Origin of the sequence: Metabacillus sp. FJAT-52054, assembly GCF_037201815.1 — a bacterium.
Taxonomy (GTDB): domain Bacteria; phylum Bacillota; class Bacilli; order Bacillales; family Bacillaceae; genus Metabacillus_B; species Metabacillus_B sediminis.
The window spans coordinates 455,597-569,124 of sequence record NZ_CP147407.1 but is presented as its reverse complement, the minus strand read 5'-3'; the positions used below and the strand labels follow the sequence as shown (position 1 = coordinate 569,124).

119 protein-coding genes and 2 riboswitches (1 of these 121 cut by a window edge) are annotated in these 113,528 nt (G+C 45.1%); of the genes, 46 read left to right on the top strand and 73 right to left on the bottom strand.

Going from position 1 to position 113,528, the window contains the following annotated elements:
• On the bottom strand, positions 1-1,459 hold the 5' portion of the coding sequence (locus WCV65_RS03095) for a DNA topoisomerase III (RefSeq protein WP_338779973.1). Its footprint begins 707 nt before the window's first position; only the first 1,459 of its 2,166 coding nucleotides appear in the window; it begins with the start codon at positions 1,457-1,459; its stop codon lies off the left edge, out of view.
• Between the two features lie 767 nt (positions 1,460-2,226).
• Positions 2,227-3,396 carry a DEAD/DEAH box helicase gene (locus WCV65_RS03090; RefSeq protein WP_338779971.1) on the bottom strand — a complete coding sequence of 390 codons (1,170 nt, stop codon included), beginning with the start codon at positions 3,394-3,396 and terminating at the stop codon, positions 2,227-2,229.
• A 157-nt stretch (positions 3,397-3,553) separates the two neighbouring features.
• On the opposite strand from WCV65_RS03090, the gene WCV65_RS03085 reads away from it, so the two are divergent.
• The 3 genes from WCV65_RS03085 to WCV65_RS03075 are packed head-to-tail and all read left to right on the top strand — an operon-like array spanning position 3,554 to position 4,772.
• Positions 3,554-4,126 carry a TetR/AcrR family transcriptional regulator gene (locus tag WCV65_RS03085; RefSeq protein WP_035407325.1) on the top strand — a complete coding sequence of 191 codons (573 nt, stop codon included), beginning with the start codon at positions 3,554-3,556 and terminating at the stop codon, positions 4,124-4,126.
• Positions 4,123-4,458: a multidrug efflux SMR transporter gene (locus WCV65_RS03080; RefSeq protein WP_035407328.1), complete on the top strand. Its 336-nt coding sequence runs from the start codon at positions 4,123-4,125 to the stop codon at positions 4,456-4,458. The genes WCV65_RS03085 and WCV65_RS03080 overlap by 4 nt, the downstream gene beginning before the upstream one ends.
• Complete coding sequence (locus WCV65_RS03075; RefSeq protein WP_035407333.1) at positions 4,458-4,772, top strand: multidrug efflux SMR transporter; 315 nt, start codon at positions 4,458-4,460, stop codon at positions 4,770-4,772. Before WCV65_RS03080 ends, WCV65_RS03075 begins: the two co-directional genes overlap by 1 nt.
• 37 nt (positions 4,773-4,809) lie before the next feature.
• Here WCV65_RS03075 and WCV65_RS03070 read toward each other — a convergent pair whose 3' ends face one another.
• Complete coding sequence (locus tag WCV65_RS03070; RefSeq protein ID WP_338779968.1) at positions 4,810-6,099, bottom strand: ATP-binding protein; 1,290 nt, start codon at positions 6,097-6,099, stop codon at positions 4,810-4,812.
• Between the two features lie 220 nt (positions 6,100-6,319).
• Here WCV65_RS03070 and WCV65_RS03065 point away from each other — a divergent pair, with 220 nt between their 5' ends.
• A complete protein-coding gene (locus WCV65_RS03065; RefSeq protein ID WP_035407339.1) occupies positions 6,320-6,502 on the top strand; it encodes a hypothetical protein in 183 nt (60 codons plus the stop codon).
• 56 nt (positions 6,503-6,558) lie between these two features.
• Here WCV65_RS03065 and WCV65_RS03060 read toward each other — a convergent pair whose 3' ends face one another.
• On the bottom strand, positions 6,559-7,173 hold the full coding sequence (locus WCV65_RS03060) for a cell wall hydrolase (RefSeq protein WP_338779964.1): 615 nt from the start codon (positions 7,171-7,173) through the stop codon (positions 6,559-6,561).
• Positions 7,174-7,399: 226 nt separating this feature from the next.
• Here WCV65_RS03060 and WCV65_RS03055 point away from each other — a divergent pair, with 226 nt between their 5' ends.
• From WCV65_RS03055 to WCV65_RS03035, 5 genes are all read left to right on the top strand, one after another.
• Entirely contained in the window at positions 7,400-7,813 is a 414-nt protein-coding gene (locus WCV65_RS03055) for a MarR family transcriptional regulator (protein WP_035407342.1), read from the top strand.
• Positions 7,814-7,884: 71 nt separating this feature from the next.
• Positions 7,885-9,075 (top strand): MFS transporter, encoded by a 1,191-nt coding sequence (locus tag WCV65_RS03050; RefSeq protein WP_338779959.1) that lies wholly within the window; start codon positions 7,885-7,887, stop codon positions 9,073-9,075.
• Positions 9,076-9,209: 134 nt separating this feature from the next.
• A complete protein-coding gene (locus tag WCV65_RS03045; RefSeq protein ID WP_211556365.1) occupies positions 9,210-9,437 on the top strand; it encodes an AbrB/MazE/SpoVT family DNA-binding domain-containing protein in 228 nt (75 codons plus the stop codon).
• Between the two features lie 16 nt (positions 9,438-9,453).
• Positions 9,454-9,951 carry a cation:proton antiporter regulatory subunit gene (locus WCV65_RS03040; RefSeq protein ID WP_211556363.1) on the top strand — a complete coding sequence of 166 codons (498 nt, stop codon included), beginning with the start codon at positions 9,454-9,456 and terminating at the stop codon, positions 9,949-9,951.
• A 6-nt stretch (positions 9,952-9,957) separates the two neighbouring features.
• Positions 9,958-11,187 (top strand): cation:proton antiporter, encoded by a 1,230-nt coding sequence (locus WCV65_RS03035; protein ID WP_035407356.1) that lies wholly within the window; start codon positions 9,958-9,960, stop codon positions 11,185-11,187.
• A gap of 46 nt (positions 11,188-11,233) precedes the next feature.
• On the opposite strand, the gene WCV65_RS03030 is transcribed toward WCV65_RS03035, so the two are convergent.
• Both WCV65_RS03030 and WCV65_RS03025 read right to left on the bottom strand, forming a co-directional pair.
• A complete protein-coding gene (locus WCV65_RS03030) occupies positions 11,234-12,904 on the bottom strand; it encodes an ABC transporter ATP-binding protein (RefSeq protein WP_338782136.1) in 1,671 nt (556 codons plus the stop codon).
• Positions 12,905-12,980: 76 nt separating this feature from the next.
• Positions 12,981-13,763 (bottom strand): MerR family transcriptional regulator, encoded by a 783-nt coding sequence (locus tag WCV65_RS03025; protein WP_338779956.1) that lies wholly within the window; start codon positions 13,761-13,763, stop codon positions 12,981-12,983.
• A gap of 99 nt (positions 13,764-13,862) precedes the next feature.
• Between WCV65_RS03025 and WCV65_RS03020 the strand changes: the two genes are divergently transcribed.
• Positions 13,863-14,102, top strand: a complete 240-nt coding sequence (locus WCV65_RS03020) for a hypothetical protein (RefSeq protein ID WP_035407361.1) — start codon at positions 13,863-13,865, stop codon at positions 14,100-14,102.
• 168 nt (positions 14,103-14,270) lie between these two features.
• Here the strand turns inward: WCV65_RS03020 and WCV65_RS03015 are convergent, their stop codons facing one another.
• Positions 14,271-14,606 carry a helix-turn-helix domain-containing protein gene (locus WCV65_RS03015; protein WP_338779953.1) on the bottom strand — a complete coding sequence of 112 codons (336 nt, stop codon included), beginning with the start codon at positions 14,604-14,606 and terminating at the stop codon, positions 14,271-14,273.
• A gap of 157 nt (positions 14,607-14,763) precedes the next feature.
• Here WCV65_RS03015 and WCV65_RS03010 point away from each other — a divergent pair, with 157 nt between their 5' ends.
• The 3 genes from WCV65_RS03010 (at position 14,764) to WCV65_RS03000 (ending at position 16,811) form a co-directional block, all read left to right on the top strand.
• Positions 14,764-15,615: a VOC family protein gene (locus WCV65_RS03010; protein ID WP_338779951.1), complete on the top strand. Its 852-nt coding sequence runs from the start codon at positions 14,764-14,766 to the stop codon at positions 15,613-15,615.
• Positions 15,616-15,664: 49 nt separating this feature from the next.
• Positions 15,665-16,315 (top strand): nitroreductase family protein, encoded by a 651-nt coding sequence (locus tag WCV65_RS03005; protein WP_338779949.1) that lies wholly within the window; start codon positions 15,665-15,667, stop codon positions 16,313-16,315.
• 85 nt (positions 16,316-16,400) lie between these two features.
• On the top strand, positions 16,401-16,811 hold the full coding sequence (locus WCV65_RS03000) for a hypothetical protein (protein ID WP_338779948.1): 411 nt from the start codon (positions 16,401-16,403) through the stop codon (positions 16,809-16,811).
• A gap of 1 nt (position 16,812) precedes the next feature.
• On the opposite strand, the gene WCV65_RS02995 is transcribed toward WCV65_RS03000, so the two are convergent.
• Positions 16,813-17,451 (bottom strand): SDR family oxidoreductase, encoded by a 639-nt coding sequence (locus tag WCV65_RS02995; RefSeq protein ID WP_338779947.1) that lies wholly within the window; start codon positions 17,449-17,451, stop codon positions 16,813-16,815.
• On the bottom strand, positions 17,423-17,566 hold the full coding sequence (locus WCV65_RS02990) for a hypothetical protein (protein WP_338779946.1): 144 nt from the start codon (positions 17,564-17,566) through the stop codon (positions 17,423-17,425). The genes WCV65_RS02995 and WCV65_RS02990 overlap by 29 nt, the downstream gene beginning before the upstream one ends.
• A gap of 112 nt (positions 17,567-17,678) precedes the next feature.
• Between WCV65_RS02990 and WCV65_RS02985 the strand changes: the two genes are divergently transcribed.
• The 3 genes from WCV65_RS02985 to WCV65_RS02975 all read left to right on the top strand — a co-directional run bounded on the left by WCV65_RS02985 (position 17,679) and on the right by WCV65_RS02975 (position 20,468).
• Positions 17,679-18,605 (top strand): DMT family transporter, encoded by a 927-nt coding sequence (locus WCV65_RS02985; RefSeq protein ID WP_338779945.1) that lies wholly within the window; start codon positions 17,679-17,681, stop codon positions 18,603-18,605.
• Between the two features lie 70 nt (positions 18,606-18,675).
• Positions 18,676-19,395: a 3-ketoacyl-ACP reductase gene (locus WCV65_RS02980; protein ID WP_338779943.1), complete on the top strand. Its 720-nt coding sequence runs from the start codon at positions 18,676-18,678 to the stop codon at positions 19,393-19,395.
• Between the two features lie 518 nt (positions 19,396-19,913).
• Positions 19,914-20,468: a LysM peptidoglycan-binding domain-containing protein gene (locus tag WCV65_RS02975; RefSeq protein WP_035407376.1), complete on the top strand. Its 555-nt coding sequence runs from the start codon at positions 19,914-19,916 to the stop codon at positions 20,466-20,468.
• 50 nt (positions 20,469-20,518) lie between these two features.
• On the opposite strand, the gene WCV65_RS02970 is transcribed toward WCV65_RS02975, so the two are convergent.
• Both WCV65_RS02970 and WCV65_RS02965 read right to left on the bottom strand, forming a co-directional pair.
• A complete protein-coding gene (locus WCV65_RS02970; RefSeq protein ID WP_051860665.1) occupies positions 20,519-20,965 on the bottom strand; it encodes a GNAT family N-acetyltransferase in 447 nt (148 codons plus the stop codon).
• A gap of 32 nt (positions 20,966-20,997) precedes the next feature.
• Positions 20,998-22,260, bottom strand: coding sequence for an ATP-binding protein (locus WCV65_RS02965; protein WP_338779939.1), 1,263 nt, complete (start codon positions 22,258-22,260; stop codon positions 20,998-21,000).
• A 226-nt stretch (positions 22,261-22,486) separates the two neighbouring features.
• On the opposite strand from WCV65_RS02965, the gene WCV65_RS02960 reads away from it, so the two are divergent.
• The 3 genes from WCV65_RS02960 (at position 22,487) to WCV65_RS02950 (ending at position 25,616) form a co-directional block, all read left to right on the top strand.
• Positions 22,487-23,239 carry a lipase family protein gene (locus tag WCV65_RS02960; RefSeq protein WP_338779937.1) on the top strand — a complete coding sequence of 251 codons (753 nt, stop codon included), beginning with the start codon at positions 22,487-22,489 and terminating at the stop codon, positions 23,237-23,239.
• Positions 23,240-23,344: 105 nt separating this feature from the next.
• Positions 23,345-25,420, top strand: coding sequence for a carbon starvation CstA family protein (locus tag WCV65_RS02955; protein ID WP_338779935.1), 2,076 nt, complete (start codon positions 23,345-23,347; stop codon positions 25,418-25,420).
• On the top strand, positions 25,413-25,616 hold the full coding sequence (locus tag WCV65_RS02950; RefSeq protein WP_035407385.1) for a YbdD/YjiX family protein: 204 nt from the start codon (positions 25,413-25,415) through the stop codon (positions 25,614-25,616). Before WCV65_RS02955 ends, WCV65_RS02950 begins: the two co-directional genes overlap by 8 nt.
• An 841-nt stretch (positions 25,617-26,457) precedes the next feature.
• On the opposite strand, the gene WCV65_RS02945 is transcribed toward WCV65_RS02950, so the two are convergent.
• The 12 genes from WCV65_RS02945 to WCV65_RS02890 all read right to left on the bottom strand — a co-directional run bounded on the left by WCV65_RS02945 (position 26,458) and on the right by WCV65_RS02890 (position 36,157).
• A complete protein-coding gene (locus WCV65_RS02945) occupies positions 26,458-26,982 on the bottom strand; it encodes a type 1 glutamine amidotransferase domain-containing protein (protein WP_035407388.1) in 525 nt (174 codons plus the stop codon).
• An 88-nt stretch (positions 26,983-27,070) separates the two neighbouring features.
• A complete protein-coding gene (locus WCV65_RS02940) occupies positions 27,071-27,412 on the bottom strand; it encodes a helix-turn-helix transcriptional regulator (RefSeq protein ID WP_338779932.1) in 342 nt (113 codons plus the stop codon).
• Positions 27,413-27,670: 258 nt separating this feature from the next.
• Entirely contained in the window at positions 27,671-27,796 is a 126-nt protein-coding gene (locus tag WCV65_RS02935) for a hypothetical protein (protein ID WP_269449396.1), read from the bottom strand.
• Positions 27,797-27,869: 73 nt separating this feature from the next.
• On the bottom strand, positions 27,870-29,651 hold the full coding sequence (locus WCV65_RS02930; protein WP_338779929.1) for an ABC transporter ATP-binding protein: 1,782 nt from the start codon (positions 29,649-29,651) through the stop codon (positions 27,870-27,872).
• The gene (locus WCV65_RS02925) at positions 29,638-31,371 is read right to left on the bottom strand and encodes an ABC transporter ATP-binding protein (protein ID WP_338779927.1); all 1,734 of its coding nucleotides are present in this window, start codon (positions 31,369-31,371) and stop codon (positions 29,638-29,640) included. The genes WCV65_RS02930 and WCV65_RS02925 overlap by 14 nt, the downstream gene beginning before the upstream one ends.
• A gap of 158 nt (positions 31,372-31,529) precedes the next feature.
• A complete protein-coding gene (locus tag WCV65_RS02920; protein WP_338779925.1) occupies positions 31,530-32,303 on the bottom strand; it encodes a YhfC family intramembrane metalloprotease in 774 nt (257 codons plus the stop codon).
• Between the two features lie 124 nt (positions 32,304-32,427).
• Entirely contained in the window at positions 32,428-33,129 is a 702-nt protein-coding gene (locus WCV65_RS02915; RefSeq protein WP_035407399.1) for a DsbA family protein, read from the bottom strand.
• A 24-nt stretch (positions 33,130-33,153) separates the two neighbouring features.
• Positions 33,154-33,546, bottom strand: coding sequence for a DoxX family protein (locus WCV65_RS02910; protein WP_035407402.1), 393 nt, complete (start codon positions 33,544-33,546; stop codon positions 33,154-33,156).
• A 62-nt stretch (positions 33,547-33,608) separates the two neighbouring features.
• Positions 33,609-34,442, bottom strand: coding sequence for a M56 family metallopeptidase (locus WCV65_RS02905; protein WP_338779922.1), 834 nt, complete (start codon positions 34,440-34,442; stop codon positions 33,609-33,611).
• Positions 34,443-34,444: 2 nt separating this feature from the next.
• Positions 34,445-34,858: a BlaI/MecI/CopY family transcriptional regulator gene (locus tag WCV65_RS02900; RefSeq protein WP_035407408.1), complete on the bottom strand. Its 414-nt coding sequence runs from the start codon at positions 34,856-34,858 to the stop codon at positions 34,445-34,447.
• A 64-nt stretch (positions 34,859-34,922) separates the two neighbouring features.
• Complete coding sequence (locus tag WCV65_RS02895; RefSeq protein ID WP_035407411.1) at positions 34,923-35,375, bottom strand: threonine/serine exporter family protein; 453 nt, start codon at positions 35,373-35,375, stop codon at positions 34,923-34,925.
• 5 nt (positions 35,376-35,380) lie between these two features.
• Positions 35,381-36,157 (bottom strand): threonine/serine exporter family protein, encoded by a 777-nt coding sequence (locus tag WCV65_RS02890; protein ID WP_035407414.1) that lies wholly within the window; start codon positions 36,155-36,157, stop codon positions 35,381-35,383.
• Between the two features lie 191 nt (positions 36,158-36,348).
• On the opposite strand from WCV65_RS02890, the gene WCV65_RS02885 reads away from it, so the two are divergent.
• Complete coding sequence (locus WCV65_RS02885) at positions 36,349-36,912, top strand: hypothetical protein (RefSeq protein WP_035407416.1); 564 nt, start codon at positions 36,349-36,351, stop codon at positions 36,910-36,912.
• Positions 36,913-37,012: 100 nt separating this feature from the next.
• Positions 37,013-37,858 (top strand): STAS domain-containing protein, encoded by an 846-nt coding sequence (locus WCV65_RS02880; protein ID WP_338779913.1) that lies wholly within the window; start codon positions 37,013-37,015, stop codon positions 37,856-37,858.
• Between the two features lie 28 nt (positions 37,859-37,886).
• Here WCV65_RS02880 and WCV65_RS02875 read toward each other — a convergent pair whose 3' ends face one another.
• Positions 37,887-40,241, bottom strand: coding sequence for an EAL domain-containing protein (locus WCV65_RS02875; protein WP_338779911.1), 2,355 nt, complete (start codon positions 40,239-40,241; stop codon positions 37,887-37,889).
• Between the two features lie 251 nt (positions 40,242-40,492).
• Between WCV65_RS02875 and WCV65_RS02870 the strand changes: the two genes are divergently transcribed.
• Both WCV65_RS02870 and WCV65_RS02865 read left to right on the top strand, forming a co-directional pair.
• Positions 40,493-40,699 carry a hypothetical protein gene (locus WCV65_RS02870; protein ID WP_211556314.1) on the top strand — a complete coding sequence of 69 codons (207 nt, stop codon included), beginning with the start codon at positions 40,493-40,495 and terminating at the stop codon, positions 40,697-40,699.
• Between the two features lie 2 nt (positions 40,700-40,701).
• A complete protein-coding gene (locus tag WCV65_RS02865) occupies positions 40,702-40,899 on the top strand; it encodes a YwbE family protein (protein ID WP_066099064.1) in 198 nt (65 codons plus the stop codon).
• 48 nt (positions 40,900-40,947) lie between these two features.
• On the opposite strand, the gene WCV65_RS02860 is transcribed toward WCV65_RS02865, so the two are convergent.
• On the bottom strand, positions 40,948-41,574 hold the full coding sequence (locus WCV65_RS02860; protein WP_197491608.1) for an exonuclease domain-containing protein: 627 nt from the start codon (positions 41,572-41,574) through the stop codon (positions 40,948-40,950).
• Positions 41,575-41,702: 128 nt separating this feature from the next.
• Here WCV65_RS02860 and WCV65_RS02855 point away from each other — a divergent pair, with 128 nt between their 5' ends.
• Positions 41,703-42,500 carry an SDR family oxidoreductase gene (locus WCV65_RS02855; protein ID WP_338779905.1) on the top strand — a complete coding sequence of 266 codons (798 nt, stop codon included), beginning with the start codon at positions 41,703-41,705 and terminating at the stop codon, positions 42,498-42,500.
• A gap of 5 nt (positions 42,501-42,505) precedes the next feature.
• On the opposite strand, the gene WCV65_RS02850 is transcribed toward WCV65_RS02855, so the two are convergent.
• The 3 genes from WCV65_RS02850 to WCV65_RS02840 form a co-directional block, all read right to left on the bottom strand.
• Complete coding sequence (locus tag WCV65_RS02850; protein ID WP_338779903.1) at positions 42,506-43,885, bottom strand: hypothetical protein; 1,380 nt, start codon at positions 43,883-43,885, stop codon at positions 42,506-42,508.
• Between the two features lie 187 nt (positions 43,886-44,072).
• A complete protein-coding gene (locus WCV65_RS02845; protein ID WP_338779901.1) occupies positions 44,073-46,763 on the bottom strand; it encodes a dynamin family protein in 2,691 nt (896 codons plus the stop codon).
• Between the two features lie 468 nt (positions 46,764-47,231).
• Entirely contained in the window at positions 47,232-47,462 is a 231-nt protein-coding gene (locus WCV65_RS02840) for an excisionase family DNA-binding protein (RefSeq protein ID WP_338779899.1), read from the bottom strand.
• A gap of 70 nt (positions 47,463-47,532) precedes the next feature.
• Between WCV65_RS02840 and WCV65_RS02835 the strand changes: the two genes are divergently transcribed.
• Together WCV65_RS02835 and WCV65_RS02830 are read left to right on the top strand one after the other, a co-directional pair.
• Positions 47,533-47,664, top strand: a complete 132-nt coding sequence (locus WCV65_RS02835; RefSeq protein WP_338779897.1) for a hypothetical protein — start codon at positions 47,533-47,535, stop codon at positions 47,662-47,664.
• Positions 47,665-47,761: 97 nt separating this feature from the next.
• Positions 47,762-47,806, top strand: a riboswitch (PreQ1 riboswitch).
• Positions 47,807-47,812: 6 nt separating this feature from the next.
• Positions 47,813-48,298, top strand: a complete 486-nt coding sequence (locus WCV65_RS02830; RefSeq protein ID WP_035407450.1) for a QueT transporter family protein — start codon at positions 47,813-47,815, stop codon at positions 48,296-48,298.
• Between the two features lie 43 nt (positions 48,299-48,341).
• Here WCV65_RS02830 and WCV65_RS02825 read toward each other — a convergent pair whose 3' ends face one another.
• From WCV65_RS02825 to WCV65_RS02785, 9 genes are all read right to left on the bottom strand, one after another.
• Positions 48,342-49,793, bottom strand: a complete 1,452-nt coding sequence (locus WCV65_RS02825) for an NAD(P)H-binding protein (RefSeq protein WP_338779895.1) — start codon at positions 49,791-49,793, stop codon at positions 48,342-48,344.
• A gap of 82 nt (positions 49,794-49,875) precedes the next feature.
• Positions 49,876-50,613: a UDP-galactose-lipid carrier transferase gene (locus WCV65_RS02820; protein WP_338779893.1), complete on the bottom strand. Its 738-nt coding sequence runs from the start codon at positions 50,611-50,613 to the stop codon at positions 49,876-49,878.
• Positions 50,614-50,686: 73 nt separating this feature from the next.
• Positions 50,687-51,268, bottom strand: coding sequence for a LysE family transporter (locus WCV65_RS02815; RefSeq protein ID WP_035407456.1), 582 nt, complete (start codon positions 51,266-51,268; stop codon positions 50,687-50,689).
• Positions 51,255-51,881 (bottom strand): LysE family transporter, encoded by a 627-nt coding sequence (locus WCV65_RS02810; RefSeq protein ID WP_338779889.1) that lies wholly within the window; start codon positions 51,879-51,881, stop codon positions 51,255-51,257. Before WCV65_RS02810 ends, WCV65_RS02815 begins: the two co-directional genes overlap by 14 nt.
• Entirely contained in the window at positions 51,882-52,340 is a 459-nt protein-coding gene (locus WCV65_RS02805; protein WP_338779887.1) for an Lrp/AsnC family transcriptional regulator, read from the bottom strand.
• A 114-nt stretch (positions 52,341-52,454) separates the two neighbouring features.
• The gene (locus tag WCV65_RS02800) at positions 52,455-53,438 is read right to left on the bottom strand and encodes an ABC transporter permease (RefSeq protein ID WP_338779885.1); all 984 of its coding nucleotides are present in this window, start codon (positions 53,436-53,438) and stop codon (positions 52,455-52,457) included.
• Positions 53,407-54,939, bottom strand: coding sequence for a sugar ABC transporter ATP-binding protein (locus tag WCV65_RS02795; RefSeq protein WP_338779883.1), 1,533 nt, complete (start codon positions 54,937-54,939; stop codon positions 53,407-53,409). The genes WCV65_RS02800 and WCV65_RS02795 overlap by 32 nt, the downstream gene beginning before the upstream one ends.
• Positions 54,940-54,958: 19 nt before the next feature.
• Positions 54,959-55,981 carry a sugar ABC transporter substrate-binding protein gene (locus tag WCV65_RS02790; RefSeq protein ID WP_338782131.1) on the bottom strand — a complete coding sequence of 341 codons (1,023 nt, stop codon included), beginning with the start codon at positions 55,979-55,981 and terminating at the stop codon, positions 54,959-54,961.
• Positions 55,982-56,156: 175 nt separating this feature from the next.
• Positions 56,157-56,321, bottom strand: a riboswitch (SAM riboswitch).
• Positions 56,322-56,582: 261 nt separating this feature from the next.
• The gene (locus WCV65_RS02785) at positions 56,583-57,008 is read right to left on the bottom strand and encodes a carboxymuconolactone decarboxylase family protein (protein ID WP_338779881.1); all 426 of its coding nucleotides are present in this window, start codon (positions 57,006-57,008) and stop codon (positions 56,583-56,585) included.
• A 117-nt stretch (positions 57,009-57,125) separates the two neighbouring features.
• Here WCV65_RS02785 and WCV65_RS02780 point away from each other — a divergent pair, with 117 nt between their 5' ends.
• Positions 57,126-57,563 (top strand): Lrp/AsnC family transcriptional regulator, encoded by a 438-nt coding sequence (locus WCV65_RS02780; protein ID WP_338779879.1) that lies wholly within the window; start codon positions 57,126-57,128, stop codon positions 57,561-57,563.
• Between the two features lie 177 nt (positions 57,564-57,740).
• Here the strand turns inward: WCV65_RS02780 and WCV65_RS02775 are convergent, their stop codons facing one another.
• Entirely contained in the window at positions 57,741-60,200 is a 2,460-nt protein-coding gene (locus WCV65_RS02775; RefSeq protein WP_338779877.1) for a YhgE/Pip domain-containing protein, read from the bottom strand.
• A 255-nt stretch (positions 60,201-60,455) separates the two neighbouring features.
• On the opposite strand from WCV65_RS02775, the gene WCV65_RS02770 reads away from it, so the two are divergent.
• The gene (locus tag WCV65_RS02770; RefSeq protein WP_338779875.1) at positions 60,456-60,920 is read left to right on the top strand and encodes an RDD family protein; all 465 of its coding nucleotides are present in this window, start codon (positions 60,456-60,458) and stop codon (positions 60,918-60,920) included.
• Positions 60,921-60,989: 69 nt separating this feature from the next.
• On the opposite strand, the gene WCV65_RS02765 is transcribed toward WCV65_RS02770, so the two are convergent.
• The 4 genes from WCV65_RS02765 to recQ form a co-directional block, all read right to left on the bottom strand.
• The gene (locus WCV65_RS02765) at positions 60,990-62,021 is read right to left on the bottom strand and encodes an aldehyde reductase (protein ID WP_338779873.1); all 1,032 of its coding nucleotides are present in this window, start codon (positions 62,019-62,021) and stop codon (positions 60,990-60,992) included.
• Positions 62,022-62,077: 56 nt separating this feature from the next.
• Complete coding sequence (locus WCV65_RS02760) at positions 62,078-62,647, bottom strand: TetR/AcrR family transcriptional regulator (RefSeq protein WP_338779871.1); 570 nt, start codon at positions 62,645-62,647, stop codon at positions 62,078-62,080.
• A gap of 305 nt (positions 62,648-62,952) precedes the next feature.
• Positions 62,953-63,258 carry a putative quinol monooxygenase gene (locus WCV65_RS02755; RefSeq protein ID WP_338779869.1) on the bottom strand — a complete coding sequence of 102 codons (306 nt, stop codon included), beginning with the start codon at positions 63,256-63,258 and terminating at the stop codon, positions 62,953-62,955.
• A gap of 13 nt (positions 63,259-63,271) precedes the next feature.
• Positions 63,272-65,407, bottom strand: coding sequence for a DNA helicase RecQ (gene recQ / locus WCV65_RS02750; protein WP_338779867.1), 2,136 nt, complete (start codon positions 65,405-65,407; stop codon positions 63,272-63,274).
• 380 nt (positions 65,408-65,787) lie between these two features.
• Here recQ and WCV65_RS02745 point away from each other — a divergent pair, with 380 nt between their 5' ends.
• A complete protein-coding gene (locus tag WCV65_RS02745; protein ID WP_338779865.1) occupies positions 65,788-67,065 on the top strand; it encodes a trypsin-like peptidase domain-containing protein in 1,278 nt (425 codons plus the stop codon).
• 178 nt (positions 67,066-67,243) lie between these two features.
• A complete protein-coding gene (locus tag WCV65_RS02740) occupies positions 67,244-68,365 on the top strand; it encodes a histidine kinase N-terminal domain-containing protein (RefSeq protein WP_082883846.1) in 1,122 nt (373 codons plus the stop codon).
• Positions 68,366-68,494: 129 nt separating this feature from the next.
• Here WCV65_RS02740 and WCV65_RS02735 read toward each other — a convergent pair whose 3' ends face one another.
• Together WCV65_RS02735 and WCV65_RS02730 are read right to left on the bottom strand one after the other, a co-directional pair.
• Complete coding sequence (locus WCV65_RS02735; protein ID WP_338779862.1) at positions 68,495-69,418, bottom strand: toxic anion resistance protein; 924 nt, start codon at positions 69,416-69,418, stop codon at positions 68,495-68,497.
• Positions 69,415-70,044: a 5-bromo-4-chloroindolyl phosphate hydrolysis family protein gene (locus WCV65_RS02730; RefSeq protein ID WP_338779860.1), complete on the bottom strand. Its 630-nt coding sequence runs from the start codon at positions 70,042-70,044 to the stop codon at positions 69,415-69,417. Before WCV65_RS02730 ends, WCV65_RS02735 begins: the two co-directional genes overlap by 4 nt.
• Before the next feature lie 221 nt (positions 70,045-70,265).
• Here WCV65_RS02730 and WCV65_RS02725 point away from each other — a divergent pair, with 221 nt between their 5' ends.
• Positions 70,266-70,778 (top strand): DinB family protein, encoded by a 513-nt coding sequence (locus WCV65_RS02725; RefSeq protein WP_338779858.1) that lies wholly within the window; start codon positions 70,266-70,268, stop codon positions 70,776-70,778.
• 39 nt (positions 70,779-70,817) lie between these two features.
• Here WCV65_RS02725 and WCV65_RS02720 read toward each other — a convergent pair whose 3' ends face one another.
• The 10 genes from WCV65_RS02720 to nagE all read right to left on the bottom strand — a co-directional run bounded on the left by WCV65_RS02720 (position 70,818) and on the right by nagE (position 81,835).
• The gene (locus WCV65_RS02720) at positions 70,818-72,119 is read right to left on the bottom strand and encodes a M48 family metallopeptidase (protein ID WP_338779856.1); all 1,302 of its coding nucleotides are present in this window, start codon (positions 72,117-72,119) and stop codon (positions 70,818-70,820) included.
• Positions 72,120-72,271: 152 nt separating this feature from the next.
• On the bottom strand, positions 72,272-73,108 hold the full coding sequence (gene kynA, locus WCV65_RS02715) for a tryptophan 2,3-dioxygenase (RefSeq protein WP_338779854.1): 837 nt from the start codon (positions 73,106-73,108) through the stop codon (positions 72,272-72,274).
• Positions 73,105-73,737 (bottom strand): arylformamidase, encoded by a 633-nt coding sequence (kynB, locus tag WCV65_RS02710; RefSeq protein WP_338779852.1) that lies wholly within the window; start codon positions 73,735-73,737, stop codon positions 73,105-73,107. The genes kynA and kynB overlap by 4 nt, the downstream gene beginning before the upstream one ends.
• Positions 73,738-75,021: a kynureninase gene (gene kynU, locus WCV65_RS02705; protein WP_338779850.1), complete on the bottom strand. Its 1,284-nt coding sequence runs from the start codon at positions 75,019-75,021 to the stop codon at positions 73,738-73,740.
• A gap of 371 nt (positions 75,022-75,392) precedes the next feature.
• A complete protein-coding gene (locus tag WCV65_RS02700) occupies positions 75,393-77,396 on the bottom strand; it encodes a catalase (RefSeq protein ID WP_338782129.1) in 2,004 nt (667 codons plus the stop codon).
• A gap of 222 nt (positions 77,397-77,618) precedes the next feature.
• The gene (locus WCV65_RS02695) at positions 77,619-77,864 is read right to left on the bottom strand and encodes a hypothetical protein (protein ID WP_338779848.1); all 246 of its coding nucleotides are present in this window, start codon (positions 77,862-77,864) and stop codon (positions 77,619-77,621) included.
• Positions 77,865-77,896: 32 nt separating this feature from the next.
• Positions 77,897-78,985 carry an ABC transporter permease gene (locus WCV65_RS02690; RefSeq protein WP_338779846.1) on the bottom strand — a complete coding sequence of 363 codons (1,089 nt, stop codon included), beginning with the start codon at positions 78,983-78,985 and terminating at the stop codon, positions 77,897-77,899.
• Complete coding sequence (locus WCV65_RS02685) at positions 78,982-79,905, bottom strand: ABC transporter ATP-binding protein (protein ID WP_338779844.1); 924 nt, start codon at positions 79,903-79,905, stop codon at positions 78,982-78,984. The genes WCV65_RS02690 and WCV65_RS02685 overlap by 4 nt, the downstream gene beginning before the upstream one ends.
• A gap of 106 nt (positions 79,906-80,011) precedes the next feature.
• On the bottom strand, positions 80,012-80,203 hold the full coding sequence (locus WCV65_RS02680; RefSeq protein WP_338779842.1) for a DNA-binding protein: 192 nt from the start codon (positions 80,201-80,203) through the stop codon (positions 80,012-80,014).
• 156 nt (positions 80,204-80,359) lie between these two features.
• Positions 80,360-81,835, bottom strand: coding sequence for an N-acetylglucosamine-specific PTS transporter subunit IIBC (nagE, locus tag WCV65_RS02675; RefSeq protein WP_338779840.1), 1,476 nt, complete (start codon positions 81,833-81,835; stop codon positions 80,360-80,362).
• Positions 81,836-82,243: 408 nt separating this feature from the next.
• On the opposite strand from nagE, the gene WCV65_RS02670 reads away from it, so the two are divergent.
• From WCV65_RS02670 to WCV65_RS02660, 3 genes are all read left to right on the top strand, one after another.
• Positions 82,244-83,317, top strand: coding sequence for a hypothetical protein (locus WCV65_RS02670; protein WP_338779838.1), 1,074 nt, complete (start codon positions 82,244-82,246; stop codon positions 83,315-83,317).
• A 78-nt stretch (positions 83,318-83,395) separates the two neighbouring features.
• Positions 83,396-84,085 carry a response regulator transcription factor gene (locus tag WCV65_RS02665; protein ID WP_338779837.1) on the top strand — a complete coding sequence of 230 codons (690 nt, stop codon included), beginning with the start codon at positions 83,396-83,398 and terminating at the stop codon, positions 84,083-84,085.
• A complete protein-coding gene (locus tag WCV65_RS02660) occupies positions 84,069-85,460 on the top strand; it encodes a HAMP domain-containing sensor histidine kinase (protein WP_338779835.1) in 1,392 nt (463 codons plus the stop codon). The genes WCV65_RS02665 and WCV65_RS02660 overlap by 17 nt, the downstream gene beginning before the upstream one ends.
• A 268-nt stretch (positions 85,461-85,728) precedes the next feature.
• Here WCV65_RS02660 and WCV65_RS02655 read toward each other — a convergent pair whose 3' ends face one another.
• Positions 85,729-86,268: a GNAT family protein gene (locus WCV65_RS02655; protein ID WP_338779833.1), complete on the bottom strand. Its 540-nt coding sequence runs from the start codon at positions 86,266-86,268 to the stop codon at positions 85,729-85,731.
• A gap of 181 nt (positions 86,269-86,449) precedes the next feature.
• Here WCV65_RS02655 and WCV65_RS02650 point away from each other — a divergent pair, with 181 nt between their 5' ends.
• Positions 86,450-87,139, top strand: coding sequence for an alpha/beta hydrolase (locus WCV65_RS02650; protein ID WP_338779831.1), 690 nt, complete (start codon positions 86,450-86,452; stop codon positions 87,137-87,139).
• A gap of 43 nt (positions 87,140-87,182) precedes the next feature.
• On the opposite strand, the gene WCV65_RS02645 is transcribed toward WCV65_RS02650, so the two are convergent.
• From WCV65_RS02645 to WCV65_RS02630, 4 genes are all read right to left on the bottom strand, one after another.
• Entirely contained in the window at positions 87,183-87,749 is a 567-nt protein-coding gene (locus WCV65_RS02645) for a cysteine hydrolase family protein (protein WP_338779830.1), read from the bottom strand.
• Between the two features lie 59 nt (positions 87,750-87,808).
• On the bottom strand, positions 87,809-89,722 hold the full coding sequence (locus WCV65_RS02640) for a 3'-5' exonuclease (RefSeq protein ID WP_338779828.1): 1,914 nt from the start codon (positions 89,720-89,722) through the stop codon (positions 87,809-87,811).
• A gap of 342 nt (positions 89,723-90,064) precedes the next feature.
• The gene (locus tag WCV65_RS02635; RefSeq protein WP_338779826.1) at positions 90,065-90,616 is read right to left on the bottom strand and encodes a hypothetical protein; all 552 of its coding nucleotides are present in this window, start codon (positions 90,614-90,616) and stop codon (positions 90,065-90,067) included.
• Between the two features lie 33 nt (positions 90,617-90,649).
• Positions 90,650-91,264 carry a class I SAM-dependent methyltransferase gene (locus WCV65_RS02630; protein ID WP_035407551.1) on the bottom strand — a complete coding sequence of 205 codons (615 nt, stop codon included), beginning with the start codon at positions 91,262-91,264 and terminating at the stop codon, positions 90,650-90,652.
• A gap of 223 nt (positions 91,265-91,487) precedes the next feature.
• Between WCV65_RS02630 and WCV65_RS02625 the strand changes: the two genes are divergently transcribed.
• Complete coding sequence (locus tag WCV65_RS02625) at positions 91,488-92,723, top strand: hypothetical protein (RefSeq protein ID WP_338779823.1); 1,236 nt, start codon at positions 91,488-91,490, stop codon at positions 92,721-92,723.
• A 71-nt stretch (positions 92,724-92,794) separates the two neighbouring features.
• Here the strand turns inward: WCV65_RS02625 and WCV65_RS02620 are convergent, their stop codons facing one another.
• Positions 92,795-92,992 (bottom strand): DUF1272 domain-containing protein, encoded by a 198-nt coding sequence (locus WCV65_RS02620; RefSeq protein ID WP_338779821.1) that lies wholly within the window; start codon positions 92,990-92,992, stop codon positions 92,795-92,797.
• Between the two features lie 301 nt (positions 92,993-93,293).
• On the opposite strand from WCV65_RS02620, the gene WCV65_RS02615 reads away from it, so the two are divergent.
• From WCV65_RS02615 to WCV65_RS02605, 3 genes are all read left to right on the top strand, one after another.
• Complete coding sequence (locus WCV65_RS02615; RefSeq protein ID WP_338779819.1) at positions 93,294-93,722, top strand: Lrp/AsnC family transcriptional regulator; 429 nt, start codon at positions 93,294-93,296, stop codon at positions 93,720-93,722.
• A 305-nt stretch (positions 93,723-94,027) separates the two neighbouring features.
• On the top strand, positions 94,028-94,717 hold the full coding sequence (locus tag WCV65_RS02610; protein WP_035407559.1) for a hypothetical protein: 690 nt from the start codon (positions 94,028-94,030) through the stop codon (positions 94,715-94,717).
• A gap of 18 nt (positions 94,718-94,735) precedes the next feature.
• On the top strand, positions 94,736-95,644 hold the full coding sequence (locus WCV65_RS02605) for an HD-GYP domain-containing protein (RefSeq protein ID WP_338779815.1): 909 nt from the start codon (positions 94,736-94,738) through the stop codon (positions 95,642-95,644).
• A 74-nt stretch (positions 95,645-95,718) separates the two neighbouring features.
• Here WCV65_RS02605 and WCV65_RS02600 read toward each other — a convergent pair whose 3' ends face one another.
• The 3 genes from WCV65_RS02600 to WCV65_RS02590 form a co-directional block, all read right to left on the bottom strand.
• Positions 95,719-96,504 (bottom strand): SDR family oxidoreductase, encoded by a 786-nt coding sequence (locus tag WCV65_RS02600; protein ID WP_338779813.1) that lies wholly within the window; start codon positions 96,502-96,504, stop codon positions 95,719-95,721.
• Positions 96,505-96,580: 76 nt separating this feature from the next.
• Positions 96,581-96,823: a hypothetical protein gene (locus WCV65_RS02595; RefSeq protein WP_338779811.1), complete on the bottom strand. Its 243-nt coding sequence runs from the start codon at positions 96,821-96,823 to the stop codon at positions 96,581-96,583.
• Between the two features lie 16 nt (positions 96,824-96,839).
• Positions 96,840-97,421, bottom strand: coding sequence for a vWA domain-containing protein (locus tag WCV65_RS02590; protein WP_338779809.1), 582 nt, complete (start codon positions 97,419-97,421; stop codon positions 96,840-96,842).
• 98 nt (positions 97,422-97,519) lie between these two features.
• Between WCV65_RS02590 and WCV65_RS02585 the strand changes: the two genes are divergently transcribed.
• Positions 97,520-97,993 carry a helix-turn-helix transcriptional regulator gene (locus WCV65_RS02585; RefSeq protein WP_338779807.1) on the top strand — a complete coding sequence of 158 codons (474 nt, stop codon included), beginning with the start codon at positions 97,520-97,522 and terminating at the stop codon, positions 97,991-97,993.
• Positions 97,994-98,379: 386 nt separating this feature from the next.
• Here the strand turns inward: WCV65_RS02585 and WCV65_RS02580 are convergent, their stop codons facing one another.
• From WCV65_RS02580 to WCV65_RS02570, 3 genes are all read right to left on the bottom strand, one after another.
• Complete coding sequence (locus tag WCV65_RS02580) at positions 98,380-98,628, bottom strand: hypothetical protein (protein WP_338779805.1); 249 nt, start codon at positions 98,626-98,628, stop codon at positions 98,380-98,382.
• A 231-nt stretch (positions 98,629-98,859) separates the two neighbouring features.
• Entirely contained in the window at positions 98,860-99,831 is a 972-nt protein-coding gene (locus tag WCV65_RS02575) for a ketoacyl-ACP synthase III (RefSeq protein ID WP_338779803.1), read from the bottom strand.
• A gap of 170 nt (positions 99,832-100,001) precedes the next feature.
• A complete protein-coding gene (locus WCV65_RS02570) occupies positions 100,002-101,285 on the bottom strand; it encodes an esterase-like activity of phytase family protein (protein WP_338779801.1) in 1,284 nt (427 codons plus the stop codon).
• A 193-nt stretch (positions 101,286-101,478) separates the two neighbouring features.
• Between WCV65_RS02570 and WCV65_RS02565 the strand changes: the two genes are divergently transcribed.
• Positions 101,479-102,156, top strand: coding sequence for a GDSL-type esterase/lipase family protein (locus tag WCV65_RS02565; RefSeq protein ID WP_338779799.1), 678 nt, complete (start codon positions 101,479-101,481; stop codon positions 102,154-102,156).
• Positions 102,157-102,356: 200 nt separating this feature from the next.
• Positions 102,357-102,794, top strand: coding sequence for a YfmQ family protein (locus tag WCV65_RS02560; RefSeq protein ID WP_338779797.1), 438 nt, complete (start codon positions 102,357-102,359; stop codon positions 102,792-102,794).
• 104 nt (positions 102,795-102,898) lie between these two features.
• On the opposite strand, the gene WCV65_RS02555 is transcribed toward WCV65_RS02560, so the two are convergent.
• Together WCV65_RS02555 and WCV65_RS02550 are read right to left on the bottom strand one after the other, a co-directional pair.
• Positions 102,899-103,966, bottom strand: a complete 1,068-nt coding sequence (locus tag WCV65_RS02555; protein ID WP_338779795.1) for a substrate-binding domain-containing protein — start codon at positions 103,964-103,966, stop codon at positions 102,899-102,901.
• Positions 103,967-103,986: 20 nt separating this feature from the next.
• Positions 103,987-105,693 (bottom strand): HAMP domain-containing methyl-accepting chemotaxis protein, encoded by a 1,707-nt coding sequence (locus WCV65_RS02550; protein ID WP_338779793.1) that lies wholly within the window; start codon positions 105,691-105,693, stop codon positions 103,987-103,989.
• Between the two features lie 504 nt (positions 105,694-106,197).
• On the opposite strand from WCV65_RS02550, the gene WCV65_RS02545 reads away from it, so the two are divergent.
• Entirely contained in the window at positions 106,198-107,535 is a 1,338-nt protein-coding gene (locus WCV65_RS02545; protein ID WP_338779791.1) for an amino acid permease, read from the top strand.
• 212 nt (positions 107,536-107,747) lie between these two features.
• Here the strand turns inward: WCV65_RS02545 and WCV65_RS02540 are convergent, their stop codons facing one another.
• Positions 107,748-108,812, bottom strand: a complete 1,065-nt coding sequence (locus tag WCV65_RS02540) for a permease (protein WP_338779789.1) — start codon at positions 108,810-108,812, stop codon at positions 107,748-107,750.
• Between the two features lie 137 nt (positions 108,813-108,949).
• Between WCV65_RS02540 and selD the strand changes: the two genes are divergently transcribed.
• Positions 108,950-110,002 (top strand): selenide, water dikinase SelD, encoded by a 1,053-nt coding sequence (gene selD / locus WCV65_RS02535; RefSeq protein WP_338779787.1) that lies wholly within the window; start codon positions 108,950-108,952, stop codon positions 110,000-110,002.
• A gap of 21 nt (positions 110,003-110,023) precedes the next feature.
• Positions 110,024-111,067, top strand: coding sequence for a tRNA 2-selenouridine(34) synthase MnmH (gene mnmH / locus WCV65_RS02530; RefSeq protein ID WP_338782127.1), 1,044 nt, complete (start codon positions 110,024-110,026; stop codon positions 111,065-111,067).
• A 73-nt stretch (positions 111,068-111,140) separates the two neighbouring features.
• Here the strand turns inward: mnmH and WCV65_RS02525 are convergent, their stop codons facing one another.
• The gene (locus WCV65_RS02525; protein WP_338779785.1) at positions 111,141-111,539 is read right to left on the bottom strand and encodes a type II toxin-antitoxin system death-on-curing family toxin; all 399 of its coding nucleotides are present in this window, start codon (positions 111,537-111,539) and stop codon (positions 111,141-111,143) included.
• A complete protein-coding gene (locus WCV65_RS02520) occupies positions 111,539-111,679 on the bottom strand; it encodes a hypothetical protein (RefSeq protein ID WP_338779784.1) in 141 nt (46 codons plus the stop codon). Before WCV65_RS02520 ends, WCV65_RS02525 begins: the two co-directional genes overlap by 1 nt.
• Positions 111,680-111,724: 45 nt before the next feature.
• On the opposite strand from WCV65_RS02520, the gene WCV65_RS02515 reads away from it, so the two are divergent.
• Positions 111,725-112,060, top strand: a complete 336-nt coding sequence (locus tag WCV65_RS02515) for a hypothetical protein (protein ID WP_338779783.1) — start codon at positions 111,725-111,727, stop codon at positions 112,058-112,060.
• Positions 112,061-112,729: 669 nt separating this feature from the next.
• On the opposite strand, the gene WCV65_RS02510 is transcribed toward WCV65_RS02515, so the two are convergent.
• Together WCV65_RS02510 and WCV65_RS02505 are read right to left on the bottom strand one after the other, a co-directional pair.
• Complete coding sequence (locus WCV65_RS02510; RefSeq protein WP_197491610.1) at positions 112,730-113,080, bottom strand: CopG family antitoxin; 351 nt, start codon at positions 113,078-113,080, stop codon at positions 112,730-112,732.
• Between the two features lie 2 nt (positions 113,081-113,082).
• Positions 113,083-113,343, bottom strand: a complete 261-nt coding sequence (locus WCV65_RS02505; protein ID WP_338779782.1) for a BrnT family toxin — start codon at positions 113,341-113,343, stop codon at positions 113,083-113,085.
• Positions 113,344-113,528 lie beyond the last annotated feature (185 nt).

Here is a 113,528-nt window from a genome sequence, read left to right as displayed (position 1 = left end):
CCGGGTTTTCCATGGCCGACAGAAGTGTACCTTCATTGAACCGTTCCGGAGGCTTCGTTTCTCCTGAAGTTTGAGAAATGACCGGGTTAATCCGGTCTCCCTCTTTGACAAGCGGCACATCTGAAGCAGACTCTTCATCCGGGTCTTTTCCGGCTGCTTCCTTCCATCCCAGGGATAGAACACGGTTGCCCCTCGCCGTAAATTCCTCACCGCCAATAACAGCGGTAATGGACGTTTGTTCGTATTCGTAAGGATCTGATAAAACTGCTAAAAACCGTCTGACAATCAAATCATAAATGTTTCGTTCCTGGCTCGTCAGCGAGGATTGAAGCGGTGTTTCCTCGGTTGGAATAATCGCATGGTGATCGGATACCTTCGTATCATCAACAAACGCTTTACTCACCTTAATCCCTTTTCTCAATATAGCCGCCGCATAAGGAGCATAGGGTTTAACCTCAACAGCTTTCACGCGTTCCTTCAGCGTGCTTGCCATATCCGAGGTCAAATACCTGGAATCCGTACGGGGGTATGTGACCGCCTTATGCTGTTCATAAAGCTTTTGCATAATCGATAGCGTCTGCTTTGCTGAGTACTCAAAACGTTTATAAGCCTCCCGCTGCAATTCGGTTAAATCATACAATGCCGGTGCAAAGCTCTTCTTTTTCGTTCTTTTAACTTCCTTGATTACACCGTCTTCATTTTGAAGCTTTTTCAGAAGATTGCCGGCCTGCTCTGAATCGAACATTCTTGTTTCATTAGTTTTTCCGTTTCTCCAAGTCAGCTTAAGACCATCCTTTGTCGAAGCGGAAAGGCCATAAAATGGTTTCGGCTTAAATTGGCTGATTTCCTCTTCCCGCTTTGCAATCATCGCAAGTGTCGGTGTCTGAACCCGGCCGCAGGAAAGCTGTGCATTGAATTTCGTCGTCAGCGCACGCGTAGCATTAATACCGACATACCAATCGGCCTCCGATCGGGCAACAGCTGAATGGTAAAGGAACTCATACTCCTTGCCATCCTTCAGATTCTTAAATCCCTGGCGAATCGCCTGATCAGTAACGGATGAAATCCACAAACGCTTCAACGGCTTATTGACCTTCGCCTTCTCAAGTATCCAGCGCGCAACAAGCTCGCCTTCGCGCCCGGCATCCGTTGCAATCACAATTTCCTTCACATCTCCGCGTGTCAAAAGAGCCTTCACCGCATGAAACTGCTTGCTGCTCTGTTTAATAACCGTCAGCTTTAAATGATCCGGCATAATCGGAAGCTCATTCAAATCCCAAGACTTATACTTCTGGTCATACGCCTCCGGATCGGCAAGCGTCACTAAATGTCCGAGCGCCCACGTCACAATAAACTGGCCGCCCTCCAAAAAACCATTTCCCTTCCGTTCCGCCTTCAGAACGCGTGCAATATCCCTTGCTACTGATGGCTTCTCAGCCAAAACAACCGTCTTACTCATGTCAACATCCTTTCAAGGCAGGGAAAACCTGCCTGCTTTATATAAATCGCAGAAATCCGTGCGAAAATAGCCTTCTTACAGTTTATCAGAAATTAGGGCGGGTGCAAGGAATCGGGGGATGACATGTCTTTGCACTGACCCCCAGTACTGCACCGCGATGGGGGAATGAGCAAAGAGCGGACAAACCCTTGCCTGGCAATGCCCTTGATAAGGGGGGACGGAGGTTTAGTGCTGTAGTGAAACGGGGGTCAGTGGATTGCACTGACCCTCCATATAGTAACGCGATGGGGGAACAAACAAAGAGCGCGCCACCCCTTATCCCAGTTGACTTGAAAAGCAATGGGGACGGAGGTTTAGTACTTTAGCAGAACGGGGGTCAGTGCAAGGCAAATATAGCGAGCATAAATAGATAGCTTATCCGCGCCTGACCCGCTCTGCTTTAAAGCAGCAGGGGACGCAGGCTGCGGGTCTCAACCCTTTGCGCCCCAGCCGTTTGCAGAGGCGGTGCCGGAGCTTTCGTCTGATGCAGAACCGCGGGACTGGCACCGTGCCAGTCCCCTCATTCTTCACCGCAGCGGGGGATGGAGACCGCTCTCCTCGATCCCTTGCGCCCCAACCGTTCACCGGACCAGGTACCGGAGCTTTAATCCTTTATCAGAGTGCGGGTCAGACACCCGCACGCCACCGCCCTTATCAAAGTTCCAACCACACACCGCCCCCCCACCAAAACAAAAAAGAACCCCCGCCAAAGCGAGGGTCCTCCATGATTATCTCTTTCTTCCATTCCGCAGCCGTTCTTCTTCCGTTAAAATATTCCCGCCAAACAATACGTTGCGTTCAAGTTCGATGCCTAGCTTTTTAGCATATTGCTTCAATTCGCGCTCTTCGCGTTCGGTTACGAGTGAGATTACGTTTCCGTTTGTCTTGGAACCGAGTCTGCCTGTCCGGCCGGAACGGTGAACGAATTGGTCGATGTCTTCCGGGAAGTCCAGGTGGACAACCTGCTCAAGGTCTTGGATGTCCAGGCCTCTTGCTGCCACATCTGTTGCGATAAGCAAAGGCGTGTCGCCTTTGCGGAATTTCCTCAGTGCTGCTTCCCGGTCGGTTTTGCCGCTTTCGCTGTGGAGGATGCTGACGGGCATCCGGTCATATGCGAGCTTTTCGGCAGCTACGTTGACACTTCCGATGTCTTTCATGAATGCGAGCGTTTTGACAGGCGCGGCTCTCATGATTTTTTCCAATGCCTTCAGCTTGTCGCGCTGTTCGCTGACAATGTAGAGATGGCGTACTTCGGATTTGATTGCCTGCTCGCGGTCTACACTGATTTTGACCGGCTCATTCATCATCTGGGCGGCCATTTCTTCTGTTTTTGGAGACAGGGTCGCAGAGTATAGAAGCAGCTGTCGGTCGCGCTGGGTGCTTTTGATGACTTCGCCGATCGTTTTCATGTGCTCAGGTACAAGAAGCTGATCCCCTTCATCAAGAACGATCGTTTTGACTTCATGCATCTTAAGCTTTTTCATTTTAATCAGCTCAAGAACCTTTCCTGGCGTTCCGCTGATAATGTGAGGGTTCTTTTTTAGCTTTTCGAGCTGGCGCTTCGGATTGGCTCCTCCGATAAAGGATGCGGTTCTTAGCTCGCTTCCTTTGATCCATTCCTGAATAACGGAATGAATTTGCATAACAAGCTCATGGGATGAGGCTAGAATAACCGCTTGGGGCTGCTTGCCCTCTGCATTCAATTTTTCGAGAACCGGGAGCAGGTAAGCAAGCGTTTTTCCGCTTCCTGTCGGTGATTTTGCTAAAACATCTTTATTTTCCATAATCGGCTGAACCGATTGGGCTTGTACGGATGTGGGAGCTGGAAATTCGGACTGCTTCCATGCCTCCTGGATAAACGGCTGGAATGCTTGTATAAATGAAGTTTCCTGTGACATTCCTTCAACACCTTTTCTAATCGTTATTTTTTTGAGAACGAACATTGTAAATAATAGCATTATTCAGGTGGAAAAGCCATGTCTCTCCTTTTAGATTTGACTGGAAATACTGCCTGTGCTACGATGGCTTACGAACGGTCGTAAGGGAGTGGATAATATGACAGCGGACGAATTAAAGCAAAAAGCCCTGATGATTTTTTCTCGGCATGGCTATGAAGGGGCTTCCCTATCGCTTATAGCGGATGAAGCCGGTATAAAGAAGCAATCCATCTATTCGCATTTTAAAAGCAAGGATGAGCTTTTCCTTAAAGCTGCTGAAGAGGTTTTTCAAAATGAACTGAATCGGGCACTGTCTAATATAAAACATGGCAGTGAATCGAATCTGAAAGAAACACTTTATCAATTTCTGGCTGATTATATGGAAAAATACGAGCAGAATCCAGAAACCCGTTTTTGGCTGCGGATCTCCTTTTTCCCGCCGGGCCATCTATATGATTCTGTAATGGTACAGGTATACCGGCATCTCGATACATTGGAGGAGGCGCTGACTGCACTCTTTGCACAGGCAGAAATCCGTGCAAACCCGGAGCAGGCTGCTATTGCTTTTTTAGGTGTACTGGACAGCGTGTTTGTTGAAATGCTATATGGAGGAAAAGAAAGACAGATTAAAAGACTGGACGCCGCCTGGAACATCTTCTGGAATGGGATTGCATTGGAGGGATTAAAATGAACCGGTATTGGATTTATGTGATACTCGCCTCTGTTTTTGAAGTAGGCTGGGTTATTGGATTAAAGCATGCATACGATTTGCTCACGTGGATTGCTACCATCATTGCGATCACAGTCAGTTTTACTGTTATGATCGTTGCAAGCTCGAAGCTTCCCGTCGGAACGGTGTATGCGGTATTTGTCGGTCTCGGTTCAGCCGGGACGATTTTAGCGGATATCCTCTTCTTCGCACAGCCGGTTGATCCGGTTAAGCTTCTTCTGATTGGTATACTGCTTGCAGGTGTGATCGGCCTTAAAATGGTCACCGAAGATCCGGAAGGAGAGACAGGGTAATGGCATGGATTGTAATTGTTGCTGCCGGCTTATTTGAAATGCTTGGCGTTGTCCTGCTGAACAGGGTTGCAAGGAACAGGAGTTTCCGGAATATTCTCTTGCTCGCTGCCTCCTTCACAGCAAGCTTCAGCCTGCTTTCCATTGCCATGCAGTCCCTGCCGATGGGGACGGCTTATGCCATCTGGACAGGAATTGGCGCAGCAGGCGGTGCGCTGCTGGGCATGATTCTGTATGGAGAATCAAAGGAATGGAAAAGGATTTTATTCATTGCATTAATATTAGGATCTACCATTGGTTTAAAGGTAATTGCTTAAACTTAAAAAGGGCTGCTCCCTATGGAGACAGCTCTTTTTATTTTGCAAGCGGCACTTCAACCTCAACAGTTGTTCCTTTGCCTACCGTACTGGCAAAACGGATGGAGCCCTTATGACGTTTAACAATGCTGAAGCAGACAGCAAGACCAAGACCGGTTCCTTTTTCTTTGGTAGAGTAAAAAGGTTCTCCTAATTTGGCGAGCCGTTCTTCCTCCATTCCTGCTCCGTCATCTTCAATGCGGACCATCGCTGCTGCCCCGTTTGAAGACAGCTTTATTTTAATCAAACCGCTATCATCAATCGCTTCAATTGCATTTTTAAGCAAATTCAGGAAAACCTGCTTGAGCTGATTTTGATCACAATAGATGTGCATCATATCCATGCTCTCATCCTCAAGCTGGATCATCACATTCTTCATATTCGCCTCACCTTCAATAAGCACCATGACGTGGCTCATGATGGAAAGGAGATCTTCTTTTCGGAAAACCACATCCTGCCTTTTCCCGAGAGCAAGCATTTCTCCGGATATCAGATTGATCCGGTCGATTTCCGACATCATGATGTCCAGATGCTGATCGTCCAACTTTCTTGTAGACGACATAAGCTGGACAAATCCTTTTAGTGAAGTGAGCGGGTTGCGGATTTCATGGGCGACGGAAGCTGCAAGCTCGCCGATGATGGACATCTTTTCCGTTGTAATCATCAGCTCTTCATTCGCCTTAAATTCCGTAATATCACGGCCAATTCCGAATACGCCTTGGATTTCTCCGTCTACTACGATCGGCAGTAGGGAACAGCGCAAAATCCGTTTCTGCTTCAGGCGGTTGCGGACGGTGAGCTCAAATTTTTGCGGGTGCCCGGCTATCACTTTTCTAAACAGGGCGCTTGCCATCTCCCATTCAGAAGGAATGACAAATTCAAGTGCGTCTCTGCCTTTAATATAAGATTCTTTATATCCGATAATCAATTCGCCTTCCGGATTAAGAGCCATAAGTTTCCCCTGACTGTCCGCTTCAAAAACTCCGTCCGGATTATGATGAAAAAGAGAGCGATAGTGTTCGTTGCTTCTTTCAAGCTCTTTTTCTTTTTGCTCTAGTTTTTCCTTCGAATGCAGGATGCGCTTTGTCCGGCTGTAAACAAGAAGATACAGGCCTGCGCTAGTCGCCAAAATGAAAATCCAGCCTTTATAATGCTGAAAAAAATTATATAATTTCAAATCCTGCTTTGCGATCAGCAGTGATGCATAGTCCGTTGCAAAGATCCACAAAACGCCTATAATTAAATAGATGATGGCAATTCTAAATGCAATTTTCCTGGATGGTTCCATAGTCGTCCACCTAACAATCTTTATTCTTCTACTATTGTAACGAAAACAAAACCGCATATGTGAAAAATCTTCTGGTAAATCATAGTTTTCCGGTTTCTTATCTTACCTGATTCAGATTCTGCGGGTTATGGATAAATTTTCAAATAAAAATTGTTTTTGAAAAGCTTATAATACGGGTACATAGTTTACATGCAGAATGTCAGCGGGGAGGACATAGAAGGTGAACGGAATTATTTTATTTGCTGTTGCAGCATTTCTATTGATGACCTTTCGGCTCGTGACCGTTGTTCGAATGAAAAATGCACCAAGAGGCAATAAGCGAATGGCCTGGCTGCTTTATGGCATTGGAATTGGGGCATTAGCCGGAGCAGTGCTTGTTCTGATCAATTCAGTTCCGGTTTAATGCAGAGAAAAAAGGAGCGGATCCCCGAGGATCCGCTCCTTTTTGGTTAAGCCACATTATTTCGCAAATACATGGTTGCCGATTTCCGTTGTTACATCTTTTCCGTCAAGGAAGCTTGAGCTTGCTTTGTCCGGATTATAGAAATACAACGCACCTTTGCTGATGCTTGAGTATGAAATGGCTTCGTTTACTGCATCTTTGGATTCCTGGCTTGCAGGATTATTAATCGTTCCGTTATCGACTGGTGAGAATTGGCCTTCTTCATAAATAACATCTTTAACTGTATCAGGGAATTCATCGCTTGCGACACGGTTCATGATGACCGTCGCAACCGCAACTTTTCCTTCGTAGGACTCACCCTTTGCCTCTGCTTCTACGAGGCGGGCAAGTAATTCTTTATCTTCATCAGAAACTGCTTGCTCAGCGCCTTTCACATCTTCTGCGCCGGCTACAGGAACTTGAAGGGTTTCACCTGTGAAAATCATATTATCGGTACGGCTGTTTGCTTCCTTCAATGCATCGATGGAGACACCGTACTCCTGTCCAATTTTATAAAAAGAATCACCTTGTTGGACCTCATAGCTTTCAGCACTTGCTGCGCTCGCTTGCCCAGCAAATGATAGAGCTCCGATTACAATGCTTGAGGATAATACTAGACCTTTGGCTTTCATATATGTTTCCTCCCTTTATGTTTGCTCTTAAACAACCCTAACAGAAATAAAATATGGATTCAAAGGATAAAACTTCCCCGTTAAGAGTTTCATAGGCAATCTATCCACTTCTCGCCAATAGAGGGGCAACATTCTTCACAATTACACACTTATTCGTCTAATTTGGTTGATTTCCGTCCAATTTCAAGATAAAATGTTTACTTAGGTAAATAATAGAGGTGAAAAAATGGAGGATTCTAGTAACATTATCCATAATCTTCATCAAATCGTCCGTTACTTAACGAAGGAATCGAATGCCCGGCTTCAGGACCATGGAATATTCAGTTCTCAATGGTCTATTTTATATTGTTTAGTCCGGTTTGGTCCGATGTCACAGACCGAAATCTGGCGTTATTTGAATGTTGAAGCCCCTACGGTTACCAGGACGATTGCAAGATTAGAAGAAAGCGGATGGATTGTACGGGAACCCGGTTCAGACAAACGGGAGAAAATCGTCAGTTTAACTCCTTTCGCTATTGAAAAGCTTGAAGACATCAAACAATCGATTGCTGCCTTTGAAGAGGAGATGCTCAAAGAGTTAAATGAGAATGAGCGCCGCACCCTTACTGCTTTGCTTCAAAAAATCGGCGGCTGGAACTAAAGTCTGCAAGTCTCTCTATTAGGAAAACGCCAGTTTCTTCTATAGAATAGAATCATCAAAGGAGGTTCAACATGTCATCAACTGCACCAAAGGCTCCGATCTGGACGAAGAGTTTCATCAGCAACTTCCTGATCAACTTCTTCATCTTCTTAACTTTCTATGCCTTGCTTACCGCCCTTCCTATTTATGTACTTGAAGATTTAAATAAAACAAATGCGGAAGCCGGTCTAGTCATTACGGTTTTCATGCTTTCCGCCATTCTTGTCCGCCCGGTTTGGGGAAAGGTGCTTGAAAGGTTTGGAAAAAAACTGTGTCTCGTCATTGGCATGATTTTATTCATGCTTACGACAGTGGTTTACATTTGGGTGGATCAATTTACAGGTCTGCTTATCCTGAGGTTCATTCACGGGATTTCGTTCAGCCTGATTACAACAGCAACAGGCGCAATCGCGGCCGACATTATTCCGAAAGAGCGCCGCGGCGAGGGACTCGGCTACCACGCGATGTCCATGAATCTAGCTGTCGTTTTCGGCCCGTTTCTTTCTCTGACCCTGCTTCAGTTCACCACATTTACTGTTCTGTTCATGATTTTTTCTGTCATCGCCGCTGCAGGGGTGATTTTCAGTTTTCTTATAAAAATTGAACACATCAAAGTTCCGGCTAGAAAATTCACAGCTTCTGATTTATTTGAAAAATCCGTCATACCGATTGCTTTGATTGGCGGATTAGTTGCCTTCTCCTACTCCGGTATCATTTCCTTTATTTCGATTTATGCGAAGAGCATTGGACTCTCCGGAACAGCAAGCTACTTTTTCGTCGTATTTGCTGTTGTCATGCTTTTATCGAGACCTTTCGTCGGCCGGCTTTTTGACCGGAGAGGTGCTGCCGTTGTCATGATTCCGTCCTTCATCGTCTTTGCCGCAGGTATGCTGATGCTTAGCTTTACGGACACATCATGGATGCTGCTTGTGTCAGGAGCCCTGATCGGACTCGGCTACGGTTCACTCGTTCCATGCTTCCAGACGCTGGCCATTCAAAAAGCACATCCTGCACGAAGCGGACATGCGACATCTACCTTCTTTACGTTTTTTGATATTGGCATCGCATTTGGCTCTTACATTCTTGGCATGCTTGCAGCGAATCTTGGGCTATCAAGCCTCTACTTGTATGCGTCCGGACTGATTATCGTCACGCTTTTGATTTTCACTGCCGTTACTCGGAAAAAACAATTGAATTATGTGCCGAAAGAGCATGTATCATAAAAGTGATGCAGACCAAATCCCGGTGATTTGGTCTTTTTCATGTTTATCATTAGATACTTTTCCAAATTTCTGCTAGAATATAAGTAAGGAAAGTAAGGAATTCCTAGAAAACAAAGAAATCAAGGAGAATAAACATGGAATTTTCCAAGCTGAGCTCGAAGGGACAGATCACCATCCCTAAACACATCCGTGAAACGCTGAATCTTCATGAAGGAGAACGGATTGCATTTATTGAAGAGGACGGGCTCGTCATCATGACGAAGGCTGACTTGGAATCTCTTCACAATATCCAGGACATTGTAAGTGATGAGAAGTTCAAACAGCTGATGCGCAAGGCCAAAAACCACCTAAACGAAGAATAAGGAAGGGGTTCATACTATGAACATTCGAGAATGCGATTTACCCGGAATCGGAAGAAAATTCGAGGCGGTTACCCGCAACAATGACAAAATTACGGTTATCATCCATGACGACGGCAGAAGAGAAATGTACCATTACGATGATGATGATCATGAAGAGAGCATCTCCAACATTACCATGAATGATGCAGAAGCAAGGCAGCTTGCCGCTATTCTCGGAGGGATGACATACAAGCCAAAAGCGATGGAAAACATTGAGCTGGCGTTCGATGATCTCATCATCGAGTGGTTTAAAGTAGAACCGGGCGCACCTGCTGTCAACCAGTCCATCGGGGATATCGATGTCCGCAGCAATTACGGGATTACCATTATTGCCATTATCAAAAAGAACCAATCGAAGCAGCTCACTCCGGGACCAGAGGCCATCATTGAAGCTGGGGATACATTGGTGATTTCCGGTGAAAGAAAAGATTTGCGTAATATTATTAAGGATTTACTATCAAATAAGGGGGGATAAGTATAGATGGATCATTTGATTTTTGAAGTAGGAACTGCACTGTTATTAGTAGCATTTGCTGCCATACTGGCAGGAAAACTTAATTTCTCCATCATCCCGTTTTTGATTGTGATTGGAATGCTAGTCGGTCCTCATGCCCCTGTCATTGGCATTATTAACCTCAGGTTCATTGAAAGCGCAGAATTCATTGATTTTCTGGGGCGCATCGGGATTCTTTTCCTTCTCTTCTACCTCGGTCTGGAATTCTCTGTCGGAAAACTCATAAAGTCTGGTAAATCGATTGTAGTTGGCGGAAGCATCTATATTTCCATCAACTTCGCTCTCGGATTCCTCTACGCGCTAATTATGGGCTTTCCGATATTAGAAGTCTTGATTATTGCAGGAATCATCACCATCTCATCAAGTGCCATCGTTGCAAAAGTGCTCGTGGATCTGCGCCGTACCGGGAATAAGGAAACGGAACTGATACTGGGCATCATCATGTTCGAGGACATCTTTTTAGCGGTCTACCTCTCCGTTGTCTCCGGTTTGATTTTGGGAGACTCCACGTCAATCGGCGGAACCATCATGTCCGTTCTGATTGCCCTTGGCTATATGCTGGCTTTCTTTATTATTGCAAGAAAAGCCACACCTCTTTTAAACAAATTACTCAACATCTCGTCTGATGAAATTTTTATCATAGTCGTGTTTGCGGCTTTGTTCTTCATTGCCGGATTTTCAGAAACGATCCATGTTGCCGAAGCAATCGGTGCCTTGCTGCTTGGTCTGGTCTTCTCTGAAACCAATCAGGGTGAACGAATCGAACATCTCGTCGTCCCATTCCGCGACTTTTTCGGCGCTATCTTCTTTTTCAGCTTTGGATTAAGCATTGATCCATTCACACTCGGAGGGGCGGTATGGCTTGCACTCGGTGCTGTAGCTATTACAATCATCGGGAACTTCGTTGCAGGCATGATTGCTGGAAGAAGAGCAGGCTTATCCCATAAAGCCTCAGCCAACATCGGACTGACTATTGTATCCCGCGGGGAATTCTCCATCATCATGGCCAATCTAGGGTTATCAGGCGGTCTGATGACCGTACTGCAGCCATTTTCGGCACTCTATGTGCTCATTCTCGCCATCCTTGGACCATTGCTCACGAAGGAATCCAAGCATATTTACAACGCGCTTAACAAGGTCTTCAAGTGGAAACAGCCGAAGGAAAAAGTGAAAGTGAAAGAAAACGTCCTTCCATAAGAAATGGGAAAGCCCAAGAATATTCTCTTGGGCTTTTTTGGTTCAATCAATTCGCCGCTTCCAGCTGAAGCTGTTTTTCGGCTAGCTTCCTGTATAGTGTGTGAGCGTTCAATAATTCTTCATGTGTTCCCTGTCCGGTCAGTCTTCCGTTTTCCAACACAAGAATCTGGTCTGCATCAACAACTGTGGATAATCTGTGGGCAATGACAAAAGTCGTCCTTCCCTTCATCAGGTTTTTCAGTGCATGCTGAACAAGAACCTCTGATTCGCTGTCGAGATTAGAGGTTGCTTCATCAAGCAGCAGCAGGGACGGATTTTTTAAAATGGCTCTTGCGATGGCAATACGCTGCCTTTGCCCTCCCGAAAGCTTGACTCCCCGCTCCCCAACCTCCGTTTCATAGCGGTCCGGCATTTTTTCGATAAACTCCGCTGCATTGGCAAGCCGGGCCGCGTTCTCCACTTCTGAATCCGCAATTTCCCGCTCAAGGCCATAGCAAATATTATCCCGGATCGAACCGGACATAATCGGACTGTCCTGAGATACGTAGCCAATCTGCTTTCTCCAGCTGCGCAGGTCAAGGGTGCTGATATCCTGCCCGTCGATTTTCACGGCACCTGACACAGGTTTGTAAAAGCGTTCGATTAGAGAAAAAATGGTCGTCTTCCCGCCGCCGCTCGGTCCGACGAGGGCCACCGTTTTGCTGGGGGCAATGGTAAACGAAAGATCAGTTAAAATTGGTTTATCCTCTGAATAGCTGAAATGAATGTTCTCAAAGCGCACCTCTTTATTCAGCACGTCCGCTTTTGAATGTCCATTCTGCTCCGTTTTCAGACTGAGCAAGTCATGAATACGGTCTGTCGCTCCCATCGCTTTTTGAAAGGCAGTAAAAAACGAAGCAAGCTGGGTGAATGGAACGATAATTTGAAAGACGTAGATAATGATGGCGACCAATGTCCCTGCCGTTAAGCTTCCGGTCGCTACCCTCACCCCTCCATAGCCAATCAGGATGACAAGAACGACCATCATAATCGTTGTCATGAACGGACTAACCACCGCCTGAATCTTCGCTTCCCGAAGGCCCAGTCTGAACAAATGGCCAATACCGCTTCTGCCCTTTTCTTCTTCAATCTCTTCGCCGCTGTAGGCCTTCACGAGTCTGACCTCACCAAGGACCCGTCCAAGATCACCGCTGAAAGAAGCCATTCCATCCTGTGTCGCTTTCGAGATTTTATACATTTTCCTTCCCATCGGCCATAGCAAAAGCATGGATAGAGGAATGACGGCAAGCATAATCGCTGTCATTTTCCAGTCAAGCATAAAGAGGATAATGACAGAACCTGCAATGCTAATGATTCCGGATATGAATGTAACAAGATGATTGGTAATCAATGTTTTGATCGTATTCGTATCCTGCGTAATCCGGCTCATCGTTTCCCCGGACTGATGCTGATCAAAATAAGAAACAGGGAGCTTTAAAATGTGTCCCCACAGCTGTTCGCGGATTCCTTTTACGATAACTTCCCCAATATACATCAGCATATAATAGGAAAACCCCGCTCCAATGGATTGCAGCACGAATGCACCAATCAGAAGGAAAATCATCCCTGTACTTAAAGCTGCAGCTCCTGCCTGATCCACCAGTTGCTTTGTAAAGATTGGCACAATCAAACCGGCTCCTGTTTCAAGCAGGCTTAAAAACAAAACGGAAACAATCATCCAGGTGGCGGGTTTATGTTTTTTCAGCAGGTTTATAAAGGCATCCAGCTGCTGTTTATCTGCTTTTTTTGCTTGTTCAGCCATGACTGTGAATTCCCCTCCCAGTGTAGTAATGTTCAAAAGCTTTTTCTATTAATTTCTCCTCCTGCCTTGTAAACGGAGAAACAGAGAAAATGTCTTGTTCTGCCCTCTCTCCTATCCGCTCCCAATCAAGGTCCATAGAAATCATGTCCGTCAAAATGTCCTGTTCTCCCAGTATTCCAGCAAGCATGTCCAGGCATTCACCGACAAGACTCTGAACCTCCGGAGATTCAGGTTTCCGGGTCCTCAGCGCTTCCTTCATCTCCTGGAAAAGCAAAGCCGTCTTTTTATGCAGATCCAGCCATTCATCCTTTGTAATGCTCTCGACCCGTTTTGTATACTTTTCAGGAAAATGCTTTTTTACCCAATCCATATGTTCCTCTTCATTTTGGATGCTGTCGATTACAAACGAGAGAATCTGCAGGTTCGGACGCTTCTCTGTTTCGAGAATTCCTATTGCATGGTCCAGAGAGAGAATAACTCGGTTTAAATGATTCTGCTTTTGTGTCATTAGCTCCTTTTGCATCCTAAGCGAGGATGTTAAATCTCCATCAGCTGCAGCAAGCAGTTCCCGGATCTGCTGGAGACTGAAATCCAGGAACTTAAGCGAAAGAATTTGCTGAAGAACGACTAAATCATCATCCTTGTAATACCTCCGTCCAGACTCGCTGACGAAGCTTGGCTTGAGCATTTCCTGCTGATCATAATAGCGGAGTGTCCGGACTGTTACGCCGGTCTTTTTTGCAAATTGTCCGATCGTATATAAGGCTTCATTCACTGGCATGACCTCCCATGCCTTCATTATATATCCTGACGTTACGTCAGAATCAAGTCCAATCAGGATAAAAATGGTATACTATTTCTGAGGTGATAAAACATGGCGAAAAGCAAAGCCAGTAAACGAAGAGAGCATAAAATTCGCAGCGGCGGGTTCGACCCAAGCGCATTGAGAGGATCTGCTCCCGACTACAGCATGCACGAACGCAAAACGATGACAAAACAGGAAAAGTGGAAAAAACAACTATCCAAACACAAAAAGCGATCCCTTCCCGGTAACGGTGATGAAGGAATCGCTTTTTTGTATGGGGGAGTTGGGAGAGCCCGCAGATTTTGTTGAAATTCGTCGTTTGGCCCGTATTTGGCTCGAGTTGGCCCGCATCTGCTCCGAGTAGGCCCGTATTTGCCTCAAGTTGGCCCGCATTCGTCTCCAGTTAACCCCGTTGCCCCTACTACCAGCTTTGCCTGTTTATACCGTCCCATAAAAATAGCCAACCACCCCATCGGGTCATTGGCCAATCTGTTCTCCATAATCCTGTTCAATCCAGTTTTGCGACCAGTTTTCAATTTCTCTCAATATAGGTTCAAGTGCTAAGCCTTTATCTGTAAGCGAATATTCGATGCGGACGGGAGATTCAGGGATGATGTTGCGTTTTACAACGCCGTTCTGTTCAAGATCCTTCAGCCTGTCTGATAGGACTCTTCCGCTGATGGATGTCGATGCTTCAAGTACACTGAATCGTTTTGGTCCATCGAGAAGCTGATGGATGATTAGGCCTGTCCACCGTTTGCCTAGCATGTTAATGGCTTGTTCGAACCTTGGGCAAATGTTTAATGGTTCCATTTTTCTCACTCCTGTTGTTTTATTATATATCATGATTACAAAAAATAAAAAAGTTACAATTTACAACTAAGTTACTTGACATATATTCACAGACATCATATAGTTACTTACATAAAGTAACTTATTTACTCTAAGTAATTAAAAGGGGGGTTTCATGATGAAATTTCAGCAGCATCCATACACATACGTAAGCACAGTAACTCTTCTGACTGGCGATTTGAAGAGGGCAGAGGAATTTTATACATCCATCATCGGTTTAAACGTTCTGGAAAAATCACAGGAGAAGGTATCTTTGACGGCAGATGGTGTCCATCCGATTCTTACGCTTCAACAGCAGAATGGTATGATGCCGAAGGAGCCGCGCCGGACCGGACTTTATCACTTTGCTATTTTGCTTCCTTCAAGAAAGGACTTATCATCGTTTCTTCACCATTTGATTCATACCCAATATCCGGTCCAAGGTGCCTCCGATCATCTTGTGAGTGAAGCCATCTATTTCGCAGATCCGGATGGCAATGGAATCGAAATCTACGCGGACCGTCCTTCTAATCATTGGCGCTGGACCGATGGGCAGATTGAAATGGCCACCCATGCGCTCCAAGCGGAAAATCTCCTGTCTGAGAGTACTGTGGCTGATTGGCGCGGCATGCCTTCTGACACCGTCATGGGCCACATTCATCTCCATGTTTCAAATCTTGACGATGCAGAACGCTTTTACACGGAAGGCCTTGGGTTTGAAGTGGTCTCGAAATATGGAGATCAGGCACTCTTCATCTCAACTGGCGGCTATCATCACCATCTTGGTCTGAATACTTGGAACGGAGCAGGTGCCGCCAAGCCTTCTGAAAACAGCGTAAGGATGGGCTCCTTCACCATCGTTTACCCAAGTGCCGAGGAAAGGCAAAACGCAGTCAGCCGGCTTGAAAAGCTTGGAGCAGAGACCATCACTAACAATGATGTGATCCTCGCAGCTGACCCTTCCGGAAATTGGATTCATCTGGCTGTTTAAACAGGGCAGGCTATTTATATAAAATCTACTGAGAGAAGAGGAAACGACAATGGGATTTTTTGATAGTGTATTTGGAAGCAAAGAAAATGCAGGCAGTACAGTAAAAAAAGACTTTCCAACTGCAATTGAAGAAAGACGTTCATTTTACGCGATCAGCAAGGAGGAGGTTGTATCGGATGAACGCATTAGAGAGGTAATCGAGCATGCTGTTAAACATACTCCATCCGCCTTTAATTCTCAGAGTGCCAGAGTGGTTGTCCTGGTCGGGGAACAGCATGATAAATTGTGGCATATTACAGCCGAATCCCTCCGGAAAGTTGTACCTGCGGATTCATTCGGTCCGACTGAAGAAAAAATGAAAGGCTTCAGCAGCGGATATGGAACGGTTTTGTTCTTTGAAGATGAGGCGGTGATTGAATCCCTGCAGCAGCAATTTACTCTTTACCGCGAGAATTTCCCAATCTGGTCTCACCATTCATCCGGCATGCTTCAGTTTGTGGTATGGACAGCACTTGAACTGGAAGGCTTCGGAGCTTCCCTTCAGCATTACAATCCACTGATTGATGAAGATGTGAAAAAGGAATGGCATATTCCTGCCGGGTGGAAGCTCATCGCGCAAATGCCTTTTGGAAAGCCTGTATCTGCTCCGGGACCGAAGGAATATAAACCGGTTGAAGAACGTGTGAAATTTTATAAATAAGCGAAGGCGGCCTTTCAGCCGCCTTTTTACATTTTACCAAATAATGTATACTAGTAACAAAACGAGGTGAGGTGAGGTGAGGTATGTGGAAAAACTTCTAATGGGCATCACAGTCATTCTGCTGCTCGTATCCTGTTCGCCCAAACATCATGAAAGGATGCCTCCTGAGAGAATAACGCTATTGTCCTATGTAAAAATGCATCTTTACAAAGAAGTGGAAATCACTGACTTGCGAAACGGCGGAAAAACCATTCTTAAGGATCCGAATGACGTCAATACTTTCCTAAACATGCTTGAAGATATCGAACTAACCAAATCAGATGACCAGGAAGTGAGAAAAGGAGGGTTTGTGTTTGACCTTCAGTTCAAGAAGGAGCACCTTTCCCTCGCATCCAGTACAGTGATGATAGACGGGATGAGATATCAAGCAAATCGGCCTCTCCCGGTTGATCAAATTGCACAAATATTTTTCAATCCGCCCGAAGCATCTCCTTAACTCAGATTCCGTATGTATGCCCGCCGTTCACCGATATGCTCTGGCCAGTGATAAAAGAAGACTCCTCTGAAGCAAGGTATGCTACCGTATTGGCTGCATCTTCAGGCAAACCCATCCGTTTCAGTGGTATGCTCATACGATATTGATCGATTGCCTCACCCGATACCCCAGCATGGCGTTCAACCGGGATAAATCCTGGATTCAGGAGATTTACCCGAATTCCATACTCCCCAAATTCGCTTGCCCATGAACGCGTCATGCCGAGCATCGCGGATTTGGCCGTTACATAGTTCGAGAAATGTCCGTTTCCAAGCTGTACAACCTCGCTCCCAATATTAATGACGGAGCCTTTCTTTTGTTCTTTCATAGAAGAAAGACATGCTTTCATCAGGAAAAACGGGGCCTTTACGAAGAAGTTCAGCTGATCCTCATAATCCTCCCAATTCAAATCTTCCATCGAAAGCTCCGGCTGCGGACCCGTTGCATTATTGACGAGAATGCTTACCCTTAGTCCGGAAACTCTCTCCGCTTCCTGTACAAAACGGAAAACGTCTTCTTCATTTGTGACATTCGCCTGAATGGCAGCAGCATTGCCTCCATTTGCCTTAATTTCACGAACGACCTCTTCCGCTTCCTGCACTGTTCAAATAATTGACGGCTGCAAAAGCGCCTTCCCTGCCAAGCTTTTTGCTAATGGTTGCACCCAATCCCCTTGATCCCCCTGTTACAAGGGCTAGTTGATGATTCAGTCTCAAAATGATCCCCTCCTTTTTGGATTATATCACCCTTCTGGAAAACATCTTCTTTGTGATGGAAAAAACAGTGTGATAACCTGATAATTGAAGTCTTCTGAAAGAAGGGAACCCGGTGAAACACACACGCATTTATTTTATCCTTGTCGGCATTATGATGCTTTGGGGCTTTAACGTCCCGCTGCTCAAAATTATCGTCGGCACATTCTCCCCAGTAACCATTACAGCACTTAGAATTTTCACAGCCAGTATTTGCGTTTTCATTATTCTAGCCTATTTAAAATTGCTCCGCCTGCCGACACTTAGGGAAGCAGCTTTGATTATCGGCTGCGGATTACTGAATGTGGTCGCCCATCATTATTTTTTATCAGTCGGTCTCTCCCTTACCAGTTCGACGAATGGAGGCCTTATTTTGGGCTTGGGACCGATATTAGTTGCCGTTTTATCCATCATTTTTCTTAATAAAAGATTGACCGTTATCCGGCTGAGCGGGTTTATATTGGGACTCGCCGGTGTTTCATTTACGGTGGTTGCCGGCGGGGGCGGACTGAGTGCCGTTAATGCAGGCGATGTATCCATTTTCTTTTCCATCCTCACACAGGCATTCAGCTTTGTGATGATTAACAAAATGTGCAAAACGATTGATCCAAGGCTTCTTACAGGATATATGCTCCTTTTCGGGTCGCTTGTGCTATTTGGAATCGGCTTACTTACGGAAAAGGATGGCCTTTCAACGCTTACGAACGGAAGCCCGGAAGTGTGGACAGCGTTTGTACTATCCGCGGTTTTCGCGACAGCAGTCGGCCATATGACGTATAACTTCGCAATCAGCCAGGTTGGAGCGGCTGAATCGGCCATTTTCATGAACCTGAATACGCTGTTTGCTCTTGCCGGATCCGTTCTCATTTTAAACGAAACCGTACATGCCTCGCATCTGATTGGTCTGGTCCTCATTGTCTCAGGCGTTATTCTTGGTTCGGGAGCGTATGAGGATATGAGAATGAAATATCGCAGAAAGCATGGGTATGATTCAGCACGTTAAAGCAGATATTTTGAAATAAACCATGAGAAAAATTATGATTAATACGATGAAAAGTTAAGGAGGTCCATTCATGAGCGAATCATTACAAGGCAAAACCGCACTCATTACCGGCGCCGGACGCGGAATTGGACGTGCCGCAGCCCTTCACCTTGCTAGAGAAGGCGTAAATGTAGGACTGCTCGCCCGAACGGAAGAGCACGTGAAAAGCACAGCCCTAGAAGCAGAAGCATTAGGTGTAAAAGCGTATTACGCAGCAGCTGATGTATCATCACATGAAGAAGTGAAAAAGGCTGTTGGTCAGCTGGAATCAAGTCTCGGCCACATTGATATTCTGATCAACAATGCCGGAATCGCCAAATTCGGAGGGTTCCTGGAGCTTGACCCCGGGGATTGGGAAAAAATTATTCAAGTGAACCTATTGGGTGCTTATTATGTAACACACGCTGTCCTTCCCGGCATGGTGGAAAGAAAAGCAGGCGATATCATTAATGTTTCTTCCACGGCCGGCCAAAAAGGAGCTCCTCTCACCAGTGCCTACAGCGCTTCAAAATTTGGTCTGCTCGGTCTGACCGAATCACTGGCTATGGAAGTGCGCAAGCATAACATTCGTGTATCGGCCCTTTCCCCTAGCACCGTTGCAACGGATCTAGCCATTGAAAACAAGCTGACGGACGGAAACCCTGAATCTGTCATGCAGGCGGAAGACATCGCTGAGTTTATGGTAGCCCAGCTTAAATTAAACAAACGTACGTTTATTAAATCAGCTGGACTTTGGTCGACGAATCCTTAAATATCTTGGAAGCAGTTCCCTTTGAATGGGAGCTGCTTTTTTAGTTGGGGCAACTCAAGTAAATTGAACACGAAATTTTCAATACCAAAGATGGAATGGTGAGTCGGTCATTTTTAAAAGGCTGTTTACTTTTTTCGGCAGTTTATTTAGAGGATTTTGACAAACTTCTTTTGAAATCTCCATATTGGAACAACATCTTGATATTTCACGATTTTTGGTTTCTCCATCCCCTAGTCTTATTCTCACCCCTCTAATTCCCATAAGATAAACCACTACTATAGTCACATTTTACGATTATTATTCTATGTTAGCTTTTTCCTTTTACAATATAGTCTTTATTCTGAATCCTCTTACAACTCTTTCATACCAGCCCTCAAAAAGGATTCATTTTTACGAATTTCAAACCTAATATTACTAAATGAAATATTTTTGTAACATAAATAGAAACTGTTTGAAACAAACCTGTCATATTAATCTAGTAATATTAGCCATCATATACATAAAGGGGACTAGGACTTTTGAAGAAGTTTATTTTGACAGTCAGTGCAGTTTTGTTCTTGTCGTTTGGATTCTCAGCCAATGCCTTCGCAGCCACCTACACAGTTAAATCCGGGGATACTCTATGGAAGATTGCTCAGAAGCATAAAGTTACTGTGAATCAAATCAAATCTTGGAACAAATTGAAAACAGACGTTATTAAAGCAAATCAAAAGTTGACCATTTCACCGTCTACCTCCAAGAAATCAGCACCTGCGAAATCAGCTGCTCCACAAGGGGCCTATAAAACATATACCGTTACAGCAACAGCCTATACAGCAAGCTGCAAAGGCTGCAGCGGAATCACTTCAACCGGCATCAACTTAAAGAAAAATCCTGGCGCAAAAGTAATTTCCGTTGACCCGAGAGTCATTCCGCTCGGTTCCAAAGTATACGTACCAGGCTACGGTACAGCGATTGCAGCCGATAAAGGAAGCGCCATTAAAAGAGGAAAAATCGATGTTTTCTTCTCATCCAAGAGCACCGCTCTTAAATGGGGAGTAAAAAAGGTAACCATTAAAGTTTATAAAAAATAAGTTTCAGCCAAACAAAAAGACCATAATTCCGATTATGGTCTTTTTGTTTTCTATAATGATATTTTCATAAACTTGTTAATGTCTTGGAATCCCATTTGTTCATATAAGTTCATCGCTTTTGTATTATGGGTGTAAACGTTCAGTCTTACGTCACGGTATCCGTTTTTTCTAAATTCCTCAAATGCCTCTTTCATTAATAATTTAGAATATCCCTTTTTCCTGTATGCGGCTTTCACATATAAATCATTGATCCAGCCAACTTCGTCCCCCGTCAGCAAGTCATATGCCCGATCAATCATGATCCACCCCAACAGTGTTTCCCCGTTCATTAAGCAGACAAAATAAGCATCATAGCCCGCTGAATGCTCGTATGCTTCAATCATTTTTTGCTGGTTGTCATCTGAAACGGAGTTCGTTGCTTCTCGCCTGTTTTCGCCTGCCAGTTCATATATTTCCGATCGTTCTTTTTCAGAGGCAATCTTGAAAGTTAGTCCCATTTCCGTTTTCCTCTCCTGCAAAAAAATGCGTGTTACGAACTGTATGCTTTTGCCTGCAGACAGATTTTTACGACCGTTCCCTTGCCAGGCTGGCTTGAGTATACCGTTTTCCCTCCCATTGCATCAATGATGCCGAGAGAAACCATCGTTCCGAGTCCTGTCCCTGTTTCCTTCGTTGTATAGTAAAGGCTTCCGAGCTTGGCTAGCTGCTCCTTTGTCATGCCTATCCCTGTATCCGCAATCTTTATCTCTGCTTCCGATCCATAGGATGTCATGGAAACCATGACACTGCCTTCCTCCGGTGTTGCTTCAATGGCATTTTTAATAAGATTCACTATAGCCTGGCGAAGCTGATTACGATCTGTTTCCAGAGTGATGGGAGCATCGGTCTGACAGCTTAATACGATCCCTTTTTTTAAGGCCAGGGGGTTTAACAGCTGTACAGCATCCTTTAAGAAACCGCCCAGTTCAAACGTTTCCAGTTTCTCGAGCTGAGGCTTGGCAAAGTTCAGATAGTCGCTGATGATGGACTCGGCCCTGTCCAATTCACTCAGAACGAGAGGCAGATACGTATGCTGCCCCTTCTTATCATCAGCCTGCATGAGCTGCAAAAACCCCTTAACAACTGTAAGCGGGTTTCTTACTTCATGAGCAATGGAAGCGGCCATCTCACCAAGTGTGTTCAGTTTTTCCGATCTGAAAATTTCTTCCTGAAGGCGGTATTTCTCAATACTCGCTTCATGGAGAAGGGCGGCAAAACCTGAACCGATCACTTGGATAATGCCAAAAATGACGATAAAGTAGATCAGTTTCGATGGAAGAAATTCGTATTTGTCAGAAACACCAATATAGGTGAAAAGAATACCAAGCTGAACAAATGCAGGCCAGAGCCCCGCCAGTATCGCCCATCTGACCCTTTTCCATTTTGTCTCTGCTTTATTAAATCTGAACACGATTAGCATAGGACCTGCAGCTGCCAGGAAGGAGGACAAGTAGCCAAAAACAAGAGCATCTCCGCCAAGATACGTTCTTGTGAGAAGAAGAGCAGCCAAAACGACCAGACCGCCGCGCATCCCCCCGTAAAGTGTGGCTAGAACAAGCGGTACATACCTCAGATCCCAATAAAGACCGAAACTTTCGTAAGCAAACAGCATGCATAATGATCCGGTAAGACCATGCAGCATCCCAATAAAATAAGACGGCCGTCCAATCTGGCGGTCAGAGAAAAACAAACTGTGGATCAGAATTGGAGCCAGCACAATTAGAACATGCAGCAGTAATTTTTCTATGATCATCATTTCTACCCCGCAGCTATATTTTCCCCTGTTAACGGGCAGTAAACACTTTCTTAATCGAAGAGAAGGAATACGGTGAAGCTCTCACTTAACCGATTAAATACGACAGCTGATACAAATTTCCCTTTTTTCAATAGGTATTTTTATGTACAGCTTCATACAGGCACTTCTTACGTTCAGCAGCGTATGGTAATGCATAAGCCTATTGAAGCGGGGTATTAACAACATGACTATGTGGAGAAAAAAACCTTTTTATAATAAGGATCTCGCTGAATTTTTGCTTCATATGTGTGTTTATTCATACCGGCAATTCCTTAATAACGGACCTGTGGAAGTGGTACCGGGTTTTACACTCGTTAAAGCCTTTAAAGCCAGTGCAAACAGCATTCCGGAGTGGTTCGGATTTATCCTGGAGTCAGAGGATGCGGTGGTTATTGCCTTCAGGGGTACCCAGTCTGATGCAGATTGGATTGCAGACGCGACCATAAGGCAGGCTCCCTATTTATATATTCAGAACGCGGGTCTTGTTCATCAAGGGTTTCAGTCCATTTATTCCACTTGCCGTGACGAAATTTTCCAGGCCTATCATAGCCTTGCTAAGGAAAAAAACCTGTTTATCACCGGACACAGTCTTGGGGGGGCACTCGCAGTGCTTCACGCGGCAGACGCGGCGGCGAATTCAGGTTTCAGGTCCATTGTAATGTACAACTATGGAGCACCAAGAGTCGGGGACGGGCAGTTTGCCTCTTTATATGACAAGCTTGTTCCAAACAGCATTCGCTTTGTAAATACAGCGGACCTCGTGCCGAAGCTCCCTCCCATTTTTGTCTACAACCCTATTACTAAATTGAAATACTTTTATCAGCATGTGCAAACTCCCTTCACTTTCACGATTGATACTGGATCTATTGCGGGCAATCATATGCCGGACACTTATTTTCTCGGGATTGAAGGGTTATCCAGACTGTTTCACTTGTAAAGCAGTCTGGAAGATTTTATCCCCCAAAAGCTAAATATTTATTTAAATTTTCAGAATAGTATAATACAATTACCCTGTAGAGATGACAAAGGGGGGAATGTACATATGAAAGCCATAAAGTCCATTCTGATTTGGGGCATCATTTCAGCAGCTGGGGCAGCAGGCTTTGGCGTTCTGGCTCTTAACCGGGGAGAATCCATTAATGCCATCTGGCTTCTTGTTGCTGCGCTCAGTGTATACGCAATTGCATATCGCTTTTACAGCCGTTTTATAGCAAGAAAGGTTTTCGAGCTTGATGACAACCGCAAGACACCTGCAGAAACGCAAAATGACGGGAAGGATTACGTTCCCACAAACAAATGGGTGCTGTTCGGCCACCATTTTGCTGCGATTGCAGGTGCAGGGCCGCTTGTCGGTCCAATCCTTGCCGCTCAAATGGGCTACCTTCCCGGGACCATCTGGATTGTGGCTGGGGTCGTGCTTGCCGGAGCAGTACAGGATTTTATCATTCTATTCGGTTCAATGAGACGGAAAGGAAAGTCTCTTGGAGAAATGATCAAGGAAGAAATTGGACCCGTTACAGGCGTTATTGCCATGGTCGGAATCCTGGGAATCATGATTATTCTTCTCGCTGTTCTTGCTCTTGTCGTAGTAAAAGCGCTTATTGGAAGTCCGTGGGGAATGTTTACCATTGCCGCCACGATTCCTATCGCTGTTTTCATGGGAATTTACATGCGGTACATCCGCCCGGGCCGGGTTGGGGAAGGCTCAGTGATCGGTGGCGTTCTGCTAATTGGTTCTATTATGCTCGGACAATATGTATCTCTTAATCCTGCTCTTGCCAAGATGTTTACCTTTAACGGAGAAACAATTGCAATCATGATGATTGCCTACGGTTTTATCGCATCCGTTATCCCTGTTTGGCTGCTCCTTGCTCCAAGGGATTATTTAAGCACCTTTTTAAAAGTAGGTACCATCGCTGGGTTGGCAATTGGAATTTTAGTCGTGGCACCTGATCTTCAGATGCCGTCTACTACTCAATTCATCGATGGGACAGGCCCGGTTTTCGCCGGCAACCTCTTCCCGTTCTTATTCATTACAATTGCCTGCGGTGCCGTTTCAGGCTTCCATGCTCTCGTTTCATCCGGTACGACTCCTAAAATGATTGAAAGAGAAAGCCATGCAAGACCAATTGGGTACGGGGCAATGCTGACGGAATCTTTTGTTGCCATGATGGCCCTCATTGCTGCGTGCGTACTGACTCCCGGGATCTATTTTGCTATCAATAGCCCTCCTGCCGTGATCGGAACGGACGCCGTTTCAGCCGCTGCGACTGTATCCGGCTGGGGCTTTACCATTACACCGGATGATTTAACCACGCTTGCCAAAGACGTGGGGGAAGAGACCATTCAATCAAGAACAGGCGGGGCACCGACTCTCGCGATTGGAATGTCCGTCATCTTCTCAAGCTTCCTTGGCGGAAAAGCACTAATGGCCTTCTGGTACCATTTCGCCATACTCTTTGAGGCGCTGTTTATACTAACAACCATTGATGCCGGTACCCGCGTCGGCCGCTTCATGATCCAGGATCTTTTGGGACAAGTGTATAAGCCGCTTGCCAAAACTGACTATCTGCCTGCCAACATCATCGCTACTGCAATATGCGTCCTTGGCTGGGGCTACTTCCTATATCAGGGCGTCATTGATCCGCTCGGAGGAATCAACACCCTATGGCCGCTTTTCGGAATCGCAAACCAGATGCTTGCCGGAATTGCCCTGCTCCTAGGTACCACCATGCTCTTTAAAATGGGGAAAAAAGCTTACGTATGGGTAACGCTCCTTCCAACCACCTGGATCCTGATCGTTACCATGACGGCTGGCTGGCAAAAGCTCTTCCACGAAAATCCTAAAATCGGCTTCCTGTCGCACGCTAAAGTATTCAGTGATGCAAGAAGCAAAGGAGAAGTTCTGGCTCCTGCCGCCAACCAGGCTCAAATGAACCAAATCATCGTAAATGACTACGTTGATGCCGCCCTATGCGCCATCTTCATGCTCGTCGTTATCGCTGTTCTCATCTCATCTGTGAGAATGTGGATCCGTGTATTCAAAAAACAGGACGTCACCCTTCACGAAGCGCCGTACATTCCGCGCGAGGAAGGAGAATTCAAACACTATGCTTAAAAAGATGGCCGGTATATTCAGCCACCGCAAACAATTCCTAAACCTGCTCGTCGGCGTTCCCTGCTATGAAACATACGTTGCGCACATGTCATCCAAGCATCCAGGCGAACCCGTGAAAACCCGAAAAGAATTTTTCTGCGAAGCCCAGGAGGAACGCTACAATGCGAAAGGCGGAAAGGTCTCCCGCTGCTGCTGAATAATGGCTAAATGTTTGGAACCGCTTAGTTGGCGGTTCTTTTTTTGTTGGGGAAGGGTGGTTGTGGACGGGTGGACGAAGTTACCGATGGAAGCTGGTGGAACGGATGGGAGGTCAACGGCGGCGCCTGACTGGTGGACCGAAAGGGGGGTTAACGGCGGCGCCTGACTGGTGGACCGAAAGGGGGGTTAACGGCGGCGCCTGACTGGTGGACCGGATGATGGGAGGTGAACGGCGGCGCCTGACCCGCGCTGCTTTAACGCATGTGGGGACAAAGGAAGCCGCTTGTGGCCTTTTGAGGCGCAAGGGATTGGGGAGCAGGTGCCGGAGCTTTAGCTTGATAGAGAACAGCGGGACTGGCACCGTGCCAGTCCCCTATTGCTTCACCGCAAACGGGGACAAAGACGACAGCAGATGAACCGTTGCACCCCAACGGTTTGGAGAAGCGGTGCCGGAGCTTTTATCCTTTAGCAGAGTGCGGGTCAGGCGCTTCGTTTCCGCTGTTGCACTGACCCCCAGCCAATCACTGCAGCGGGGGACAGAGCTGCAATCCGGCTATCCCGTATCCGCCCTAGTCCGCCTTCTTTTGGGGACGGAGGTTTATTGCTTTAGCGAATTGAGGGTCAGTGCAATGCACTGACCCCCAATCCATCACCTCACCAGGGGACAGAGCACATGTCTCCTCCGCCCTTCAGCCAACCAGCCTCTCTCCATACGGGGACGGAGGTTTAACCCTTTAGCGAAACGGGGGTCAGTGCACAGTCTCGCACAGTCATCGCCGTATCCACAATCCAGCCTCACAAACAAAAAAAGCCCCCTAATTAAAGGAAGCTTCCCACATCTATTCCCCTGCCAGCAAATCGGCAAATTCCTTGGCGTATTGCGGAAGGTCTGGAGGTCTGCGGCTGGAGACAATATGGCCGTCGGTGATGACGGCGACGTCGTGCCAGATGGCGCCGGCGTTGGTCATATCATCTTTGATCCCAGGTGTGCTTGTAACGTTCCGGCCTTTTAGGATTCCGGCGGATATCAGGACCCAGCCGGCGTGGCAGATTTGACCGATCGGTTTTTCGTGCTGATCCATGTAGCGCACCATTTCGAGTACTTCGGGATAACGTCGCAGCTTGTCCGGTGACCAGCCGCCAGGTACAAGGATCGCATCGTATTCTTCGGGTTTTACGTCGGTGAAGGAAATGTCCGATGTCACAGGGACACCGTATTTCCCTATATAGGTTTCATTGGCTTTTTCTCCAGCAATGTGAACAGTGGCGCCCTCTTCCTGTAAGCGGAGTACCGGATACCATAGCTCAAGATCTTCAAATTCACTGCTGACCAGCTGAATAATTTTTTTATTTTCTAAACGCATGCAAAACACCTCCGCATTCAGTATATCACGGGGGCGGCATGGGCTAAAACTATTGGGGTTCGTCACAAAATCACTTCCCCCAACCCCCTTAGCTGTTTTGGGCAGCAGCGTTTCTTAATTTGCGAATGATGGAAGTTATGACGCTGATCTCATCTGGAGATACCTTCCGGCCGTCAAGCTCAAGTTCATACTTGACTAAAAGGTTCTTGGACTGAAGATCTATGACCTCTTTGCTGCGCTTCTCCGTTACAAGCAAATCACTTATATCGACCTCGTATACTTCCGCTATTTTTTTCAGAAGAGAAATAGTGGGTACATAAAGACCGCGTTCAATTTTAGAAAGGTTGCTATAATCATAATTCACTTTTTTTGCAAGGCTTTGAAGAGTATCGCCATTGCACTTTCTTACTTCTTTAATTCGGTTTTCCATGACAGGCATGACCTCACTTCAAATCCTATTGTAAATCATAAAACACGTTATAGTGAATATTGCAATGTTTATTTGGGTATTATAGAAAAATTATTTTTTTGTTTTGGTCGCACAAACCAATAATTCGAATAGGATATTGACGAGGATACCTTTTTCCAAAGGAAAATCTCTTCTCACTCTTCTTCGCACTGCTTATGAGGGGCAGTGCCTTCCTTTATTTAAAAAGAAAAAAGAACAGGAATGTACGCGGCAAATTCATCATTTGCGTACAGTTTCCTGTTCTTTTAGGTTGTGCTCTAAAAGACTCGTATGAAAGATGCCTGATATTGTTTTACGGCCGAACCAATTTGCTGTATGCTCGAGCCATTCTGTCATTTTTTTCATTTTAACGCCCCCGCTAATGGATATTTGTTACGTTATTCCCTCCATCTTTACATTCTAAGCATATGATGGAACATTAACTAATATCCTCAAGCGATTGATACAGACTGTAATAGGCTCCTTCATTGGAAAGAAGCTGTTCATGTGTACCATTTTCAACAATCCTTCCCCGGTCAAGGACGATGATTTGGTCAGCCTGCTGAATGGTGTTCAGTCGGTGGGCGATGACGAAGCTTGTTCTGCCCTTCATTAAGTGCTTAAGGGCATCTTGTATTTTCAGCTCGGTGATTGTATCGATGCTGCTCGTTGCTTCGTCAAGAATGAGCAGCACGGGATCTGCAAGCATGGCTCTTGCAATGGATAGGAGCTGTTTTTGCCCCTGGCTAATTCCGCTTCCATCCTGTTTTAGAACAGTCTCGTACTTTTTCGGCAGCCTCATAATGAAGGAGTGGGCATTGGCTTGCTTGGCTGCTTCTTCTACTTCCTGGTCTGAGGCGTGAAGGCGGCCATAGCGGATGTTTTCTCTGATGGTACCTTCGAAAAGAAAGGGATCCTGCAGGACGAAGCCCATATTTTTTCTTAGGTCGGGGCGGCTGATTTTGGTGATTTCCTGTCCATCGATCTGAATCGTTCCGGCACTCGGATCATAAAAGCGCGACAGCAGGTTGATGATGGTCGTTTTGCCTGCTCCGGTAGCGCCTACAAACGCGACCATGTCCCCTTTTGATGCATGAAAACTGATGTCCTTCAAAATCAGATGGTCGTCATCATAGCCGAATGAAACATCCCGGAATGCAACGTCGCCTTCTGTAATCCCTGAAGACAGAGGAATTTGTTCTTTCTGTTCTTCTTCTTTTTCATCCAATATTTCAAATACCCTTTCTGCCCCGGCAACGGCTGAGAGAATGGTATTAAATTGATTGGCCAGATCATTCAGCGGACGGGTGAACTGTCTTGAATATTCTATGAATATAACAATTGTGCCGATCGTAATGTAGCCTTTAATCGCCATATAGCCGCCGGCTGCTGCGATAATGGCAAAGCTGAGGTTATTCAGTACGTTCATCAATTTTGGAATAAAGCCTGAGTACGTTTGTGCCCAAAAACCTGCTTCACGGAGCTTGGCGCTGCGATCGAGGAATTCTTCCGTTACCCGCTCTTCCTGGGAAAAAGCTTTGACGATTTTTTGGCCTGAGAACGTTTCTTCGATGTATCCGTTCAATGAACCGAGGTGCTTTTGCTGCTCCTTGAATTTTTTCCCTGTCCTGCTTGTAATCCACTTCATTCCGAACACCATGAGGGGAATGATGACCATGGAAAGTGCGGTCAGGACCGGACTTAAAATCAGCATGAGGATGACGGTTCCGGCTAAAGTAAGCAAACTTGAGAGAATTTGGATAACTGAGCTGTTCAGCGTTTGGCTGACATTATCCATATCATTTGTGACCCTGCTCATCAGCTCCCCATGCTGCCGCTTATCAAAAAATGAGATCGGCAGCTTTTGAAAATGCTCGAAAAGCTGGACTCTCATTCGGTAGACGGCCTGCTGGGCGATGCCTGCCATCCAAAAGTTCTGCAGCCAAGTGGCGAGCGAATAGCCTGCATATACGATAATCAAAAGCAGCAGCTGGACTGCCAGCCCGTCTGTTTTTAGCGGGACAATATACATATCAATCGTTTGGCCGATCAGATATGGACCTAACAGGCCCAGTGCGGAGCTTCCAATTACCATCAAAACGACCATAACGAGCAGGCCTTTATTGCCGTCCATGTAATTCCAAATTCGCCTTACGACCGCCGGCCAGTTATTTGGCCGCGGCGGCTTCGTTCCTTTTAGCTGATGATTAGAGGGTCTCATGAATTCGTTCCCCCTTCATTTGAGATTGCCAAATCCGGCGGTAAATATCCGATGTTCGGAGCAGTTCTTCATGTGGACCATGCTCCAGCAGCTCTCCGTCATCTAGAATGAGAATTTGATCCGAGGCTGCAGCTGTACTGATTTTTTGGGTTATAAGAAAGGTCGTGCATGAATAAGTACCGAGCGCTTTGAGAAGTCTGCCTTCTGTTTTCAAATCCAGGGCGCTCGTGCTGTCATCGAGGAGCAGGATGGCCGGTTTGCGAATGAGCGCCCGGGCTATGGAGAGCCTTTGTTTCTGCCCGCCAGACAGATTGACACCCTTTTGCCCGACAACTGTGTCATAGCCTTTCGGAAGGCTCTCGATTGTATCATGAATCTGGGCGTCCTTTGCTGCCTGAATGATCTCTTCCATTGAGGCAGCAGGCTTTCCCCAAGCAATGTTATCTTTAACGGTTCCCGTGAAAAGAATGGATTCCTGCGGGACGTAGCCGATTTGCTCCCTTAAATTTTGAAGCCGGTATTGCCCCGCTTCTTCTCCATCAAGGAAAACCTCGCCTTCCGTCGCGTCATACAGTCTTGGAATCAACTGAAAAAGGGTTGATTTTCCTGAGCCTGTTGCCCCCATTATGGCGGTAGTCGACCCCTTTTCGGCTGTAAAACTCACTTTTTTCAAAACTGGGGTTTCGCTTCCTGGGTAAAAAAACGTTACATTTTGAAACTCCACACTTCCATCCGTCACTTCGGGAGAGCGGCTGGAGGAGGGAAGATCATGCAGATGAGGCTCTGTTTCCAGCACCTCCGAAACACGCTGTGACGATGCCCTCGTTCTGGAGAAGGCCATGATGATAAATGAGAACATCGAAATCGCCGCTGTAATCCTTAAAGAGTAGTTCACAATCGCTACGACTTCCCCGACTTTCGCTCCCCCGCTGCTTACCTCCCCTGCGCCGAACCAGAGAATCGCAATGATTCCCGCATTCATGACAAAATAAAGAATTGGCATGGTCATTTCAATCAGGCGTAAAACGGTCGTCGTTCTTTTCCTTAAATCCTCCGTTGCACTTGTGAACCTTTGAATTTCGTAGCGAGAGTTTAAGAAGGCTTTAATGATACGCATGCCTGCCAGATTCTCTTTCATCACGCCATTCACTTTATCGAGCCGTTCCTGTACAGCGCGGAACATCACGCCTCCCGTCTTCAGCACCCATAGGAGGAAAAAAATAAGGACGGGGATTGCAATGACAAGGATGAGGGCAAGCTTCGCATTCACAAAAAGCGCCATAACGGTTCCGCCGATTACCAGCAATGGTGCGCGCAGCATAATCCGGAGGCTCATAAACACGGTCATCTGGATCGTATTCACATCATTGGTTACCCTTGTAATTAAAGAGGATGTCTGAAAATCATCCAGGTTGGAGAAAGAAAAGGACTGCACCTTTTTAAATAAGCTGCTGCGAAGGTCATAAGCAAAGCCCTGACTCACCTTGCTCGCCAAAAAAGAGTTCGTTACACCGGCTGCAAAGGCGAAAATGGACATCGCTAGCAGCACTCCTCCCCACAGCCAGATGACCCCCATATCCTTCTGCAAAATCCCCTGATCAATCATTCGTGCGATAATGAGCGGCTGGGCCAATTCAACGGCCAATTCCACCAGCATGAGCGTTAAAGCAAGTCCTGCCGGCAGCCTGTACGGTTTTAAAAATGAAAACACCCTGTTCATGTTATCCCTTCTCTATGTATGGATTGTTACTCCTATCATATCCTTATGCAGGAAATTATTTAAATATTTTGATTCCGATATGTGCTGGAAATTGAAAAAAGCTCTGCACCTGTGCAAAGCTCCTCTGTTATTATGGTCCTTTTCGCTCCATTGATGTATCAATCTCGTAAAAAAGAACTCCTTATAAAGAGAAAAGCGCCAATCCCAATCACATATATAATAATTTCCACTGCATACAAATTCATCGCTCCAGCCTGATACAGGGCAGGGAAAAAGTCGATGAGGGCATGCAGAAGAATGGCTGCAAGTACATAGATGTATTTTTTGTTTTTGACTGCGTAAAGCACAATCAATGATAAGGCGATTTGAATGAAAAATGCAGCCGCACGCTCCAGTCCGCCCATGAATGCCAGCGGAAAGGTTAGCTCCGTCAGCGCTGACGTCAGCTGGTTCAGGACTTCAGGAGGGAGGTTCTGAGCAGCAATTGTTTTCTCAAGTTTACCGGAGTTCTGCAGAATCGCCAGGGAAATCATCTGAATGCTTCCAAGCGCGCCAATCAGAAGTGCTTCAATTCCTCCGTGACCAAGCCCGTAAGCCAGGCCGTCCTTTCGCTCCCGATACAATTTCAGGAGCCAGGTGAACGCGATAAACCTTCCCATTTCTTCAAAAAAGCCCGCAGAAAGGCCTCCGTATATCGCGAAGAGTACAGGCTGATCAGCGATTTGAGAGGTTGTTTTATTCGTGACCAAAATGAATTGGTTAAACGAACCTCCCAGCACATTAGCAAAAACGAAGAAAATAAGAATCCCTATTAAAACAGGACGAAACGAAATCTTGTATTTCTTTTTTAAGAATATGTACCCGGCCACCGGCAGGATGACGGACACGGCCAGCTGAAAAACAAGCCCCAGTATAGCGGATTGCGGCACCATTTCGACTCCCCCTTTTAGGTAAGACAGACTTCTTTTAATTTTTCTATGGGTTAATTTTAGCATTGAGATCCAGATTTTAGTATATTATCACATAAAAAAAGACAGGCACGGTGCCTGTCTTTTTTTATTTCCCTTCTTCTTTCGCTGCCGCATCTACCCGCGTCCTTAAATCCTTCATGTCGCGTCCGAGGAACATTTTCCCGTTCACGAAAAGCGATGGTGTAGAGGTAACGCCAAGCTGTGTAGCGAGGGCATCATCTTCGTTGGAGGCGAGCTTGCCTTCTTTTTTATCATAGGATTGTACGACCTTGTCCACTTCTTCTTTGCTTGCCATTGTACTAAGAAGGTTCATCAGGTAATCCTTTTTATAAATATCTTTGTTTTCGGCTTCAGGATCACTTGGCTGAGCATCATAAAGCTTTTTATGGAATTCCCAGAACTTATCGTTTCCCAGTACCTTGTAGACGCTCTCCGAGAATTCAGCTGAACGGTAGGAGTCTACGTTTATAAACGGATGGTGGAAGAAGAAAAACTGCACCTTTCCGGTTTGAATCAGTTCCTTATCAATCTGCTTGAAGAACGTATCATTGAATCCTTTGCAGGCTGGGCATTTGTAATCCCCGAATTCAATAATTTTCACCGGAGCATCTTTATCTCCTAAGTAGGGCTCATTTTTGTATGAAATGATGCCCGGATTGCTCATGGATGACTTGTTATAGCCGACGAAAAGTCCGCCGATCAGGATGGCTAAAAGAATCGCGAAAAGGAGCCCGAATACGAAAGGCTTTTGTGAAAATGTATTTTTGTCTTGTTGTTTCTCTTCCATTTGCTCACTTCCTATTTGTACTTTTCATGATGCGGAGCGGCTGCGTTTTTTCAACAGACCTTCTGCGGAGTATGCCCCGCTTCCTGTAAAGGCGAGGCTAAGCGCCATAGCAAGAAGAGCCGCGTCCAATTCGTAGCCCCCGATAAATCCCTTTTTCAATCCTACCGTAAATATGGCTCCGAGCATAATAATTGCAATTAGAACGGACACAATCCTTGTTCCGAGTCCAATCAGGATCAGAATTCCTCCTGCCAGTTCGATTACAGCCACGGCGTATGCCATAAACCCAGGGAGACCGAGACTTGCGAAGAATTCAGCTGTCTGCTCGATGCCTCCAGCAAACTTCATGTACCCGTGAAGGATAAATATGATTCCCAGGACAAAGCGGATGATGAGTGTTCCAATATGGTTTAGCATGATACATTCCTCCTTATTTTACAACACACTACATTGCGTAGTGTAGTTGTTTATAAAAAAAGTTATGGCGAGATGATGAACATTCCCGCCAAAACCATAACAACCTGGACGGATGCAATAACGGCTGAGCGCGGTGTTTTCACCGGTTCGCTTGTTTCCGGATTAAGCAAATGCATAATCCGGTAGTTAATCGCGGTCTCGCTGATGGAAACCGTATGCGGGCTATTGTTTGTTTTCCCCCACTTCATCATTTTCAGCAAAGCGTGGCTTAAGCCGGCTATGCTGCCGGATTCCCGGATGGCAAAGCGGTCTGCAAGCACCTCTTTTGTCAGCTCGTAGTGCTTTTGCCACCATTTAAAAATTGGAATATACCAAAGTGTTCGTGCAATGAACTGAAGAATCCATTTCTTCAATGGATCTCTTTGACTCTGATGAAACTGTTCATGATAGATGACGGCTTGCAGCTCCTGATCGTTCAGCAGTTCAAGCAGACCGGAAGATACAATAATGACGGGTCTGAAGTAACCTGCCGTGAAGGCTGCAGGTTCCGTTTGATCGATTACTGAAATCTTGTGTCCGAAGCGTTTTTCTAATTGTTTGCTTTCCATCTCATTCCTGCTCATCGCAAGCTTCCGGCAAAACCTTTTATATAAAAGGTACTGCTTTGACAAATGATACCCAAGAGTGATCAAGGTACATCCAATCAGCACATCAAGCGTAACCGCAACCGATGACAGCCCGATCTGTTTAAACAGGCTGTGGCACGCCCCATACATATTGACCCCGAATGTACCCTGGCACAGCAGCTGGTAAGCGTAAACGGCCATCTGTAGAATCAGTAGTCCTGAAAGCACGACAGCGAATCCAAATATTCGTTTTGAACGTCTCTCCCACATGATTACACGTCCTTTTTCAACTGTTTCAGCTTATCTTCGAGTCTGCTGATAAGCTCCTGATCGGCTTCATCTAGGGCGTCAAGCATATGGCTGACAGCAAGAGGGCCGAATTCATCCAGCAGGTCATGGGTAAGTTCTCTCGACTGCGTTTGAAGAAAGTGCTCCCTCGTCATGGCCGGTTTGTAAAAGGATGTTCTTTTTTCCGTTCTTTTGATCAGTACTTCTTTTTCCTGAAGTCTTTTCATGACAGTCATGACGGTGTTGAAGCTAATGGGCTTTTCTTTTTCAAGCTGCTCCTGCACATCTTTAATGGACATTTCCTCGCGGCACCAGAGAATATCCATGATTTTTGCCTCGAGCGGACCGAAAAAGCGGTTTAATCCCGTCTCATTCGATTTGAAGCGATTAATTTTCATACGATCCACCTCACACTACAGATTGTAGTGCAACTGGGTAGAGGAAGTCAATCCTCTTTTATACTTACCTGCCCTGTCCTTTATTCAGCCTGTTCAGCTGAGTCTGTCTAATTGCCTGATTGATGACCTCGGAAAATACAAGTCCGATGGCGATCGATCCGGATACCATAAAGGCTTTTGCCGCTAAGCTGATTGCGATGTTATAGTCGTTCTGCACAAAGTTGCGCATTGCATCATAAGCCATGCCGCCAGGGACAAGCGGTATCACTCCGGCAACACTGAATATAATGACAGGTGTTTTATAAATTTTTGAAAAAATCTGGCCGGTTACCGCAATGACAAACGATGCGACCACAGTTGAAAAAATCGTATCCAATTGATTTTCAACCATCATGTAATAAATGATCCAGCCAAGCATGCCAACGAAACCGCACTTCATCAGTGATTTACGCGGAGCATTAAATATCATCCCAAACGCAGCCGAGGCAATAAAGCTTGTAATGAGTTGTTCAATCATACCGGTCACCCTCCTATCCCTGCAAAAATAGAAAATACGAGGGCGATTCCCGAACCGATTGCAAATGCGGTTAAGAAGGCCTCTGCCCCTTTTGAAAGCCCCGAAACGAGATGGCCGGCCATCAAATCCCTTACGGCGTTTGTAATTAAAAGCCCGGGAACGAGCGGCATTACGGAACCGATAATGATTTTATCGACTTCCATTCCAGCCCCCGTTTTGACAAATAAAAAGGCGAGCAGCCCGATGATGAACGAAGCAAGAAATTCCGAGAAAAATTTAATCGGTACAAGCCTGTGGAAATAAATCAAACTGATGAATCCCGCTCCCCCGGCAATGACAGCAGGCAAAAAGTCCGGCCATTTCCCCATAAACATGATGAGGAAGCAGCCGCTAGAGACAGCAGCGGCCACACTCTGTACCCATAGGGGGTAAGTATGGCTTGCCCTCTCTACAATCTTTAATTCCTGATAGGCCTCATCTGCAGTAAACTCACCGCTGCTGATCTTCCGTGAGATTCCATTGACAAGTGCTACCTTTTCAAGGTCAGTCGTACGTTCTGCAATCCGGATGAGCTTCGTTTTCGTTGGTTCCTTGCCCTCTACTGAAAAAATAATCCCGGTCGGCGTTACATAGCTATGGGAGTGGCTAAAGCCGAAAGCCGCTGCCATCCTTGTCATCGTATCCTCAACCCGGTATGTTTCCGCCCCGCTTTGAAGCATGATTTTTCCAGCCAGCAGGCAAACATCCATAATTTCATATGTAAAGGTTAGTTGTTTATCCATTATTAATCTCCCTGCTTTTACATTGATGAAGCACCTATAGTGTATCCGAAAAAGCCTGCAGGGACAATTTTTTGAAAGCGCCCTGCCTTTTATACTATTTTTTCCTTTTTAAGCAGGATTTTAGACTCATGATAGAGAAACGATAAGATTGTGCCAAAAGACTCACTATATATAGCTTGAAAGGACGCATCATGAAACGAATTTTATCCGTACTTATACTCTTTTTATTCAATCTCGGCGGCTGCGGAATGACAGATCAGGAAGCTGTTAAGCCAGTAAATCCCACTATTTCTCTAAAACCGAAAGAACCTGTCCTGATTCAGGAGGATTCTTTGAAAAAAACGAGCGGGCATTCAATTAAAAAGGCGCGATCGATTAACCAAAGGCTTCCTAAAGAAGATGAGAAAGAAATCTTCACTGTTCTCAACGACCACTTTTATGCGTTGAAAATGAAGGATTTGGACCGGTATATGGCCACTCTGTCAAAAACAGCACAAGGGTTTGATTACGAGGCTGAGAGACTAAACACGATCGCAGTATTTGAACAATTCCCATATACTCTAACATTAAAAGAAGCGAGGGTGTATAAGACCGGGCAAGATTTGCGAAAAGCCGCTGTATATGCGCTGATTGGAGCTTCCCGTGCTGAATCCAATGAGACATGGACTTTTGAAACGGTTATTGTTTTTAAAAAGGATCCTGACGGCTGGAAAGCATCTGCCGCCATTGGTCTCCCAATCCTATTAAAAAGGTAAACACACCTTTAAATCTGTTATACTTTTAGTATTATGATTCTTTGCTTAAATTCGCAGGCGCCGATCAAGTAAAGCATGACTTACCTTCCAAGGAGATATTATGGAAACAAAAGCAAAAGCACTCTATCAGTTCATCGTTGAAAAGGCTCCACAATTTACGGAAGAATGGTTCACACACCAGTCGGTTAAAACCGGATCCGATTATTCCCTTGATGCTCCTCCGCAAATCTCGGAAAAAATCAGAGAACAGAATTCCAACTATGTGAGGCTTGTCGCCAAATCTCTTGATCAGAGCAATGAAGAGATGAAAGAAACCATTGGAGCCTGGACTAAAAAGACAGCTGCCGACAGGGCCCAGTCACGGACATCGATTGCAGAGGTTACCCGTAATTTCGGCATATTCCGCCGGATTTTCTGGCAGTTTATTGAGCGATTCACTTCAGAAACGAACCTTCCTATTACAATCCAGGACCTGTTCTACTGGGAGAAAAAATTGAATACAGCCTTGGATTATGTAATTGAATCTTTTACGAAAGAATTCATGAAAATTATGATAATGCGCCTTGAAGCACAGTCATCCCTTATTAAGGAACTTAGCGCACCTGTCATTGAACTGACTGACTATATTGGGCTTCTCCCGATTATCGGTGACATTGACACGGCCAGGGCAAAGAATATTATGGAATCGTCGCTTCAGCAAAGCATCGATTCGGGGATTTCTATCCTGATTCTGGACTTATCAGGAGTTGTAACCGTCGACACGATGGTAGCAAAGGAAATTTTCCAGCTGGCTGAAGCTCTCAGACTCATTGGAGTAGAAACGGTCATATGCGGCATCAGGCCGGAGGTTGCTCAGACGGCTATCCAGCTTGGCATTGATTTCTCAGGAATGAAAATGGAAAGCTCTCTTCAAAAAGCTGTCAGGAAAATGGCAAAAAACATATAAAATAAAACCTTTCCCGAGCGGAAAGGTTTTATTTATGTCCAATTGGATTGGTTAATAATGCAGCCATATCAGACGGCGGAAGCGGCGGGCTGAAATAAAAGCCTTGTATAGATGGACAGTGAAGCGCTTCAAGGAATTCCAGCTGCTCTTTTGTCTCGACCCCTTCTGCGACGATTTCAAGATTTAGGTCTTTCGCGATTGCAATGATGCTCGAAAGAATCGCATTGCTTTGCTTGCTCGTGTTGATTTTGTTAATAAAGGACCGGTCGATCTTCAGCACATCGATTGGAAGCTCCTGCAGATAACTTAAGGAGCTGTACCCCGTTCCGAAATCGTCCAGGCTGATTTTGATGCCGAGTTTTTTCAGCTCATTCAGCTTGCTGATTGTTTCTTCCTTATTTTCAATCATGGCACTCTCCGTGATTTCAATCTCGGCACATTCAGGATCAAGACCTGTCAATTCCAGTATTTCTTTTACAGTGTCTACAATTCCGTCATCGTAAAAATGATAATGGGAAAAATTCACGGCTACACGCTGAAACGGATAACCGATTTGTTTCCATTGCTTCATTTGCAGAAAAGCCGTTCTCAGGACGAATTTTTCCAGGCCGCGGATTAGCCCCGTTTTTTCTGCTATTGGGATGAAGACAGCAGGCGATACGGGTCCCAATTCAGGATGAATCCATCTGACAAGCGCTTCCGCACTATTATACTGACCGGTTTCAAGGCTGAATTTCGGCTGATAGTGAACAGTCAATTCTTCATTCAGGATGGCTTTTCTTAGCTCATTCTCCGTGTAGAGCTCCCGATGGTAATGTTCATTGAGTTCATTCGAGAACGTGAGATGCTTGCTGTTACTCCTGTTTTTAGCCACATTCAGGGCCATGCTCGCATATTTAAATACTTCCTCATGGCTGGCACTGTGCTCAGGGTAGACAGCAGCTCCTGCGGCAGCTGTGATATTCACAAAGGTCTCTTTATAGCAGACCGGCTTTTCCAGCGCGTAAAAATAGGAACTGTTTAATTCCCCCGGTTTTTTGCCAAAGAGAGCGAGCGAGAAAATGCCCGGATCTGTACTGCCAAGAATCGAACCCTCCGGCATACTGTGTTTCAATTTCTCCGCCGCTGCCTTAATCACTTCCGCTGCAGCTCTCTCGCCATAAAGCTCCTCGATGCTCTGCAGATTCACAATAGAAATGGAAACGAGTGTATACGGAATCTTGGTTTGACTGACCAAATATTTGAAGCGCTTTTGGTTAGGAAGCCCTGTAAGATCATCATAAAAAGCGAGCTGCTGAATGGTTTCTTCCGCCTGTTTAATTTTCGTTATGTCTTTTAGGATGACATAAATCCCTGTCGCCCTCCCATGGGCTGTGATCGATATGATAGAGGCAATGACGGTGAGCGGATTCCCGTTCTTCATTTTAATTTCAACGTCTACGGAAAACGCCTCGCCAGCCACCGCTTTAGTCACATACAAACTGTTAATTTGTTCACTGTATCCAAGCAGCAAATAACTCTCGCCCTGCAGCTCTTTTTCTATATAACCAGTCAGTATTTCCGCTGCCCGGTTGCATCCGGTTATGATCCCCTTGGTATTGAGGGTAAATACTGCATCCAGGTTATTTTGATAAAGGGAAGCATACTCCTCCTTTTTTACATTGAGCTTGCGGTAGGAATAATAAGATGGAATAAATTCAAGTGCTGCCATTGAAATTAACCCGATTGTATAGGGCAGCAGAACAAATGGATGATGCTGATCACTGACTGAAAGAACGGATAGAATCACCATGTAAGGAAAAACGGAAAGCGCACTGCCGATGAGGATACTTCCTACCAGTCCCCAATACATGGCTGACCGGGTTGATTCCTCATCCAGGACAATAAATAAAAGCTGGGCCCCTGAAAATACGATTCCCACCATAATCGTTGCGCAAATGATGATTAACAGAAAGTTCATATCCATCTGGCCTTTATAGATAGGATAGAAGCCGGCATAATCAGCTGCCAAAAGAGCGCAAGTCAAATAAATACAAAACTTGGCGTAATGGCTGTGCCCTGTTTGCCCAGCCTTTCTGCTGCCGATAAATTGAAATAAAAAGAAAATCACGAGTATAAAAGCAGGCAAATACAACAAGTTCGTCACATCGGGACTAACCGAAAAGTGCAAAGAGGTGTAAAATAGAATCTGAGTTATCCAAAATAAACATCCGATTCCTGATGATACGCTGATTTTTTCCAGAATAGAGGCTTTTGGATGATTTTTCAGTTTGATGGAATAAGCCAAAATTCCAAGTACGCTTAGCATGCTAAGAATTGCACATACTCCGTAGATGAAGGGATCTACAAAGTTTTCTAGATGATCTACCCCATTTGGATCCACTATTCATCTTCCTTTACTTTCTTTTTCATGCGAAGTGCGCACTGCAATTCGTTTTATTACGTTATACTTCAAGCATCAAGAATAGTTAAGATGCCTATCGTTTACAGGTATATCAGGCGAATATGGGCAATATATCTGGCACCAGAGGTTATGGCCTGTATAGACGGGATATTAGTATTATCGGGTAGAATCAGTACTTTTTTAGTTTTCAAGGAAAATTGTTACAAGAATATTTTAAGGAGGGCCATTATATGAGCCAGAATGAGAACAGCAAGCAAACGGAAGAACAGCCGAAAGCGAAGATGAGCCTGCAGGAAGCAATGAAAAACAAGCTCGCTGCCAAGAAGAAAGAACAGGCTGGAGGACAAGCAGATAATGGACTTGTTAAATCCACAAAGAAAATGACGAATCAGCTGACGAAAAAACCAAACAATCAGCGCCGCCGGACGGGCGTCTAATGATGGACGGCCGCCAGAGAAACAGCATCAAGCCCGGAATCCGGGTGAACATCGTTTTGAAAGCCGACCAGCGTACTGGGAAGCTGACAGAGGGAACGGTGAAGGATATCCTGACGAACTCCCCGAATCATCCGCACGGCATAAAAGTCCGGCTTCAGGATGGACAAGTAGGGCGTGTACAGGAGATTTTAGGAGAATAGCCAATAGGAAAGGGCCGGCTGGTATAACCAGCCGGCCCTTTCCTATTCTTATCTTGTTCCAAACCGTCTGTATCCGGTTTTCTTCTCCCCGTATTTCCCCATTGGCCTGCGTGACAGCGCAGCTTTGAGGTAGGTTTCCTGATCTTCGTTTTTGCATTGAAGAAGCGCGTGCAGCTGCATGACATCATCGAGGGCACGGTGGGTTTGTGACGTACCGAGACCATGCTGCCGTACAAGGTAAAGAAGCTTGGAATTCAAAAAACCGTATTCCTTCCATGGAATATGCCGGACCGTGCAATGCCACCTCAGCTCGGCAGCTTCCGGATACATCGTGCAAATGAAGCTGCGATCGAAGGAGGCATTATGTGCCATGGCGAAATCCGCTTTTGCAAAAGCCTCCTGTACCCGTTCATCCTCGAAAGCCTGCCCCTGCACAGCCTCAAATGGAATGCCGTGAACGCGCTGTGCAAAAGGATAGTTGGCAAGCGCACCCGAGGACTGCGGCTCTCTCAAATAAGAGTGCTTCTCTTCTATTTCTAAAAATTCATCTGCTGCCTGATTATATCGGAACAGCAAAATTCCAATCTCGATCATTTCATCCTGTTTAGGCGACAATCCTGTGGTTTCAACATCCACAAGCATTCCTGTCACGATGTCTTTATTTCCTATCAACATGATCCCTCTCTCTTCTTTTTCGTTTCTATTTACCTTAAACGCTTGGATTAAAACACTCCAGCACTTGTGTGTTTCCCTCTCATATGGAAAGGGAATGTGGGTATTATCGATAACAAGGAGGCCCAATGATGACCATTTTTTCAAAGGATGCATTAAAAGAGCAGCATATTCTTATTACCGGTGCAACCGGCGGGATCGGCTATGAAACAGCAAAGGCATGTGCTGCAGCCGGTGCTCACCTGACGATTACCGGAAGGAATGAAGATAAACTCTCTCTCTTAAAAGGAGAATGCGAGGAGCTGAATCCTCTGTCAAACGTTTTCCTGTTCAGTGCCGATCTGGATGATGCCGATGACCGGCAGAGCCTCATTGATGCAGCCATTTCAGAGAACGGTCCGATCACAGGTCTTGTCAACGGAGCCGGTATTGCCGGCGGTGCTTCCCTTGATGAGCTGGATGAACAGGATTTGAGAAGAATTATGGAATTAAACTTTACCTCTACTGTTCTTTTAACTCAGGCGGTATACAAAGAGATGCGGAAAACGAATAGAGGAGCTGTAGTGAATGTCTCCTCCTTGTCCGGGCTGCGCGGAACAGCTGGTAACAGTGCTTACGCCGGTTCTAAATTTGCGCTGATTGGATTTACTCAGTCCTTTGCTGTAGAAGCAATTGAACATGGTATCCGCGTCAATGCTGTATGCCCTGGCTATGTGGATACGAAAATGGGACGGGACAGCATTGAACGGAAAGGTGAAATATCGGGACGCAGCTATGAAGAACAGCTGAAAGCAGCGAAAGCCGGTATCCCTTCCGGTCGAATCAGCACTCCTGAGGAAGTGGCACAAACTATTTTGTTTCTGCTCACCAATGCTGCCGGCAATATCGTCGGTGAATCGATAAAAATATCAGGCGGCAGCGTGATGTAGGCCTATTAGCTGCTGGAGGCCTTCTGCATCGTATGTAAAACGGACATGTAGGCCTTTGCTTCCTGGGACATACCCATCTCTTTATAGGTTTTCGAAAGCCACTGCACCGGTTCAGGGTTGGACGGATTCAATTCCATCTCCCAGCTGAAGCAATCAATTGCTTTCTGATATTGCTTCAGCTCCACATAAAGTCTTCCCAGCTCAAGCTGCTGTTCCGGGTCATCCTGGTAGGCAGCCATTTTTTTAAAGTTTTCCGTAAGGAGAGAAGGAATGGGAAGAAGCCAGTTCAATACCGCTGAAAATTCCCGATGCTTCAGCATATTCGGCACCATAATCCGAAGCAGCTGCCCGCAAGCCTTTTGGTCCTCCAGGCTGATAAAGAAGGTCTGGAACTTTTCTTCGTCAAGTCTCTTATAGTCCAGATCAGGATTTGATAACAGCGCCATCAGCTGTTCCGAATTGCAATCCTGAGAGCCGATAAGGACGGAAACTGCATCCTCAAGCCGGTTATCGCTTAACAGGGCATCCACTAAATCCTGCTGCGCCTTCCCATCCTTTACCTGATCTTTGCATGTATCCCATAAAATAATGGCGCGCTCCCTGTTTGAAAAATGAGCGGCAAGCAGCTTCGTAAACTGCTCATAGTATTCAGGTGAAGGTTCCTCTTCATTTTTAAAATACTTGATATAAAGAGCTGCTTGATCCATCCATCTGTTCTGCTCGGAAAGGAGCTTCTGCAGTCTTGTAAAGGAAGGTTCTGTTTTTTTCTTCTTCCGGCAAAGCACTTCAGCATGCAGCGGATCGATTGCCTTCATCTCTGTATACCCGCCTTCGTACAGCAGCCGGTATTTCAAGTAATCCATATGCTGGGACAATTCACTAGCCCACTGGTTTTTTGAATCTGCATCCAGAAGTGTCATAAGAACTTGGTGGGCCATCCTGAACTGGCCGCTTCTCCTATACTGGAAGAAAAACGACTTGCAGGCCTCGGTAATTTTATCTTTTGAAACAAACGAATCGAAATGGGAAAGAATATAGACGGTTTCCTGGGGAGTGAGCTGTTTGGAAAGGGACTTGAACAGCTGGGTTACCGTCCTTAACTGGAAAACCTGCGGGGGGGGAAACAGTGCATCAATGAGGGGATGGGGAGCATCAAGAACGATTCCGTTGCGGAACGCCCTGCTCAGCATAGAGCCTTTTTTGGGAGTGGTATGCTTGCCGGTCAAAAATTGATTTTGATAGAAGAACAAATAGCAGGTGCCTTTTTCCGGGTGGACTGTTTCAGCAATTCTCATCCGGTTATAAAAAGCCAGTCTTTTCACTTGAAGCTGCAAAGGCTTTTCTCCGCTTTGAGCAACCGTTACGTATTCAATGTGTCCGGTCAATTGAATCCCTCCAATATGTTCTTTTCTATTAGTTTACCACTTAAAAGAGAAATCGCATAAAGTGAAATTTCATCAGGCGGATTTTTCCTATTCGCGCTGATCGTTTTAAGGCTCCAGGATGTCACGGATAACGGGGAAAAAACCGGGCAGACCGCCGCTGCCCGGTTTCTTTTTGCCAATGATCATCTTAGCGGCTGCCAAGAAGCATCCATTCGTATTGGCGAAGCCGCAATTCGAAGAGAGTGAGAGACTCCTTGAATGTCCCCTGATTATTTTTCATATCCAGCAATTTGCTTTGTTTTGCTGAGATCTCCGCGTGTGTTTCAATAACCGTCTGTTTCAGGACATCGTCCGGGTTATGGAAGAACAGCGACAAGTCGCGGTCAATCCCATTTTCAAATACGTCAAACGGAAGCAGGAATTTAGTAATGATGGATTCTGTCAGCTCCGTGTAATCCTCATTCTCAATGTATTGCGTATAGCGGTTGACCATCACGGTTTTATTTTGGGCAATGGCATTGATCAGCTTCCCTGCACTTTTCAAAATAAACTGGGAAGGCGTATGACGCAGAAGAATATTTACTTTTTCGAGCTGAACCCCGCTTGTCATCCGCTGCACGTCGCGACGCCAGTCATCTACGACTCTGAAATCGCAGGCAAGCTCCATCCGGTCTGTTTCAAACAGCTTGTTGAAGCCGGAGCTCATTTCATCAAGGAAGGCTTGGCTGTGCATCAGTTCTTCATGGGAAGATGCAATCCATTCATGCAGGGAATCACGGTACATCGGCAGGACCGTATCCTCCATGTAAAGCTGGATGCGCTGATTCATCTCTTCGTTCAGCTGCAAATGAATTTTTCCGAAATCACTGTCCTCACGCACAAGCTTCGAACAGCCGCGGATCATTTCCGGGATTTTCACCGTCATGTCCTGCCTGATTTCAGTCTTTACTGTATGGAAATAGCGGCGTATTTCTGCCGTTTTTTCTTTTTCTAAATCTTCGAGCTGATGAATGGCTCCATTCAGCTTAGAGACCATATCCTCATTCCAGGCAATGGATTTCTCAAGAGCACGCTCATGATCGAGACGCTTATCGAAAAGATCCGTAATCGTCGTCCGGATGATATAAAGCAGCTTAGCCACGCGGTTTTCCAATCTTGCCTGCTCGAAATTCACATTCAGGAATTCGTTGAACCTGGCAAGCTGCTGACTGCTCTTATAGTGCGAAGAATAGGCAAACACTTTTGAATCCGGGAAGACCGCTGCAATTCTTTCCTCTGTATCTTTCAATACCCTCAGCGCTTCTTCCTCCCCATAAATGGTGTCCATTTTATTCAAAAGGAAATGGATCGGCATGGAAGGAGCAAGATCACGGATTCTCAAGAGGAACTCAGCCTCCTGTTGAGTGAACGGAGCATTGGCAGAGAGAATGAACAGCAGGCTGTCTGCCAGATTCACATAATGATGCACTTCATTTCTTCCGCCCATCCGGCTGTTGAATCCAGGGGAATCAATCATCGCCAAGCCATGCTTTCTTAAAAACGCAGAAGGAAGGCTATACTCAATAAAGCGTTCGCTTCCCTGTGTACCATCTGCCTTAAGGCCTGACGTCACTTCTCTGATTTCCGTCTCATGATGGTCTCTCACAATCACAACGGTTGAGCTTTCCTCACCAAGCACCGGCTCATCAAGAACTGAATTGATAAAGGAGGATTTCCCCGAGCTTGCTGAACCGGCGACTAACAGCTGGCGTGTGTTCAAATCGAGCAGCTCCTCGACCATCCAGTTTGCCTGCTGGCCGATCTCCACTTCATTTTCAAGACTCCATTTCTTGACTGCGTCAAACAGTTCCACGGTTTCTTCCAAGCCGGAAATATGATTCGTTTTCCAGCTTACAAGGTTTTCAGCCTGATAAACTTGATTGCCGGAGATGCTGTCCGGAAAAAGATCATTCCAGGCGAGAACTGCCGCTGATGACAGAATGGCATGATTGGATTCTGACATTATCAGCCAGTTAACGAGGAAGCCGGGCAGTACGCTTGAAAGCTCCTTCGTCGTGTAATGGCCGCTGATCAAATGAAGATACGTTTCCTCATGCTGCTTCGACAGCTTTCTCCAGGAATGCGTCTGCTCACCTTCTAGCGTTTGAAAGACTTGATTAAAATGAATCAGCCATGGCAAATAAGCAGGCTGTCCTGTGTACGAATTCCATAAAGAGAGAACGAGCTCCTCAAAATGCCCCGGGCTGACCTGATAAAGGCTGACAAGAACATCATTAAAATAGGAAGGCTCGAACCGCTCTGTCAGTCCGCGGACTATGTATGACTTAAGAACATCTGCCCATTCGAGGGACTGAGTGCGAATCGTTTCATTTGAAGCAAGCTCCACAGCATTTTCCCAATCCTTATTCTCTTCAAAAAAAGCACGGGCAATTAATGAGATATTCTGATAATCCGGATCGAGCGCCACCGCTTTTTTGATGGAATGAACCGCTGCATCCTGCTTTTCCTGCTGCAGGTACAAAGAGAACAGCTGCAAGGCTACCTCAACCTTTAATACGAGGCTATCCGTCTCGATGCTTTTATATAAATCCAAAGCAGAAGCATCCATACCAAGCTCCATATAAGCATCGGCCATGTTTTTTCTTGCCCACTGAGCGAGCCCGCTCGTGATATGCTCCCATTTAAAAATCGCTGCTTCATAATCCTTGTTGTGAAAGTACACCTCACCCTGGGCAAAGCGTATTTCCGACGCATCCCCATCCTCTTTTACATGCTCATCAAGCAGCATCGTCCCTAATACCTGGACCGGGTGCACTCCGGTATCCGGTGCCAGTTCTTCAAAATATGTTTTCTTGCTTAAACGCGTTTCTGCAATCATGATTTTCCTCCAAAAAAATAGAGTATGTAGGTTTTAATTTCCCTGTCTATGATTCATTTACACCTCATAGGTATCTATTCTCATATTCTATCACTGATTTTTTTCATGACATTGCAAAATGATTTCATTTTCAATACAGATAAGACACCGGTGTAAAATTTACGGTTTGATTTTCCAACTAAAATGGGTTATTTATAAAAATCCCTTCTAAACTTGGCTGTTGATTTCCGCTGCAGGCGTTCGCTTTCCGCGGGGCGGGCGGTGAGCCTCCTATGCGCTGTGCGCATGCGGGGTCTCACCTGTCCCGCTGCTCCCGCTGGAGTCTCACGCCTTCCACTCCAATCAACAGGTGTTAATATATCAATTGTATGCATTAACAAAGCCAAAAGAAAAACCTTCCAAAGCATCAAATGAGAAACAAAATAAAAATGCCGGGAGATGAGGATCTCCCGGCATTTTTATATTAAATCAATCCTCATCCTTCACATCTGGATCTTCTGGAATTGGCTCGTTTCTCCACTCCTCCAGCTGCTTCTTCGCCTTCTCAAGCTGGTCTAAGTGTCCGTTAAATTGCTCTTTATTAATCATATAAACCTGTCCGTCATATACATAGCGGATTTTGTTCTGATGAACAAGTGCCTCAATATACGTCTCTGGCAGGGAAAGATATTCGGCTGTTTCTTTAATGGTTAAATACAAACGGAATTCCTCCTCTATGGGGTTTATTATAACGAATTGGGGGAGGATGGGTAAATAGGAGCCGCTGAGATTGGTTTTAACGGTGGGGTTGCCGATTGTAGGCGGATTCTTTATGACAGCGGAAAACTTAGTATCGATTACGGGCAAACCTTCTTCAGCACCCTATAATGATGTGAAAATGCGATTCCGTTTTGTTGAATAGCAACATTGTGCTGCTGAAAATGGGTTTTACGCTCCGCACTGTTAAATCAACACCTTTCTATTTACAAAAACTCTCAGGCGTACTATAATATCTACTTTCGGTCGTGGTTCGAAATCCTCCCACGAAAAAAAACTAAGGAGCAGGAAAAATGAATACTAGAACAGTAGTAGCCAATGGAATTTTAGCTGCGATTTATATTGCGGTTTCATTCATTATACAGCCGATCGCATTTGCGGCGTTTCAGTTCCGGGTGCCGGAAATGCTGAATCATCTCATCGTATTTAATAAGAAATATTTTTTCGGGATTGTGCTTGGAGTGTTTATATCCAATCTGCTTTTCTCTCCAATGAAAGCCTATGATCTCATCTTCGGGACAGGCCAATCGATTATCGCGCTGCTGATTACGATTCTGGCAGCAAAATTCATTAAAAACACATGGGCCTTGATGATTGTGAATACGCTTGTTTTTACCTTCACGATGTTCATCATTGCCTGGGAACTGCACTTAGCCTTCGATCTTCCGTTTTGGATCACTTGGGCAACCACTGCGGTTGGCGAGTTTGTCGTTATGGCCGCCGGGATGCCAATTGTTTACGCTTTGAACAAACGCCTGAAATTCAAAAATTTCGTCTAATACAAAAAAACTGCTCCCCAGATTGAACCGGGAAGCAGTTTTTTTAATTCATATGAACGACCTTTTTGACTGGACCTTCTTGTTTATGTTCCTCTGATTTTTCAATCAAGTGCTGCAAATGCCGTTTATAAAGGTACATCACAATGATATGCACCTTGGCCTGAGATATCCGGTAGAGAATCCATGGGAGAGACGGTCTGTATTCATGAATGGCAATGATGCATTCCTGTGTACCCGGTATTTGTCTGAACTCTATTCTCCCCCTGCTGCCATCCATTATTTTTGCAAAGGAACCGCCGGTTATATAATAAAGAGCCCGGTTCGAGGAGCTCCGTTCAGGGGCATAGCTTAGCTCCATAATCGGCTTTTTAAAGCCGATTAAACGGAACCGGCTTACCCTCTGCTGATTCGTCTCAACCTCCAATAGAGGACGGGCAAGCTTTGAAAGCCAGTTCATGTAATGATCCCCTGTCCAATCGGCATCTTTCCCCTCCGGTAGCAGGATGCGCTGAACGGAACGGACGTCCGATACGCCTGAACTTTTAGAAGAAGAGGATGCAGTCTTCTTTTTCTTCTGTTCCTTTTTCTCTTCCTCTAAGGCTTCTTTAGCTGCTTCTTTAAAAGGAGTCTGTCCGTAGCTAATTTCATCGTCCATGTTTTCCTTTTGAGCGACCATCGGATGCTTCAAGCTCTCGATTAAAGGATAGACGGTCGATCTAGGGGATTGAGTAATCAAACTGACCCACAGCCTTGATAAAGTGACGGTCATAAGAGGAATTTCAAAAACCTTTGGCTTTCTGCCCATTACCTCGGCTGTCTGAATCATCATTTCCTCGTACGTCATCACTTCAGGACCGCCGACATCAATGGACTTACCGGAAAGCTTTTTGTTTCCGATGCTTTTTTTCAGGGCAGTCAGGACATCTTTCAATGCAATCGGATGGGTTTTCGTTCTTGTCCACTTCGGCAGCATCATCATCGGAAGCCGTTTAACAAGCTTCGTCAAAATCGGGAATGAAGAACCTTTCGGACCGACTATGAGACCTGCGCGGATCGTTGTAACCGGTGTGCCGTATGCACCCAGTACCTTTTCTACCTCGAGTCTGCTTTTCAAATGGCGCGACAGCTCCTCTGTATCCTGCGGAATAATTCCGCTCATATAGATGATCTGCCTTACGCCGTTCTTTTTCGCTGCTCTTGCAAAATTATCCGCCAAAATCAGATCCATGTCCTCGAACTTCGCCTGCGTCAGTTTCGCAGACGGCATCATTGAATGGACAAGGTATACAGCATAATCTGCTCCTTGCAGCCCTTTTTCTGCCGAATCGAGTGAATATAAATCACACGAACGCCATTCCACATGCTCACTGTTCTCACGGTCATCCCCGTTTCTAGATAGGGCAATGACATCCGAATATCCCGTTAATTTTTGCAGCAAATTGTTTCCGATATATCCGCTTGCGCCGGTCAGGGCAATTTTTTCGCGCTGTTCCATGATCACTCACTCCGCTCCGCGTAAAATCGTTCTTCTATTGTCTTTCCTTTAATAAGAAAGCATTAAACGGAACAGAGCGCATTCAAAGGTAATCCTTGAGAGAAATCCCTTTTTCCGCCGCTTTCATTTCCATTGCCTGTGTAACAAGCTGAAGGGTTTTAACCCGGGCAAATTTCTTATCCTCCCCTTCAATCACATGCCATGGAGCTTCATCTGTATTCGTCCGCTTTAGCATTTCTTCAACCGCCGGGACATACTCCTCCCATTTTTCACGGTTGCGCCAGTCTTCATCTGTGATTTTCCATTTCTTCAAAGGATTCTTCTCCCGCTCTTTAAAGCGCTTCAGCTGTTCGGCCTTGGAAATATGGAACCAAAATTTTTGCACGATAAAGTCTTCTTCTGTCATTAATTTTTCAAACTGATTAATTTGCTCAAACGCTCGTGTCCATTCTTCCCGGGAAGCGAAACTTTCCACCCTTTCCACCAGCACTCTTCCATACCATGAGCGATCAAAAATCGTAATACCGCCTTTTTTCGGCATATGCGTCCAGAAACGCTGGAGATAATGCAGGTCCTTTTCCTCCGCCGTCGGGGCTGACACCGGGTGAACGTTATAGCCCCTTGGATCAAGTCCCTCCGCGATCCGTTTAATGGAGCCTCCCTTGCCTGCAGCATCCCAGCCCTCAAACACAAGAATGCATCCGATTTTATGTTCAACGAGTGCCCGCTGCAATCCAAGCAGTTTCAGCTGCAGCGACTTAAGCTCGCTTTTATACTCCTTATCACTAATCGTTTGAGACAAATCAATTGTATCCAGCATCTCTCAACCCTCCATAATAAGTTCATCGTTACCATCCTTTTCCCTCCACTGATGAAAAAAACGCAGCCGGCGGTTAAAATGCCAGGATTCCGAGCAGAACAATCAATGCTCCTGCAGCCTTATTGATGAATGAAAGGTGCGGTACAATTCTTTTCTTGAATGCACTCACTCCGATGGACAGAATCAGCCACCAGAAGGACGCTCCAAGAAACACCCCTCCTATTAAAGCAAAACTGGAATCAAGCCCCTTATCAAATCCAAGACCTGTAAACATGGCTGCAAAGTTCAAGATTGCAGCAGGATTGGTGATCATCAGCAAAAACGTAGAAGCGTACATCCTGAACAGCGTCTCTCCCTCTAATTGCGCTGCATTGCTGGCAGGTTTTTTTAAGAACGTTTTGATCCCCAGATAGATTAAAAATACAGAACCGAATACCTTTAGATAAAATTCATATTTCATAAGAAAGGAAGAAACCATTGAAAACCCAAACGCCGCGATGGCTGCGTAGATGATGTTCGCTGTAACGGCCCCAAATCCCGTTAAAAAGCCCGCGCTTTTTCCCTTTGACAGTGTTCGCTGAATGCACAAGATTCCGATTGGCCCAACGGGTGCCGACACGGAAAAACCAAGGATAAACGCTTTAAGAAAGAGCATAAAATACACCTGCCAAAAAGAAGATTCCAAACAAAATCATCACTCCGCCTGATACCCGGTTAATAGCCGTTAACGAGTTTTCCCCCATCCGCTTCTTAAACCATCCGGCGCTAAACGATAAGATCCCCCACCACAAAGCAGATCCAGAAAAAATACCAAGTACAAGAGTGAGTGCTGATGCAGCCGCGCCGTCCGAGACGATCATACCGGACGCCCCTAAGATTGCGGCAAAGGATAAAATCGTCATCGGATTGGCTAGTGTGAGAAGGAAGCTTGAAAAATAGCTCCCCGCAATCGTTTGGCCTGAAGCATGTGCAGCCTTTTGAGAAGGCTTGGAAAGGACGGTTTTCACCCCCAGGTAAAGCAGAAAAATAACACCAGATAATTGAATCCACAGCTTGTTTCCAATGAGCACATCAGAAATGGCCGTCAGACCGAAGCCTGTGATCAAACCGTACACGGCATCAGCTGATGCGGCACCTAATCCCGTTGCAAAACCGGAGACTTTACCTTTGGCCAGTGTCCTTTGAATACACAAAACTCCGATTGGCCCCACTGGTGCTGCAATCGAAAGACCAATCAGCATTCCTTTAATCGTTAGCAGAATATCCATTTATCTTCCTTTATGGATGGGCAGCCGGGTCGTTTCTTTTGCCGTATCCATGACAATCGTTGTTTTTGTTCGAATGATTCCTTCCAGTCCCTTGATTTCATGGCTGATCACCCTGTCCAGATCCTTCGTATTCCGGCAGCGGATTTTCAGCAGGTAGTCATCTTCACCTGCAATATGATGGCATTCCTGAATCTCTGCCAAGCTGTTCATTAATTGTAGGAAGGGACCTCTATGTTCCGGACGGGCTAAAGAAACGGCAACAAATGCTGTCAGCTCGCAGCCTGCTAAATCGGCATCAATTAAGGCCCCAAATTTCTTGATTATCCCCTGTTCCTGCAGACGGCTCACTCTCTCTGCTGCAGCTGGAGCAGACAATCCGATTTGGGCAGCAAGATCCGCCCATTTTATTCTGGAATTGTCCATAAGAACCTCTATTATTTTCATATCGAAAGAATCCAACTAACTTCACCTTCTTTTAATAAGTATTTATAAATTATACTTATTTTACTAAGGTTATTCAACATTTTCAACAATAAAAAAACAGCCAGCGCAAGGCCAGCCGTTTTTCTTCTATTATATTCTTTTTTTCACATGAAAATACGTTACAGCCAATGCCAATACCAAAACCGTCCCTTTTACGATTTCAAACGCATAATAGGGAAGATTCATCATCGTGAGACCGTTGAGCAGCACTCCGATCAGCGCTGCCCCAAAGAACGTCCCGAGAGCATTGGGCTTTCCGGCTCCGAGGACGGAGAACCCTACGAATACAGCGGCGACCGCTTCCATGAGCATGGAGGCACCGGCGTCGATTTGGCCTGATCCGACGCGGGCAGCAAATAAAATACCCGCCAACGATGCGAATACGCCTGATACCGTATAGGCAGCGAACTTCACTTTATTCACGCTGATCCCCGAGAGCCTTGCTGCTTCTGCGTTTCCTCCGGTCATGTACAGGATCCGTCCCCAGCGGGAGTGGTTTAAGATCCAATAGACGATAGCAGTAAAGAGAAGCATGATGACAACAGGGACCGGTACGCCGGCAATCTGTCCCTGTCCAATCCACAGGAACGATTTGTAAAACTCTCCGGGTGCAGTGCCTCCTGCTGTCAGCGGCATATGGCTGTAAATCGAGTATCCTTCCGTGTATGTCCGGTGAATTCCGGTAAGGATGTACATGGCACCAAGTGTCGCCAGCAGATCCGGTATGCCGATTTTCACGATTAAAATAGAATTAAAGATTCCGACCAGTATTCCGACTCCGATTGGCAGCAGCAAAACGAGCCATAGCGGCATCTCATACCAGACCATGAGAGAGGAAGAAATGACGGTTGCAAGCGACATCGTTGCTCCCACCGACAAATCGAACCCGTCTACAATCAGCGTGAACGTTACGCCAAGGGCGAGCAGCGTAACGATGGAGATTGAACGAAGAATATCCGATAGATTGCTATATGAAAAAAATGCGTGATTGACAAAGCTAAAATAAACTAAGATAACCGCCATCAATACGACGGCGCCGTATTTATACAAAAACCCGATGAGCTTTTCCTTCATGGATGTCTTCCTTTCCGCCGGTTGCGTAAAGCAGAATCTTGTCCTGTGTGGCTTCTTCTTTTGTCAGCTCTTTGACGATCCTGCCGTCATACATAATGAGAATTCGGTCAGCGATGCCCAGAATTTCGTTCATCTCGCATGAAAAATAGAGAACCGCTTTTCGTGCTTCAGTCAATCGGCGGATGAGCTGGAATAAATCTTTTTTCGCTCCGACATCGACCCCCTTGGCCGGTTCGTCAAACAGGTAAACCTTTGCGTCTCCATACATCCATTTGCCGATTGCAACCTTCTGCTGATTGCCTCCGCTTAAGTTTTCAGCAGGCGTCAAAGGCGAATCCGTTTTGATACCAAGCTCCGTGATCATCTGTTCAGCATGCAGTTTCTCTTTTTTCCGGTTCATTTTCAAAAACGAAGAGAAGGATTTCAAATGAGGAAACGACATGTTTTCCAGGATGGACTCATGAATGAAGAGCCCTTCCTTTCTCCGCTCCTCCGGGATTAGCGCGAATCCAGCTTTAATGGCTTCAGAAGGCTCCTTAAACCGATAAAGCTTTCCGTCTAAGAGAACCTTGCCTTTCTTCCAGTCGTTCAGCCCGAAAAGCGTTTTCGCAAGCTCTGTCTTTCCCGCTCCGACTAATCCGGCAAATGCTACGACTTCCCCTTCTGCAACAGAGAACGAAATGCCCTTCAGGCGCTCCTCATCCTCCAGTCCATCTACTTGAAGAAGGGTTCGGCCAATCTCCGTTCCCTCCTCATGCATTTCCTGGGTGAGGGCCCGGCCCAGCATGGTCTCGACAATCTGCTCCTGCGTGACCTCTGCTGTTTCAAATGTTTGAATGGTGCTTCCGTCTCTCATTACCGTAATCCGATTGCAAAGCTCAAATACTTCCGGAAGACGGTGGGAGATAAAGATACAGCCGACTCCCTGCTTTACAAGCCTTTGAACAATGGAGAAAAAATGCTTCGTTTCCTCGATTGACAGAGGCGCCGTCGGTTCATCAAAAATAATGATTTTCGCCTTGCGGACAAGAGCCCTTGCAATGAGCACCATTTGCTTTTGGGCAAGCGTTAATTCAGAAGCCTTTTTGGCAACCGGAATGCGGTCCTCCTGGAGCAGCTTGAGCGCTTCCTTCGCCTGCTGATTCAATTTTTTTCCCGAAACCGTCCATTTTTTGGAGGAAGAGAAGGAGTCGAGCATGATGTTGTCGGCAACCGAAAGCTGAGAAACGAGCGCTGTATCCACTTCCTGATACACACAATCGATTCCGAGTTCTTTCGCTTCTTTTGGCGAGCGAATTTGAACGGGCTGCCCGTTCAAAAATATTTTGCCGCCATCCTGCTTATATGCCCCGGACAGGATTTTCATCAGCGTGCTTTTCCCCGCTCCATTCGCTCCAAGCAGCGCATGAACTTCCCCGCTTTTCACCTCTATATGGGCATTCTTCAGTGCTTCCACACTTCCGAATGTTTTGGAGATGTTCTCCATTCGCAGAAGGCTCATCTTCCTCCCTCCTTCTCTCTTATTTTCCTTCTTCAAGCTTTTTCAGCTCATCCGTATAGCCCTGTTCGCTTTTCCCCCAGCCTTTTACGTGCTGATCCAGGTCATTCGTTGTCACCTGCTCATTCGGGAGGGCTTCCTTCGTCACAAATACCGGCTTCAATTTCACTTTTTCCTCCACGCTGTCCCCATTGATTTTCTGATAAGCATAGCGTACCTGGATGCGGCCGATGTCTTTCGGATCCACTGCTGCAGAAGCGACCCATGGGCTGTTTTCCTTTTGAATCATCTGAAGATCCTCATCACTCATATCAATCCCATAAACCTTGATATCGGTTCTTCCCGCCTGTTCAAGAGCTCGGACGGCACCTTTAGCAAATTCATCCCAGGCAGCCCAAACGGCTGTAATCTCGCCTTTGTTTGGATACTGCTTAAGGATCGCTTCCATCTGAGCCTGTGTATCAAGAGCCGTATTTTGGGTGGCGGCACCAAATGCGGCCACTTCCTTAATGCCTGTGTTTTCTTTCAAAAATTGCTGATACGCAACCTGGCGGCGTTCCATCGGGGCAAAGCCTGCCACCCAAATTTTCACGATATTTGCTTTTCCGCCCGAATCTTTAGCCAGCTGTTCAAGGGTCATTTGCGCCATATCCTGATCGCCCTGTTCGATTGAGGTTACTCCTTTTGCTTCTACACCTGCATCAAAGGCGACAACCGGAATCTTTTTGCTGATTGCCTTTTCCACTCCGGCAGTCAGTGCTTCCTTCGTTCCGTGGTCAATTAGAATCGCGTCAAATCCCTGATTAATTGCTGCATCCACGTTGGATGCCATTTTTGCCAAATCGCCGTCAGAGGTAAACACGACTGTTTGCCCGCCAAACTTGCTCGTCTGCTCTTTAACCCCTTCTATGTATTGAGCAGAGAATGTTCCAAGGTTCTGCTGCATAATAAGGGCGATTTTCTTTCCTGCGAGCGCATTGTCTTTACTTGCTTTTGCTTCTGTTCCTGCCTGTTCCCCAACTTTCGGCTGGCAGCCTGCAAGCATGGCAAGAATGAGAAGCGCAGCCAGAATGGTCTTTGCATATTTTTTTGTCATGATCTTACTCCCCCTAATTCAAATATTCCGGACGTTTTTCGAGGGCTTTTCTTACCGGAAAAATAGGAAAAGCCCCTTTCTCATAAAGAAAGAGGCTTGAAGAATTAAAGTCGTCTTCTAAAGCCTCTTATCTCTCAGAAAGGTAAAAAACCTTTCTGTTGGAATTAGCACCGTGCCTTCAGGGTCAAAACCCTGGCGCGTCTTGCTTTCGCGCCCCGTCTCGCGACGGAATTACGGTCGGTTGCTGGGCATCATAGGGCCAAATCCCTCCGCCTGCTCTGGATAAGAGTGCAATCTGAATAGTATGAAATTTTATTTCCTGAGCTGAATATTATCACCATTTTTTGAAGCCTGCAACATTTTTTTGAAAAAACTTTCCATTCAACCGAGAGTTAACGCCCCTTAATGATACACATCTTAGTGGATCAGGCAGAGCGTATATTTTGTGCTAAATAGCCATATGGCAGAGGCGTGTTCCATGCTCTCAAGCCTCCAATATTTCTGCTTCAAAGCTGCTTAACGATGCCCCCATACTTGATTTTAAAATAATTCAAAGTCCTTTCTCTTCCGAAGGCTTCAGCGCCATCATTGCTCCAAAAAATTGGGAAGCCGTGCTAAAACAGATAAAAGCACAAAGCTCGCTTATTTCCTTCTCGGTGAAACCCTTTTTTACTACATCAAAAACGGGTTCCGGAATGGATCCTTTATGCTTTAGAAATACTTCTGCAAATCCTGCTGCTAAAGAGGTTTTCTCATCAAATTCAGCCGGATCGGGCTTACCCTTTGCCTTGCAGTATTCACAGCCGTTTTCCTGTGCGAGCGTTCTTCTAATTTGTTCTTTTAACTCGGCTGATAAGGCGCCGTCCGCCTCAAGTGTTTCGCCAAGACTTGTCCACTGTCTCATAATCTCTGAATTGTGGCCAAGCAGTTTTTGAAAGGGCGTATCTCCAATTGGGGCAAAATTAATGGTTGTCATCATCATTCCTCCTCTCCATAATGATAAATAAGCTTAAAGATGAATTACATGCTGTTTGTAAGTAAAAAGAATAATTAACAGATTAAAAGATACAAAAAAGGAGCAAATACTTTACGTATGAAAATTGATGACATAGACCGAAAACTATTAAATGAATTAAACAAGAACAGCCGGATTTCCATGAGAGAACTCGGCAGAAACATCGGGATGTCCTCTCCCGCTGTTTCTGAACGCATTAAGCAAATGGAATCATACGGCATTATCAGGGGCTATACATTGGATATTGATTATGGCAAAGCAGGATATCCGATCAGCTGCATCATAGAAGCAGTTATCAAAAACGGGGAATACAGTCGTTTCAGACGTCATATTGAAAGCCTTACGAATGTAGAGTTTTGCCACCGGATTGCAGGTAACGCCTGCTTTATGCTAAAAGTGCATTTTGAAACTCTCCAAAAAACGGAGGAGTTTATAGACGGTATTTCCAGCCTCGCTCAAACCATCACACACATCGTTTTCTCCGAAGTGGAGACGGCATTCCGGTTTAAAGAATAGGCTGGCATTATGTTTTTAAACACCTGTTAGTGTGAGACTTTCTGCGAGGGCAGCGGGACACATGAGACTCCGGCTCACCATCCGCCCAAGGATAAGCGGATGCTTGCAGCGGAACAGCCAAGTTTAACAGATCTAAATAATAAAAGAACCAGTCCGAAAACTGGTTCTCTCTTTATCTTATGCCTGCAGCTCCGAACTTTGATCCGCTGCACGTCCAGGAAGGAAAATTGAAACGGCAGAAAGAATTCCAAATACAAGTGCAAAACCAATCAATACCCCTGTATTTCCCCAAAGGACATTTGTATCACCCAGTGAGATAACCGCTTTAAAACCGGCAATCGTATAAGTGAATGGAAGCCAGCCGCTGATTGCCTGAACTCCTTCAGGAAGCAGGATAACCGGCAGGCTTGCTCCAGTTGTGGTCATCTGTGCAACAACCAGAACAAAAGCAAGGAATCGGCCGATGTTTCCTGCAACAGCTGTCAGGGCAAAGATGATGATCATGAAAACAAGACTGACGAAAATCGTGAACAAAATAAACAAGAAAGCGTTTTCAACTTGAAGCTGCAGAATGACAAGTGTAAAAATTGAAAGGACAAGTGCCTGAATGACGGCAAAAATCGCCATTTGGCCAAGCTTGCTTGCATACCAGCCAATACCTGAAGCTTCTGCAGGCTTTTTGAAATCGGTTACAAAAGTAAGAAGCAAGATACCCGCGAATAAGGCCAATGACAATATATAAGGTGCAGTTGAATCACGGTAAAATTCATATCCGTTTACCTTTTCTGATGCGAGTTTTACAGGTGAGGCGAACATGGAAATATTGTCGTCCCCTGCCTGAATGCTTCCAGTTTTTTCGGCTCCGCTAGCGAGGCCGTCTGCAAGCTGGCCGCTTCCTTCCTTCAGCTTCAGAACGCCGGCGTCAACTTTTGTGACTCCGTCTGTCAGCTGGCTCCAGCCATTCTTGACCGTTTCATTTCCGCCGCTGACTTTAACCAGTCCCGTATGAAGATCTCCCGCTCCTGCGGTAAGGGTCTTCCATCCAGCATCAACTGCCGTGTTTCCACTGTATATTTTTTGTGTACCGCCATACAGCTTTGAGACTCCAGACTTCATCTCTTTCCAGCCTGAGTTAACCGATTGGTTTCCGTCGCTTACTTGTGAAGCCCCGGCATTCAATTTTGCAACAGATGAGGTAAGCTCTTTCCAGGAAGAAGAAAGTGCCTGGTTTCCATCTGCAATGGCTTTTGATCCGGCGGCAAGCTTTGCTGCCCCTCCGCTCACCTGGGCTTGTCCATCTTTCAGTTTTGTCACGCCTGCTGCCAGAGCATTTGCTCCGTCTGACGCTTGTTTGACGCCGCCTGCTACTTGTGCGGTGCCATCTTTCAGGAGTTTCGTATTTTTCGAGATGCTGTCTGTACCGCCTGCTACAATTTTACTCGTTTCAAGAAGTGTAAGAAATTCACGGTCTGTTTTCAGCTGAGGATTTTTAGCCAGGTACGCTTCCAATCCTTGTGCAAGACCCTTTGCACCGGCAGATACCTGGGCTGCTCCGGCGTCCAAATCACTCATGCCCTTCGCTGCTGCGCTGCTTCCCGGCGCAAGGAGTGCGAGTCCATCCTTCAGCTGACCGCTTCCTGCTTCCGTTTGCTTCAACCCTTCAAGCACTTGAGCTGCACCAGCATTCAAGCTTCCAGCACCTTTAGCCGCCTCACCTGCTCCGGCTGCGAGCTGATCGATTTTCCCTGAGCCCTGCTTTAATGATTGATACAGCAGCCCTGTTCCATCTTTCACCTGCCTGGAGCCGTCCGCGAGCTTTTCAATGTCTCCGGACTTCCCTGTTAAGGATTGGAGCAGCGTTCCTGTTCCGTCGTTTACCTGTTTCGTACCCGCTGCAAGCTCAGATATGCTCCCCTGTTTTACACTGAGGGAGTCGAGCATCTCCTTCGAGCCCGCTTCCAGCTTTTTCGATCCATCAGCCAGTGCTGCTATATCCGCAGACTTGACTGTTAGAGAATCCAGAATCTGGCCTGTCCCTTTTTTAAGCTCTTCAGATCCTGTAAGAATTTGATTGGAACCATCTGAGCCAGCTGTGAAGCCCTCTGAAACCTCCCCAAGCTGTGCGAATAGCTTTGACGTATAGTTTTTAGTAATGGTATCGCCCAGCTGTTCTCTAATTTTTTCGGCAGCGCCCTTAGTAATTTGAGCAGCTGTAAAGCTGAGCCCTTCATTTTGAATGTAGCGCAGCTCAGGCACCTCCGGATTGTCCCCCAATACAGTCGTCACTTTTTCCGAAAAATTTTCCGGAATTTCGATGACCATGTAGTAGGATTGATCTTGCAGTCCCTTAGCCGCCTCATCAGAGCTGACAAAATCCCAGCCAAGACTGCTGCTTTTCTTCAGTTCCGCCACTAAGTCATCTCCTGCATGAATCTGCTGCTCCCCGGAAGCCGCTCCTTTATCCTTGTTCACAACAGCTACTGGCAGGTTATCCAAGTGATCATATGGACCCGACCTTGAAGAAAGCAGGACCGCTGCATACACAAGCGGTACGAGCAGAACAGCAATCAGGGCAATCAGCATCCCTTTCCTGTTTCCGTTTTGAAGCCTTTCTTTCATCCCCTCAAATCTTCCCATGCACATCCCCCGTTATCAATCTAAATATCTATATGCAAAAGTGAATAAGGACTCATTCACTGCTACTCTTTAATATACTGAATATTTAATGTTTTTCCTGCCTGTTTTATGATAGAGGACAAAATTATTTCCTGTTATGTAATAGTTTAGTATAAATATAACAATTATAGTAGTTTATACCTTGAATAGTGAGAGTAAATGAACCCAGTAATTTCAAATAATTACCTAAAAAGGAAAGGATGAGAGTATTAAGACATGGATAACTCAGTTAAGTATGGAGGATTTTGGATTCGGTTCGCGGCAAGTCTAATCGATTTTGTCATTTTATTTACCTGTTTTTATATTCCATTTTTGCCCATTATCTTTGGAGAACCACCGGAGAGTATAACTCCTGTGATCTTGATTTACGCAGCAGAATACATTGCAGGTCTTGCCTACTTTATCATAATGCCGGTAACTTCCTGGCAGGGCACCATAGGGAAAAAACTGCTTGGATTGAAGATTGTGAATGAAAATGGTCGAAGATTAACGATTGGGAAGTCAATCCTCAGATATCTTTCCTTTACAGTAAGCGCGCTCATACTATATATAGGTTTCATAATGGCCGGATTCACCAGCCGGAAACAAGCACTGCACGACATGATGGTAAAAACGTATGTGGTGAAAAGCCGCACTTCCTCTGTTGCGGAGCCGATTTCAGGACAAGCAGCGTTTAAATAAGCTTTACCATTCAATTAGCAAAAAGGATGGAATTCAGCACAGCTTGAACTGTTTGAATCCCATCCTTTTTCATATTAATCCATCTTCATCCATTTGCTCTTTCTGATCAATGAGCGTGGTTTCAAGGCTGCGGTAAGTCATGCCTAGCTCACGCACGCTTTTACTGTGGTCAAACTTTGCCGGGATTCCAACGTTTTTGGAGACATAGGGGCGAGTCAGTCCGATTTTTGGTGCCAGCAGCCATATGAGCGGCTTCGGGACTTCCCATTTTGGAAGAGGATATAGCTTAGGAAAGTTCTTTTCCAGCACCTTCGCCATATCAAGCAGGGTCGCTTCTTCATTGGAAAGCAGAAAACGCCCGGAGGCTGTGTTCATAAACGCGGCAAGCTTATGTGCTTTGGCGACATCCCTGACATCGACAACCCCATTTACAAGGCGCGGCACACCGGTTTTGTATTTCCCTTTCAGCAAATCAAGAATGGTCGCAATGCTTGTGGAATCGGTTCGTTTTGCGAGTGACGGTCCAAGAACGAAGGTAGGATTAATCGTAATCAAGTCCCATCTGTCTTGTTTTTCGGCCAGCTCCCAAGCCTCTTTTTCCGCAATCGTCTTTGAATAGCTGTATGGCTGGTGGGTGACTGAGCTCGTTGTGTTCCAGTCTCTTTCCGTAAAAGCCGGCTTCCCGTCCATATCGGCGTTATCGCCGAAAATGGCTACAGCACTGCTTGTCAGGATCACTCTTCTAACTGAATCAAACTTATTTACAGAACCAAGAACGTTGCGAGTACCTTCTTGAGCAGGCTTAATCAAGTCTACTCTGGCATCACGGAACCCGCTGATGAAAAAGGGAGAAGCCGTGTGGAAGACATATTCGCAGCCGTCAACGGCTTCATCAAAGCTTCCTTCTCTGAGCAGATTCGCTTGATAAACCTGAAGACTCCCTGTCGAATTTTTCTCCACTGCAAGCAGATGGCTGTAATTCGCCGTTTTTGATTGATCGCGAACCGTAATTCTGACGTTGTGTCCGTCCTCCAGCAGTTCTTTTACAAGCCATGAAGCAACATAGCCTGTTCCTCCTGTAACCAGTACTGTTTTTTTCATTATTTATTTCCTCATTTCATTCATACATTGAACGTTCATTCAACTAATTCTAAATGTTATTGTCTTATCGATTCCCAGCAAGCCTCCGTCACTTTTTCAATCAGCTCTTCATCCATGTGAAGCGACCCTGCAGCATGCTGTTTTGCGAGGGAAACAGCGACATCCAGCGTAAGGGCGAAAATAACCGGATCAGGAAGGGGCTTGATGATTTGTTCCTGTTTTGCTTTATTAAAGACATTCATAATGGGTTCGTAGTATGTATTAACGGTATCCTGAATTTGGGGGCGATTGTATGGCGATTGCAAAAACTGCTCCATAAACAGCATCTCCTCCGGACGGCGGACAGACACTTCAATCGTGCTTTTCACAAGCTCCCGGATCTGCTTTCTCAGGGACTGGCTTTCATCCAGCCTCTTAATAATCATCTCCGAAAAATCCCGTTTTACTCCAATATATAATTCATTGATCAGTTCATCTTTATTGCTGAAATAATGATAGATAATCCCTGCGCTTACCCCTGCCTTTTTCGCTACCTTTGACATGGAAGTCCCATGAAACCCATGTTCAGAAATCAGCTCCAAGGTAGCTCTCAGGATAGAGCCATGTTTTCCTTCTGTTTGGCCCAAGCAGTGAATCCCCTCTTTCTTGATTGAATGTTCATTCAATATCATAACGATTTGTTTACAGTATGTCCACTATTAGTGAAAGCTGTCACAATTTATCCATTTAATAGAAACTTTCCAGAAAGTCCCTTCTCAAAGGATCCTTTGGCTTTTAAATTGGATCGGTATTGGCTGTTTTCTGCTGCAGGAATGTCACCCTACAGCTTCAATCAGCATGACTCATACTTCGAACTAAAGCAGGGAAACGCTTTGAATGCGTCTCCCTGTTTTAAGTTAGTAAGACTATTCATACAGATAAAGAAGCCGTATTAAAGCCCCTTGCCCCCAAGCGGGTTAAAAGTACTAATTCTTTCCATCCCTGCAATGATTGGCTTCGCCTGCATAATAAGATTTTGCGTTGCCTCAAGTGCCAGAGATGCCTTGTGCGCTTCTTCATTGATCCAGACTTCGTACACCATGACAGCATCGGGTTCGTTTTCAGCTGTACTGACAACATACAGTTCACAGCCTGATACTTCTTTCATTGCATGTGAGGCTTCTAAAAGAATGGCGGCTAGCTGCGCACCGTGCCCTTCTTTTGCCGTCAATTTTCCAAATAAACCGAATCTGTCCATCTTCATCCCTCCGCTATTGTGCAGGCTCCGCTTTTTTCAAAACAAGAAAGGCTTTAATCATAAAATAGCTGATCTCTTCCGGGAGAAGCTCTTTAATTGGTTTAAGCCGATCCGTGCCCGCCTCCTGAATGGCTTGTTCAATCTGCTCCCTGTACTTCAATGGAACGAATTCTTCATGCTGAATGATTTCTCCTGCTTCTAAGCATTTAAGCAAATGGTTCTCAACCGTTTGGATGGAGATTTCCCTTTCTTCAGCAATGTCCTTGAGTTCTTTTCCCTCTTTAAACATCTGCAGGGTTTCCAAGTGTGAGTTACCAGTCAGTTTGCGTATGGTTTTTTTAGGTGGGGCATCCTCTGCCAGCTCGCTTTTGTACTCCGGATTCTGTTCTTTAAACTGGAAAATCGCTTGAATAAATGCCTTCCCGTACTTGTCAGCTTTATGCTGTCCTACACCTGAAACCCGTAGGAATGCCTCCTCGGTTTCAGGCTGCTTTACACACATATCCTTTAAAGCCGTATCTGAAAAAATAACGAACGGCGGCACTTTTTCCTGTTCCGCCAGCGATTTCCTTACTGCACGCAGCTCCTCGAACAGCGGATCTCCTGCAGCAAGCGTCTTCGTCTGTACAGCCTCTTTCCTCTGAACAGGCATGTTCCCCATTAGTACGTCCTTGCCGCCCGGATTCACATAAATCAGTGGATACGTGCCATGCTCCACTCCGATTAGATCCTGAGAAATAAGGAATTCAATAAATGAGGTAACTTCCTTTGCACTTTTATCCTTCATGATTCCGTAGGTCGGAAGCTGGTTAAGACTAAGGTCGATTACCTTTCTATTTTGAGAACCGGTTAGCACCTGTGCAACAAGTGCTTTTCCAAAACGCTTCTGCCCCATACGGATTACACAGGACAGCACCATTTGCGCCTCTTTTGTCACGTCCCGGCTCTCTCTCGAATCCGTACAGTTTCCGCAGCGGCCGCATGGGGGCATGTCCATCTCACTGAAATACTGAACAATTTTCCTCTGCAGACAGTTTTCCGTATGGCAATAATCCACCATAAGCTGAAGCTTCTCGAGCTCCTGCGGCATGCGCATCCGGTCGCTTGACTGATCAATGAGAAACCGCTGAACCTGAACGTCCTGCGGGGAGTAGAGAAGAATGCATTCACTATCAAGTCCGTCCCGTCCGGCACGGCCAGCTTCCTGATAATAGCTTTCCATGTTTTTAGGAAGCTGATAATGGACGACATACCGGATGTTGGATTTATCGATTCCCATTCCAAACGCTGAGGTTGCCACCATAACGGACGTCCGGTCGAGAAGAAAATCCTCCTGGCCGCTTATTCTGTCCTCATCGCTCATCCCGGCATGATATTTCGAAACACGAATTCCGTTTTTGTTTAATAGATCATGGAGTTGGTCCACATTTTTTCTTGTTGCCGCATAGATGATGCCTGATTCTGTTTCATTTTTTTTCAGAAAATCCTTTAAAAAGGGAAGACGGTCCTGTCCTTTAACGACGGAAAAAGATAGATTCTCCCGTGCGAAACCGGTCAGGATGGAGTGATCTTCATCGATATTCAGGGACTGGCAAATATCCTCGCGAACTTTAGGGGTTGCGGTTGCTGTCAGAGCCATCACCACCGGTTTGACAGGAAGCTGGGTGATCATTCGCTGAATCCGCTGATAGCTTGGACGGAAATCGTGGCCCCACTGCGAAATACAGTGTGCTTCATCCACAGCGACAAGCGGAATGGAAAGCTCCATCAGCTGATTCATAAACTCATAGGATTCAAGACGCTCGGGAGCGATATAAAGCATCCGGTATTCCCCCTGCTTCGCTTTCATCATGCGTTCATGAACATCCGCTGCAGAAAGCGAACTGTTTATGTATGCCGCTGGAATGCCCGCTTGCAAAAGCGCATCCACCTGATCCTTCATCAGGGAAATGAGCGGAGAAATGACCACCGACGTTCCTTGAAACATGAGGGCAGGAATCTGATAGCAAATGGACTTCCCTCCCCCTGTGGGCATGACGCAAAGCGTATCGTTTCCTTCGAGCACTGATTGAATCGCCTGCTCCTGCCCGTTCCGGAATGATGAATATCCGTAGTGCTTTTCGAGCAGTGACCGTGCCTGTTGAAGCATTTGCCTTCATCCTCTCTCAAATCTTCTTCCTCTATTATAAGAGCAGCTGCATGATGGTGCAAAAAGCGGAAATTTATTTTTGGATTATTAAATTTTAAGCTATGTTAAACTTGGCTGCTGATTTCCACTGCAGGCGTTCGCTTTCCGCGGGGCGGGCGGTGAGCCTCCTCGCCGCTTTGCGCCTGCGGGGTCTCACCTGTCCCGCTGCTCCCGCAGGAGTCTCACGCCTTCCGCTCCAATCAACAGGTGTAAAAAAATCAGTATTATGCTTTAACACAGCCAAATTTTAAAAAGAAAAACAATTAATAGAATCATATTGAAAAATATCCCATAAAGCACTAAACTACTAATAGTCTAATAGTCCCAAAAGGAGAGTATTTATGTATTGTAAAAATTGTGGAACAGCCATCACGGAACGTTCAAAATATTGCCCTCATTGCGGACGTTTCTTGAAAGGCAAACCTTATAAACTGCTGACTCTGCTGATGTTATCTATATGCATTTGCGCCGGTGTTTTCACTGCTCTATATATGGAAATTACAAATGGAGATTCAACCGTAAAGGAACCTAAGGCTAGTAAAGCTCCTGTACAAAATGTGAAAAATAATGATGTAAAACAGACAAGTACTAAAAATACCGAAACTCCTCCTGTACAAAAAGCACCAACAGAGCCGGCAAAAGAATTGTCACAGATAATTGACGACGCACAGCCAAAAGTGTTTACCATTTTAAGTGATTATTCACAGGGCTCAGGATTCCTAATTAATAATAAAGGAGACGTCTTAACAAATGCCCACGTAGCCGAAGGAAGTTTGTACTTGACGATTCGCGATAATAAAGGAATCAATCATAATGGAACTGTAATTGGCTATAGCAATGAAATCGATATTGCCATCATAAGGGTAGACAGCTTAGCCGGCCAGACTCCACTTGCGCTTGAGGAGACGAATGAGTCGAAACTCGGGGATGAGGTAATTGCCCTTGGCAGTCCGCAAGGCTTCGAAAATACTGCTACTACCGGTAACATCAGCGGTGTAAACCGAACGTTCTACATAGAACCTCATACGTATGAGGGAATCTATCAAATTTCGGCGCCAATTGCTCCCGGCAGCAGCGGCGGTCCGCTCCTGGATGGAAAAACAGAAAAAGTGGTTGCAATTAATTCAGCCCGCCATGGTGAAGAAGCTACTATCGGCTTCAGCATTCCATTGTTTAAAGTGATGTCTATTATCCATGATTGGGTCAGCCATCCAATGTCAGCAGAGGAAATAACCAGTCTATTTTATACGGACGAAGGAACTTACTTTTACCAGGATCTTTACGATGATAGCGAATACTACTTCGACGGCGGCGATTATACCGAGGAATATGATGAAAACACTGCGGAAGAAGAAGACAGCTATGAAGATTCTTATTACGAGGATGCAGAACCCTATGATGAGAACGAGACATTTTACGAAGAAAATGCAGAAGAACCGCCGGCCTCAGGAGAGGATGAAGATCCATACACGGAAGAGGTTCCAGAAGATGTTTATACGGAGATTCCTGAAGAAGATTTAGAAGAGGATGAGGACATTTACACGGATCCTCTTACTCAGGATGAAGATCTTCAAGAAGAAACAATTGAAGAAGATGAATCATCGGTTGAGACACCTTAATTTTCACCAAAAAAAAAGCAGAAACGTTCATGTACTTGAACCGGTTCTGCTTTTTTCTATTTTTCAAACTTTTGCATATCTGCTTATAAAGAAGGAGTTTTGCTATTTTTGTCGAATAGCTCTATAAATTAATCATTCCGAAAGTAATAGAGGATTATCCTGCGAAATGAGGAGAACTATGAAACGGTCATTACTCGAATCTCACAAAAAACTTTTAGTTCGTTTTCTGGATGAGCAGCAGTCTGTCTTTTTGAATGAATGGCATGAAACGATATTCATCGGGCAAGTGGATCCTCATAAGGAAAAAATTAAGGAGAATGGATCGACTATGTTCTCTTTAATTAGACATGCGATTGTAGGGAATATATCTGAAGAAGGCATCAAGGAGCTGGCCTTTAAGGTGGCAAAGGAACGGCTGGAAGCCAATGTGAATATTGGCGATTTTGTCTTCAATGTCAATGCCGGGAGAAGCATTATTATCCGGAACATCTTCGATTCACAGATTCCCGTTCAGGATCTGCAATTCTTTATTGACCACATTAACCATCAGTTCGACTTGTTTTGTTACCATGCGGTGTCAAAATATACGAATCTGAAAAACCAGGAATTAAGTGAAAAAAACACGTATATCCATGAAAATCATAAGGATAAGCTCGCACTGCTCGGACAAATGTCCTCAAGCTTTGTCCACGAATTCCGGAATCCGCTCACATCCGTTATGGGGTTTATTAAGCTATTAAGGAATGACTATCCTAATTTTCAATATCTTGATATCATCAATCACGAGCTCAATCAGCTGAATTTCCGTATTACACAATTTCTTCATACCTCAAAGGCAGATTTTAACGGAACTGAAAAGGAAAACACATCTATATCCAAACTGTTTGAGGATATCCGCGAGCTGACCTATCCAAGCATTGTGGATACGGATGTAAATGTGATCAGCCGGATGGAAAGTGACTTGGTCATTTCCACTTATAGGGATGAGCTTAAACAGGTATTGCTTAATCTTTTTATTAATTCAATTGATGCATTAAAGCACAAAGAGAAGCCTCGAAACCTCCTCATCAATGGCTGCAGGGAGAATGGACAGGCGATTCTTTCCATCTCTAACAACGGCCCTGCCATTCCAGCCGAAAACATTAAAACCATCTTTGAACCCTTCTTCACGACAAAAGAACTCGGTACCGGGATAGGACTGTTTGTATGCAAAAAAATCGTAGAAAAGCACGGCGGCTCTATAACGTGTGAGTCGGACGAGGATCTAACTGTGTTTACCATTACTTTGCCTGCCACTTAAAGCATGGGAAAGCCTATGACTATTGGGTTATTATACCAAATATACTCCTTAAATATCCATATAAAGCACTGGCGTTTACACAAAAAATCGAGTGGAAAACCATTCGGTTCACACTCGATTAGCACTTCTTTATGTTCTGTCAGCAAATTCTTTCTCTGCAGCCTGCTTCTGCATTTGTGCTGTCTCTTGTATTTTCAGCGATTCCTCCAGATTTCTGCGCAGCTCTTCCTTTGTTTCATTCACATGCTCTCTTGTGTCTGCACCCTCTGCCATCCGGTTCATCTCTGCATGGGTTTCTCTGGCTTTATTTTGTCTCAGCATAGCCAATTCCATTGTGATCTGATTTTTCCAAAGCGGGATGGCGGTCAGGATTGATGATTGGATTTTATCAATAAGCAGCTGATTGGTTTGCTGGATAAGCCGGATTTGAGGAGCGCTTTGCCGTGTAATTTCCCTGCTTACCTTCAGATCATACAGCCGGCGTTCCAGCCGCTCCGCAAAGCGGGCAGTGTCTTCTGCCTTTTGCTTATGCACCGGATCCTCTGACTTCTCCAAAGCCGGAATCTCTTCCTGCCGAAGCTCCCGCAGCTTTAACTCAGCTGCTTCTATATACACGTTCAATTCCTTAAAGTAAGACTGATTTTGAGCAAACAATTCATCCAGCATCGCAACGTCAGCACCCAGTACGTTTTTGCTGTTTTCAAGCTGCAGTGTGACACGGTCCAGCTGGGCGCTCATTTTATGGTACCTCGAAATAAGCTCCTGGGAGGAAGGGGATTTTTTAAATAGTCTCGTCATGAAATTGAATCCTCTTCCCCGGTCCGGATCGGCTTCATCCAGCTTTCTCATTAAATCACGGATAAACAGACCAGCATTCCCGCGGTCCTTCTCCTTGACATAGTGCATCATTTTATTGGAAAGCGAAAGAAGACCGGACTGGGCAGGCACGCCGTAGGATGCAATTTCTTCCCCGATATCTGGATTAATTTGCGCTGCCGTTTCCTGAATTCTCCTCCGCTCCCCTTCTGAAAAGGTACGTTCCTGCAGATTCATTTTAAATCCTTCGCCTGATTAATGGATTGCTTTGCCACATCCAATTCAAAATGCAGCTGACTGATATCATCGGATAGAACGTGGTACAAATCCTGCTCAATCGTATAAAGCAGCTCCTTCAGCGTCCGGTTTGATTCCTTGAGCGACGAATGAATTTCATCACTTTTCTTCGGCTGAGCGGATAGAAACGCATACCGTTCTGTAAGCTCGACTGCAGAGTCCAAATGTTTGTAAAAAAACGGCTCTGCCCGGTAAAAACGCTGCGGATCCTTTTCGGCAAGGCGGTAAATTTTTCGTACCACCCGGAGCAAATCCACCCTCTGCTTTAAAAGTGAAATGCTGCGGATGGAAAAGAGTGCCCGGCTGAGGCGATTGATTTTGCGTTTCGCTTCTTTTAAATTCTTCTGTATATAACGGTATTCGCTTCTCGTGAGCTCATGTTTCTTTAAATAGCGGGCATGGACGATTGCGGCAGCTGTTCCGTAAGTGAGCGCGCCGCCCAGCAAGGAAATTCCGGATGCAGCGAAATAAGGCTGGGACAACGGGAAAAAGCTGATCAGCCAGACGGTCATCATAACCGGCATGGCCGTAAACACCCCTGCAACATGCGGGATCAACCGATTCATATTCAATCGACTCCTGACATAAAATCTTACTCTTTATACGAATGGGTACAGTTTCCGGTTTCATCTTTCTTATTCTTATCGTACACGAATTGCCCCGTTTCTTCCATAGACCTGGAAAGGTATCGCCAGGTAAGACCAGAGGCGTATATACAACCATTATAGACACGCGAACCTTCAATCATGCCCGTTCGAGTATAATAGATGGAAAAGGAGTGATCTGTTTGTTATTGCGGCCGGAGAAAAATGACTATCACACATACTATCAATCCTATATTGAACAAATTCCGGAAGGGGACCTGATCGTCCTTCTCGCCGAGCAGCACAAAAACACAATCAGCCTGCTTGAAAATTTGTCTGATGAGAAGGCACTTTATCAGTATGCACCCGAAAAATGGACCATCAAGGAAGTCATCGGCCACATTGCTGATACTGAACGGATCATGGCTTACCGTCTGCTCGGTATATCCCGCGGTGAACAACAGGAATTTCCAGGATATGATGATGAGAGCTACGTTCAAAACGCACAGTTTAACGAGGTTTCTTTAACTGAGCTGTTGGAAAATTTGAAGGCTGTCCGCCTGGCGACGATTACTTTGCTTAGAGGGCTGCATCAGGATGCGTGGGCGCATCGCGGGAGAGCGAATGGGGGACCTGTTACTGTTCTTGCGCTGGCGGCGATTATTGCCGGCCATGAGCGGCATCATGTGAGGATTTTGGAGGAACGGTATTTGTAATAAAGAGGCACTCCCCGTTCTCTGGGAGTGCCTTTCCTATTACTTATATTGATTTAAAAGCTCTAAAAATTCTTCATTGCCCGTTTTTTGGGCTATGTCGAAAATAGTCTCCCCATCGCCGTTTTCATGGTTTGGATCTGATCCTGCTTCAAGCAGAAGTTTTGCTATTTCAACGTTTTCAAGTTCAGCAGCGGTCGTTAATGGAATGTATCCGTACTCATCTTCAATTTTAGGATCTGCACCATTCTCAAGCAATAGAGTGACCATTTCAGGATCTCCGCCGTACACCGCTCCTATTAACGGGGTTTCTCCAATTTTATTTTGTTCATTCGGATCAGCGCCTTCTTCAATCAGCTTCATTGCTTCCTCCGCATTTCCCTCTTCAGCAGCTTTAAATAATGGAGGATTCTCTAAGTTCTCATCTTCGCTGTCATCTTCCAGAATCCCACTATCTTTCACAGCAGCTTCAAAGCTTGTGAACGCATATATACCAAGCGCGGTGAATGCAGCCGGAATAAGAATCCCCGCACCAAGCGCCATAATAATCACATACTTCGTACTTCTCTTAAGCTTTGCTGATTCAGGCAGCCCTGCAAAGTTTTCGATTGCAGCAATTCTCTTTGGAAGCGGAGGATGGGTGGAAACGAGCTCCATTAAGGTGACTAAGAACCCCTTTTTTTCGTTATACTGCTCAAGGAATTCCGGCAGCTGAATATTTTTAAACAACCGTTTTCCTGCCGCAAACACCAATAAAGCCTGAATGGCACGATCCGGTTTCTGCGTATAATGGACCGCCATCCGGTCGCACGTATACTCACAAGCTCTGGAATAAGCTTCTCCAAGAAATGGTACCCACATGGCAGGAAACACATAAAAGTTTTTCCCGATATGGTTTCTTTTAATGTGGGCAAGTTCATGTGCAATTACGTATTCAACCTCATCTTCGCGGCCGTCCTCTGCAAGCTCCACAAAATCTGAATACAAAATCACAAAATTTTTTCCAAACTGACTGAATATCCTGGTTGCAAAAGCATTCAGCACTCCGCCGGATTCAACAATGTAAACCTCGGGCATTTTTTTCAAGCCCATTGCTTCGCTGATCTGTTTCGTTCTCTCATATAAAGACGGAAACTGGGTTTCTCTTAATCTCACCCCGTTTACTTGAATATGCGCCATGGAAATCGCATGGCTGAACCATGTAATTAGGCCCAGCGCAGCCAAAATGACAGCACCTACAACGGATATAAGAAGCGATACAATAATGGCAAGACTCGCAATTAAACAGAAAACAAATAATAATTCCTCACGCTTGTGAACAAGCTTCATCTGGTCGGTATTCATCTTTCAGACAGTTCTCCTCTTGAGTTTCATTTTGGACCTCACAAAGAATTATTCTATCACCCTTTCTGTTCCTGAAGTAGGGTTTTTTGGAAAATCTACAAGACTATTTTCTTACCAAAAGAGACACTCCCGATGATCAGGAGTGCCTCTATTCAAATCTCCGTCCTCAAATCCCATAGCTCGGGAAAGAACTGCTGATCTAGTACTTTTTTCAGATAGTTAACTCCGGAAGAACCGCCCGTCCCCTGCTTAAAACCGATAATCCGCTCCACCGTTTTCATGTGACGGAACCTCCATTGCTGCAGCCAGTCCTCAATATCAACGAGCTTTTCCGCCAGCTGATACAAATCCCAGTATTGATCCGTGTTGCGATAAACCGTCAGCCATGCAGCCTGGACGGAGTCATCTTTCCTATAAGGCTTCGTGCAGTCTCTGTTTAAAATATCCGGACTGATAGGGAGGCCTGCTTTCGCAAGTGCCTGGATGGAAACGTCATATAGACCGGGTTCTTTATATGCTTTTTCCAGACGTGCATGAAGCTCCTGGTCCTTTTCATAAATTTTCAAGACATGCGGCGTTTTGTATCCAAGCGCAAACTCAATCATTCTGTATTGATAGGACTGAAATCCGGAAGCCTGACCGAGCGTATCCCTGAATTCCATGTATTCGGAAGGCGTCAGTGTGGATAGAACGTCCCATGCCTGAGTGATTTGAGATTGTGTTTTTGAAACCCTGGCCAGTTGTTTGAATGCCGTCTGCAAATCTCCTTTAACGATGGCGGCAATAGAAGATTCCAGTTCATGGAGAATCAGCTTCATCCAAAGCTCACTCACCTGGTGGATAATGATAAACAGCATTTCATCATGATGATCAGAGAGCCTTGCCTGACCGGCTAAAATTTTATCCAGCTGGAGATATTCCCCGTAGGTCATACTGTTTTTGAAATCGGTATGTATGGATTTTTCAGAATCGGCCGGCTGCTGCGTCATTCGCCACTCCCCCTTTTTTTAATGACCGCCCTTACTGGACTCCCGTCCGCTCCTTCAATTGGAAGGGGGAGCGCAACCAGGTCATAATCACCCGGTTCGATCTCGTCGAGCATGATGTTTTCAAGAATATGTACACCGTTTTTATATAGAGCGTGATGAGCCGCCATATCCTTGCTGTCCAGCTGGTCGACGGATGGAACGTCTACCCCGATCAGGAAGATTCCCTTTTCTTTTAGAAAGGCCCCGCAGTCCGGATCGAGGGGCACAATTTTTTCCGTGAAGATTTCCGGCTTGTTCGGGACGGCTGTTTTGATTAGCAGGCGGGTAACTCCGTCTAGGTTATATCGGCTTACTGTTTCCCTGCTGATTTGGAGCTGATCCGTCATATCGATGACTCTCGCTGGGCCGATGAACAGATTGATATCGAGCTCGTTTATTTTCGGCCCGCGGTCATCGAAGTGAAACGGTGCGTCCACGTGAGTACCGCTATGCAGGCTGGTCGTTATTTTCCCGATGTTTACAGAGCCGGTCTGTTCCTTTGTATAAACCGTTTCATAGGAAAATGGCGTATCACCGGGCCAATGGCCGATTTTGGAGTTCAGCGGCTGTGAAATATCAATCCATGTCATCTAGGCCACCACTCCGCGCTTGTTTTCGAATTTTTTATACGTTTCTTCCTTCATGATGATCTTCAGCTTTTGAATGGTCCGCCATACATCCCCGAAAGAGTTGTAAAGAGCGACGGGTGCAAGGCGGATTCCATTTGGCGAGCGGAAATCGGGAATGATCTTCTCTTCTTTTAACGCCCGGCAGATTCTTGCCGCTTCAGGGTGCTCAATGAAAAGATGCCCGCCTCTCGTATCATCGATTGGATTGCGAATCGTAAAACCATACTCCGATAGTTCCTGACTCATCAGGTCCATCATGTATTGAGTCAGTTTTAAAGATTTCCCGCGGATTTTTTCCATGCCGGCTTCATTGAAAATGGAGAGTGAACCGAGCAGCGGCGCTATACTCAGGATATGCGGAGTCCCCATTTGAAAAGCTCCAGCATGCGGTGCTGCAGTCAGCTCATGCTCCATATCGAACTGCTTCGATTTATCCGAACTGAACCAGCCGGCAAGTCCTGGCAATGTGCCGAAATGACGCTTGTTTACATAAAGAGCGCCGACTGCACCGGGACCGCCGTTTAAGTGTTTATAGGTGCACCAAAATGCGAAATCGACGTTCCATTGTGAAAGATGATGCGGGATGGAACCGACTGAATGGCACAGATCGAAGCCGATAAGGATTCCGCGTTTGTGCGCTTCTTTTGTCAGTTTTTCCATATCCAGCGCCTGGCCGCTCCGGTATTGAACACCTGATAAGATAACAATTGCAACTTCCTCCGTCATTGCGGCGATGATGTCCTCCTCGTTTAAGGTGTGGCCATCGCGGCTTTTCACCTTGATGAGGTGCTCGTTTGGCTCGTATCCTTTTAGATGGAGCTGGCTTTGCAGAGCGTAGATGTCAGTCGGGAAGGTGATCTCATCGGTCACAATCTTCGTTCTTGTCCCTTTCGGCTTGTAAAACGTTGCGATCAGCTGGTGGAGGTTCGCTGTAGTGGAGCCTGTAACGATGACTTCCTCCGCTTCTGCACCGAGGAGCGGAGCCATCTGTTCGCCCAGCTTTTCCGGAAGGTAAAACCATGGATGCTCCCCCTCAGTCCAGCCATCGATCCCGAGCGTTTTCCAGGAATGGAGGAGATCATGGACTGCCTGCTCGGAACGTTTAGAGAGCAGACCAAGTGAGTTGCCATCGAGATAGATTGTATCTGGGGATATGTAAAAATCCTGGCGAAAATGAGCCAGCGGATCTTGTTCATCAAGGTGCTTGGCGAATTCTAAGGTGTTTTGACCGGTTTGTGCGGACATTTCAGTCAGTCCTTTCGGTTTCGGGTTTAATAGAATTATATTTTACGAATGATAGCGCTGTCAAAACAGGTTGGAGGGAAGTTAATTATCGCAAAACTTGATATCTTATTGAAATCGGCAATTTTTATATCGAAAAAAGGTACGCAGCGGGAGTTTGGCAGACCGGCTGAAGTATTTATCGGCTATTCTGGCGATATATCGGCGATTTTTTTGATATATCGACTAAAATAAAATTATATCGACGATTTTGGGATTATATCGACGATTATTTCGATATATCGATTTTTCGACATAGTTCGACTACCACCCACGACGAAGGTACCCACAAAAACAGCGGCCTCCCATTGGAAGGCCGCCGCTACCGAACTTTCTTAGATTATTTCCCGCTCCCAATGACGGTGTTCAGTAATCGCATCGATAAACGCCGAAGCAAACTTTTCACTGCTATTCCCGCTCACTACGCCTGGACTGTTCTTCATCTCATTCGCCTCAAGCCACTTCTCGCCCTCATGGGTCGCCCCAATCGGTTTATAGTGCATAAAGGCTTCCTGCAGAAATGCCGATGCATCGCGGTGGAATCGTTTGCTCGCTCCCTGTCCGCCAACTGCATAAATCGCATCAAACAAAACGGAGTCGCATGTAAGGAAGGTGTGGTCCACTTTCCGCTCGCTTCCGTCTGTGCCCTTCAGCTTGCCAAGCTTGCTGCTGATGATTTCCGGCTGGATGCCCTTGGCTTTCAGGCTATCAAGAACCGAGCTAACTTCCGGTCCGTTAAAGCCATCGTCCAAAATCACGCCAACTTTCCGGGTTTCCGGACTCTTTTTCGTTTTTTCCTGGCTGAGTGCAGGAGAAGATTTTGTTACGTTAGAACCGCCCTGCTCCGGCGGCGTTACGCCAATCGCTTCAGCAAACCCTTGTGCGAGCTCCAGACTGACATTGGCGAACATGTCGACAACCTGCTGCTGAACGGATTCGCTCTTCACTTTTCCAAGCTCGAAGCTGAATGCGTCAATGATATGCTCTTTTTCAGGCTGGCTCATGCTGTTCCAGAATAGCGTTGCCTGGGAGAAATGATCCTTAAAGCTGTCGCTGCGCGCGCGAATCTTATACCCTTCCACTCTCTCCTGGTAATGAACATATCCGCCCTCTTCGGCACTGGCCGGAGACGGTGTATTCGCAGCAAGCGAGTTTTTATGGTACGCGACCTGACCGCGGTTGATCGTATGTCTTCCGTAGCCGTCTCGCTGATTGTTAAAGAACGGGCATACCGGACGGTTGATCGGCAGCTCATGGAAATTCGGACCGCCAAGGCGGATCAGCTGTGTATCTGTATAGGAAAACAGGCGTCCCTGCAGAAGCGGATCATTGGAAAAATCAATTCCTGGTACAACCGATCCTGGATGGAAGGCAACCTGCTCCGTTTCCGCAAACACGTTGTCCACATTGCGGTTTAACGTCATTTTCCCGATGAGTTTCACAGGAATATCTTCTTCCGGCCAAAGCTTCGTCGGATCCAGCAGATCAAAGTCAAATTTAAACTCGTCCTCTTCTTCAATCATCTGAACCCCAAGCTCATACTCCGGATAGTCTCCATTTTCAATCGAGTCATATAAATCCCGGCGGTGGAAATCCGGATCCTTCCCGTTGATTATCTGCGCTTCATCCCAGACGAGGGAATGCGTGCCAAGAACTGGTTTCCAATGAAATTTCACAAACCGCGCTTTTCCTTCTTCATTCACAAAACGGAATGTATGAACGCCGAAGCCCTCCATCATGCGCAGGCTTCTCGGAATGGCCCGATCGGACATTGTCCACATCACCATATGCGCCGCTTCCTGATTGTTCCCAACGAAATCCCAGAACGTATCGTGTGCCGATGCAGCCTGGGGAATCTCGTTATGAGGCTCAGGTTTTACCGCATGAATCAAATCCGGAAACTTGATTGCATCCTGAATAAAAAACACCGGGATGTTGTTTCCGACTAAATCGTAATTCCCTTCCTCTGTGTAAAACTTCGTCGCAAAGCCGCGGGCATCACGAACCGTTTCAGCAGAACCGCGCGATCCGGCAACTGTTGAAAAGCGAACAAAAACAGGAGTTTTTACAGAAGGATCCTGTAAAAATCCAGCTCTCGTAAACTCTTTCATAGACTCGTAAACTTCGAACTCACCATGCGCCGCAAAGCCGCGCGCATGCACAATCCGCTCCGGAATCCGCTCATGGTCAAAGTGGGTCATTTTTTCGCGAAAATGAAAATCCTCCAGCAGTGTTGGTCCCCGTTCTCCTGCCTTAAGCGAAAACTCATCCTCAGAAACCTTTAACCCCTGATTCGTCGTCAGTTTTTTACCCTCATCGTCGACCCGGTACTGTTCCATCTGTTCATCCTTGCGATTGCTCACCTTGTTTTGCCACCCCTTTGGATAAGTATGTAAATATCGTGTTTTGTACTCTACCCTTGAAGGTTGGGTGGGAAACGGGAATTTTCGGCTAGTTGTCTTTCAGACTATGTTCCTCGAGCAATGTTGCAGACCTTCTGTGCCGACCAAAGCAGCTTATTCAGCAAGTTTTGATTTTTCAATAGAAAAAAACAGAACCCCTCAGGATTCTGTTCCAGCAGCAGCAACCAAAGCATTCAGCTGGTCATTGCGTTCTTCCCGCTCTTCCACAGAAGCGAGATCGTATTTTTTTAATAAATGAAAGACTTCATTCAATGTTTCCTGCCGCTGCTCATTCTGCAAAAATATCTCGGTGTCCATTGCCGTTTTTTGGGGCAGATGTTCCTGCTGCTGCATAAGCTTCTTCAGGACGTCTTCACTTGAATGATCGAGATTGCAGATTCCCATAGAAATCACCTCTACCTATCTATTCCTTTTCCTTACTCCCATTTAAACGTAAAGCTCGCGATGATAAAAGCCCCTGCTACCCAGCATGCAAGAATCAGAGCTTCCGTACCAAGTGTCATTAGTGATGCGCCGACGTTCATGACTTCCCTCAGCGCATGGCTTAAGTGGGAAATTGGGAGAACGTACACGATTGGCTGCAGGAAATCCGGCATGTCTTTGATGGGGAAAAAGACGCCTCCCAAAAATAGCATCGGGAAGGAAAGGAAGCCTGCGATTGGCGCGGCGCTTTCCGGTGTTTTCGCAATTCCTGCGATAATAAATCCGATTGCCATAAAGGCAAGTGTTCCTAAAATAACAAAGCCAACAAGCGTCAGCCATGAGCCTCGCACGTCCACTCCGAAAATCAGCTGGGCGATGATGAGGACAAGCAGTGCCTGCAAGCCGTTCAGCATGAGGCGGGCAGTAATTTGAGCGGCAATAAAGGTCGAAGCCTTGAGCGTCGTCCCCTGCATCCTTCTCAAAATACCGCGTTCTCTCCACGCCGCAATCTGCCCTGCGACCCCGTTCATATTGTTGCTCATGATCATCATCGCAACGATTCCAGGTACGAGGAAGTCGATGTATTGAAGGTTGAGTGTTTCGATTCCTTTTGCTTCCGTCACCACAACCGGCTTGTAATTGACCTGCTCCTTGCTGATTTGATCAACCGCTCCGTTAACTAGCTGAAGCCCGATTTGGGATGCGGCCGCATTTGTTTCATCATAGTAAACAGGCATTTTAAATGGAGCGCCCTTGCCGAGCTTTTCTGCATAATCCTTTGGAATCACAATTGCGATTTGCAGGTCTCCTTTTTTCACGGCACTGAATGCCTTGTCTTCATTCGATTCCTTTTCCAGCTCCATGGCCTGATTTTTCTTTAGTGCCTCTACGAACGCCTTAGACTCCGCGGATTGATCCTCATCCACTACTCCAACCTTGACAGACATGCTGTTGCCGCCGCCAAGGAAGGATCCGAGCATGACCATCAGAAAAATCGGAAACGCAAGCGTCCAAAATAAGACTTGGCGGTTCCGGATAAAAATCCGCAGCTGGGTTAACGTCAATTGCCAATATGCCTTCATGCTTCCCTCAAACTCCTTCCGGTCATATGGATAAAGACGTCCTCGAGCGTTGCCGTCCGGATCTGCAAATCTGCGAGTTTCAAGCCTTGATCGGCGGCTGTCTGGATAAGACTCGTTAAGGTTGCCTGCAGATTATCCGTATACAAAATGGTTGCGTCCTTTTGACTGCCAACCTGCTTCACTCCTTCTATTTGAGTAAGGTCCAGTTCGGCCCCTTCCTCTTCAAAACGGAATTCAACAGCATTTTCCGAGTGAAGGCTCCTTACAAGCTCAGCCGGTGTATCCAGCGCAATCAGATTTCCCTGATCCATAATCGCAATCCGGTCGCACAGTACATGGGCTTCATCCATATAATGCGTCGTCAAGACCACCGTTTTCCCTTTTTCCTTCAGCTTAAAGATGATGTCCCACAGTGTTCTTCTTGCCTGCGGATCAAGACCCGTTGTCGGCTCGTCGAGAAAAATAATCCACGGATCATGGACAAGAGCAAGCGCAATGGCAAGCCTCTGCTTCTGTCCGCCGGATAAGCTTTTAATCCTGCTTTTCGTTTTGTCCGTCAGCAGCATATCCTCAATGAGCGGATGGATGGGAATGTGCTTTTTATAAAAACTTGCATACAAGACCAAAATCTCCTCAACCGTTAACAGCTCAAACAACGTCGTCGACTGAAGCTGAACACCGATGACTTCCTTCACCTTATTTAAATCCCGCACCACATCAAATCCGCCGATATCCGCCGAACCGCCGTCCGGCTTACGGAGTCCGACAAGCATCTCAAGCGTCGTCGTCTTCCCCGCTCCATTTGGGCCGAGCACACCAAACACTTCGCCCTTCCTCACTTCAAACTTGATTCCATTCACAGCCGTGAAGTCCCCATATTTCTTGACGAGGCTATTTACGCTGATAATCGATTCGCTCATTTTTCACACTCCAAAATGGGACAGATTGCCGCTGCCCCAATTATCTTTTACATAGGTATGTATTCTTTCTTCTTGGTGTTTATCCCTCTATTTTAGAGAGGGCGATTTAATTACGGAACAACAACCCTTTTTCCTGCAGAGCTTCCCGAAGCTGCCCAATCGCTTTCGGTCCCATTCCATGCAGCTTTAAAAGTTCTTTCTCGCTAACCTCTGTCAGCTGTTCAAGACGAACGTACCCTGCACCTGCAAGTGCACGCTGTGCGGGTTTTGCTAATTTTGGAGGAAAATCGCTTGTCACGTGAATGCTCCTTTCTTTAAGTTAGTCGGACGCTAAGTCCACAATACGGAAGAGACGCCATGAAGAATTTATCCTTAGTCCGTCTCTCAATTTGAACTTTTCTTTCACTATAAATCAAAAAAGAAAGGAGCTGACACCCCTTTCCAATTCTCCTTGCTATTTCCTTATTTTCTGCATCTCATCCGCCACAAACTGTACATTCGTTCCTACAATAACCTGAATGCTGCTGGCGCCGACGATGTTGATTCCCGGTACACCGGTTGCTTTGATCTTTTGCTGATCGACGGCTTTCATATCTTTTACTTCAATTCGAAGACGGGTGACGCAGTTGTCGATGGATGTGACATTGTCGTCTCCACCCAGACCTTCGTAAATTCTGGCAGCCATAAGCGTAAATTTGTTTTCTGTACCCGCTCCTGCAACTGCAGGTGCTGCTTCGTTTACTACGAGTCCTTCATCTAACTTTGCTGCATCATTTTCTTCTCTTCCAGGTGTCATCAAGTTGAATTTCACAATCAGGAAACGGAACAAGAAGTAGTAAAGTACGGCGAAGACTAGTCCTTGAACAATGAGCATGTATGGGCTGTTTGCTAAAGGAAGTCTGGAGCTTAAGAAAAAGTCAATGAATCCGGCACTGAAACCAAAGCCTGCCGTCCAGTGGAAGAAAGCCGCAACTGCAAGTGATAATCCCGTTAAAACTGCATGGGCAACAAACAATAGCGGCGCCACAAACATGAAGGCGAATTCCAATGGCTCGGTTACTCCCGTAAAGAAGGATGCCACACCTGCCGCAAGCATGAGTGAAGCGACTTGCTTTTTATTCTTTGTTTTTGCTGTGTGGTACATCGCAAGCGCAGCTGCCGGAAGACCGAACATCATAACCGGGAAGAAGCCCGCCTGATACATTCCGGTTACACCTTTGGTTCCCTTGCCGGACCAGAAATTACCGATATCGTTGATCCCCGCCACGTCAAACCAGAAAACTGAATTAAGTGCGTGGTGAAGACCCGTAGGAATTAATAAACGATTGAAAAATCCGTAAAGACCGGCACCCACAAATCCAAGCTTACTGATTGCTTCACCGAAGGAAACCAGGCCAGAGAATACAACCGGCCAAACAAATAGCAGGATGCCTGAAACGATAAGCATAGCGACTGCCGACATAATTGGTACAAGACGTTTCCCGCTAAAGAAGGCCAGCGCATCCACAAGCTTCACATGGCTAAAGCGGTTATACATAATGGACGCAATGATACCGGATAGAATTCCGATAAACTGGTTCTCTATTTTTCCAAAGGCCGGATTTACTTTCGCCGCGTCTATCCCCTGAAGCATGGCGACTGTATCCGATGACAGCAAAGTGGTGATGACGAGAAAGGCAACGAGTCCGCTTAATGCAGCGGAACCATCCCGTTCCTTCGCCATCCCTAAGGCTACTCCCACCGCGAACAAAATTCCCATATTATCAATAATGGAAGAACCCGCTTTTATCAGAAAAGCGGCAGCCGGAATCGACGCCCCCCATCCCGTTGGATCCATCCAATAGCCAATCCCCATTAATATAGCCGCTGCCGGCAATACCGCAACCGGAAGCATTAAGGAACGGCCAATTCTTTGCAAATAGTTCATCATGCTGAAAACTCCCCCTATAAACAATCTTTTTTGTCTGTTGTACCACATTTTCTTGCCTTTGCCCCTTTGCGTTGGGACATTTTCTACGAAAGATATAATAATATCATTAAATCTGCTTGTATCCTCCTTTGTTAAAATTTTTATGAAGGTTTATGTAAGCGTATACATTAATAATCATAACAAAGTTCGTTCGTCTTTTATATGGATTCTTTGCATTTCTCCACCCGCAACTTAAGCTCTGACATCTTCCTGACTTCAAATCCTTCCAAACACTGACTGAAATTCCTAGAAAAACTTTAATAAGCCTTACCCTTGACATTTACCTGACACATTCGCCCAGTAAAGTATGAGTATAAGGTTCAGCAAGGCAAACAACCTTAAAACGCCCATACTTAGGAGGAAATACAAATGAAAAAATCAGCTATAAGCTTTGCGGTTGCAGGAACGGTTTTACTTGGAGGCTATGCAGCATCTTCAGCTTTCGCAGCAAGTGATGCAAATACAAAAACTACAGCGGCGGCCGATGCAAGCACGGCTAAGCAGGATTTCGGCGGAAAGGGATTCGGACATAAAGGACATGGTCCTAAAGGATTCTTCGGCGGAAATACAGACGAGCTGCTGGCTCAAGCGAAGTCACTCGGCATCAGTACAACGGGTAAAACAGCTCCGGAAATCATGAAGGAAATCAGGACCGCAGCTGTAAATAAAGAAGCGAAGGAGCTTGGTATAAAAACAGCCGGCAAAGATCTTGAAACACTGGCGCAGGAAGTTCACTTGGCGAAGCTTCAAAAACAGGCAAAAGCGCTTGGTCTTTCTACAGCGAACAAGGATGAGCAAACCCTTCATAATGAGATCGAGCTTGCCCAGCTGAAGAAAAAAGCAAAAGAACTCGGCGTATCTGCTGACAATAAAGATGAGCAAACACTTAGACAGGATGTAATGACAGCAGCTCTGAACAAAAAAGCAAAAGAGCTTGGCGTTTCAATAAGCGGCAAGGATCAGCAAACCATCCAGCAGGAAGTTTTCACGGCAGCCGTTAACAAAGAAGCAAAAGAACTGGGCATATCAACGAGCGGTAAAGACATCCGCGACCTTGCTCAGGAAGTCCGCATAGCAAAAGTAAAAGCGGATTCGAAACAATACGGAATCACAGTGGATGGCAAAACCGTTCAACAAATCGCTTCCGAAGTGATGGATAAAAAAATTGCGAAGCTTGCAAAAGAGCTGAACATTTCGACTGCGGATAAAACGACTCGTGATTTATTAGAAGAAATCAAAACGAAAAATCCAGACAAGCTGAACGAATTGCTGGATAAAGACGGATTCGGTTTAGGTTTAGGCGGATTCGGACCGGATCATGGCAAAGGGCACGGCGGTCATAATGGCGGCGGCCGCGGGCATGGCGGACCAGGAGAAGGCGGTCCTGTAGGCACACCCGATCAAGACGGACCGGACGCTGCTCCTCAAGGAATGGGCATCTAAAAAAGATACAAGCGAAACTCCTTGGTATTTATAGCCAGGGAGTTTTCTTGTATAGTGAAGGTAACAGGAGGAGCGGTCATGAATAAAACCATTTTAGTAGCAGAAGATGAGGAAACTATTTCAAGAGTGTTGAGTGTTTATTTAAAACACGAAGGATATGAAGTGCTCCAAGCCTTTGACGGGAATGATGCGGTAGCTGTTTTCCGGGAAAAATCCCCTGACCTTGTCCTGCTGGATGTGATGCTTCCGGGTATGGAGGGCTGGGAGGTTTTACAGGAAATCAGAAAAGTAAGTGCCTGTCCAGTCATTATGCTGACGGCGCTCGGAGACATTGATTATAAATTAAAAGGACTCAATCAAGGCGCGGATGATTACATTTCAAAGCCGTTTATCGGTGAAGAAGTCATTGCCAGGGTGAACGCTGTACTGCGCCGTTCTTCAAAAATCCTGGAATCCGATAATCGGAAGCAAATCGGGAATTTAAGCATTCACTTTGATTCCCATCTTGTGACCATTGATGGCGAATCCGTGATCCTGACTCCGAAGGATCTCTCGCTGCTCATCTTCCTTGCAGAGCGGCCGAACCGGACCTTTACTAGAGAAGAATTAATTGAACATGTATGGGGCATGGACTATGAAGGAAGCGACCGGGCAGTGGATCTTGCGGTGAAGCGGATCCGCCAGGCGCTCATTAATTGGTCATCCGCCTACGGTGAGATCAGAACGCTCAGAGGATTGGGGTATCAGTTCAGTGTTTACGAAAAATAAAAAACGGACAACATTATTAAAATATTGGACGACCCGGTACCTCTTCTCCCTTTGTATCGGTCTGCTCATTTTAGGTATCGGCTCCTTCTGGTGGATCCGCCAGACGACCATTGATAACCGGCTGAATTTGCTTGAATATTTAGCAGCTGAATCGGCCGAGACAGCAGCCGGACAAAAAAATTTTGAAGACTTTGACCGACGGATTGATCAGCGTTCCCGGGTTTTGGATATGGGCCGTCCCCCGCAAATTTTCATTACGAATAAGAAAGGCGTCCTGGTAAGAGGACCGCATAGGGGTCCGGGACCCGAGATGGGACCTGAAAAGCTGAAGCTTCCTGCAAACATTTTTTCCAATAATGAAACCGTTCAAAAATTAAAGATTAACGGAACGTCCGTTTACACCATTAAAGAGCCTATTGTCATTGATTCGGTGCAAAAAGGCTGGGTTGTCGTCATGCAGACAGAAGACCAGCTGGCAGACGTCAATCAGGAATACCGCCTAATCGCCATTTTACTTATTGGCCTTGGACTCCTAGGCTGGCTCGTCATCTATATTCTCTCCAAACGGATCCTGAAGCCGATCCAGGAGGTCGCCCTCGCTGCGGCTGAAATCAAAGAAGGGCAATACGATATCAAGCTGAACTCTGACGTGAGGGAACAGGAAATCTACGACCTCGTAACCTCTTTTGAAGAGATGACGCAGAGGCTGACTCAGCTTGAAAAACTGAGAGCCGAGCTGCTCGCAGGCGTTACACATGATTTAAAAACACCCGTCACCTCCATCAGCGGACTCGTCCAGGCTGTGAGAGACGGAATCGTCACCGGCGAAGAACGCCAGGAATTTCTGGACATTACACTTAAAGAAATCCATCGTCTCCAAACGATGATCGCGGACCTGCTGGACTTTAACTCCCTATCCGCCGGCGCCTTTACCCTTCATCCGGAGACATGCAATATGAACGAACTTATTCATAATATTGTCAGGCAGTGGAGCGTGACTCAGCAAAACGAGGTTAAGTATGTAGTGTATACACCAGAAAAAATCATTACACTCGAGACCGACCCACTAAGACTTCAGCAGATTCTCATCAACCTATTGAACAATTCCAGCCAGGCAATGGACGGAAAAGGACTAATTACGGTGACTTTATTTGAAGACCGGATTGAAGTTGCTGACAACGGACCAGGTATACCCGAAAGTGAGCAGCCGTATATCTTCGAACGCTTTTTCCGGGGTGAAAAGAAAAAACTGAAGGTACGCGGGCTCGGACTTGGATTGCCGTTCAGCAAAATGCTTGCGAAGGCTTTGGGCGGGGATTTGGTGCTGAAGGAGAGCGATTCAGGCGGGTGTGTGTTTTCGGTTGTATTGAGGTAAGGAGGCTATGCTTCAGAGCACAGCCGCCAGTTCTACCTTCTTCTCCATAATCTGGTTAGAAGGCTGGAGTCCGTGTCGAATCCCCCCGAAAAGTCGATATATAAAAATAATGGTCGATATATTCGAAAAATAGACGATATATCTAAAAAATAGTCGATATCTTTGAAAAATAGTCGATATATCCGAAAAATAGCCGATAACCATTCTCATCTGATCGTTTTCTTTCTAATTTGGGCTCTATATTGGCTTATTGAGACGTTTCTAAACACTATTTAGCTCTATAACTCTCATTAATGATGGCCAAAACCTGATGATCCTCCCAATTACCGTTGATCATGACGTTTTTCTTTGAAATTCCCTCTTTGTGAAAGCCTGATTTCTCCAAAATGCGGATTGAGCCTTTGTTGTGTGGCATGACTTCCGCCTCTATTCGATGCAGATTCAATTCATTGAAGCCAAAGTCGACGATTAACTGAACGGCCTCTGTCATGTACCCTTTTCCGTTATGGTCCTGATCTAAGGAATAACCGATCATTGCCTTTTGGGCTGGACCCCTTTCTACTTTAAAAAAGCCAATTTGTCCAATTAATTTTTTTGATTGGTGCAGGTAGATACCAAAAGAATATCCTGAATCCTTTTCCCGGTTTTCCTCAAATTTCTTCATTCTGCTTATTTGCCCTTCCAGCGTATAATATTGATCGTCTCTGTCAGGTGCAAACTGGCTGAAAAACTCTCTGTTTCTTTGTTCCATTTTCAAAATAGGCTCTGCATCTTCTGCACTTAAAGGCTGTAGATAAATGTTCATCATCAAACCTCCACTTTTCTGCTAATAGAGCTTTTCTCCTTGTTCATTAAATTAATCCCTTTATTTTTCTGTAAATTCTTTTTATTATGAATATAACATGCTGTTCCATTTTATAGATGTTGTTTGTTGTTTTTCAGAGCAAATTATCTTCCTAATCAGGAACCTGCCAAGGAGATGACTGAAGATGAAAACACGCGTAAACCAGCTCGAATTGAACGGACTCCCCTTTCAATATCGGGAAACAGGGGAAGCTTCTGCCCCGCCGATTGTTGCGCTTCATGCACTTGGGATGAGTGGGGAATCTTGGGATCATGCGGCGGCGGTGCTGGGGGAAAAATACCGCGTTTTAGCCCTTGATCAAAGGGGGCACGGCGGGAGCGCAAGACCTGGTCAATACACGTTTGAAAAGATGTGCGAGGACCTGCTTCATTTTGCAGATGCGATGAATTTAGAGACCTTTACATTATTGGGGCATTCCATGGGCGGGACAGTATCCTATCTTTTTTCGGAAACCTTTCCTTCGAGAGTAGAACGGTTAATCGTTGAAGACACACCGCCTCCATTTCCGGATAAACCATTGGATATTCCCTCAGAACCTTCAGATCCGCTTCCATTCGATTGGCCTGTGGTGCCTTCTATTATGCAGCAGCTGAACGAGCCTGATCCGAAATGGTGGGCTCGCCTTCCTGATATTTCTGCTCCTGCTCTGATCATCGGCGGCGGAGCCAGTCACATTCCTCAAGACAAATTGAAGGAAGTATCCGGGCTTATTCCGAATTGCGAATTAGTAACAATTGAAGATGCCGGGCACTTTGTCCATGATGATAACCTGCCAGAATTTTTAGCGGCTGTTCAAAACTTCCTTTCCAAGTAAAAAAAAGCCAGGAGAAACGGATCGTCTCTCCTGGCCTCCTCCATCATGCCTCAGCTCGATACCCATCATGCATCGGACTAAAAACGTCTTCACTTGCTTCTCGAACAATCGAAAAATTATCCACATTGTAATGGCCGTGCAGCGTTTTATTATGATGCCGGATGATCTGTTCAGCAGGTAAAACAGGTGAATTCGTTGTGGAGTGCCCGTCCTTAACAAGTGTCACATCAAACCCCGAAACCGTTGCCGTCCGGACCGCGGTATCAATGCAATACTCCGTTTGGCATCCCATGATGACAAGATGCTGAATCTCTTTTTCTCTCAAATACCCTAGTAAAGGTGTACCGTAAAAGGAATTGGTCGCCCGCTTGTCAAAAATAACGGAATCTTCCGGAACATGAATGGCCGGGTGAATATCAAACCCAGGACTTTTCCCTCCTGCCACATCCAAATCACGGATGAAAATAACCTCGATGTCTGACTGCTGTGCTTTTTCAATGAGGGTATTAATAGTGTTTAACAGCCTCTCTTTGTTATAAACAGGTTGTTCGTTTTCATTTCCTTCAACCAGTTCAGCTTGAGTGTCGATGACTAGCAGTGCCTGTTTCAATGGACAAAACCCCCTTTAATAGGTTTAACTTCTCCATTCGAAAAGAAATATCCTTCTGCTTAAACCGAACCCAACTTCTCTTTCAGCTTCAACCGATTATCCTTTATTTTATCGAAGTAATTTGTGAATTCCGACTCTCCAGAATAAGAGATAAATAAATAGTCCTTTGATCTCGTCATTCCGATATAAAGAAGAGATACCTCTCTTTCCTTATTCGCCTCCAATGCAAAAGGCATGTTTTCGGCATTCACGATGAAGACAGCCTGAAAATCCAGCCCTTTGCTGCTGTCAATTGTGCTGATGACAACCTTTTCCTGATTTTTCTCATAGCCCCGTTTGCTGTCTGCGTTTTCCGTCAGCCAGAAATTCGGGATACCGGCAGCCTTTAATTCCTTTTGGATGGTTTCAATGATGTTTTGATTATACGTTCGTTTTACTCTATAAAGGATCAGCATTTCAGAGTACGGAACGCCCTTTTCAGCATGAAGCCTCTTCATTAGCTTTATGGCGAAACCCATTTCCTCTTTCAGGTTTTTGCCTTTCAAGATTGCTGGCTCCGGCCCTCTTCTTCTCGTACTTTGAGGTGAAATAATTTCTTCTCCTTCGATGGAGCCTTTAACCACTTTATTCTTCAGAGCAGAGTGATTTCTGTAAAAGTCCCAGGCAAATTTTACGATTTGCGCTGTATTCCGATAGTTTATAGAAAGGATTTTCGACCGGCCTTGAAAGCTTAGTCCTGTATCTTGTACATAGGAACGTTTACGTGAATAAATGTTTTGGACGCGGTCTTCCACGAGCAGGAGCATTTGTGTATCAGGATTTAAAACGGAGCTAGCAAGCGAGAGCCATTCCGGTTCAAAATCCTGTCCTTCATCGATGAGAATGGCATCATATTTTGGAAGAATGGCTTCTCCTGAAGCGAGCTTCTGAACAAATATAGGAATCTGCTTTTCACTGATTTTCATTTCCTGCTTCAGCCATGCGTGAAAATTATAGACCTGGATATTCTTCAAATCACCGTCATTTGCCGCATTGTTCGGGTCAAAATCAAACAAACTATCCGGTTCATTCATTTTCATCCGAATCATATGCCGGATTTCCTGAGCCAGCGAGATGTTGTAGCATAACACTAGAATTTTCCACTCCGGGTGCTGTTTCGATAGATATTTCGCTCTGGCAGATAAAATTAACGTTTTACCGCTCCCCGCAACTCCGCGTATCAGGCGATTTTTGTCTCCGATCTGCCTCGCCAGATTTTCCTGATGCAAATCCATCGTTTTGATTTCATGCAGGGACAGCAGGAGCTGATCCTGATAAGGAACAGGAGGCTTGAACTCGGCACTGATTCGCACTTCCGGAAACAAATGATACCGAATTGCATCAATCTCTTCTTTTGTAAGAGGTTCCTTTAAGCGGAATGGAACGACAAACATCCCCATGATTTTTTCAATCAGATTTTCTTCTGAGAATTCCTCTTTATCCGGATCGATTTCGTCTCTTGTTAACACCAGATTTGGATCGCAAACGGAATAAAGCCCTTCCCTCACGAAAAAATCCTGCTTCAGCCTTGTAAAAACGGCACCATATCCAGAAGGGAATTTTAATTTAAATCGATAGGGCCCCTCCGTTTGAATTAAATTCTTATCCTTTTGAAGGGCATTCGTAATATGAAACATGTAATCTCTTGCCTGCTTAATCGGACTTTTAACGGCTGCCTGCTGGCCTTTGCCGTTCACAATGGTCCATGTATCTGTATTTACCTGAAAAATTGTATTTTGCGTATAATCCTTCACCTCAAGAACCACTAATCCAAGATCAGGCCCGATAATCACAAAATCAGGATGCCTTCCATGAATCTCAGGCTCATAGTAGACAATATAATCATCCGGAAGAAAATTTTTTAATGTCGTAAACAATAGTCTTTCACCAGCTGTGGCAGAAGAACGGATTGTTTCAGGGACCGTATAAGCCAATGTATTTCACTCCAGCATTCTAAGTTTAGTTACTTTTATCATATATCATTTCGACTACCAATTGTCGTTTATTGTAAAAATAAAAACCAGGTTATGGAATGATTCTTCACTTCCATAGCCTGGTTCTCTTTATTATGACAGACGGTATGTTATAAACTTCTCTGCTGGATTACTATCACAAGCTACGGTACATAGACTTCTTCCTACAGCAAATAGGATGGTAAGTTTTTTATGAAAAATGACTCTTCAGATGGATAATTTAAAATCAATTCCTATCTTCTTATAATACTCTTCTTTCATCGGTCAGCTTCTTAGGAAATAGAGACGAATTTCTATTTGCTATTATGTATTCCGCCATACAGCTGCATATTTCTTTTGATATTTGCTGTCTTCTTCTACCTCTATTAAACCAAGCGCTATTTGTTTTATTTCTTCATTCTTAACCTGATCATATAAGTTTCTGAGGCCTTGAATCAGATCAAATCGAATTAACGTATGATTTTTTTCATCTGAGCAGTGCGTAAAACGATTAGCGAGATGATGAATCAGCATTTCTTGCTGCTCATCTCCAGCCAAACCTACTCGCCAGATGGATTGCAAGCAATGTCTAGCCGTGACAAACTTGGGGTCTCTCGTTACTTCCCATAAACGGGGAAAATCATTAAGCATTCTTTTGTCCGGATCACTGATTGCCAGATGAGAAAGAAATTGTGCTGCACGTGATCTTTTGTGATGATTGCGATTGCTTAGGTCCTGTAGAAACTGATCCCACACTTCATATGCCCAGTTCACTTCTTTTTCTGTTACAGCTAATATATTTTTAAAAGCTGCATATTGAATTTCTTTGTCTGCCGATTCCAGATTGTCAAAATCCCTTTGAACTTGCGCTTCCATTTCATCAACTCCAGATAAGAAATTCAATTTCCCTTAATAAGAAAGCCGATAAATCATAAACTTCTCTGCCGGGTTAATGTCATAAAGCTCCGGTACATAGACTTCTTCTTTCAGCTCAAAGGCTGTCTGGTTTTCTAAAAAAAGGATGTATTCTTCGGATGGATAATACAAAACCAGTTCCGTTTCCCGAGGTTCTTTTTCTACTGAAAGCAGAATGTTGTTAACGATTTTGATGAACACTTGGATGGAAAACGGATTGAAGAAGTAAAACCGGTTATCTTGATCTGTAATGGAATATTCCTCTGCCAGGCAGCATTGGAATTGTATTTTATCTTTGTTCTTTTTGGTTTTTTTTCCGTAGCGATCCAGGTTTTCCAGAGCGGATTCATACAACCCTTCGTTCATTTCAATTCCGGTAACCGAGGCATTGAAATGATAATGGATATAGAAAATCAACCGTCCCATTCCGCAGCCGAAATCGACCACGTGATCGCCGCTCTCAAGCTTATAATATTCAAATAAGGCGTCGAGCGCGCGATATGGTGTTGGCTCGTAGCGGTGATAGTGATAGTGCACGGCTTGCAGGATTTCTTTTTGGTATCTTTCCGTTTTCACATTCATGATGTGGTCGTAATAGGCTTCCTTCATGGGGTCACTCCTAGATAATGTCTAATGATTATTATAGACTCACGTACTTTCTATATCAATTTTACAGGCAGGTTCTATACGGCTCATTATTCAAACAAGAATTCGACCGGATTGTCTGTCTATTTCCTTCTTTTTGTGTTCATCAGTCTAGTTTGTGAATTGAGTGACACGTCATAACCCTTTGATCAATAAAATGTTAGAAATAAGAAAGGGGTTATTTAACGTGTCCTCTCAAGAATCCGAACCCTCTTATTTTTTTGACAGCAGAGAGACTGATGAGGAAATCACCGATCATTTCAGGGCTTTCAGCCGCGATGAAATAGAGAAAGCATACGAAAAAAAATACCCACTTTTTCAACTGTTGTTTCAATTTAACATCCCAAAAGATTTAGTGAATGTTCTGGAGAAATTAAGCCGGGATGATGATGAATACAAGAAGCAATTTAATGACTTTCACACCGCTTTGGCCATCTGGAAAATGTATACGGGCTTTCAATGTAAGTTCAATCAAGTCCCGAAAATATTGATCTATTTAGTTGAGATGATTGATGAACTGAATGTCCCTATGCTTATTCGGACCTTTCATGTCCGCAGTATGCGCTTCGCCTTATCCCTCAAAAATGACATCCCTTCTATTTATGATCGGATCACATACGGCCTTATTTTCAGAGACCGCTTGCCATCTGTAATCCTGCATATGAAGCAGAAAAAACGAAATTTACACAGCTTTGCCGCTGGCATCGCCTGCAAATACCCTTTTGAGAATCCTGAATTGGAGCAGTGGGTACTATCGAAGACAGGGAAAACAAAGAATGAAACCGTTCATGATGGAATCGCCTATTGGGAGGAACCGGATTTTCCGCGGGAAGGCAGTTTATCTAAACAGAAAGAATACCTCGCTTTCAACCGAAAAGAGAGAGAATGGGAGCGTTGTAAAGAAAAATACCCAGCTTCTTTCGTGACACCGTTTACGTGCAGTTTAAAGCAAGAAAGAGTAGATTCCATCCATGGAAGGGCGTATGTTTTGGACCCTAATGATCAGAAACAGGTTATTTTGGGCCATTTGACCATTTGCTGCCAGCGATTAAATGGAAGCGGGGAAGCATCCATGATGGAAGGGCTATTGAACCCGGAAAGCGGCTTTTTACTCTTCGAAAAAAAATCAAAATTACTGGCTCAATCATGGATTTGGCTAAGCGAAGATGGAGACTTGCTCGTATTGGACAGTATGGAGTTTGCAGATAACCGGTCTGCCGGGGATATAATGGAGCTGTTAAGAGCATGGCTGGAAAAAACCTCCTATCAAAATATCCAAATGGGCAATGGTTTTAACCGGCCAATCATCGGTGAACAAGTCCCTCCTGAACACATAAAGTGGTACAAACAGCACTGGAAAGAACGCTACACTGATGCCTATGAGCGCGTTTGGCTAAAGAAAAACAGCCATATTTGTATATAATGACGGACCAGTTAACCGAAAGATCCATCCCAATTCAATTAGAAAAGGGATGGATCAGGAAGTTGCTAATATTAAGACCGGCTAATCGGGCAAGCTCCGCCCGCTCTTGGGCGCTTCACCAGTTCTCCCCCGCAGTTCTGGCAAACCCCGTGCATTTCTTTGGTACAATCTTCGCAAAACGTACATTCATGGGTACATATATAAGCGGTGGAATGCGCATCAAGTGTATGTTCGCATCTCTCACAATTCGTTCTCATTTCAAGCGCCATCTTTCAAGCTCCTCTCTCTTCTCAATACTTTTTCCGTCGTCCGGATTTCCGCAAATTCTTCGTGCAGATTAACTAGGGTCATTTGGTCCCCAGCCCGGGTCATCGAAGGCTTTCTGAACATCTATGATCAGCAGTGGAGTACGTCTATCCACAGCTCATCCCCTCCTATCTGTTTGCCCTTTTATTGTATTTCGAATTGGAATCATTTAACATACAGTTTATGAGGTAATGATAGAAAAAAACTTCATTTTTTACGTTCTTTATCATTCACAGATTTATATTTTAAGGAGGGTCTCTTTGAATGGATGCATTGGATCAGAAAATTATTTTTCATCTTCAGGAGGATGCCCGCATTTCCATGACGGAGCTCGGCAATCGGATCAATTTGTCCGTACCGGCTGTGAAGGAAAGGGTTAAAAAGCTTGAAGATAAAGGCGTCATTACCGCCTACAGAGCTGTGATTAACCCCGAAAAAATCAATAAATACGTCACGGCTTTTATTTTATTTGATTCAAAAAGATGCAAAGCCTTCCGCGAATTCTGCAGCGGTCAGTCTGAGGTGATGGAATGCCACAGGCTTGCCGGACAGTTCAGCTATCTAGTAAAAGTCGTCACTGAATCTGTTCATACATTGGAGGATTTCATTGATGCCGCTATGGAATATGGCCAGCCCTCCACTTTGATTAATTTGTCCTCTTCACTAGAATACAAGCCGTTTTTCAAGGTCTGAAAAAAGAAATGATATATATACCCTATATTCGACATAAAGAAACACACATTTTCAATATATTGAATTTTCTTAGATTATCGTTCTTTATAAAGCAATTATTGATAGTCAAATACTACTAGATAGTTTATACTAGTTTTTGAATCATATTTCCTGCTGGGCTCATTCCATGAAAGAATTAGGATGCAAAGCATTCGGAGCAAATTCCCTTTACACCATTTGAGCATGCTGCATGAGTCTCCATCTGTCACTGCCTCTTAAATACCTCTTGAAAGGCCTTAAGGGATCAAAAAACGGAGGGAAAAAACATGTTAAAAAAAGCTCTAGTCATCTCAATTTCTGTAATGCTGTCAGCGTCTTTTGGAACAAGCGCACTTGCAGCCACCAGCTCTGCCGATGTTGATAAAGTAATGGCCTCTATCGAGAAAACGAACACAGACATTGAAGCGAAAATTGCGAAAGCGGTCATCGAAGCGGACGCACTTGAAGCAGCTTATTTAGCCGATATTCAGAAATTAGAAGAAGGCGACACGGTGGTAAAGCTGAAAGAACAAGCGGGCAAGCTTGAAAGCGATTTATCCAAAACAAACGATTCTGTTAAAATCGAAAAAATTCAGAAGGAATTAGCTGCACTTAATGGTAAACTGGAAGCAGAAACAGCTAAAATCAGCGCCAAAATGGCTTCTCTTAAAGAAGAATTAGACGCTCTTTCTCTTTTAGCTCCTGAAGAAGGAAAAGAGAAAAAGAAACTGGACGAAAAAATGGCCAAGCTGAAAGAAAGACTGGACAAAAAAGCAGAAAAATACAACGACCGCACTGAAAAATTCACACGCGATCTTGATAAATTAATAACAGACTTATATGATACGACTCTTAAAATGTCGAACGACATGATTCAAAAAGCAGCAGAAAAAGGCATTCAAGCTGAAGCTTCGTGGACTTTGGTTGAATTGGGAGGCCGTTTAGTCTGGATTGATCCGATTAAGGTCTGCCACTAAGAACGGAGGCAAATGTACATGAAGGGTCTTCATCTCGGTTTTCAAGGTGATTTTTTAGAAAAAGTAACAGATATCAGCTCTGAGTACAGTTTGCTTGCTAAGGGAGACGGTGCTGAGGTCATTTTGCAAACCATCCTTGAGGGTAAGACCTTTTATGTGCATCCTGGTGACACACCGGAATTGATGGAGTTCTTTTATATCCTATCCGGTCATTGTGTATGTAAAGATTCGGGAGAAAATTTGAAGTCCGGTGACTACTTTTATCTGCATCAATTAAAAGAAGCCACCTATTTTAAAGCGGAAACCGAAATGAGAATGCTTTGGTTTATTACTCAGCCTGTTTTTCATTACATGAGCAAAAATATTGAAGAGCTTACGAAAATTGTTAAACAGGTAGAAGAAAAGGACTCATATACTTATCAGCACAGTGCCCGCGTTCAAACGTGCTCTGTCCAAATTGCCAAGCACCTTCTGCTTACGAAGGATCAGCTTGAAAACTTATATTATGCCTCGCTTTTCCATGACGTTGGAAAAATACATGTTCCCGAAGAAATACTGAACAAGCCCGATAAACTCACTCCGAAAGAATTTGAAATTTTAAAAAAGCACTCTTATGATGGAGCCCAAATGGTAAAATCCACATACTATGATCATATTAGCAACATTATCCTTCACCATCACGAAAGGCTCGATGGATCTGGATATCCATACGGGCTAAAAGGAGACCAAATCTCAACCGAAGCCCAAATCATTGCCATTGCAGACACATACGATGCCATGACCTCTGACCGGGTATACAGAAAAGGCTTGAATCCCGTTGATGCCATGAAAGAAATAAAGAGCTTAACGAACCGCCATTACAGGGAGCCGATTGTGGATGCCCTTGAGCAAGTGCTAATTTCTGAAGGGATTCTTCCGAAAGATTAGAATCATTACGGACTGCTGAAAAAAGACGGACCTCTATTTTCGAGGGTCCGTCTTTTTCATGACACAAAGCTGTATCAAATCTCCATTTTCCACCGTTCCTGCTCCGTTTCCTTCAGCTGTTTCTCTGTTTCTTCCGGGTGAACGGTACGGAATTTGTGGTGGTCTGCTGGGATGATTTCAATCATTTTTTCAATCATGTCCTGCGGATCAAACTGGTCTTTTAATCCTTCTGCCTGCTTGATCATGTCTGCCTTCTTTGTAAAATGCTTTTCTTCATCGAACCATTTCCATTTTTCTTCTGCACTCCGGTCGTTAAAGCCTGTACCATAGGCTCCCGGATTAATGGTTGCTACTTGCACGCCGAATTCTTTCAGCTCAGCCTGCATTGTCTGGGCGATTCCTTCAATTGCGTGTTTTGTGGCGGTATAAGGTCCGACATACGGAGTTGCGGAAATACCAGCCATTGAACTCATAAACACGATTTTACCGCTGCCTTTTTGAACCATCTTCCGGGCAGCAAGCTGCACCGTTTCAAGCGTTGCGAACACGTTCACCTCAAAAAGGGCGCGGAACCGGTCCATCGGAACCTCCGCTAGCGGACCGCCTTCGTTGATTGCCGCATTCGCGACAAATACATCAATATCATATTTTTCGATTTGAGCTCGGTCCCGTTCATTGGTGATATCGAGTTTAAAAACCTCCATATCAAGGCCTTGGCTTTGTGCTTCCTGCATCAAATCTGTTTTCTGGGCGGTGATTTCCGTTGCTGCGATGACGCGATGGCCTTTTTTTGCGAGACCGAGTGCTGCGCCTCTGCCCAGTCCGGTTCCTGCGCCTGTGATGAAGATGGTTTTGCTCATTTCAGGTTCCTCCTTGTGTAATTGCTCTATCTCTCTAGTTCCCATTTGGAGGGGGAGTAAACCATATGGATGCTCCCTATCTTTCTTTATACCTTTTAAATTGCGCAAGTTGTGTAGAGAAGCGCAAATGTTTATCCCCTGCTACTTCAATTGTAATTCTCCATTGAGGATGAATGATTAAATTATTTTCCTCGCCTAATTCCAGGACAGCATGAATAGTATCTTCATCTCTGTCCAAAATGACCATTTTCTTATTATCTCCATCTGTTATGGGGTTCAACGTTTCACCCATCTCAAGTTTATAATCCAAAAAATCCATCTTAATCCCCCTTGTTCTATTCCACGATTTTGTTGATCGATTCTTGCACGCTGGAATACATCGCTTCTATTCCAGCCGCTGATGCTGTAAACTCATGAACCATATCTTGCTGGACTCCAAGAAGATTTGCTTCATGAAACGCATCGATATTCGCTCCTAAAAATAGAAACTCCCAATTGTATTTTTCACGCTGATGGGTAATCAGATCTTTGACCTTGTCATGAGTAAATTCTCTGCTGGCATTCTCCATGCCATCCGTAGTGATGACGAACATGACCTTATCCGGTCTCTGATTTTCCTCAGTATGCTGAAGCCTGCTTCCCACTTCCAAAATCGCCTTGCCAATCGCATCCAGCAATGCGGTACATCCCCGTACATCGTAATTTTCTTTTGACAGTGATACCTCCTTTGCGTCTGCTCCATTCCAGAGAACCTCATATTGATCATCAAATAGAACGGCTGTAACATTCGTTTCGCCTTCCCGTTCCGTTTGCTTTTTTATAAGTGAATTAAAGCCTTCGATTGTTTCCTGTTCAAGTCCTGCCATTGACCCGCTGCGGTCAAGCAGGAACACAATCTCCTTTAAGCCAGCTTTCATTGTAATTCTCCTCTCGGTTTATCATGTATAATCATAATGAAAAACAGACCGGAAGTGGTCGCCTGCAAAGCGACATTTTAGGGGGAAGCATAGATCAGATGATGGATGAAAAATTGCTGCATGAAATAGAGGAATACCTTCGAACTCACAGGGAAACAAGCTTTAATCTTTATGAGAATTACACTACCCATCAGCCAATACAAGCGGAAATTGCACAATTTCTAGACAAAAACAGGAAACCGGGTTTTAACCAAATATTATTTGAGTTCTTAGAGAAAAAAGCCTTAACAGATTCAGAAGTATACAAAAAAGCGGGGATTGACCGCAGGCACTTTTCCAAGATGAGATCAAGCGGATACAGGCCGCGCAAAAAGACCGCCCTCTCACTGGCTTTAGCAATGGAGTTAGGCATTGATGAATTGGAAGACCTTTTGTCTGCTGCGGGATACTCCATATCCTATAGTGAAGACAGAGATTTAATTGTTAAGTATTTTGTGGAGAAGAGGATTTATGATTTGTTTCAGATTAATGAAGGTTTGGATTATTTTGGGGAAGAAGTTTTTAAGATTTAAAAACTCCAATTATTAAACACATGAAATAATAGAAAGCAGTCCAATCCATGCCGTGAAGCCAAGCACAGCTAAACCTGCAGCCGGCAAATGTTTCTACTATTCTTTTTTCAGCAGTGTCCGATAGAACATCTACTGTGTCTTTTGAGTCCCCGCTTACATACGTGGTGGTGGTTGAGGCTTTAGGGGTTGCAAGAACGGCCATGCCAATTAGTAGTACCCGCTATTAAAGACGCCAGGAACTTTTTCATTTGATACCTCCGATAATAGAATGGTATCACGATACAATTTTTTATTAGTTACTACATCCTACTATCTATAGGACTTATCACGACATCCCTAACATCACCCTATATTCTTACAATAAAACCTGTAAATAATTTGTAAAATTAACCACTAACCTGTGGCAAAAGGTTATACAGTATATAATCTAAAACCAGTATTACAATAGCGAGAAACCCAACCATGAGCGCCAAAGGTTTCTTTCCCTCTCTGAACATGAAGATGCTTGCAATTAAAAAGTAGATCGCCATTGTAAGAAACAGCAGCACAAGGTAAATACTAGTTTTAAACACAACCGACAAAATGCTTAAAGGGAGAACCAAAGCTAAAGCTCCATAGCTAATTTTTTTACCCATTATTCTACTCCTCTTCCAATTTATATTTTATCCATTCCATTCCCATACTTGCTGTTTCGTAACCTGTGACAATCGACTCGTTTTAAAAGAAAAAGCTCTGTTAAACTTGGCTGTTGATTTCCGCTGCTGGCGTTCGCTTTCCGCTCCAATCAACAGGTGTAAAAAACAACATTATGCTTTAACATAGCCAATGAAAAAACGACTCCCCATGAGGAGAAGCCGTTTCTAAGATTACGCGTCTAAATCCGGCACCCCCCACTTCACCACAGCCCCAGCATGAGTCAGTCCTCCCCCAAACCCATAAAGCAAAACGGTATCTCCGTGCTTTACTTTCTTTTCCTTTATCCCTATATCCAATGCCAGAGGAATGGATGCGGACGATGTATTTCCCATGTATTCTACGCTGTACAGGGTTTTTTCCATGCTGATTCCGGACCTTGCGCAAATGGATTCTATGATTCTTAAGTTCGCACTGTGCGGAACGAACCAGTCAATATCGTCTGTTCCCATCCCTGCTTGTGCCAGGAGCCGTTCAATTCCTTCTGATACTGTCCGGGTGGCCCATTTGTATACCTCGCGGCCGTTTTGTACGAGGAATCGATTGCCGCCCGTGAGCCCCGGCAGGTAAAGATACTGTCCCCCGCTGCCGTCTGTCCCCATTATAGACGCGTTAAAGCCCGGAGTTTCTTTGCTGTATTCGACTAGTACAGCTCCTGCTCCATCGCCAAACAGAATGCAGGTGGTGCGATCTGTATAATCGATCACTCTAGACATGGTTTCTGCCCCAATGACCAGTATTTTTTTGTTCAGACCTGAGGAGATCAATCCATTTGCCATCGTTAATGCATAGACAAAGCCTGAACAGGCGGCACTCAGATCAAAGGCTCCTGTGCTTTTTATTTGAAAGGCTTCCTGCACTTTGCATGCGGTACTGGGAAAACTGTAATCCGCAGTGGATGTGGCGACGATAATCATGTCCACATCATCCACTTTTTTATCATACGTTTTCATGAGGTTCTCAACGGCCTTAATGCATAAATCGGAAGTGAACTCGGCCTCACCGGAGATTCTTCTTTCTCTCATCCCGGTTCTTTGGACAATCCATTCATCTCTCGTATCCACCATCTTTTCAAGATCATCATTTGTAAGCCGCTTAGCCGGGACATACGTGCCGATTGCTGTAATAAGGGATTTGGATGTCATTGGATTACTCCTTTGCAAATATAACAACACCAACTATCCGGTGTTGGTGTTGTTCGTAAAACGAATATGCTTGTATTATCGTATGCAGCCGGCATTTATTGGGAATTCTTTTTTTATTGGACAGCAAAAGGCTCCTGCAGATTTGCCACAGGAGCCTTTCTCTCAATAACTTATGGTAACCGGAATAACCAAAGCTCTGTTTTGCTGTTCGGATCGGTTACTCCAAAATCGTCATCGTTAATGACCGCTAATTTTTTTCCGACCAGCGTTATTCCTTCAGCTTTTTCATACGGATAACCGAATTTCAGCAGATCGACGACTTCCTTTTTCGCCACTGCTTTTATTCCCGCAGCTTTTTGATCCTTTGCGTTCATTTGCTCGAGCGTTTTTCCTTTCCCCTTATCCTTATTTAAAATATTGGTTGCCTCTTGGAGATTAATTTTATAGATTTTCTTGAATTTTGCTTCTTTTCCTGAGGCTGTATCCCGTTCATCGACAAGAAGACTGTGTTCATCTATTGCAAAAAGATCAGATACGACAATATCATGTTGATCCAGTCCTAGCTTTCGGCCATCCTCAAAAATATAGGCATACTCGGCGATTACTTTTGTCGTTTTCAAATCAATCTTTAAAATTCGTGTAATTCTCGAATTTTCATCAGGGTTTGTCAGAGCACTTTGCGTCATTGTATAAAGGTAACGTCCATCTGGAGTAATGGTTACGGATTCGAATCCTCTATTTTCCTCCCGCTTCGTTAAAACACCTGGCAAATTCGCTTTTACGGGAAGGTAAGGAGCGTTTTTAAAATCCCCTTCCATTCCAGCCGGCACTAACCGCTGCAGAAGCGTACCGTCTTTTTTCATCTGAACAAGACTTGGACGGTATTCATCACTTAACCAAAACGTTTGATCAGCAGGGTTGTAAGCAAGCCCCTCCGTATCCAGACCGTAGGGATCATACGACAACACCTTTTTCCCTGCCGCATCATACGGAGTTTCATCTTTTTCCTTAAAATTAGGCAAACCGGTAATAAAGGCATTTCCTGTTACGGGATCGGATCCCTTTGGCAGCTTTAATTGGATTTTATCTGTTACTTTTATTTTCCCTTTAGAAAGTTCGATTTTATATACGGCAGGCGTATACGTCGGGATTGGAAAAGTTCTCCGTTCTTCATTATTAATGGTCAATTCCCCGTTCGGGCCTCGGTCAGAAGAAGAATAAAAAATATGATCCGGGTCACCAGGCAGATGCAGAAGCGAGGATCCCATCGCCGCATGGATATCTTTCGCTAACTTTGGAGGATTTTCGAATTGGTATTTTCCAATAAGCTTAACGGAAGGGGTGGAAGCTTTCTCCTTTTCTTTACTCCCCTCCTGCTGCTTGTTGGAGCATGCGAATGTGGATATGCAAATGATTGAGATGGCCGTGACTTTAAGAAACGTAAATTTTTTCATCCTGAACCCCTTTTTTCCTATAATTTTCATTTCTTATCATTGGCAATTAAACGCGAATTATAAATAAAACTGCACGATTTTAACTATTTTTGTCGCTTCTACCTATACCTTCTTCTATCACTATGAATAGAGTAAAGTGTTGACCTTTCAGCTCATGTGAACATCAAACTATAGAACACGGGGATAAACAGAGATGAAAATCGTTTGCTTTGGTGACAGTTTGACGAGGGGCGTAACGCTTGATAAAGGGAGATTAAGAATAACCAAAAAGAATTATCCCTATTATCTGAAGGAATTTTTGAAGCCTGATATAACCGTGCTCAATAAAGGGGTATTCAACGATAATTCTGATCTTCTTCTGAGGAGACTGCAGAAGGATGTGCTGGAGGAAAATCCTGATTTCGTCATCATCGCAATTGGCGGGAATGACTGCAATTTCAACTGGAATGAAGTGGTGGAACATCCTGATTCGGAGCATCAAGCCACTGTTCCTGTCGATCGCTATATTGAAAATGTGAAAATGATGATGGAGAAAATGAAAAAGGCCGGGATTATCCCGATTGTGATGACCCTTCCCCCGCTGGACCCTGTGCGGTACTACCAATATTTGTTCCAGCAATATGGCAGCTCCATTGGTCATTGGATCAGTTTGAAGGGCGGCATGGAGCATTGGCATGGGATGTATAATGACCGCTTAATGAACCTGGCCGATGAAATGCAAGTGGGGAAAGCAGACGTCAGGACCGCTTTGAGACAAGCTGGCAGCCTTCAGAATTTGATTAGTGATGACGGGATTCACTTAACTCCTGCAGGGTACAGAGTAGTTGGCAGGGAAATCTCTGCTTTTTTAAATGGCGGGGAGGAAAAATAAGAGACGGCGCTTATCCATTGCGCCGTCTCTATTTTTGCTTATATAGGACCTGTACGAGATTTTGTAAAAGCCGAAGGGCTGTTAAATTGAAAAAGTATTTCCTCATCTAAACTTCATACAATGTACAAAGATAACCGACCGTTCCTGTGATACGATGATTAGGAAGTTGTATTATTAAACGTTACGGAGATGAACGATAAATGACAACCTGGTTTATCATTTTCCTAATAGTTATCAGCACTCTTAAAGTAGTACTTGCAAGTCCTCCAACCTTCGTTATGGAATGGCTTCTTAACAAATTCGCCTTGCATGCAAGGCTCAGTGAAGAGACCACCACTATAACCCTAAGAGGAAAACGTTTGGAGGGAGAAGAAAAAATTCAATTTATTAACCAATTTAATGAAGCGACATTTTTTGATCGATATGATGAATATGATGTCCCTTCAGAGAACACCGGAACCCCATTGGTCATTGATACAAAGAAGGGCAAAATGGATGTCAGGCTGTCTGTGTATATTTACAGCAATCATGTGGATGTATTCAAGCAGTATAACAAGAAGGCAGCAGCCTATAGTCTGCGGTCTGAGACTCTCCAATCCACGCCATTGGCAGGGAATGGAAATTTCATTTATTCATAAGTAATTAAAGCTGCCGGGCTTTGTGTCCGGCAGCTTTATCCTTTTTCTTGTTATTATATTTTGTCACATTATTATTTAGGAATCTTATTTGAACGATAAATGCATTATTTTTTATATAGTTCTTCTTCTGTTAAATAACCATCTTTAATGACCGTGTCTTTAATGTTATTTTTTGTAACAGCTATAGGATCCAATAGAATGGAGGGAACGTCTATTTCTCCATTATTCACTGTTCGATCCGTTGCTACCTTTTCTCCTTTTGCTGCCTTCACTGCTACTTCAGCAACTTTCTCTGCCAGCAGAGTGATTGGTTTATACACAGTCATCGTTTGTGTCCCTTCAACGATTCGTTTTACACCCATTAACTCAGCATCCTGCCCAGATACAGGAATGTTGCCCGATAGTCCGGCAGAGGACAAGGCATTGATTACCCCGCCAGCTGTACCATCGTTTGCAGCTATAACAGCATCGATTTGATTTGAATTTTGTTGTAGAGCTGACTGCATATTCTCCTGCGCTGTTTCCGGTTTCCATTCATCGGTGTATTGGTCATAGACTATTTTAATATCGCCTTTGTCGATGAGCGGTTGAATAACCTTCATCGCACCTTCCCGAAATAGCACTGCATTATTATCAGATTCTGCTCCGCCTATGTAGGCAAAATTCCCTTTTGATACTTTTTTAACAACCTCACTAGCCTGCAGTTCTCCAACCTTTTCATTATCAAATGAAATATAATAATCAACTTTTGAGTTTTTTATCAATCGGTCATAGGAAATAACCTTTACACCTGCTTTGTGAGCCATTTCTACAATCTTGCCCGATATTTCAGCATTATGAGGTACGACGACCAATACATCTGCCCCTTCTTGAATTAACAGTTCGGCTTGCTTTATTTGAATATCATCCAGTCCATTGGCAGCTAATGTTTTCACCTGTCCCCCCATTTGAACGACCTTCTCTTCAAATAAAGCCTTATCCTTATACCAGCGCTCCTCTTTAAGCGTATCTAATACAAATCCAATATAAGGCTTCCCGTCATCAGAAACCAGCTTTATCCGATCAGCTTTGTTAGGTTCATCTGCAACTTGATTGGTACATGCGGAATTGAATAGGAGCATGATTAGAAACAGGATGCATACCTGGCTGTTTTTGTGAAGAACTTTAAGCAATTCTTTCTCCCCCATCCTTCTTAGAGCTGAAACTTCTTGATTAAGCCGTTCATTTGTTCGACCATCCCGGTCAGCATTTTTGCACTGGAAAAAATGCTGTCAATCGAGTGGCTTTGTTCATGTGCAGCAGCAGAAATTTCTTCGGATCCTGCAGCTGCTTCCTCGGATGCCGCAGCAATATGTTCGACGGATTCATTGATTTCCTGACCGGATTCCTGAACAGAGCTAAAAATAGATGAAATATTCTTTACCTGGTCTGACATTTCAGCTACCTGGCCTTTAATATCCGAAAATTGTTTCCTCGTTAACTCAAATTGTTCTGATCCTTTATGGACCTCGGCAAATCCCTGTGTCAAATCCTTCGCTATGTCAGTCGTCTCCTCTTTTACACTGTAAACAATGGATGAAATGCTTTGACTGGAATTTGATACTTGCTCAGCCAGTTTTCGAACCTCGCTTGCAACAACTGCAAACCCTTTTCCAGCCTCTCCCGCTCTGGCTGCTTCAATGGAAGCATTGAGTGCTAAAAGGTTTGTTTGATCGGCAATGGACCTTATGACAGCCACAATCTCAGAAATGGATTGGGTCTTCGCTTCTAAACCTTTCACTTTATGAACAGATGTTTCAACGAGTTCATTGATGATTTTCATTTGCTTCTGTGACTCATGCATCTGTTGATCTCCATTAATAGAGACTTGAAGAATTTGATTCGTAAAATCTACTAATTTCACTGTATTTTGTTTGGCACTTGCCATTTCGTCACTAAACGCTTGCGTATTCAACGAAATTTTGGCTGCATTCTCCGCTTGAGAATGGCCATTTTTCGAAATATCTTCAATGGTTACGGCAATCTGCTCGCTTCCCTGTTTCACTTCTTCCGTCGATTCAAGGAGAGTGGTACTTTGCTGGTCCACCTCTTTGGAAAGATTCGAGATGGAGGAAATCATGTCACGAAGACGCTGTCCCATATAGTTAATGGATTTCGACAGCTGACCAATTTCATCTGTTCCTTCATAATCCAAATTCTTTACATTTAATACGCCGCCTGCAATCTCCTCACTCACCTTAATCACATTATTCAAGTTCTTCCTGATGTTCATGCTGACTAAATAAAGCAGCAAAAACGAGAGGCAGATGGAAGCAACGGCCGTAATGATGAGGATTAGTGTAACATTGGATAGATGGTTTAAAGAGGTATCCATTGCTTTCTCACTGGAGTCAGCTGCTGCGTTTTTCAGTTCATCCCCGAGCTTCGATGTATCCTCTTTCAGCTTATTGACCAGTGCCTGCATTTCTTTATACTCGGCTGTATTGATCTGCTGAACGTTTGGAACCACCACGCTGAAGAACTGCTGATCCAGTTTATTGTTATTGTCAATAAGCTTGTTGAAGGTAGAGATTTGTTCCCTGCTCAGCTGTGGCTTTAACTTTTTAGCTGTTTCCACGAATTTCCCGCTGTACTGTAAATACTCATTCAGCTTCTCATCATCCGAAAGCAAAATGTATTCAGGGATTAGCAGATATTTTTCCTGATAGAGAGAAACAAGCTCTCCCGCATACATAGACAGTTCATTTTTCGACCTTGTCTCTTTCAATTCACGGCTTGATAAATCCAGATAAAAATAAGTTATAAGTACAGATACTAAAAATGCTGCCGCAGCAAATGAAAAAATAAGGTTATACTTCCCGCGGATTTTGATATTTTTCCACTTCATCTTTTGAAACAAATGATTCCCTCCCCAAGTACGCCTGATTCATAGACATCATGAAAGCGACTTCTCTTTGTATTCGCTTCCAATATTTTGGTGCTAACCCTTATATCGGTCAATATACCTACTTTTATAGAGTGATTTAAATTTATATATTTTTTACAAACATCCTTTCTGAAAGAGTGGATACTAACGTTATAGGGTAAAAAAAATAAGCTTGGAATCATCCAAGCTCTTTTCAACTTGTCCAGTTTTTTATTCGCTGCATCTGAATCACTTCCATTATTTCATCCATCAAGTTTGCAGCTTCCACCTTTTTGTACCTAATACGTTTTAAAACGAATTATATTTTTCCTCTATTTAAGAAATAACTGGACTTACATACTATAGCAGGCACCATCTCTAAATATGAAAATTGACGGAGAGCAGCAGCGCACTTATACTAGTAACTTGAATGCACAAAAGCATAAAAGCGTTTAAGTGAAACAGATAGATCGTATATCAGGAAGGCAGGACGATTTTATGGAACAGGACAATACTCTTAGAAAAGGCTTGCTGCCAAGGCATGTCCAATTCATCGCTCTTGCAGGGATGATTGGAACAGGTATTTTTAAAGGCAGTTCCGATACATTGAATATGGCAGGACCGAGTGTGGTGTTTGCTTATTTACTTGGAGGTCTTTTGCTGTTTATTGTGATGTCAGCACTGGCAGAGATGGCCTCTGTCTACCCGAATCACAATACCCAGCATTTACTTTCAAAGGCTTTTGGTGCCAGGACATCCTTTATTGCCGGATGGCTTTACTGGATTAACTGGATTATTGTTACGGTTGTAGAAGTTCTCGCTGCCGGAAGCTTTCTGCAATTCTGGTTCACATCCGTACCGTTATGGGTGCTCGCTCTTATTTGTGCGGTATTTATCATTTCTATTAACCTTACCCAAGTAAAATTTTACGGGGAATTTGAATTTTACTTTGCAGGGATTAAGATCATTACACTTACTCTGTTTATTATCCTGGGGCTTTGCATGATCCTCGGCATTGTTCCGAGCCCTGTTGAAGATCCGATTTCCAACTATACAGCTCACGGAGGGTTTTTCCCTAATGGCGCAAGCGGTATGTTCGCTGCACTCCTCGTCGTCATGTTTTCTTACGGCGGAGCGGAATTGATTGGAGTGGCCGTTACCGAAACAAAGGATGCCGAAAAAGTGCTTCCAAAAGTCATTAAAAGCACTGTGATCCGAGTCATCCTATTCTACGTATTGCCGATTCTTATCATCTGCGGCTTAATTCCGTGGAATGAGGTCTCAGGCAAGGAAAGCCCATTTGTTCAAGTGTTTACGGCAATCGGCATTCCAGGAGCAGCCCACGTCATGAACTTTGTGCTGCTGACAGCTGTGTTATCCGCAGCCAATTCCGGGATCTACGCAACATCAAGGACGTTATACTCCATGGCTCAAAACGGCGAAGCACCAAAAAGGCTTGCCAGGCTTTCTAAACAGGACATCCCGATTAACGGAATTGCCCTTACAGCCATCGCTCTTACCTTTGGCGTATTCCTGGCCTACCAAACACCTGATGAAGTCATCAGCTATTTAATGACCATTCCCGGATTTACTGTATTGCTGATTTGGCTTGGAATATGCCTTGCCCAAATCAAGCTTCGCAAACACTATCCGAAGGAGCCGTTTTTCAAGCTGAAATGGGCACCATTTACAACGATTGCGGCAAGCCTGTCTTTGGCTGTCATCTTCATATCCTTTGTATTAAATAAGGACAATGTGATCGGGACTTCGGTTTGCCTTGGAATTTTGGTTGTTTTGGTGGTTGTTTCGTTTTTATATCCGAAACGTGCAAAATAATTGAAGAACAAGATAGAAAATCAAAACAAAAAAACACCTTCGAAAGTAGAAACATACTTTTTGAAGGTGTTTTTTTGCGGGCATCGGCGAAGTAAAGCAAACTGCCTCTCAGGAAAAAAAAGACAATCGGATGAGATGCCGGAGCTAAATCCTCTGTCATACAAAAAACCAGCCCCGCACCGCAAAAAAGCAGAACAGAGCTGGTTGCACTCTTACAATATAAGCATCCCTATTAACCCGGCTGCTATCCCAAGCAAAACGACGGACCCAGCCACAAAAGCAAGAACCTTTTTCGGAAAAGAACCTGCAACGATTAACAGTGACGGGAGACTGATGGCTGGAAGCGTGATGAGGAGTGCTCCGGCCGGTCCTGCTCCGAGACCTGCTGCCATAAAGGTTTGGATGATTGGAATTTCGGCCGCGGTCGGGATGACGAAGAGCATGCCGGCGACAGCGAATAGAATGAGAACAAGTATGCTGTTAGCGGCAGCTTCACCAACGTTCGGGAACAGCCAGACGCGCGCTGCGCCAAGCAGAAGAACGGATAATACATATGCCGGGACGACATAAAGGAACATCGTTCCAAGGCTTTTCCCCCATCTTGCAAGAAAGGAGCCGGATTGTGCTTGTTCCGCTTCCTCCATCAGCTTTTCTGCCGTAAGCGGCGGCTCCTCCTTCATGAATCGGTTGGCCAGGTAGCTGACGCCGAATGTCAGGATGAGTCCAAAAGCAAGACGAAGCAAGGTGAATTTCCAGGAAAGCACAAAGGTCATGAAGACGAGAACGGCCGGGTTCAGCACCGGATTTCCGATCCAGAAAGCGAGACTTGCTCCCGCTGATACGTTCTTTTTCCGCATTCCTACCGCCATCGGTGCGGCACAGCATGTGCACATCATCCCAGGAAGGGAAGCCAGTCCTCCGACAGCCGTGCTGCCGAATGTGGTTTTTCCGAGGACGCGCAAAAGCCATTGGGATGGGAGCAGCACCTGAATGAGCGAGCCGAGTACGATGCCGAGAATGGCCGCTTTCCAGACTGCCTTGAAATAGACAGCAGCATATTCCCATGCATTGCTCCACGAAGGAGAAGTACCTGCTTCAGGGCTGCCGAGAATCGAGTCTCCGATAGAGTGGGTGGAGGCCGCGATCCAAGACTTTTCAAGATACGGCACCCATTTTACATATAATAGGCCTGCAGCAGCAATCACTAGAAACAGAGTCACAAGCCATATGGTTTTTTTTCCAGAGGGCTGTGTTTGCTGAAGAGCACTTTGAGCCATTTTTCATTCCCCGTTTCAATAGAAATTAAGACAATATCAAATTATATCACGTCAGATATGCAGCAGGCTTGTGCCATGCTTTTTCGGGTAAGGTCATTTATACTAATCATAGTGAATACAGAAAGGTTGGCGTCATTATGACACAAAAAATAAAGTTAACATCCTTATCCACAAAGGGCGGCTGCGGCTGCAAAATCGGACCGGCTGATCTGCAGGAGGTCATCCGCTCTCTCCCCCCTGCCATGCCCAATCCCGATTTGCTTGTCGGTCTTGATACGAGTGACGATGCAGGAGTGTACCGTCTGACGGACGACCTTGCGATTGTCCAAACGCTTGATTTCTTCACCCCGATTGTTGATGACCCGTATTCTTTCGGTCAAGTGGCCGCGGCGAATGCGATCAGTGATATTTATGCGATGGGAGGAACACCGCTTACAGCATTGAACATCGTCGCTTTTCCGATTGCGGACTTGGACAAGCAGATTCTTGCCGACATCCTCCGCGGTGCAGGAGATAAGCTGAAAGAAGCCGGGGCGACACTGGTCGGAGGCCATTCCATTGAAGATAAAGAACCGAAATTCGGTTTGGCGGTGACAGGAACGGTCCATCCTGATAAAGTACGGGCTAATGCAGGCGCTAAGCCCGGTGACAAACTGATTTTAACGAAACCGATCGGTGTCGGCATCCTGACCTCTTCCATTAAAAGAGATTTGCTGACGGAAGAAGAAATCGCCCGGGTTACAGAAGTGATGGCAACTCTAAATAAAACGGCAGCTGAAACGATGGCAGCTTATGATGTTCATGCGTGCACGGATGTTACAGGCTTCGGGCTGCTCGGCCACACGTCTGAGATGGCAAAAGGAAGCAAGGCAGGCGTACGGATTGCAAATGAAGCAGTCCCTGTCCTCCCGAGAGTGCGGGAGCTTGCGGAACAAGGCGTCATTCCAGGCGGGACGAAAAACAATTTCGCCCATCTTCAGGGTGATGTGACGTTCCCGGAAAACATGGACCAGATTGATCAATATATATTGTGCGATGCGGTGACATCCGGGGGACTGCTCATTTCAGTGGCAGGCGAAGAAGCAGATGCCCTGATAAAGGACCTTCTGGATGCTGGTGTGGAAGCGGCCATGATCGGTGAAGTAACAGCGGATCATCCCGGACACATCACGGTTTCTGAGAAGCTTTAACGGTAGAAGGGCGGAATGACGGTGTTTCAGGACTTAACGGTTGACCAGCTATTAGAAATGCAAAAAGAAAAGAAAATTACGGCGGTGGATGTCCGTTCTCCATCTGAATACAAGGAAGCGACTATTCCCGGCGCCTTGAACATCCCCCTTTTTAACGATGAGGAGCGGGCTGAGATCGGCACCATCTATAAACAGGTCGGCGTTCAGGCGGCAAAGGACCGCGGACTCGAAATTGTGTCGGCAAAGCTTCCGGAATTCATTAAAACATTCAGTGCCATCCCAAATCATAAGGCTGTCTTCTGCTGGAGAGGGGGCATGCGGAGCAGAACGTCCGCCACTGTCCTTGATTTAATGGGCAATAAAACGTTCCGGCTGGATGGCGGAGTGAGAGCGTACCGCAGGTGGATTGTCGATAAAATCGAAACCATCAATTTCAGACCGAATGCCTATGTGCTGAACGGCTATACCGGCTCAGGAAAAACGATGCTGCTCCATAAGCTAAAGGAACAGGGCTATCCTGTGCTGGATTTGGAAGGAATGGCGAACCACAGGGGCTCGATCTTCGGTCAGATCGGACTGAATCCCCACAATCAGAAAACGTTCGATTCCCTGCTGATCAAAGAAGCCCTCCCGCTTCAGGCCTCTTCCTATGTCGTGCTGGAAGCGGAAAGCAAGCGAATCGGGAAAGCCGTACTTCCCGAATTTATCGCGGAAAAGAAAGAACAGGGAACCCAGCTGTTCCTCGACATCCCAAGAGCCGAGCGCGCTCGGTTCCTCGTCGAAGACTATCAGCCATGGGAGCATCATGAAGAGTGCATGAAGGCCTTCTACCGGATAAAAGCCCGCATTCATACACCGGCAGCCGCTCAAATTGAAGCGTCCCTCAACGCACGCGAATACGAGGACGCGGTCATGCTGCTCCTTGAATACTACTATGACCCGCGCTATGAGCACACTGCAATGCGGTATTCGGAGGAAGAGAGAATTACGCTTTCTGTGAAAAACGCGGAGGAAGCGCTCGGGGAGCTGGTGAAGATTTTGCCGGTGCCGGTTAAGACGGTGTAAGAAAAAGACCATTGAAAAAGCACTTTGCTTCAGAGCAAAGTGCTTTTTCATATGCTCAGGGAATTGCTGCTGGCTACTCTTCCCTCTTTTTAATTCTTGCTGCCATCCAATTTACAGCTTCTTCAAAAGCAGGCCGGGTTTTGTCATCTGCAAGAAGCAATGTCCATTGGAAGACATCCTCATCGTCTGCAACTAAATCATAACCATTAAAATCTAAAAATATAAAAGCTGCTGCATAGGATGTCCTTTTGTTGCCATCATTAAAAGCGTGACCACTGGCTAAGTAATAATGATAAGCTGCTGCTTTTTCTTCTATAGTAGGAAAACGCTCGAAATCTCCGAAACCCGACATAGGTAGAGCTAATTTTGATTCAAGTTTACCGTGCTCACGCCCTTGCAGTCCCCCGTATAAATCAACAAGCATATCATGAAGCTCTACTACTTCTTCTACAGTAAGATAGCTGAAGCCCATCAATTTTTACTTAGCTTTTCTAAAGCCTTACCATTTTTTTTAATTAATTTTGCAATAGAATCTTGAAGTTTTGTGTTTTTTTTCGTTTTATTGTCTGTCGTATTAGACATCTTGCCATCACCCTTCATTTTATCGCTCATAACGGTCCCTCCCCCTTATCAAGTTATGATTAGGATGGACCGGAAATGAAACAGATAGTCACTGTTATAGCTATTTATTCCATTTTACAGGAACTTGTCCCTTCTTACTATCCATACGTCATCAAATTTCTTTTCGTTTTAAATTCTCCAGTTTTCCATCGTCTCATCTTCTATAACATCCTACCGGGCGACAACTTAAGGGGGGCCGATCCAATGTTCATCGAGTTAGGGATTCGGATTGTTCAAAAAGCTTTTAAAGAATTGCATTCCCTGCAGGCAAGAGGAAATTACCAAACAAAATCACATCCGGCTGTATACCCTGGATCAGCTGTAAACTTTGATAATAAAAGCGGAAAGGGGGTAATTTCCTTTCCTGATTGACTTTAATCAATTGTGCTCCTTTACTGGCGCTCAAATTCATATAGTTTATTTTTTACATAATAGAACTCAAATCAGCCCATAACCCTATTTATCGCAGCACTTTTTAAACTTCTTGCCACTGCCGCATGGAAATGGTTCATTTCTGTCGATGACAGGTTCAGCCTTCATCGTTCTCATTGTATTATTGGATTCCCCTGGCTCTAAGTAGCCCGGAAGCAATGACAGCTTTTTCGCATACCGCTTTGGATTAAACGGCTGCTGTCGAAAAACTTTTATCCCTCTTCGATTCAAGCCACCGATCTTACAGCGAAAACACTGATGGCAGAAGCGTTATGCAGCCAGCTATCCACTGAAGCCATTCCCAAACTAGAAGACTTTATGGAACAAGGATATGATACTGGTCTTCTTGAACTTGAAAGGGATCTGTACGCAACCTGCATAATCAGCGGCGTGGACCACCCGAAACTGCAAACATGGAAATCGATAATCGAAAAAAGAGAAGCGAAAACCACTGGGGGGAGAACCGTATTCACCCCGCCACCCCCCTCTGCCCTAGCAAGCAATATCAGCCGCAACTCTCCCTGCCCATGTGGAAGCGGGAAGAAGTATAAGAAGTGCTGCGGGAAATAAGATGTGAAAAAACCACCTGGAGGGTGGTTTTTGTGTGCTTCAGTACAAAATTTTCTCTCTCTTCTCTTCTTCATAGACTCTCTCTGCCACAAACTGCTTTAATAAAGTCTGATAGGGTACATTTTTCTTTTCAGCCACCTTCTGAAGCCGGGACAGCAGGTCGCTTTCTATTCTAAGGTTAATGGGCTTAGTGGACTGCTTTCGGGGTAAAGGCAAATCTTCCTCATCTTCAATATGTGTGGTATTCAGTAAGCCCTCGCTCATTGCATGCTTCTCCCAAAATTGCTTGGTTTCTTCTTCAGTCATATTTTGAGGGATTTCATTCAGGTCATCAATGAAAACTCTTCCTAGCTCATCCATTCTTTTCTTGTTTATTCGAGCCTCATCCATCTTTACTGCCTCCTTTTTCTATTGTATGATTTTCGTTCTGTTTCCGTTGCATCCCATCCTGTGATAGGTCTAATCTTCTTCTCACGCTTTGTATAAATGATGGCCAGTAACCGTCCATCTTCTGTCATGCCGATAATTTTTCTATTTCCACTATGTGCATGATGTATGCTCCGGTCCGGATCGTAAAAAGCTTCTTCCGCTTCCTGAGGTGAAATGTCATGCTGAAATATATACTCGACATTTTCTCTGTCCCAATCGAACACAGACCTCACTCCTCTTACTATTTCCGTATCTACATCTGTATATACATTGTATTCTGTAACATACCGTAATACAATTCTGGATTGAACTATTACTTGTTCTTCCCTATCAAAACTAAACTGCCATCCAGAACAAATAAAAAGAACGCCTCACCAGCGTTCAATTTATACCACTCGTTTTTTTTCAA

Excerpts from the sequence above, each read along its gene's own strand:
- WCV65_RS03090 (WP_338779971.1), bottom strand. The coding sequence starts at position 3,396 with ATGTCACAGGAAACTTCATTTATACAAGCATTCCAGCCGTTTATCCAG.
- WCV65_RS03085 (WP_035407325.1), top strand. The coding sequence starts at position 3,554 with ATGACAGCGGACGAATTAAAGCAAAAAGCCCTGATGATTTTTTCTCGG.
- WCV65_RS03080 (WP_035407328.1), top strand. The coding sequence starts at position 4,123 with ATGAACCGGTATTGGATTTATGTGATACTCGCCTCTGTTTTTGAAGTA.
- WCV65_RS03075 (WP_035407333.1), top strand. The coding sequence starts at position 4,458 with ATGGCATGGATTGTAATTGTTGCTGCCGGCTTATTTGAAATGCTTGGC.
- WCV65_RS03070 (WP_338779968.1), bottom strand. The coding sequence starts at position 6,099 with ATGGAACCATCCAGGAAAATTGCATTTAGAATTGCCATCATCTATTTA.
- WCV65_RS03060 (WP_338779964.1), bottom strand. The coding sequence starts at position 7,173 with ATGAAAGCCAAAGGTCTAGTATTATCCTCAAGCATTGTAATCGGAGCT.
- WCV65_RS03055 (WP_035407342.1), top strand. The coding sequence starts at position 7,400 with ATGGAGGATTCTAGTAACATTATCCATAATCTTCATCAAATCGTCCGT.
- WCV65_RS03050 (WP_338779959.1), top strand. The coding sequence starts at position 7,885 with ATGTCATCAACTGCACCAAAGGCTCCGATCTGGACGAAGAGTTTCATC.
- WCV65_RS03045 (WP_211556365.1), top strand. The coding sequence starts at position 9,210 with ATGGAATTTTCCAAGCTGAGCTCGAAGGGACAGATCACCATCCCTAAA.
- WCV65_RS03040 (WP_211556363.1), top strand. The coding sequence starts at position 9,454 with ATGAACATTCGAGAATGCGATTTACCCGGAATCGGAAGAAAATTCGAG.
- WCV65_RS03035 (WP_035407356.1), top strand. The coding sequence starts at position 9,958 with ATGGATCATTTGATTTTTGAAGTAGGAACTGCACTGTTATTAGTAGCA.
- WCV65_RS03030 (WP_338782136.1), bottom strand. The coding sequence starts at position 12,904 with ATGATTGTTTCCGTTTTGTTTTTAAGCCTGCTTGAAACAGGAGCCGGT.
- WCV65_RS03020 (WP_035407361.1), top strand. The coding sequence starts at position 13,863 with ATGGCGAAAAGCAAAGCCAGTAAACGAAGAGAGCATAAAATTCGCAGC.
- WCV65_RS03015 (WP_338779953.1), bottom strand. The coding sequence starts at position 14,606 with ATGGAACCATTAAACATTTGCCCAAGGTTCGAACAAGCCATTAACATG.
- WCV65_RS03010 (WP_338779951.1), top strand. The coding sequence starts at position 14,764 with ATGAAATTTCAGCAGCATCCATACACATACGTAAGCACAGTAACTCTT.
- WCV65_RS03005 (WP_338779949.1), top strand. The coding sequence starts at position 15,665 with ATGGGATTTTTTGATAGTGTATTTGGAAGCAAAGAAAATGCAGGCAGT.
- WCV65_RS02980 (WP_338779943.1), top strand. The coding sequence starts at position 18,676 with ATGAGCGAATCATTACAAGGCAAAACCGCACTCATTACCGGCGCCGGA.
- WCV65_RS02970 (WP_051860665.1), bottom strand. The coding sequence starts at position 20,965 with ATGGGACTAACTTTCAAGATTGCCTCTGAAAAAGAACGATCGGAAATA.
- WCV65_RS02965 (WP_338779939.1), bottom strand. The coding sequence starts at position 22,260 with ATGATCATAGAAAAATTACTGCTGCATGTTCTAATTGTGCTGGCTCCA.
- WCV65_RS02960 (WP_338779937.1), top strand. The coding sequence starts at position 22,487 with ATGACTATGTGGAGAAAAAAACCTTTTTATAATAAGGATCTCGCTGAA.
- WCV65_RS02955 (WP_338779935.1), top strand. The coding sequence starts at position 23,345 with ATGAAAGCCATAAAGTCCATTCTGATTTGGGGCATCATTTCAGCAGCT.
- WCV65_RS02950 (WP_035407385.1), top strand. The coding sequence starts at position 25,413 with ATGCTTAAAAAGATGGCCGGTATATTCAGCCACCGCAAACAATTCCTA.
- WCV65_RS02945 (WP_035407388.1), bottom strand. The coding sequence starts at position 26,982 with ATGCGTTTAGAAAATAAAAAAATTATTCAGCTGGTCAGCAGTGAATTT.
- WCV65_RS02940 (WP_338779932.1), bottom strand. The coding sequence starts at position 27,412 with ATGGAAAACCGAATTAAAGAAGTAAGAAAGTGCAATGGCGATACTCTT.
- WCV65_RS02935 (WP_269449396.1), bottom strand. The coding sequence starts at position 27,796 with ATGAAAAAAATGACAGAATGGCTCGAGCATACAGCAAATTGGTTCGGC.
- WCV65_RS02930 (WP_338779929.1), bottom strand. The coding sequence starts at position 29,651 with ATGAGACCCTCTAATCATCAGCTAAAAGGAACGAAGCCGCCGCGGCCA.
- WCV65_RS02925 (WP_338779927.1), bottom strand. The coding sequence starts at position 31,371 with ATGAACAGGGTGTTTTCATTTTTAAAACCGTACAGGCTGCCGGCAGGA.
- WCV65_RS02920 (WP_338779925.1), bottom strand. The coding sequence starts at position 32,303 with ATGGTGCCGCAATCCGCTATACTGGGGCTTGTTTTTCAGCTGGCCGTG.
- WCV65_RS02915 (WP_035407399.1), bottom strand. The coding sequence starts at position 33,129 with ATGGAAGAGAAACAACAAGACAAAAATACATTTTCACAAAAGCCTTTC.
- WCV65_RS02910 (WP_035407402.1), bottom strand. The coding sequence starts at position 33,546 with ATGCTAAACCATATTGGAACACTCATCATCCGCTTTGTCCTGGGAATC.
- WCV65_RS02905 (WP_338779922.1), bottom strand. The coding sequence starts at position 34,442 with ATGTGGGAGAGACGTTCAAAACGAATATTTGGATTCGCTGTCGTGCTT.
- WCV65_RS02900 (WP_035407408.1), bottom strand. The coding sequence starts at position 34,858 with ATGAAAATTAATCGCTTCAAATCGAATGAGACGGGATTAAACCGCTTT.
- WCV65_RS02895 (WP_035407411.1), bottom strand. The coding sequence starts at position 35,375 with ATGATTGAACAACTCATTACAAGCTTTATTGCCTCGGCTGCGTTTGGG.
- WCV65_RS02890 (WP_035407414.1), bottom strand. The coding sequence starts at position 36,157 with ATGGATAAACAACTAACCTTTACATATGAAATTATGGATGTTTGCCTG.
- WCV65_RS02885 (WP_035407416.1), top strand. The coding sequence starts at position 36,349 with ATGAAACGAATTTTATCCGTACTTATACTCTTTTTATTCAATCTCGGC.
- WCV65_RS02880 (WP_338779913.1), top strand. The coding sequence starts at position 37,013 with ATGGAAACAAAAGCAAAAGCACTCTATCAGTTCATCGTTGAAAAGGCT.
- WCV65_RS02870 (WP_211556314.1), top strand. The coding sequence starts at position 40,493 with ATGAGCCAGAATGAGAACAGCAAGCAAACGGAAGAACAGCCGAAAGCG.
- WCV65_RS02865 (WP_066099064.1), top strand. The coding sequence starts at position 40,702 with ATGGACGGCCGCCAGAGAAACAGCATCAAGCCCGGAATCCGGGTGAAC.
- WCV65_RS02860 (WP_197491608.1), bottom strand. The coding sequence starts at position 41,574 with ATGTTGATAGGAAATAAAGACATCGTGACAGGAATGCTTGTGGATGTT.
- WCV65_RS02855 (WP_338779905.1), top strand. The coding sequence starts at position 41,703 with ATGACCATTTTTTCAAAGGATGCATTAAAAGAGCAGCATATTCTTATT.
- WCV65_RS02845 (WP_338779901.1), bottom strand. The coding sequence starts at position 46,763 with ATGATTGCAGAAACGCGTTTAAGCAAGAAAACATATTTTGAAGAACTG.
- WCV65_RS02830 (WP_035407450.1), top strand. The coding sequence starts at position 47,813 with ATGAATACTAGAACAGTAGTAGCCAATGGAATTTTAGCTGCGATTTAT.
- WCV65_RS02825 (WP_338779895.1), bottom strand. The coding sequence starts at position 49,793 with ATGGAACAGCGCGAAAAAATTGCCCTGACCGGCGCAAGCGGATATATC.
- WCV65_RS02820 (WP_338779893.1), bottom strand. The coding sequence starts at position 50,613 with ATGCTGGATACAATTGATTTGTCTCAAACGATTAGTGATAAGGAGTAT.
- WCV65_RS02815 (WP_035407456.1), bottom strand. The coding sequence starts at position 51,268 with ATGCTCTTTCTTAAAGCGTTTATCCTTGGTTTTTCCGTGTCGGCACCC.
- WCV65_RS02810 (WP_338779889.1), bottom strand. The coding sequence starts at position 51,881 with ATGGATATTCTGCTAACGATTAAAGGAATGCTGATTGGTCTTTCGATT.
- WCV65_RS02800 (WP_338779885.1), bottom strand. The coding sequence starts at position 53,438 with ATGAAGGAAAAGCTCATCGGGTTTTTGTATAAATACGGCGCCGTCGTA.
- WCV65_RS02795 (WP_338779883.1), bottom strand. The coding sequence starts at position 54,939 with ATGAGCCTTCTGCGAATGGAGAACATCTCCAAAACATTCGGAAGTGTG.
- WCV65_RS02790 (WP_338782131.1), bottom strand. The coding sequence starts at position 55,981 with ATGCTTGCAGGCTGCCAGCCGAAAGTTGGGGAACAGGCAGGAACAGAA.
- WCV65_RS02785 (WP_338779881.1), bottom strand. The coding sequence starts at position 57,008 with ATGACAACCATTAATTTTGCCCCAATTGGAGATACGCCCTTTCAAAAA.
- WCV65_RS02780 (WP_338779879.1), top strand. The coding sequence starts at position 57,126 with ATGAAAATTGATGACATAGACCGAAAACTATTAAATGAATTAAACAAG.
- WCV65_RS02775 (WP_338779877.1), bottom strand. The coding sequence starts at position 60,200 with ATGGGAAGATTTGAGGGGATGAAAGAAAGGCTTCAAAACGGAAACAGG.
- WCV65_RS02770 (WP_338779875.1), top strand. The coding sequence starts at position 60,456 with ATGGATAACTCAGTTAAGTATGGAGGATTTTGGATTCGGTTCGCGGCA.
- WCV65_RS02765 (WP_338779873.1), bottom strand. The coding sequence starts at position 62,021 with ATGAAAAAAACAGTACTGGTTACAGGAGGAACAGGCTATGTTGCTTCA.
- WCV65_RS02755 (WP_338779869.1), bottom strand. The coding sequence starts at position 63,258 with ATGGACAGATTCGGTTTATTTGGAAAATTGACGGCAAAAGAAGGGCAC.
- recQ (WP_338779867.1), bottom strand. The coding sequence starts at position 65,407 with ATGCTTCAACAGGCACGGTCACTGCTCGAAAAGCACTACGGATATTCA.
- WCV65_RS02745 (WP_338779865.1), top strand. The coding sequence starts at position 65,788 with ATGTATTGTAAAAATTGTGGAACAGCCATCACGGAACGTTCAAAATAT.
- WCV65_RS02740 (WP_082883846.1), top strand. The coding sequence starts at position 67,244 with ATGAAACGGTCATTACTCGAATCTCACAAAAAACTTTTAGTTCGTTTT.
- WCV65_RS02735 (WP_338779862.1), bottom strand. The coding sequence starts at position 69,418 with ATGAATCTGCAGGAACGTACCTTTTCAGAAGGGGAGCGGAGGAGAATT.
- WCV65_RS02730 (WP_338779860.1), bottom strand. The coding sequence starts at position 70,044 with ATGAATCGGTTGATCCCGCATGTTGCAGGGGTGTTTACGGCCATGCCG.
- WCV65_RS02720 (WP_338779856.1), bottom strand. The coding sequence starts at position 72,119 with ATGAATACCGACCAGATGAAGCTTGTTCACAAGCGTGAGGAATTATTA.
- kynA (WP_338779854.1), bottom strand. The coding sequence starts at position 73,108 with ATGACGCAGCAGCCGGCCGATTCTGAAAAATCCATACATACCGATTTC.
- kynB (WP_338779852.1), bottom strand. The coding sequence starts at position 73,737 with ATGACATGGATTGATATTTCACAGCCGCTGAACTCCAAAATCGGCCAT.
- kynU (WP_338779850.1), bottom strand. The coding sequence starts at position 75,021 with ATGTCCGCACAAACCGGTCAAAACACCTTAGAATTCGCCAAGCACCTT.
- WCV65_RS02700 (WP_338782129.1), bottom strand. The coding sequence starts at position 77,396 with ATGGAACAGTACCGGGTCGACGATGAGGGTAAAAAACTGACGACGAAT.
- WCV65_RS02695 (WP_338779848.1), bottom strand. The coding sequence starts at position 77,864 with ATGGGAATCTGCAATCTCGATCATTCAAGTGAAGACGTCCTGAAGAAG.
- WCV65_RS02690 (WP_338779846.1), bottom strand. The coding sequence starts at position 78,985 with ATGAAGGCATATTGGCAATTGACGTTAACCCAGCTGCGGATTTTTATC.
- WCV65_RS02685 (WP_338779844.1), bottom strand. The coding sequence starts at position 79,905 with ATGAGCGAATCGATTATCAGCGTAAATAGCCTCGTCAAGAAATATGGG.
- nagE (WP_338779840.1), bottom strand. The coding sequence starts at position 81,835 with ATGATGAACTATTTGCAAAGAATTGGCCGTTCCTTAATGCTTCCGGTT.
- WCV65_RS02670 (WP_338779838.1), top strand. The coding sequence starts at position 82,244 with ATGAAAAAATCAGCTATAAGCTTTGCGGTTGCAGGAACGGTTTTACTT.
- WCV65_RS02665 (WP_338779837.1), top strand. The coding sequence starts at position 83,396 with ATGAATAAAACCATTTTAGTAGCAGAAGATGAGGAAACTATTTCAAGA.
- WCV65_RS02655 (WP_338779833.1), bottom strand. The coding sequence starts at position 86,268 with ATGATGAACATTTATCTACAGCCTTTAAGTGCAGAAGATGCAGAGCCT.
- WCV65_RS02650 (WP_338779831.1), top strand. The coding sequence starts at position 86,450 with ATGAAAACACGCGTAAACCAGCTCGAATTGAACGGACTCCCCTTTCAA.
- WCV65_RS02635 (WP_338779826.1), bottom strand. The coding sequence starts at position 90,616 with ATGGAAGCGCAAGTTCAAAGGGATTTTGACAATCTGGAATCGGCAGAC.
- WCV65_RS02630 (WP_035407551.1), bottom strand. The coding sequence starts at position 91,264 with ATGAAGGAAGCCTATTACGACCACATCATGAATGTGAAAACGGAAAGA.
- WCV65_RS02620 (WP_338779821.1), bottom strand. The coding sequence starts at position 92,992 with ATGGCGCTTGAAATGAGAACGAATTGTGAGAGATGCGAACATACACTT.
- WCV65_RS02615 (WP_338779819.1), top strand. The coding sequence starts at position 93,294 with ATGGATGCATTGGATCAGAAAATTATTTTTCATCTTCAGGAGGATGCC.
- WCV65_RS02610 (WP_035407559.1), top strand. The coding sequence starts at position 94,028 with ATGTTAAAAAAAGCTCTAGTCATCTCAATTTCTGTAATGCTGTCAGCG.
- WCV65_RS02605 (WP_338779815.1), top strand. The coding sequence starts at position 94,736 with ATGAAGGGTCTTCATCTCGGTTTTCAAGGTGATTTTTTAGAAAAAGTA.
- WCV65_RS02600 (WP_338779813.1), bottom strand. The coding sequence starts at position 96,504 with ATGAGCAAAACCATCTTCATCACAGGCGCAGGAACCGGACTGGGCAGA.
- WCV65_RS02595 (WP_338779811.1), bottom strand. The coding sequence starts at position 96,823 with ATGGATTTTTTGGATTATAAACTTGAGATGGGTGAAACGTTGAACCCC.
- WCV65_RS02590 (WP_338779809.1), bottom strand. The coding sequence starts at position 97,421 with ATGAAAGCTGGCTTAAAGGAGATTGTGTTCCTGCTTGACCGCAGCGGG.
- WCV65_RS02585 (WP_338779807.1), top strand. The coding sequence starts at position 97,520 with ATGATGGATGAAAAATTGCTGCATGAAATAGAGGAATACCTTCGAACT.
- WCV65_RS02580 (WP_338779805.1), bottom strand. The coding sequence starts at position 98,628 with ATGGGTAAAAAAATTAGCTATGGAGCTTTAGCTTTGGTTCTCCCTTTA.
- WCV65_RS02575 (WP_338779803.1), bottom strand. The coding sequence starts at position 99,831 with ATGACATCCAAATCCCTTATTACAGCAATCGGCACGTATGTCCCGGCT.
- WCV65_RS02570 (WP_338779801.1), bottom strand. The coding sequence starts at position 101,285 with ATGAAAAAATTTACGTTTCTTAAAGTCACGGCCATCTCAATCATTTGC.
- WCV65_RS02565 (WP_338779799.1), top strand. The coding sequence starts at position 101,479 with ATGAAAATCGTTTGCTTTGGTGACAGTTTGACGAGGGGCGTAACGCTT.
- WCV65_RS02560 (WP_338779797.1), top strand. The coding sequence starts at position 102,357 with ATGACAACCTGGTTTATCATTTTCCTAATAGTTATCAGCACTCTTAAA.
- WCV65_RS02545 (WP_338779791.1), top strand. The coding sequence starts at position 106,198 with ATGGAACAGGACAATACTCTTAGAAAAGGCTTGCTGCCAAGGCATGTC.
- WCV65_RS02540 (WP_338779789.1), bottom strand. The coding sequence starts at position 108,812 with ATGGCTCAAAGTGCTCTTCAGCAAACACAGCCCTCTGGAAAAAAAACC.
- selD (WP_338779787.1), top strand. The coding sequence starts at position 108,950 with ATGACACAAAAAATAAAGTTAACATCCTTATCCACAAAGGGCGGCTGC.
- WCV65_RS02525 (WP_338779785.1), bottom strand. The coding sequence starts at position 111,539 with ATGGGCTTCAGCTATCTTACTGTAGAAGAAGTAGTAGAGCTTCATGAT.
- WCV65_RS02520 (WP_338779784.1), bottom strand. The coding sequence starts at position 111,679 with ATGAGCGATAAAATGAAGGGTGATGGCAAGATGTCTAATACGACAGAC.
- WCV65_RS02515 (WP_338779783.1), top strand. The coding sequence starts at position 111,725 with ATGAAACAGATAGTCACTGTTATAGCTATTTATTCCATTTTACAGGAA.
- WCV65_RS02510 (WP_197491610.1), bottom strand. The coding sequence starts at position 113,080 with ATGGATGAGGCTCGAATAAACAAGAAAAGAATGGATGAGCTAGGAAGA.